This window comes from Methylomonas sp. 2BW1-5-20 (genome assembly GCF_052474515.1).
Genome location: NZ_CP184127.1, coordinates 3,848,880 through 3,964,222, shown reverse-complemented (window position 1 = coordinate 3,964,222; position 115,343 = coordinate 3,848,880). Strand labels below are relative to the sequence as shown.

Annotated in this window: 107 protein-coding genes (2 of these 107 cut by a window edge); 71 read left to right on the top strand and 36 right to left on the bottom strand. The window is 51.4% G+C overall.

What is annotated here, in order from left to right:
* The 3 genes from ACH50O_RS18270 to ACH50O_RS18260 form a co-directional block, all read left to right on the top strand.
* On the top strand, positions 1–2,985 hold the 3' portion of the coding sequence (locus ACH50O_RS18270) for an efflux RND transporter permease subunit (RefSeq protein WP_446809177.1). Its footprint begins 288 nt before the window's first position; the window shows 2,985 of its 3,273 coding nt (coding positions 289–3,273); its start codon lies beyond the left edge, outside the window; the stop codon is at positions 2,983–2,985.
* 9 nt (positions 2,986–2,994) lie between these two features.
* Positions 2,995–3,204 carry a hypothetical protein gene (locus ACH50O_RS18265; protein ID WP_446809176.1) on the top strand — a complete coding sequence of 70 codons (210 nt, stop codon included), beginning with the start codon at positions 2,995–2,997 and terminating at the stop codon, positions 3,202–3,204.
* A 120-nt stretch (positions 3,205–3,324) separates the two neighbouring features.
* The gene (locus ACH50O_RS18260) at positions 3,325–3,450 is read left to right on the top strand and encodes a hypothetical protein (protein WP_446809175.1); all 126 of its coding nucleotides are present in this window, start codon (positions 3,325–3,327) and stop codon (positions 3,448–3,450) included.
* Between the two features lie 65 nt (positions 3,451–3,515).
* On the opposite strand, the gene ACH50O_RS18255 is transcribed toward ACH50O_RS18260, so the two are convergent.
* Positions 3,516–3,941, bottom strand: coding sequence for a helix-turn-helix domain-containing protein (locus tag ACH50O_RS18255; protein ID WP_446809174.1), 426 nt, complete (start codon positions 3,939–3,941; stop codon positions 3,516–3,518).
* A 136-nt stretch (positions 3,942–4,077) separates the two neighbouring features.
* On the opposite strand from ACH50O_RS18255, the gene tmpT reads away from it, so the two are divergent.
* From tmpT to ACH50O_RS18225, 6 genes are all read left to right on the top strand, one after another.
* Positions 4,078–4,722: a thiopurine S-methyltransferase gene (tmpT, locus tag ACH50O_RS18250; protein ID WP_446809173.1), complete on the top strand. Its 645-nt coding sequence runs from the start codon at positions 4,078–4,080 to the stop codon at positions 4,720–4,722.
* Between the two features lie 201 nt (positions 4,723–4,923).
* A complete protein-coding gene (locus ACH50O_RS18245) occupies positions 4,924–5,484 on the top strand; it encodes a c-type cytochrome domain-containing protein (protein ID WP_446809172.1) in 561 nt (186 codons plus the stop codon).
* A gap of 516 nt (positions 5,485–6,000) precedes the next feature.
* A complete protein-coding gene (locus tag ACH50O_RS18240) occupies positions 6,001–10,560 on the top strand; it encodes an AAA family ATPase (RefSeq protein ID WP_446809171.1) in 4,560 nt (1,519 codons plus the stop codon).
* Positions 10,561–10,726: 166 nt separating this feature from the next.
* The gene (locus tag ACH50O_RS18235) at positions 10,727–11,107 is read left to right on the top strand and encodes a hypothetical protein (protein WP_446809170.1); all 381 of its coding nucleotides are present in this window, start codon (positions 10,727–10,729) and stop codon (positions 11,105–11,107) included.
* Positions 11,108–11,863: 756 nt separating this feature from the next.
* On the top strand, positions 11,864–12,214 hold the full coding sequence (locus tag ACH50O_RS18230; RefSeq protein ID WP_446809169.1) for a hypothetical protein: 351 nt from the start codon (positions 11,864–11,866) through the stop codon (positions 12,212–12,214).
* Positions 12,215–12,520: 306 nt separating this feature from the next.
* Entirely contained in the window at positions 12,521–12,976 is a 456-nt protein-coding gene (locus tag ACH50O_RS18225; protein WP_036273899.1) for a hypothetical protein, read from the top strand.
* 152 nt (positions 12,977–13,128) lie between these two features.
* Here ACH50O_RS18225 and ACH50O_RS18220 read toward each other — a convergent pair whose 3' ends face one another.
* Positions 13,129–13,356 (bottom strand): hypothetical protein, encoded by a 228-nt coding sequence (locus ACH50O_RS18220; RefSeq protein ID WP_446809168.1) that lies wholly within the window; start codon positions 13,354–13,356, stop codon positions 13,129–13,131.
* A gap of 355 nt (positions 13,357–13,711) precedes the next feature.
* Here ACH50O_RS18220 and ACH50O_RS18215 point away from each other — a divergent pair, with 355 nt between their 5' ends.
* Positions 13,712–15,796, top strand: coding sequence for a sodium-translocating pyrophosphatase (locus ACH50O_RS18215; RefSeq protein WP_446812170.1), 2,085 nt, complete (start codon positions 13,712–13,714; stop codon positions 15,794–15,796).
* A 48-nt stretch (positions 15,797–15,844) separates the two neighbouring features.
* On the opposite strand, the gene ACH50O_RS18210 is transcribed toward ACH50O_RS18215, so the two are convergent.
* From ACH50O_RS18210 to ACH50O_RS18185, 6 genes are read right to left on the bottom strand one after another with little or no spacing between them, the layout of a single operon-like run.
* Positions 15,845–16,573, bottom strand: a complete 729-nt coding sequence (locus tag ACH50O_RS18210; RefSeq protein ID WP_446809167.1) for an SDR family NAD(P)-dependent oxidoreductase — start codon at positions 16,571–16,573, stop codon at positions 15,845–15,847.
* On the bottom strand, positions 16,570–17,091 hold the full coding sequence (locus tag ACH50O_RS18205) for a DoxX family protein (RefSeq protein WP_446809166.1): 522 nt from the start codon (positions 17,089–17,091) through the stop codon (positions 16,570–16,572). The genes ACH50O_RS18210 and ACH50O_RS18205 overlap by 4 nt, the downstream gene beginning before the upstream one ends.
* A gap of 10 nt (positions 17,092–17,101) precedes the next feature.
* Positions 17,102–17,872 carry an HvfC/BufC N-terminal domain-containing protein gene (locus ACH50O_RS18200; RefSeq protein ID WP_446809165.1) on the bottom strand — a complete coding sequence of 257 codons (771 nt, stop codon included), beginning with the start codon at positions 17,870–17,872 and terminating at the stop codon, positions 17,102–17,104.
* The gene (gene bufB / locus ACH50O_RS18195; RefSeq protein ID WP_446809164.1) at positions 17,856–18,737 is read right to left on the bottom strand and encodes an MNIO family bufferin maturase; all 882 of its coding nucleotides are present in this window, start codon (positions 18,735–18,737) and stop codon (positions 17,856–17,858) included. The genes ACH50O_RS18200 and bufB overlap by 17 nt, the downstream gene beginning before the upstream one ends.
* Before the next feature lie 30 nt (positions 18,738–18,767).
* Positions 18,768–19,868, bottom strand: coding sequence for a lactonase family protein (locus tag ACH50O_RS18190; protein ID WP_446809163.1), 1,101 nt, complete (start codon positions 19,866–19,868; stop codon positions 18,768–18,770).
* Between the two features lie 44 nt (positions 19,869–19,912).
* On the bottom strand, positions 19,913–20,191 hold the full coding sequence (locus tag ACH50O_RS18185) for a BufA1 family periplasmic bufferin-type metallophore (RefSeq protein ID WP_446809162.1): 279 nt from the start codon (positions 20,189–20,191) through the stop codon (positions 19,913–19,915).
* 270 nt (positions 20,192–20,461) lie between these two features.
* On the opposite strand from ACH50O_RS18185, the gene ACH50O_RS18180 reads away from it, so the two are divergent.
* From ACH50O_RS18180 to ACH50O_RS18160, 5 genes are all read left to right on the top strand, one after another.
* Positions 20,462–22,327: a sigma 54-interacting transcriptional regulator gene (locus ACH50O_RS18180; protein ID WP_446809161.1), complete on the top strand. Its 1,866-nt coding sequence runs from the start codon at positions 20,462–20,464 to the stop codon at positions 22,325–22,327.
* 237 nt (positions 22,328–22,564) lie between these two features.
* On the top strand, positions 22,565–23,305 hold the full coding sequence (locus tag ACH50O_RS18175; RefSeq protein ID WP_446809160.1) for a response regulator transcription factor: 741 nt from the start codon (positions 22,565–22,567) through the stop codon (positions 23,303–23,305).
* A gap of 51 nt (positions 23,306–23,356) precedes the next feature.
* On the top strand, positions 23,357–25,108 hold the full coding sequence (locus ACH50O_RS18170) for a sensor histidine kinase (RefSeq protein WP_446809159.1): 1,752 nt from the start codon (positions 23,357–23,359) through the stop codon (positions 25,106–25,108).
* Positions 25,109–25,217: 109 nt separating this feature from the next.
* On the top strand, positions 25,218–26,411 hold the full coding sequence (locus ACH50O_RS18165) for a hypothetical protein (protein WP_446809158.1): 1,194 nt from the start codon (positions 25,218–25,220) through the stop codon (positions 26,409–26,411).
* Positions 26,381–27,043, top strand: a complete 663-nt coding sequence (locus ACH50O_RS18160) for a methylamine utilization protein (protein ID WP_446809157.1) — start codon at positions 26,381–26,383, stop codon at positions 27,041–27,043. The genes ACH50O_RS18165 and ACH50O_RS18160 overlap by 31 nt, the downstream gene beginning before the upstream one ends.
* 135 nt (positions 27,044–27,178) lie before the next feature.
* Here the strand turns inward: ACH50O_RS18160 and ACH50O_RS18155 are convergent, their stop codons facing one another.
* Positions 27,179–27,997: a spondin domain-containing protein gene (locus ACH50O_RS18155; RefSeq protein WP_446809156.1), complete on the bottom strand. Its 819-nt coding sequence runs from the start codon at positions 27,995–27,997 to the stop codon at positions 27,179–27,181.
* Positions 27,998–28,394: 397 nt separating this feature from the next.
* Here ACH50O_RS18155 and ACH50O_RS18150 point away from each other — a divergent pair, with 397 nt between their 5' ends.
* The 3 genes from ACH50O_RS18150 (at position 28,395) to ACH50O_RS18140 (ending at position 30,252) form a co-directional block, all read left to right on the top strand.
* Positions 28,395–28,943, top strand: a complete 549-nt coding sequence (locus ACH50O_RS18150; protein WP_446809155.1) for a carboxymuconolactone decarboxylase family protein — start codon at positions 28,395–28,397, stop codon at positions 28,941–28,943.
* Positions 28,944–29,004: 61 nt separating this feature from the next.
* Positions 29,005–29,625, top strand: a complete 621-nt coding sequence (locus ACH50O_RS18145; RefSeq protein ID WP_446809154.1) for a pyridoxamine 5'-phosphate oxidase family protein — start codon at positions 29,005–29,007, stop codon at positions 29,623–29,625.
* A gap of 21 nt (positions 29,626–29,646) precedes the next feature.
* Positions 29,647–30,252 (top strand): glutathione S-transferase family protein, encoded by a 606-nt coding sequence (locus ACH50O_RS18140; protein ID WP_446809153.1) that lies wholly within the window; start codon positions 29,647–29,649, stop codon positions 30,250–30,252.
* Positions 30,253–30,599: 347 nt separating this feature from the next.
* On the opposite strand, the gene ACH50O_RS18135 is transcribed toward ACH50O_RS18140, so the two are convergent.
* The 3 genes from ACH50O_RS18135 to ACH50O_RS18125 are packed head-to-tail and all read right to left on the bottom strand — an operon-like array spanning position 30,600 to position 32,675.
* On the bottom strand, positions 30,600–31,373 hold the full coding sequence (locus ACH50O_RS18135; protein WP_446809152.1) for a haloacid dehalogenase type II: 774 nt from the start codon (positions 31,371–31,373) through the stop codon (positions 30,600–30,602).
* Between the two features lie 27 nt (positions 31,374–31,400).
* A complete protein-coding gene (locus ACH50O_RS18130; protein ID WP_446809151.1) occupies positions 31,401–31,742 on the bottom strand; it encodes an SDR family NAD(P)-dependent oxidoreductase in 342 nt (113 codons plus the stop codon).
* Positions 31,743–31,778: 36 nt separating this feature from the next.
* The gene (locus tag ACH50O_RS18125; RefSeq protein WP_446809150.1) at positions 31,779–32,675 is read right to left on the bottom strand and encodes an alpha/beta fold hydrolase; all 897 of its coding nucleotides are present in this window, start codon (positions 32,673–32,675) and stop codon (positions 31,779–31,781) included.
* 165 nt (positions 32,676–32,840) lie between these two features.
* Here ACH50O_RS18125 and ACH50O_RS18120 point away from each other — a divergent pair, with 165 nt between their 5' ends.
* From ACH50O_RS18120 to ACH50O_RS18055, 14 genes are all read left to right on the top strand, one after another.
* Positions 32,841–33,752, top strand: coding sequence for a LysR family transcriptional regulator (locus ACH50O_RS18120; RefSeq protein WP_446809149.1), 912 nt, complete (start codon positions 32,841–32,843; stop codon positions 33,750–33,752).
* An 86-nt stretch (positions 33,753–33,838) separates the two neighbouring features.
* Positions 33,839–34,066, top strand: a complete 228-nt coding sequence (locus ACH50O_RS18115; protein WP_446809148.1) for a DUF3820 family protein — start codon at positions 33,839–33,841, stop codon at positions 34,064–34,066.
* 240 nt (positions 34,067–34,306) lie between these two features.
* Entirely contained in the window at positions 34,307–35,008 is a 702-nt protein-coding gene (locus ACH50O_RS18110; protein ID WP_446809147.1) for a hypothetical protein, read from the top strand.
* 231 nt (positions 35,009–35,239) lie between these two features.
* Entirely contained in the window at positions 35,240–36,292 is a 1,053-nt protein-coding gene (locus ACH50O_RS18105) for a hypothetical protein (protein WP_446809146.1), read from the top strand.
* Complete coding sequence (locus ACH50O_RS18100; protein ID WP_446809145.1) at positions 36,292–36,732, top strand: hypothetical protein; 441 nt, start codon at positions 36,292–36,294, stop codon at positions 36,730–36,732. Before ACH50O_RS18105 ends, ACH50O_RS18100 begins: the two co-directional genes overlap by 1 nt.
* 242 nt (positions 36,733–36,974) lie before the next feature.
* On the top strand, positions 36,975–38,366 hold the full coding sequence (locus ACH50O_RS18095; RefSeq protein ID WP_446809144.1) for a cytochrome C: 1,392 nt from the start codon (positions 36,975–36,977) through the stop codon (positions 38,364–38,366).
* 93 nt (positions 38,367–38,459) lie between these two features.
* Complete coding sequence (locus tag ACH50O_RS18090) at positions 38,460–39,179, top strand: hypothetical protein (protein WP_446809143.1); 720 nt, start codon at positions 38,460–38,462, stop codon at positions 39,177–39,179.
* A gap of 71 nt (positions 39,180–39,250) precedes the next feature.
* A complete protein-coding gene (locus ACH50O_RS18085; protein ID WP_446809142.1) occupies positions 39,251–41,035 on the top strand; it encodes a sensor histidine kinase in 1,785 nt (594 codons plus the stop codon).
* Complete coding sequence (locus ACH50O_RS18080) at positions 41,029–42,405, top strand: sigma-54-dependent transcriptional regulator (protein ID WP_446809141.1); 1,377 nt, start codon at positions 41,029–41,031, stop codon at positions 42,403–42,405. Before ACH50O_RS18085 ends, ACH50O_RS18080 begins: the two co-directional genes overlap by 7 nt.
* 96 nt (positions 42,406–42,501) lie before the next feature.
* The gene (gene lptG / locus ACH50O_RS18075) at positions 42,502–43,569 is read left to right on the top strand and encodes an LPS export ABC transporter permease LptG (RefSeq protein WP_446809140.1); all 1,068 of its coding nucleotides are present in this window, start codon (positions 42,502–42,504) and stop codon (positions 43,567–43,569) included.
* 508 nt (positions 43,570–44,077) lie between these two features.
* On the top strand, positions 44,078–45,901 hold the full coding sequence (locus ACH50O_RS18070) for a phospholipid carrier-dependent glycosyltransferase (RefSeq protein ID WP_446809139.1): 1,824 nt from the start codon (positions 44,078–44,080) through the stop codon (positions 45,899–45,901).
* A gap of 2 nt (positions 45,902–45,903) precedes the next feature.
* Entirely contained in the window at positions 45,904–46,728 is an 825-nt protein-coding gene (locus ACH50O_RS18065) for a carbohydrate deacetylase (protein ID WP_446809138.1), read from the top strand.
* Positions 46,721–47,731 (top strand): glycosyltransferase family 2 protein, encoded by a 1,011-nt coding sequence (locus tag ACH50O_RS18060; RefSeq protein WP_446809137.1) that lies wholly within the window; start codon positions 46,721–46,723, stop codon positions 47,729–47,731. Before ACH50O_RS18065 ends, ACH50O_RS18060 begins: the two co-directional genes overlap by 8 nt.
* 52 nt (positions 47,732–47,783) lie before the next feature.
* Entirely contained in the window at positions 47,784–49,343 is a 1,560-nt protein-coding gene (locus ACH50O_RS18055) for a glycosyltransferase family 39 protein (protein ID WP_446809136.1), read from the top strand.
* A gap of 151 nt (positions 49,344–49,494) precedes the next feature.
* On the opposite strand, the gene ACH50O_RS18050 is transcribed toward ACH50O_RS18055, so the two are convergent.
* Together ACH50O_RS18050 and ACH50O_RS18045 are read right to left on the bottom strand one after the other, a co-directional pair.
* On the bottom strand, positions 49,495–50,193 hold the full coding sequence (locus ACH50O_RS18050; RefSeq protein ID WP_446809135.1) for a VPLPA-CTERM sorting domain-containing protein: 699 nt from the start codon (positions 50,191–50,193) through the stop codon (positions 49,495–49,497).
* Between the two features lie 116 nt (positions 50,194–50,309).
* Positions 50,310–51,209 (bottom strand): hypothetical protein, encoded by a 900-nt coding sequence (locus ACH50O_RS18045; protein ID WP_446809134.1) that lies wholly within the window; start codon positions 51,207–51,209, stop codon positions 50,310–50,312.
* A 306-nt stretch (positions 51,210–51,515) separates the two neighbouring features.
* On the opposite strand from ACH50O_RS18045, the gene ACH50O_RS18040 reads away from it, so the two are divergent.
* A protein-coding gene (locus ACH50O_RS18040; RefSeq protein WP_446807918.1) for an IS3 family transposase occupies positions 51,516–52,675 on the top strand; the annotation gives its coding sequence in 2 pieces (ribosomal slippage) (positions 51,516–51,789 and positions 51,789–52,675; 1,161 coding nt in all).
* Positions 52,676–52,876: 201 nt separating this feature from the next.
* On the opposite strand, the gene ACH50O_RS18035 is transcribed toward ACH50O_RS18040, so the two are convergent.
* Positions 52,877–53,359, bottom strand: a complete 483-nt coding sequence (locus tag ACH50O_RS18035) for a hypothetical protein (RefSeq protein ID WP_446809133.1) — start codon at positions 53,357–53,359, stop codon at positions 52,877–52,879.
* Between the two features lie 721 nt (positions 53,360–54,080).
* On the opposite strand from ACH50O_RS18035, the gene ACH50O_RS18030 reads away from it, so the two are divergent.
* The 5 genes from ACH50O_RS18030 (at position 54,081) to ACH50O_RS18010 (ending at position 57,105) form a co-directional block, all read left to right on the top strand.
* A complete protein-coding gene (locus tag ACH50O_RS18030; RefSeq protein WP_446809132.1) occupies positions 54,081–54,647 on the top strand; it encodes a GNAT family N-acetyltransferase in 567 nt (188 codons plus the stop codon).
* Between the two features lie 226 nt (positions 54,648–54,873).
* Positions 54,874–55,428, top strand: a complete 555-nt coding sequence (locus tag ACH50O_RS18025) for a cytochrome b (protein WP_446809131.1) — start codon at positions 54,874–54,876, stop codon at positions 55,426–55,428.
* Between the two features lie 309 nt (positions 55,429–55,737).
* Positions 55,738–56,190, top strand: coding sequence for a tellurite resistance TerB family protein (locus ACH50O_RS18020; RefSeq protein ID WP_446809130.1), 453 nt, complete (start codon positions 55,738–55,740; stop codon positions 56,188–56,190).
* 38 nt (positions 56,191–56,228) lie between these two features.
* Positions 56,229–56,588 carry a hypothetical protein gene (locus tag ACH50O_RS18015; protein ID WP_446809129.1) on the top strand — a complete coding sequence of 120 codons (360 nt, stop codon included), beginning with the start codon at positions 56,229–56,231 and terminating at the stop codon, positions 56,586–56,588.
* A gap of 142 nt (positions 56,589–56,730) precedes the next feature.
* A complete protein-coding gene (locus ACH50O_RS18010) occupies positions 56,731–57,105 on the top strand; it encodes a VOC family protein (RefSeq protein WP_446809128.1) in 375 nt (124 codons plus the stop codon).
* Positions 57,106–57,138: 33 nt separating this feature from the next.
* On the opposite strand, the gene ACH50O_RS18005 is transcribed toward ACH50O_RS18010, so the two are convergent.
* A complete protein-coding gene (locus ACH50O_RS18005) occupies positions 57,139–57,672 on the bottom strand; it encodes a helix-turn-helix transcriptional regulator (protein ID WP_446809127.1) in 534 nt (177 codons plus the stop codon).
* A gap of 103 nt (positions 57,673–57,775) precedes the next feature.
* On the opposite strand from ACH50O_RS18005, the gene ACH50O_RS18000 reads away from it, so the two are divergent.
* From ACH50O_RS18000 to ACH50O_RS17970, 7 genes are all read left to right on the top strand, one after another.
* Entirely contained in the window at positions 57,776–58,468 is a 693-nt protein-coding gene (locus ACH50O_RS18000) for a cytochrome b/b6 domain-containing protein (RefSeq protein ID WP_446809126.1), read from the top strand.
* 849 nt (positions 58,469–59,317) lie between these two features.
* Positions 59,318–60,994 carry a PQQ-dependent dehydrogenase, methanol/ethanol family gene (locus tag ACH50O_RS17995; RefSeq protein WP_446809125.1) on the top strand — a complete coding sequence of 559 codons (1,677 nt, stop codon included), beginning with the start codon at positions 59,318–59,320 and terminating at the stop codon, positions 60,992–60,994.
* A 34-nt stretch (positions 60,995–61,028) separates the two neighbouring features.
* Positions 61,029–61,883, top strand: coding sequence for a substrate-binding domain-containing protein (locus ACH50O_RS17990; RefSeq protein WP_446809124.1), 855 nt, complete (start codon positions 61,029–61,031; stop codon positions 61,881–61,883).
* 35 nt (positions 61,884–61,918) lie between these two features.
* The gene (locus ACH50O_RS17985) at positions 61,919–62,497 is read left to right on the top strand and encodes a c-type cytochrome (protein ID WP_446809123.1); all 579 of its coding nucleotides are present in this window, start codon (positions 61,919–61,921) and stop codon (positions 62,495–62,497) included.
* A 78-nt stretch (positions 62,498–62,575) separates the two neighbouring features.
* Positions 62,576–62,650 carry a pyrroloquinoline quinone precursor peptide PqqA gene (gene pqqA / locus ACH50O_RS17980; protein WP_083930472.1) on the top strand — a complete coding sequence of 25 codons (75 nt, stop codon included), beginning with the start codon at positions 62,576–62,578 and terminating at the stop codon, positions 62,648–62,650.
* A gap of 415 nt (positions 62,651–63,065) precedes the next feature.
* Positions 63,066–63,401, top strand: coding sequence for a YegP family protein (locus tag ACH50O_RS17975; protein WP_446809122.1), 336 nt, complete (start codon positions 63,066–63,068; stop codon positions 63,399–63,401).
* 59 nt (positions 63,402–63,460) lie between these two features.
* Positions 63,461–64,060 (top strand): hypothetical protein, encoded by a 600-nt coding sequence (locus tag ACH50O_RS17970; RefSeq protein ID WP_446809121.1) that lies wholly within the window; start codon positions 63,461–63,463, stop codon positions 64,058–64,060.
* A gap of 234 nt (positions 64,061–64,294) precedes the next feature.
* Here ACH50O_RS17970 and ACH50O_RS17965 read toward each other — a convergent pair whose 3' ends face one another.
* Both ACH50O_RS17965 and ACH50O_RS17960 read right to left on the bottom strand, forming a co-directional pair.
* Complete coding sequence (locus ACH50O_RS17965; protein WP_446809120.1) at positions 64,295–67,966, bottom strand: PKD domain-containing protein; 3,672 nt, start codon at positions 67,964–67,966, stop codon at positions 64,295–64,297.
* Positions 67,967–67,995: 29 nt separating this feature from the next.
* Positions 67,996–68,637, bottom strand: coding sequence for a hypothetical protein (locus tag ACH50O_RS17960; protein WP_446809119.1), 642 nt, complete (start codon positions 68,635–68,637; stop codon positions 67,996–67,998).
* A gap of 947 nt (positions 68,638–69,584) precedes the next feature.
* Between ACH50O_RS17960 and ACH50O_RS17955 the strand changes: the two genes are divergently transcribed.
* The gene (locus ACH50O_RS17955; RefSeq protein ID WP_446809118.1) at positions 69,585–70,820 is read left to right on the top strand and encodes an NYN domain-containing protein; all 1,236 of its coding nucleotides are present in this window, start codon (positions 69,585–69,587) and stop codon (positions 70,818–70,820) included.
* A 441-nt stretch (positions 70,821–71,261) separates the two neighbouring features.
* Here ACH50O_RS17955 and lspA read toward each other — a convergent pair whose 3' ends face one another.
* The gene (lspA, locus tag ACH50O_RS17950; protein ID WP_446809117.1) at positions 71,262–71,741 is read right to left on the bottom strand and encodes a signal peptidase II; all 480 of its coding nucleotides are present in this window, start codon (positions 71,739–71,741) and stop codon (positions 71,262–71,264) included.
* A complete protein-coding gene (gene ileS, locus ACH50O_RS17945) occupies positions 71,734–74,565 on the bottom strand; it encodes an isoleucine--tRNA ligase (RefSeq protein WP_446809116.1) in 2,832 nt (943 codons plus the stop codon). Before ileS ends, lspA begins: the two co-directional genes overlap by 8 nt.
* A gap of 328 nt (positions 74,566–74,893) precedes the next feature.
* Between ileS and ACH50O_RS17940 the strand changes: the two genes are divergently transcribed.
* On the top strand, positions 74,894–75,496 hold the full coding sequence (locus ACH50O_RS17940) for a nitroreductase family protein (RefSeq protein ID WP_446809115.1): 603 nt from the start codon (positions 74,894–74,896) through the stop codon (positions 75,494–75,496).
* A 44-nt stretch (positions 75,497–75,540) separates the two neighbouring features.
* A complete protein-coding gene (locus ACH50O_RS17935) occupies positions 75,541–76,938 on the top strand; it encodes a diguanylate cyclase (protein WP_446809114.1) in 1,398 nt (465 codons plus the stop codon).
* On the opposite strand, the gene ACH50O_RS17930 is transcribed toward ACH50O_RS17935, so the two are convergent.
* Positions 76,935–78,005, bottom strand: a complete 1,071-nt coding sequence (locus ACH50O_RS17930) for a TIGR03790 family protein (RefSeq protein WP_446809113.1) — start codon at positions 78,003–78,005, stop codon at positions 76,935–76,937. The two genes, ACH50O_RS17935 and ACH50O_RS17930, sit on opposite strands and share 4 nt — an antisense overlap.
* 173 nt (positions 78,006–78,178) lie before the next feature.
* Here ACH50O_RS17930 and ACH50O_RS17925 point away from each other — a divergent pair, with 173 nt between their 5' ends.
* Positions 78,179–78,610 (top strand): DUF2721 domain-containing protein, encoded by a 432-nt coding sequence (locus tag ACH50O_RS17925; protein WP_446809112.1) that lies wholly within the window; start codon positions 78,179–78,181, stop codon positions 78,608–78,610.
* A gap of 58 nt (positions 78,611–78,668) precedes the next feature.
* Here the strand turns inward: ACH50O_RS17925 and ACH50O_RS17920 are convergent, their stop codons facing one another.
* From ACH50O_RS17920 to ACH50O_RS17865, 12 genes are all read right to left on the bottom strand, one after another.
* Entirely contained in the window at positions 78,669–79,148 is a 480-nt protein-coding gene (locus tag ACH50O_RS17920; protein WP_446809111.1) for a cupin domain-containing protein, read from the bottom strand.
* A 121-nt stretch (positions 79,149–79,269) separates the two neighbouring features.
* Positions 79,270–79,881: a DUF998 domain-containing protein gene (locus ACH50O_RS17915; protein WP_446809110.1), complete on the bottom strand. Its 612-nt coding sequence runs from the start codon at positions 79,879–79,881 to the stop codon at positions 79,270–79,272.
* A 61-nt stretch (positions 79,882–79,942) separates the two neighbouring features.
* Positions 79,943–80,542, bottom strand: coding sequence for a hypothetical protein (locus ACH50O_RS17910; protein WP_446809109.1), 600 nt, complete (start codon positions 80,540–80,542; stop codon positions 79,943–79,945).
* 313 nt (positions 80,543–80,855) lie between these two features.
* Complete coding sequence (locus ACH50O_RS17905) at positions 80,856–81,326, bottom strand: hypothetical protein (protein WP_446809108.1); 471 nt, start codon at positions 81,324–81,326, stop codon at positions 80,856–80,858.
* A 157-nt stretch (positions 81,327–81,483) separates the two neighbouring features.
* Positions 81,484–82,236, bottom strand: a complete 753-nt coding sequence (locus ACH50O_RS17900) for a class I SAM-dependent methyltransferase (protein ID WP_446809107.1) — start codon at positions 82,234–82,236, stop codon at positions 81,484–81,486.
* A gap of 777 nt (positions 82,237–83,013) precedes the next feature.
* Positions 83,014–83,424, bottom strand: coding sequence for a DUF5086 family protein (locus ACH50O_RS17895; protein WP_446809106.1), 411 nt, complete (start codon positions 83,422–83,424; stop codon positions 83,014–83,016).
* A 91-nt stretch (positions 83,425–83,515) separates the two neighbouring features.
* The gene (locus ACH50O_RS17890; RefSeq protein ID WP_446809105.1) at positions 83,516–84,034 is read right to left on the bottom strand and encodes a DUF695 domain-containing protein; all 519 of its coding nucleotides are present in this window, start codon (positions 84,032–84,034) and stop codon (positions 83,516–83,518) included.
* A 73-nt stretch (positions 84,035–84,107) separates the two neighbouring features.
* Complete coding sequence (locus ACH50O_RS17885; RefSeq protein ID WP_446809104.1) at positions 84,108–84,359, bottom strand: hypothetical protein; 252 nt, start codon at positions 84,357–84,359, stop codon at positions 84,108–84,110.
* Between the two features lie 95 nt (positions 84,360–84,454).
* On the bottom strand, positions 84,455–84,790 hold the full coding sequence (locus ACH50O_RS17880) for a hypothetical protein (RefSeq protein WP_446809103.1): 336 nt from the start codon (positions 84,788–84,790) through the stop codon (positions 84,455–84,457).
* A gap of 102 nt (positions 84,791–84,892) precedes the next feature.
* On the bottom strand, positions 84,893–85,474 hold the full coding sequence (locus ACH50O_RS17875) for a hypothetical protein (RefSeq protein ID WP_446809102.1): 582 nt from the start codon (positions 85,472–85,474) through the stop codon (positions 84,893–84,895).
* Positions 85,475–85,563: 89 nt separating this feature from the next.
* A complete protein-coding gene (locus ACH50O_RS17870; protein WP_446809101.1) occupies positions 85,564–85,929 on the bottom strand; it encodes a hypothetical protein in 366 nt (121 codons plus the stop codon).
* Between the two features lie 104 nt (positions 85,930–86,033).
* On the bottom strand, positions 86,034–86,336 hold the full coding sequence (locus ACH50O_RS17865) for a DUF3144 domain-containing protein (RefSeq protein ID WP_446809100.1): 303 nt from the start codon (positions 86,334–86,336) through the stop codon (positions 86,034–86,036).
* Between the two features lie 193 nt (positions 86,337–86,529).
* Between ACH50O_RS17865 and ACH50O_RS17860 the strand changes: the two genes are divergently transcribed.
* Genes ACH50O_RS17860 through rep form a run of 3 tightly spaced genes read left to right on the top strand, consistent with a single transcriptional unit; the run spans position 86,530 to position 89,525 of the window.
* Positions 86,530–86,877, top strand: a complete 348-nt coding sequence (locus tag ACH50O_RS17860; RefSeq protein ID WP_446809099.1) for a phage integrase N-terminal SAM-like domain-containing protein — start codon at positions 86,530–86,532, stop codon at positions 86,875–86,877.
* A complete protein-coding gene (locus ACH50O_RS17855; protein WP_446809098.1) occupies positions 86,868–87,518 on the top strand; it encodes an integron integrase in 651 nt (216 codons plus the stop codon). Before ACH50O_RS17860 ends, ACH50O_RS17855 begins: the two co-directional genes overlap by 10 nt.
* Positions 87,519–89,525, top strand: coding sequence for a DNA helicase Rep (gene rep / locus ACH50O_RS17850; RefSeq protein ID WP_446809097.1), 2,007 nt, complete (start codon positions 87,519–87,521; stop codon positions 89,523–89,525). It abuts the gene before it with no gap.
* A gap of 2 nt (positions 89,526–89,527) precedes the next feature.
* On the opposite strand, the gene ACH50O_RS17845 is transcribed toward rep, so the two are convergent.
* On the bottom strand, positions 89,528–90,868 hold the full coding sequence (locus tag ACH50O_RS17845) for a DegQ family serine endoprotease (RefSeq protein ID WP_446812169.1): 1,341 nt from the start codon (positions 90,866–90,868) through the stop codon (positions 89,528–89,530).
* 152 nt (positions 90,869–91,020) lie between these two features.
* Here ACH50O_RS17845 and ACH50O_RS17840 point away from each other — a divergent pair, with 152 nt between their 5' ends.
* Positions 91,021–92,352, top strand: coding sequence for a cyclic nucleotide-binding domain-containing protein (locus tag ACH50O_RS17840; RefSeq protein ID WP_446809096.1), 1,332 nt, complete (start codon positions 91,021–91,023; stop codon positions 92,350–92,352).
* Between the two features lie 56 nt (positions 92,353–92,408).
* Here the strand turns inward: ACH50O_RS17840 and rpmG are convergent, their stop codons facing one another.
* Complete coding sequence (rpmG, locus tag ACH50O_RS17835; protein ID WP_013816853.1) at positions 92,409–92,564, bottom strand: 50S ribosomal protein L33; 156 nt, start codon at positions 92,562–92,564, stop codon at positions 92,409–92,411.
* 12 nt (positions 92,565–92,576) lie between these two features.
* Positions 92,577–92,813: a 50S ribosomal protein L28 gene (rpmB, locus tag ACH50O_RS17830; protein ID WP_301939065.1), complete on the bottom strand. Its 237-nt coding sequence runs from the start codon at positions 92,811–92,813 to the stop codon at positions 92,577–92,579.
* 139 nt (positions 92,814–92,952) lie between these two features.
* Between rpmB and gshB the strand changes: the two genes are divergently transcribed.
* The 18 genes from gshB to ACH50O_RS17740 form a co-directional block, all read left to right on the top strand.
* Entirely contained in the window at positions 92,953–93,903 is a 951-nt protein-coding gene (gshB, locus tag ACH50O_RS17825; RefSeq protein ID WP_446809095.1) for a glutathione synthase, read from the top strand.
* 2 nt (positions 93,904–93,905) lie between these two features.
* Positions 93,906–94,799: a TonB family protein gene (locus ACH50O_RS17820; RefSeq protein ID WP_446809094.1), complete on the top strand. Its 894-nt coding sequence runs from the start codon at positions 93,906–93,908 to the stop codon at positions 94,797–94,799.
* Positions 94,800–94,815: 16 nt separating this feature from the next.
* Positions 94,816–95,382, top strand: a complete 567-nt coding sequence (locus tag ACH50O_RS17815; RefSeq protein WP_446809093.1) for a YqgE/AlgH family protein — start codon at positions 94,816–94,818, stop codon at positions 95,380–95,382.
* On the top strand, positions 95,375–95,821 hold the full coding sequence (gene ruvX, locus ACH50O_RS17810; protein WP_446809092.1) for a Holliday junction resolvase RuvX: 447 nt from the start codon (positions 95,375–95,377) through the stop codon (positions 95,819–95,821). Before ACH50O_RS17815 ends, ruvX begins: the two co-directional genes overlap by 8 nt.
* A gap of 112 nt (positions 95,822–95,933) precedes the next feature.
* On the top strand, positions 95,934–96,455 hold the full coding sequence (gene pyrR, locus ACH50O_RS17805; RefSeq protein WP_446809091.1) for a bifunctional pyr operon transcriptional regulator/uracil phosphoribosyltransferase PyrR: 522 nt from the start codon (positions 95,934–95,936) through the stop codon (positions 96,453–96,455).
* Positions 96,452–97,417: an aspartate carbamoyltransferase catalytic subunit gene (locus tag ACH50O_RS17800; RefSeq protein ID WP_446809090.1), complete on the top strand. Its 966-nt coding sequence runs from the start codon at positions 96,452–96,454 to the stop codon at positions 97,415–97,417. The genes pyrR and ACH50O_RS17800 overlap by 4 nt, the downstream gene beginning before the upstream one ends.
* Complete coding sequence (locus ACH50O_RS17795) at positions 97,414–98,703, top strand: dihydroorotase (RefSeq protein WP_446809089.1); 1,290 nt, start codon at positions 97,414–97,416, stop codon at positions 98,701–98,703. The genes ACH50O_RS17800 and ACH50O_RS17795 overlap by 4 nt, the downstream gene beginning before the upstream one ends.
* Before the next feature lie 67 nt (positions 98,704–98,770).
* Positions 98,771–99,475, top strand: a complete 705-nt coding sequence (locus tag ACH50O_RS17790) for an LOG family protein (RefSeq protein ID WP_446809088.1) — start codon at positions 98,771–98,773, stop codon at positions 99,473–99,475.
* Positions 99,476–99,542: 67 nt separating this feature from the next.
* Positions 99,543–100,529, top strand: a complete 987-nt coding sequence (locus ACH50O_RS17785) for an AAA family ATPase (protein WP_446809087.1) — start codon at positions 99,543–99,545, stop codon at positions 100,527–100,529.
* The gene (locus ACH50O_RS17780; protein WP_446809086.1) at positions 100,529–101,443 is read left to right on the top strand and encodes a DUF58 domain-containing protein; all 915 of its coding nucleotides are present in this window, start codon (positions 100,529–100,531) and stop codon (positions 101,441–101,443) included. The genes ACH50O_RS17785 and ACH50O_RS17780 overlap by 1 nt, the downstream gene beginning before the upstream one ends.
* Before the next feature lie 7 nt (positions 101,444–101,450).
* On the top strand, positions 101,451–105,596 hold the full coding sequence (locus ACH50O_RS17775) for an EAL domain-containing protein (protein ID WP_446809085.1): 4,146 nt from the start codon (positions 101,451–101,453) through the stop codon (positions 105,594–105,596).
* 18 nt (positions 105,597–105,614) lie between these two features.
* Positions 105,615–106,082: a DUF4381 domain-containing protein gene (locus tag ACH50O_RS17770; protein WP_446809084.1), complete on the top strand. Its 468-nt coding sequence runs from the start codon at positions 105,615–105,617 to the stop codon at positions 106,080–106,082.
* Positions 106,079–107,065, top strand: a complete 987-nt coding sequence (locus ACH50O_RS17765) for a vWA domain-containing protein (RefSeq protein WP_446809083.1) — start codon at positions 106,079–106,081, stop codon at positions 107,063–107,065. The genes ACH50O_RS17770 and ACH50O_RS17765 overlap by 4 nt, the downstream gene beginning before the upstream one ends.
* Positions 107,062–108,840: a vWA domain-containing protein gene (locus tag ACH50O_RS17760; protein ID WP_446809082.1), complete on the top strand. Its 1,779-nt coding sequence runs from the start codon at positions 107,062–107,064 to the stop codon at positions 108,838–108,840. The genes ACH50O_RS17765 and ACH50O_RS17760 overlap by 4 nt, the downstream gene beginning before the upstream one ends.
* Positions 108,841–108,925: 85 nt before the next feature.
* Positions 108,926–110,224, top strand: coding sequence for a hemolysin family protein (locus ACH50O_RS17755; RefSeq protein ID WP_446809081.1), 1,299 nt, complete (start codon positions 108,926–108,928; stop codon positions 110,222–110,224).
* A gap of 76 nt (positions 110,225–110,300) precedes the next feature.
* Complete coding sequence (locus ACH50O_RS17750) at positions 110,301–111,437, top strand: efflux RND transporter periplasmic adaptor subunit (protein ID WP_446809080.1); 1,137 nt, start codon at positions 110,301–110,303, stop codon at positions 111,435–111,437.
* A 3-nt stretch (positions 111,438–111,440) separates the two neighbouring features.
* Positions 111,441–114,566 (top strand): efflux RND transporter permease subunit, encoded by a 3,126-nt coding sequence (locus tag ACH50O_RS17745; RefSeq protein ID WP_446809079.1) that lies wholly within the window; start codon positions 111,441–111,443, stop codon positions 114,564–114,566.
* Positions 114,567–114,578: 12 nt separating this feature from the next.
* Positions 114,579–115,343, top strand: partial view of a BatD family protein gene (locus tag ACH50O_RS17740; RefSeq protein WP_446809078.1) — the 5' portion only. 921 nt of this gene lie beyond the right edge of the window; only the first 765 of its 1,686 coding nucleotides appear in the window; it begins with the start codon at positions 114,579–114,581; its stop codon lies off the right edge, out of view.

The following is a 115,343-nucleotide window of genomic DNA, read 5'->3' as shown; positions in this document are numbered from 1 at the left end:
TCGGCGTCCAGTCCGGGCCAGTCACTGGTGACAGTGCGCTATCGGGTCGGCGAAAGTATCGAAGACAGCTTGATCAAAACCCGTGACAAACTGCAGGCCAATTTGGACATCATTCCGGCCGGCGTCAGCGACTGGGTGGTGAAGCCCGTGGAAATCGACGATGTACCGATTTTGTTGCTGAGCTTGTCGATGCCCAAGGGCAGTGAAGACATCATGGCTATCCGTCGTATTGCGGAAGAACTGATCGAACGTTTGCGCGCGATCGACGATGTGGGTGAAAGCTCGGTGCTCGGTGCCGCACCAAGGCAGATTTCGGTGCATCCTGATCCCGCTAAATTGCAGGCTGCCGGGGTCAGTCTGTTGGAGGTGCAACAAGCCTTGGCGCAAAGCAACGTCAATTTGCAAGCCGGCCGACTCAATCAAAACAACCGCGAAATCCTCTTGGAATCCGGTCCCAACTACCAGTCTGTTGAGCAAATTGGGGCGACGGTGCTGAAAAGCGTTGCCGGCCGACTCGTTTATTTGCGCGATGTCGCCGAAATCATTGATGGCCCAAAGGATACCGATTACTACACCCGCATCGGCTTTGGGCCGGGTGTCGAACAGATGAAAACCATAGGCCATAGCGATGCGTTACCCGCCGTCGGTGAAGAGCGGCAAATGGCCACCATAGCCATTGCTAAACGTCGCGGCAGCAACGCGGTCGGTGTCGCCGAGCAGGTATTGGAACTCACCGAACAATTGCACGGCACGCTAATTCCCGATGACGTGCTGGTGACCATTACCCGCAACTACGGCGAAACCGCCGACCATAAGGTCAACGAACTGGTAATGCATTTAAGTATTGCGATATTGACCATCATCGTGTTGCTGGCCCTGTCGCTGGGGTTCAAGGAATCGCTGATTGTGTCATTGGCGGTGCCAATGACGTTTGCGGTGACCCTGATGTTGGATTTAATCTTCGGTTACACCATCAACCGGGTGACACTGTTCGCGTTGATCCTGTCGCTCGGTTTGCTGGTGGACGACCCCATCGTCGATGTCGAAAACATTCACCGACATTACAAGATGCGTAAGGAACCACCGCTGCAGGCCTTGCTCACGGCGGTCAATGAAATCCGTCCACCGACGATATTAGCGACGTTTGCCGTGATCATGTCCTTCGTGCCGATGTTTTTCATCACCGGCATGATGGGCCCCTATATGGCGCCGATGGCTTTCAACGTGCCGATTGCAATGCTGATGTCCTTGCTGATCGCCTTCACGGTCACACCCTGGGCTAGCTATAAACTGTTAAAAAGCGATTACGGTAAAGATCACGGACCGGAATTCCGCTTACAGGAAACGCGCGGTTTCAAGCTTTATCACGCCATCATGGCGCCACTTTTGAACAACAAAGCCAAGGCCTTGTGGTTTTTGCTGGCTGTGTTTGTGGCGTTTGTCCTTTCCACGTTGATGGCGGCGACGCGAGTCGTACCGTTGAAACTGCTACCGTTCGACAACAAAAACGAACTGCAACTGGTGATTGACATGCCGCGAGGCTCCTCGCTGGAAGCGACTAATGAAGTGGCCACGGCTTTAGGCCAATATCTGTCCACCGTGAACGAAGTCAGCAGTTATCAAACCTATGTCGGCTTGGCTTCACCGATGGATTTCAACGGCCTGGTACGGCATTACTATTTGCGCCAAGGCGCTTATATTGGCGACATCCGCATGGTGTTGATCGACAAAACCCGCCGTGAGCAACAGTCACATGCGATTGCGCTGAGAATGCGCCCCGACATCGACAAAATCGAACAAAAATACGGCGCCAACATCAAAATCGTCGAAATGCCGCCGGGACCGCCAGTGTTATCCAGTGTGGTTGCGGAAATTTATGGTCCGCCGGAAGCGAGTTACGGGGATATTGTGAAGGTATCGAATCGGGTTAGGGCTGATCTTGAAAAAACAGAAGGTGTGGTTGATGTCGACGATTATGTGCAAGCGCCACAGGACCAGTTTCATTTTATGCTTGATCAGGACAAAGCCGCATTATTGGGGATTAGCGATCTGCAAGTTGCCAGTAGCCTAAAACTGGCGGTTGAAGGCGGCTCGGCCGGTACCCTGCATATCGCTAGCGAACGTCAGCCCTTGTTGATCGAACTGCAATTACCCAGAGCGGCACGCTCCTCGGCAGCTGATTTGCTCAACTTGTCGGTTAAGTCCGTCAACGGTGACTTGGTGCGCTTGAGTGAAATCGGCCACTTCGTCCAGGAAAACGGTGACCAGACCATCTACCACAAAAACCTGCAACGGGTGTCTTACGTACTGGGCGAAATGGCCGGCAGGAGTCCCGTGGAAGCGGTTTGGGACTTGGGTGACAAACTCGAACAACAGCCCTTGCCGCCGGGTTACAAAGCCGAAATGGCCGGCGAAGGCGAATGGAAAATTACCGTCGATGTGTTTCGTGATCTGGGCTTAGCTTTTGCGGCGGCCATGGTGATGATCTATATCCTGCTGGTGGGGCAGACTGGTTCGCTGGGCGTGCCGCTGATCATGATGATCGCGATTCCGTTAACGGTCATCGGCATCATGCCAGGCTTTTGGTTTATCAACTTGTTCGCCTCGGATGTCGGTCAATATGCCGACCCGATCTACTTCACCGCCACGGCGATGATCGGTATGATCGCTTTGGCCGGCATCGTGGTACGTAACTCGATCATCCTCATCGATTTCATCGAGAACATCTATCGCGGCAATCCCGACATCAGTTTGGCTGACGCCATTATCGAGGCGGGTGCCACCCGTTTGAATCCGATCTTTTTGACGGCGGCTTCGGCGGTACTGGGTTCGGTGATGATCGTACTTGATCCGATTTTTTCGGGATTAGCGTGGAGCTTCATCTTCGGTATCATCGCCTCGACTTTATTCTCGCTCATCGTGATTCCGGTGGTGTTTTTTCTGATTAATCGCCATATGCCTAAGGAAGTGCTTGTCGATGAATAGCGGGGAATCGTGAAGCAGAATATTGTGGCTCATCGCCCGACGGATTTGTCGCGGCGATGGGCGCAAGGCATTGTTAATCGCTATGCCGTTGAAGCTATGATCGTCACACTGGCGGTCGGCGGCATGACGGAGCTAAGCAGCAACATCGAGTTGCTCAAACGGATATCGGTTGCGGTTAACGATCATGACAGCCTATCGGCCTTGAGTGTGGATTCTTAGGCTGATGCCTAACATGGATGTCGAATTGTTCATCCGGAAAGGGTGAATTTGGTACGCAACCCGCTAGACCGCTGCACATTAACAGCTTATAAAAATTGGTTTCGATAAAGGCGGCTTAATATGAACGAGAAATTGTGGAAATTACATTTTCCAGCCTTTATCGGTAGTGCGTTGATCGCTCATGCGAATAAGCACATGGATGAGATGTTGCAAGAAATCGGTCGAATGGAAATAGCTAGTCAGTAAGTGTTAGCTAATTTAGAGCAAATGGCGAAAAGTGTGGAGACTGACACCGACATGTTGTGTCAGGGTCATTGAGAAAGTTTGTTTTTCTTCAATTTAGTTGGCTGCCTAAACCGATGCTTACCCGCAATGCGTAAGAGGCGACGAAATTTTGGACATTCAAAATGGCTTGGCTCATTGCAGATCGCGGCATGGCGAAGTCCATCGCGCATAGCGGTCAGTTCTTTAATTTTTCTATCCAGCTCATCCGCCTTAGCCAAAAGCAAAGCTCTATTAATTTCAGGCCCTTCGGGGGTAAACATTTCACCGATCTCATCAAGCGAGAAACCGGCGCCACGCCCCAAAGCGATTAAAGCCAGCCGCTCAATTACATCGGAGTTGAATAGACGGCGCAGACCCACGCGGCCGGTAGACTGAATCAATCCCTTTTCTTCATAGAATCGTAACGTGGAGGCGGGTAATCCGGATGTCTTTGCGACCTCAGTTATATCCATAGTTACACCTATCGAAATTAATACTTGACTTCAAGTTGACTTGAACTCTTATCCTAAATCGGAACATAACTTGGTTCAAGCCTGAAACACCATGTTAAAGGTGATTTTTAATACGTTAACGATTTAAGGAGTCGATATGGAAGCAAGTTTTTGGCATCAAAAATGGGAGCGCGGTGAGATCGCGTTTCATCAAAGCGAGGCAAACCCGTTTTTGTTGGCGCATTTTGAAAAATTAAATCTGGCAAAGAACAGCCGTGTGTTTCTGCCGTTGTGCGGCAAGACACGTGATTTCGCCTGCTTGCTTGCCGGCGGATATCGAGTGGTTGGTGCGGAATTGAGCGAACTCGCCGTTAACGAGTTGTTTAAAGAACTTGGCTTAGAACCAAATATTTCCACCGCTGGCAAATTGACCCGATACAGCGCTAAAGATATCGATATTTTAGCGGGTGATATTTTCGACGTGTCTGCCGAACTTCTTGGTGCGATCAGCGCAATATACGATCGGGCGGCTTTAGTTGCCCTTCCATCCGGCATACGAGAGCGCTATACCTCGCATCTGATGAACATTAGCGGCACGGCGCCTCAATTGTTGATTACTTATGAATACGACCAACGCCTGATGGATGGGCCTCCGTTTTCAGTGACCGAAAACGAAGTTAGGTGGCATTATGAAGCGGCTTACCGATTGAGGCCTGTTGAAAGCAAGAATATCGCGGATAAATTGAAGGGGAAAGTTGCGGCGACGGAGACCGCCTGGTTACTCCAAAACGCTAATAAATAGCTTGGTTAATGCCGGGTGTTAAATGGATATTGTTGTACCTTGTGCTGCGTGCGCGCTTTGGTGGGCTTTATCGCAGGCTTACTGGGAGTTGGAGGCGGTGGAACTCCGGTTATCTTTGCTGTCATCCAATTTTCTTTACCAAGGCATTGCCACACGTTTTCCCTTGCAGCCAGGTAGTACAAGACCCTGACTTTATGGGGTTTGAGTCGGCATCAATGGGGCGATATCCATTTCTGGATCAGCTTGGGACTTTTAGCTATCTTGATGATCCATCTGGCACTCCACTGGAATTGGATTGTTACGGTTATCGGTAAGCGTTGCCACCTTATAAAAACATCGCAACCTTCGTTAGTTCGCAGCGCGATCTGGACCCTTGGCGTACTAATAGTGCTGTGTGTCGCGTTCGGCTGGCTTGCCCAGCGGGATGTTAAAGCATTACCTCAGCCTATTTGTTCATCTGTGTCTGGTACGGATCAAATCGAAACACAGAATCCTGATTTACATACAGCTGAATCAAGCTCACCTCAGGCTAAAACCTTGGTTTGGGCCGATATATACCCAATTTTTGCAACAAACTGTCTCGATTGCCATGGTCCACGGAAGCAATACGCGGGTTTTCGGGTCGACCGGTTAGAGGATTTCTTCAAAAATGACGTTCGCTCACCTTTAGTTTTGCCCAGACAGAGTAGTCAAAGTCCTCTGATTGCTATCATTTCCGGGGCGCGAGCCAATATGGCGATGGCCGAAAGCCGTAAACCGTAAACTTCCTGACTCAGAAGTATCTCGTATCACAGCCAGGATTGACCAAGGAGCGAAATAACAAGAACTTTCATTTAGACACTAGAAAATTGAGGAGGATGAAAGACTTCAATCTCGTTTGGAGGACTCCCAGCTTTGGGTTCCCGTGGTAACGAACGTATAGCGGTCTGTTGAGGTTGATACGGCAATCGCCTGACAGATCGCAGCTAGAATGATTGACAAGGCTTACCGGAGTTGGATGTCACATCAAGCACATCGCAGGAAGCGCTTAGAGAGATTTTTTATTCTTGTAAGAATTTGAAATAATGCATAATTTTCGATGGTCACAAATTAGAGATTCCACTTGGTTTTTACCATTAATTACGAGATCCGACAGTTTGTTATTGAGCCATTCTTAGAATTTAGCTGCACGTTAAAACTAGGTAAATCCAATGGTTTACCTGGTTTTATCAATTCACCGGTTATTAGTTATAGAAAATTGTTTGTTAACTTTGTTACTTGGATTGAGCAGAGAAAATTTTGAGTCTTGCAGGCGTTCGATCGAATCGTGGTGATCACTACCAGACATTAGTCGCGTTTGAATGGGCGTTAAGTATCTATGCAAGCGATGAATATGTATGGCTAGAGATTGACTCAACTTCTCTGGATGCGGGTGAAAAAACTGTATCTGTCGACGATATTGTGATTGGGTGTATTGATGGCAGTTTGATTTGTTGTCAATGTAAAAAGAACCAGAAAGACTTTAAGCCTTGGTCAATTTCTGATCTGGGCGATGAATTGGAAAAGGCCGCGCAATTCCTAGCGGATAATCAAAATTCTCGAGTCATATTCTACTCGCGCAATGATTTTGCGGCTTTTGCTAAGTTGCGAGAGCATGTAAGGACTCAACCCAACTATAAGGCATATCGACAAAGCTTAACCGCTGAGCATCAGAAGACTGATGCCGACTTGGCGAAATACTTGCGCAATGCATCGGGCCTAACGACTTACGACTGGCTTCAACGTACTACATTTGAACTTTCGCACGAATTTGAACGCGCGGAAGAACTTTTAAAAGAGCGTCTAAATAACCACGTCTCTAACGCCAATACCGCATTTGATGTTTTGTGGGCAAAGTTAGATAGGCTTGGTGCTCGTACCTATCGTTCAGTTTCCTCCGCTCAACCGTCACATCGGCTGACAAAAGCCGATATATCAGAGATATTGGAACAATCAGGAGCAACTAGGGTTTCGCCAATATCGCAGCAGGAGTTGGACAAGTCATTTGTAAACGCGTCAGCTATTGGTAGGCAATGGCGTCGTGATATCGCAGGAAAGCGCTTACACATCGATACTGTTGATGAATTAATTTCTGCGATTGAATCATCAGATCGTTCGATATTGGTCAGCGGAATTCCTGGTTCCGGAAAGACTTGTGTGCTGCTTGAACTGCAGGAAGCCCTGGAAAATCGCGCTGATCTGGCCTCTATGTTTATCCAGAGTCGAGAATATGCAAATTGCCTGACGCCAGAAGCTAGATCGGCACACGGTTTGCCAACGGATTTGGTTGGTGTAGTTGGCAAGATGGCAGATCGAAAACCCACCGTCGTTATTATCGATTCGCTCGATGTTTTATCCCTATCGCGGGAACATGTTGTTTTATCATTTTTCCTTGCTCAAATAGATCGCCTGCTATTGATTCCCAACGTAACGGTTATAACAGCATGTCGAGACTTTGACCGCAAATATGATCGTCACCTTGCAGAGCGTAGTTGGGATCGTACTGTCACTAACAAACCACTGAATTGGGATTTGGTGGTAGCGCCGCTAATCAGTGATTGTGGAATCGATCCTGAGTCACTGGATTTAACAACTCGAAGCTTACTGCAAAATCCTAGGGAATTGGCGATGTTTGCCGATATTGCTCAGCTTACTGGGGGGTTTAACGTTACGACGAGCCAAGCCCTTAGTCGGAAATACTTGGAAACGATTGTTCGCAACGACCCCATGTTGGGTGACGAGGCAATGGTTGCGATAGAAAAAATAGCCAGCAAGATGTTGAAATTCCGAAAGCTGGACATTTCCCGTATGCAGATCCATATGTCAGGCGACATAGTTCAGCGCTTGTTAAGTGCCGGAGTCTTGCATGAAAATCAGTCTGGTAATATTGAATTTGGCCATCAAACCCTATTGGATGTTCTGGTTGTCAGCGGTGCGGAACGAAACGAACAGTCCTTAAAGGCTTTCATAGAACACCTTCCGGCGGTTCCCTTTGTGCGCCCGACAATTCGTGCTTATGTTGCCTATCTGGCGGCGGGAGATCGACAAAGCTTTCGTAAACAGCTACGTGCTGTTTTTGATAGCGGAGCAGCTTTTCATATCAAGCGGTTAGTGGCGGAATCCTTTGCTGAGCAAATACCGCAGGACGATGATTGGTCATTGATCAAACATCTGCACAACAAGCATCGCGAGCTTTTTAATCCGCTCTATATGCAAGCGATGTCGTTAGAATGGCATCATTTCTGGCTGAAATACCTTATCCCTTATGTGTTTCAAGAACTTGATGGGCAAAGTTTGGTATTGCACGCAAAGCGCATCGCACAATGGAAAAATGCCGATCCAAGTAGCGTTCTTAATTTCTGGTTACTGGCAATGCAACAGGATTGGGCTGATCGAGATCAAATGGCCTATACGTTAGCGTTTGAACTACGCGATTTTGATTCAAGTGCAGAAATCAGTGCTGCATCGTTGATAGAAACGCTATTGCGCTTTCCTCGTAGAGACCATGACTTCTTCGGCCATGCGGTTGCACATTGCATCGAGACCGGCGGCGGTGACGATGAAATGCTTTGGCATTACATCACTGGCGATATTGAAGATGAAGACAAGCAAAAATACCACTTCGAAAAAAAGCTTAGATGCCAATATCGTGAGTTCGGAAAAGACGATTTTCTTAGTCAACGAATGCGGGAATCCGAGCGCTTATTGGGCTTAGCAATAAACGCTGTTGAGGATTGGAGTCAGATCCGCGGTGCAAAGTATCTGTCAGAAAAAGGTTGGCATGACTGTTTTTTATTGGATACATCCTTTGAGAAATCCCATAGTCGTCGAGACATAGGACATGCTTCAGCTGAAACAGTCTTGTTTAACGCTTTGGAAGGCGCAATTCTCCATCACGCAAAACACCATACAAGTTGGTGGCAGAGCAATAGACAGCGCCTTTGCTTTAGCAAAGAAGGTGCATTACGCTATTTTGCGATTCTGGCTCTGAGCGAATCGCCAGAACATAATATCGACGAAATTCAAGCTTTGGTAACCGACAAGGACATGTTGGAATCACGCTTAGGCTACGAGATCGGGACATTAATTGCGGCATCTTTTTTATTTTTCGACGAAAAAACTCAGGATGCTGTTCAGTCATCAATCCTGACGATACGAAACGACAAAGATATTAAAGAACATCCCTGGATATTGACCACACGAGCTGAATTAATAACGGTAATTCCGGCACATCTTCGGACACCAGAGGCACAATCAGCGTTGATTGGCTGGGAAAAATCATTCGGCCCTTGCATTCGTCAACAGCGTATTTATGCAAGGGGAGGCTGGGTTAGCCCCCCGTTCACATATGAACGATTTTTTGAATGTACAGATGCCGCCGTATTGAGAGTACTGGCTCATTATATCGAAGAAGGTCGCAGCAACTGGGAGCGCGACTTTATGGTTGGTGGCGCAGAACAGGTGGAATGGCAATTGCGGGAGGCTACGTCAAGAACCCCGGTTCGTTTTATGCGCCTGCTAAGCAAACATTGGCACGATATTCCTGATCGTTTCACCGATGACATCTTAGATGGCGCAGCTACTTATCTTGCCTATCGCTTTGGAAATCATCGTCCAAGTAATAACGAATGGAAGCCTATTGATGAACCTAATCCGCAAGATTTGGCACGCCTGATTCTTGATGAACTCGAACGGCATTCCGCACATTGGCGTCAGCGTCGGGCAGCGGCCAAATCACTTGAAGCCTGTGCAAACGTAATTGATGACGATCAAGATGCGTCTCGATTGCTCTTCATAGCCATCGGCTTCTTGAATTTTTGGGAGGCGGAAAATGATTGGGATGATCTTATTGGTGTAGGAATCAATATGGCCCGCGGCAATGTGGCTGAGGCCGTCATGATACTTGCGATCAACTGGTCAGAAAAATGTCGACAATTTCCTGAAATACTGGTGCCAACACTGAGACGTTTTGCTCGCGACCCCAACCCGGCCATTCGCGCGTTAATTTTGCGGCGGTTACCTTATTTTCAAAGTTACTCACCTAATTTAGGTTGGGAAGTTTTTCATTTGGCGTTGGATGATGGCGACGAGCGCCTTTGGGTTATTGCTGAGCCCTGCCTTTATTACACTTACCACAGTCAATTTGCGCAAGTATCTCCCATTCTTGAGCGCATCGTTACTTCCACAACCGGGAAATCACTGGAAGCTTGGGGACGAATTTCTGCCCTGGCAACATTTTTAGGTCAAATTTCATTAAATGATTTTGTTGCCAGGTTATGCTCGCTCAATAGTATTGATGCTTGGAAAGGCGCGGCATCAGTGTGGACCCATCATGAAAACGTGGCACATCATCGCGAGCAATGCTTTTTCGGGATATTGAAAGGTTTGCAACAATCAGGCGAAATCTCAATTTCAGTTGCTGCAGAAATGTCTTCGCTGTTTCGGAAGAATGATCCATCCACTTGCGTTTCTTTGGAAATTATTAATTTGTACTTTTCTGCAATCGAACAGAAAACTACCGATCAGCGTTTTGATCTTTATGGGTTCGACGATTGGTTGAATGCTATTTCTTTAAATAGCCCTGACGAAGCATTGGCCACAGCTGAGAGATTTACTGTGTTTGTTCGGCGTAGCAATCATCGTTTGTATGATTTTGGGGTATTTTCACAACTTTTAACGAGGTTGTTTCGAGAAGCAGAGGAGCGGGAAGAATCTGACCAAGGCGTTATGTTACAGCGTGTTATTGCCCTTCAAGATTCATTCCTGGCAATTGGTGTTAATGGTTTACAAGACTGGTTGCGCGCTGCGGAACGACCATAGGTCTTTGTTTTGTAATTAAAATAAAGACTATTATTGATCAGATGGAAGAAATTTAAACTTGAGCATCTCTTCCGGGCGTTACTGATAACGCATCCGCCAACTTGCAAATATTCAGCAAAGCAATATTTCGTTTCCCCGCTCTACTCCTCCCAAATAACTTCTAGCCATGCCGCATCCAGTGCGAGTTGCTCTTGAGACCAGCTGCGCTATTTCCTCAATAGTGTTAGCGAAAAATGCTAAAGATGCATACCCTAATGTATGTATCCAAATATGGCATCCTGAAAAAGATCTGTATCAATATCTCTATTTCCAGACGGCTCATTTCGACTCAGGTGCGACTGAAGCGCCAATTCATTTGCCAGCAACAGCAGCAGAATATAGAGAACAGTTAAATCTGATTCGGGAATCCGATTATGGAAAAATTCTCTTCGACTCACCGGCAGCCAAGGCAGAACTTATTGGGCTAGATCTCATTGCTTATCGTCATTTTCAAACACCGGTTCCACCTTCAGTTTGGTATTCGCTTCTAAACAATGCTGCTGTTTAAGTTACAAGGTAACTTTATACAAATCCATTTCTAGGTTGAGTGGCTTTTAGGGAGCAGATTTATAAGATATTAAGTTTTTCTATCGCTATCTTCACGTATAGAGATACTTCAAACGCACTCCCACGAGCCCCGGCCGCATATAAACCTAAGCCGTTGGCGTATAAAAATCTCTCGGCTGCATCCCTAGCAAGTCCGGCGATGTCTTCGCGTCTCTTGGCTGCACCTTCAAGCTCAGTGGGGACGCCTTCCAGGTCTGTGTAGGTGCGTTCCGGACATCGGGATATGCGTTCCAGGGATTTTTATATGCCGCCGAGACTGTTTGGAATGCCTTCGCGGTGGTCGGCAACGCGCACGGGTGCTTTGGAAGTTAGAGGTTTTTTGTTTGAAAGCTGGCTATTTTCAACTGCGATAAAACTTCCGGCCATAGACGGATAATCGCAAGAGATGCAATTGAATGGTAAACACGCCCGTATCGTCACGATGACAACTTAAGGCAGGCTGTTCAAAAAAGAAGTGGTATTGGTTGACTTGAAGCTCTGCTGTCATCGTTTACCTGCCCTATTGCGATGAATAAGTTAATACTATAGGCACGGGTACAGGCTGAATTGTTGACCTACCGCAGACATTAGTAAACCTCGATTGGTCAAAACCCGGTAACGCGCTGTCTGCTTAACCGAATAATCCAAGCTTAAGTGCCCTTTAAGCCGGAAAGAGAGTAATGTGCTATCGCGGAAGAATCCCACTTTAGGAGGATTTATGGTCAGGCATTCAATGGTTTTGGCATTTGGTTTGTTTTTGTCGGGTACGGCTTTTGGCGATCAGGACGACTGGAGCTATATGCCTCGTCAACAGCCGCAGCCACGACAATACCAACAGCAACCCGAACAGTGGCAATACAATCGCCGAGACGATTACCGGAACGACTACGACCAGGATCGGGATTATCAAGGCTATCAAGGTGGTTATCGGGGCTATATTCTTCAGCCTCCGACAGGCTACCAGGCCCCAGCCGAATATTACGGGTTGCCGCCGGTAAGGGGTTTTGTCTATCCACAGCAGCAACAGCAAATGCCAAGGTTCGAGAATCACCATCGCGGCCGCTGGTAGCAATAACACTGACTATTGGTCGTTGATATGAGCGGGTTTCAAGCGTTCGACACCTTTTCGATAAGGTAAACCCGCTAATCCAGACCGTTTTTGTCGGGAATTCGATAATTTGTCGAACTGTTGTTAAGCATTCCGGGGAATAGGCATTTTTCGTGGGTTTCCTGTTTGCCAACAAAGCGCTGGCTTTCCATGTTTAAGTTTTTAAAAACAAACAGTTATTTCCGGAGGCTGCAGCCGGCGGAAATTGGTCATGATTTTGCTTGGGTGTTGATGCCTGTCCAAATCAAATTGACTAAGGGGAATAATATGTTCGAACACAAAAATCTTGATGGCACTTGGAACCGCGTTGTTTCCGCAACCGATGCCTTTCTGAGCGGTGATATTCTGGAAACTCGGGATATGGTAGGCACTGAACCCGAGAAAATCGCCCGTATGCAATTTGCTGTGATCGGCCAATGGTTGGTGGAGCGTTGCCTGCCGCCGGAAGCCCTGAGCCAAACCTGGGCGCACGACGCCGGCAAACTGCCTTGGTGGGATTCAGTTAAAAACCCGCCGCATATGGGGATTATCGCCGACTTCAACAGCCACAACGGCGGCCTGCATCGTATTCCTTTCGACGCCAATCATCATGTCGTTGGCTTTGCCAGCGATGGTGAGGAAATCGTTCTCGCCAAAGGTATGTACACCGTCGTCCGCAAAAGCGATGGCAAAGAGTTAAGCGCCGCATCGAAGAGTGCATTGCGCGAGTTGTATTTCGCGTAACAGGCAGCTTGCTTGGTATCCGGCTGGGTTGCGCTAGGCGAAACCCAGCGGCAACTTTCCTGGATCGGCTTTTGCGAGCCCGGCCCATGCCGCTATGGCGCCGAAAATGTTGATTGGTGTTAACCTAGCACTAAGTTTGTCGGTCGTTAAAGTCATGAAAATTTAACAATGATATCGTGTTGAATGTTGCGGACCGTGATGTGGAATTTATCCGATTTAACCCGCAGATGTCTGAGCGGATCGTGTTGGTTCAGGACGAATTCCCTTATGGCTTCATCGTTCCAACTCTGATAGTTGTCGTGCACCATCCGCAATACAGAGTTCAATTTATTGGCGGCGTAGACCACATCGTCTTCGTTATCTTCGTAGTCCGAGTGCATTAAACCTTTTATGGCGCACTTCACTTGGGCAAGGGCAGTATTTGAATCCAATGATGTACTTTGTCCCACGATTTTCTCTCCAACTTTCAGTTATGTTGGTAGTCAATATCACACCCGGTCCTTAAATCAAGCTTAATGAATAGCTGTCCGGCTAGGGGTGAGGAGACGGTAAATTCCCGGTTTCGATCAGCCCAGTCCTTACCTTGAGAATTGGGCAGCCAGGATTTCTATCGTTAGTTCGAATCCATTTTCGCTATTCATGCCGCCTTGGCATAGAATCCCTCAACACCCGATCAAACTGGCAAGGGGATTTACAGTGGCACACGCATCGATAGCTATTGTTTTTGCATTATTTATGGCCTTAGTGGGCATAGTCTACGTGCTGTGGCAGTTACGCAGAGTGCTGGCTTACGAGCAGGGCAATGAGATCATGCGGGGCATCAGTTCCGCGATTCAGGAAGGGGCGGCGGCGTTTTTAAACCGCGAATATCGCATTCTCTCGGTGTTTGTGGTGCTGGTCGCGGCGGTGATTGCGATTTTCCTGCAATGGCAAACCGCTTTGGCGTTTTTGCTGGGCGCGTTTGCCTCGGCCGGTGCCGGTTATCTGGGGATGTATGTGGCGGTGCGCGCTAATGTGCGCACCGCGGAAGCGGCCCGCAGCGGATTACATTTAGGGTTGCAGGTGGCGTTTGCTAGCGGCGCCATCATGGGCATGTCGGTGGTCAGCTTCAGTTTGCTGGGCATGACCGGATTGTATCTGCTATTCAGTAACGATCCCAATTGCCTGATTTACATTACCGGTTTTGGTTTCGGCGCCAGCAGTATTGCCTTGTTCGCCAGGGTGGGTGGCGGCATTTTTACTAAAGCGGCCGATGTTGGCGCGGATTTGGTTGGAAAAATCGAAAAAGGCATCCCGGAAGACGATCCGCGCAATCCGGCGGTCATCGCCGACAACGTGGGCGACAACGTCGGCGATGTGGCCGGCATGGGCGCGGATTTGTTTGAAAGCTATAGCGGTTCGATTATCGCGGCCGCTACCTTGGGCGCCGCTTTTGGCGGCGATGCCGCCGGAGCGTTTATTGCGTTACCGTTTCTGATTGCGGCCGTTGGCGTGATTTCCTCGTTGTTTGGTATCTATATCATCGTCGCAGACAAAAATCCCAATCTGGCGGCAGGCACAAGCCTTGTGGATAAGGTGCTTGCCCTTATAGATAAGCAGGTTGCCGATATTAACGAAAACGCCAGTCTGCAAGATCTGCTGGACGCCTTACGCCATTCGGTGTGGGCTGCTTCGGTGTTGGTTTTGGTGCTTACCCTTGTAACCGTCATAACCTCGGGAGTACATTTCAATTACTGGCTGGTGATTCTGGTCGGCTTGATGGCCGGAAATGCCATCGCCTACGTCACGGAGTATTACACCGCTTACACCGAAAAACCCACGCAATCGATCGCCAAAGCCTGCGAAACCGGTGCGGCAACCACCATTATTCAGGGGCTATCGGTAGGCATGATGAGTACCGTGTTTCCGGTGCTGATTGTCGCCGTCGCCATTTTGGCCAGTATCTGGCTGGGGATTAAGGCGGATGGCTCGATTGCCGCCGGCTTATATGCGGTAGCGCTGGCCGGGGTTGGCATGCTGAGTACCCTGGGCGTAACCTTGGCTACCGATGCCTATGGCCCGGTTGCGGATAACGCGGGCGGGATTGCCGAGATGGCTCATCTAGCGCCGGAAGTCAGGCATCGTACCGATGCCTTGGATAGTTTGGGCAATACCACGGCAGCCACCGGCAAAGGCTTTGCTATCGGTTCCGCGGTTTTAACGGCTTTGGCTTTGGTGGCAGCCTATGTCAGTGCGGCAAAAATCGGAAATTTGAATTTGCTCAATCCCACCATGCTGCCTGGCATATTGATTGGCGCCATGATGCCTTACCTGTTTTCGGCACTGACCATGACTGCGGTCAGTAAAGCGGCTTATGCCATTGTGATGGAGGTGCGCCGCCAATTTCACGAAATACCCGGTTTGATGGAAGGGACAGCGTCGCCCGATTACGCAACCTGTGTCGACATCAGCACCGAAGGCGCGTTGCGGGAGATGATTTTTCCCGGCATGTTGGCGGTGGTCGTGCCGCTTTTGACCGGATTCATTCTCGGCAAGGAAGCATTAGCGGGTATGTTGATTGGCACTACAGCCTCAGGTTTTCTGTTAGCGGTGATGATGGCCAATGCCGGAGGGGCTTGGGATAACGCCAAAAAATGGATCGAAACCGGTGAAGGCGGCGGAAAAGGTTCGGAGGCGCATAAAGCCGCCGTGGTTGGGGATACGGTAGGTGATCCCTTCAAAGACACCAGCGGCCCGGCTTTAAATATTCTGATAAAGCTGATGAGTATTGTCAGCCTGGTATTTGCGACGGCATTCGGTTCGGGGTGGTTCAGTTTTTAACGTCGAACAATTTATTAGCCAACGATAATGCTTGCGGTTTAGAGGTTTTCATTCGGGCGATCCTCCGATCTTAAGGTTATTCAAAACCGGATCGGCATAAGCAGCCGCAGCCAAGTCAACAGCCACTTTTGCAATGTCTTCTTGATTGGCATACCGATATTCAACAAGGGAAGTGTCGGCGGAAACGAGGTCGATGTTGATATTGGCTTGACCAAGCTCTGCAGCGAAAGCCTTAAACAAACTGCTCATCTTGGGTTTGCAGACCGAGTAATTGATCGGCCCGTCCTGGCTTAAAACATTCCGCAAAGAAGACACGCAAATGATGTTGCCCACAGAGTTGGGCGGAGTGGACCGGCAGCCTTGTCTGGAAAACTCATGCATGGCCTGTCGAACGCACAGAAATTGCCCGGCCAGATTTTGAGTAAGGGCGGTCTGCGATTGTGCACGATTAATGTCTTGCACCGAGGCATCAATTTCCAGATCGGCATTAGTGACCAATATATCCAGGCCTCCCCAATAAGCGACCAGGACATCAAACATGCTTTTCACCTGACTTTCCTGGCTAATATCGGCCTGAAATATCATGGCTTGCCCTTGTTTGATCCGAATACGTTGCGCAACCTGGTCGGCTCCTCCGTTTTCATGCAGATAATTAATCATCACCTTGGCGCCGGCTGCGGCGAATGCTTCCGCCACTGCCGCACCGATGCCGGCATTGGCTTGAACTACCAAGGCTGTTCGGCCTTGTAGCGGCTGTGCGACCGTTGCGTTATTCATCTGTTTTTCCGATTGCCGGCTCTCGCTACGCGGTCGATTTCCGGCGGAAAAAGGTATTGTTTTATCCACGCATCGAGCGATAACTTGCCCGGTCCTTGCAAGCAACAGACCAGTAGCATGACGCCCCACTCTTTATGTTGCTCAATTCCGGCGGCTCCCAAATCGGGGTAGGAGATTACCGCGACGAGATTGAATAGAAACAATAGCGTAGCCGCACCGCGCCCTATCAAACCGCTTGCCAACAACAAAGGACCGGCTAGTTCAACCGCCGTGGCCAGCATGGCGGCAAACTCTGCCGGCAATAGCGGCACCGCGTATTCGTTTTCGAACAGGTACAAGGTGCTGTCCCAGTTCTGTAACTTGAGTAAACCAGACACCCAAAACGCATAGGCTACCCAGCAACGCAGAATCAAGTTGCCTAAGGGCGAGAGTTTATCCAACAGGATTGCGAATCGATAAACCCGATCGTTCGCTTGATAAAAGGGCGCTATCAATTTGCAAATGTTTTGTGTGTTCATATCAGTGACCTCAAACCAGATAAAAGTCGGTCAATAAGCCTTTAAGCAACCACTGTTGCAAAAGGTGCGAGATATTTATATCGGGGTGATCCGACAGCACGGTTTCGACCGCTTGGTTGAGTGCCTGCCCGGATCCCAATAATGTTAAAAGTTGATACTCGGCGTCAGCCAAATCATGGATTTCCACCTGCCACTGCGGCCGGTAAAGCAGTAAATGGCAGCCACCGGCACCTAAATCGATGCATTCCTGCCCTTGATAATCAGGCTGATTGCTTGCCCAGATCCGTTCTATCGGATAATCCGCAGCGATGAAGCGTGCGGTGGGATGCAGCCGGAATGCCAATTGCGCATATTGAGCCGGATCGATCCGGGCAAGCGCAGACAGCGGTAAAGGCTGGGCATCGGCTGCGTGATAGACCTCATGCCAGAGCCATTCCAGCCTGGCGACATCGGCTAAATAGGGCAAGCCTTGTGCCGCCTCAAACCGGGCTATCAATTCGGCGAAATGCCTGCCGTATGTCAGCAAGCTGGCCGCTTGCAGCGGATAGGATTTGATATAGTCGGCCGCGAGCCAATCAAAAAACGCGTCGCCGACCAAGCAGTTCACCACCGGATAAACATCGCGCAATGCCGAGGTTAAGCCCAGCCGGGTATTGTTCCGGTAGATGCTTAAACGTTGCTCGACACTTAAGCCATTAGCTTTGATGTCCAGCGGCAACTGTTGGGTTTCTTGGCAAATAAAGCGGGAAAAATCCCGTTGCAGATCATGCAGCCTGTGCATAAGCCTGCTCCAGATAGATATCGGCTGTTGCAGCTTCCGCCACTAACACCTCCCAAGCGGGTAAATCGGCATCCCATTCGATCAACGTTGGACGGCTGCCCAGGTGCTGAATAGCGGCTTGGTACAATTGCCAGACCGCGTCGCTGACCGGCGCATTGTGGGTGTCGATCAGAATGCTCTGTTCGCCTATTGTTTTTACGGTATGCCCCGCCAAATGAATCTCGCCGACTTTGTCAGCGGCTATTTCGTATATGTAGTCCAGCGCATTCCAGCCGTGGTTGACGCAGGACACATAGACATTATTCACGTCCAGCAAAATGCCGCAGCCGGAACGCTGCGCGAGTGCATTAAGAAATCCGCTTTCCGAATAACTGGAAAAGCCGTATTCGAGATAGCTGGACGGGTTTTCGATCAATAGCTGCCTGCCAAGATAATCCTGTACCTGCGAGATACGCGCGGTTAAGTGCGTTAGCGTTTCATCGGTATAAGGCATCGGCAGCAGATCGTTCAGATACCTGCCGCCAAATGAACTCCAGCTTAAATGCTCGGACACCAATCCCGGTTCGATGCGTTGAATTAGATTCTGCAATTGGCGTAAGTGTTGCCGGTCCAGCTCGTCAACCGAACCCAGCGACATGCCGACGCCATGCAGGCTAATCGGATAATCGGCTCTGATGGCTTCCAGGTCGCGTATTGGAATACCGCCCTGGCCGAAGTAATTTTCGCTATGCACTTCCAACCATCCCGGCCGAACCGGATTGACTAACGCATCTCGGTGATGCTGTGAGCGGAGTCCGATTCCGGCACACGCCGGAATCGCCAAGCTCACTGATGCCTGTCTAGCTTGTTGCTGAGTGAGGACCATGTCGTACTCTTTCTGATTGCGACTAGCGGTTTAACGAACGACCAGTCCGGTCACGCCCGCCGGTAAGCTATCCAGGCTTTCCAACTTTTTCAGGGCACCCGTCTTGTTGATGCTGTATACGCCGATGCTGTGGTCGCCCCCGCTCAAGGTGTACAAAACCGAACCATCGGTGGCGATGGCCAGATCGGTTGGCCGAATTTCTTCGGCTGCCTTCGAATTCAGCAAGGACAGGTGTCCGGTTCGGTCGATGGCGAAGGACGAAATGGCGCTGGCCGGCGTATCGGCGGTGTATGCGATGCTGCCGTTTGGTGTGGTTACCAGCCAGCAGGCAGCCGTTTGCCCGACCGCAATAGCGCCGTCGATCAGATGAGCCGAACCGTCTTCCGCCAATTGGTAAGATGAAACGGTGGCCCCATTCGCCGCGCCGCCTTGGGCCTCGGCCACAAAGAATTGTCCGTGCCGACCAAAAGAGAAACCAAAAGGTGTGGTTCCCGAAGAATCGACAACATGGCGGCTGTGCGGCAAACCCTGTTCGGTCAAAGCAAAGCTGGTGATTTTATTGGTCGCCTTTTCAGTCACCACCAAAGCATCCGCATCCTTATCAAAGCTGATCTGCGCCGGGCCGGAACCTTGCGCGCTGAGTTTACGGTACGATTTTGCTAGCGGTTTCAGTTTGCCGGTGGCCGGACTGAATTCAAAACCGAAGATCGAATCGTCGCCCGAATTAACCACGTAAGCCCGGTTATGGCTGACGGTCACGCTAACCGGCGTTAACCCTTGTTCAGCGGCGCGATCGACGAGTTTGAGTCCGTCCCGCACGATCCGAAATACCGAAACATCGTTGCTGCCGGCATTGACCGCCAACAGAAAGCGTTTGTTCTCGCTCAGCGCCAGAGCACCTTGATTCCCCAGGCCGCTGCCCGTTCCCACGCCGCCAGTGGCATAACTGCCGACTGCTTCCATATGACCGTCGTCAGCGCGCTGAAAAGCCAGCACTTGATTCTGCCCAGCAGCGTTGGACAGCGTGTACAGCGTTTCTTCGGATTCGTGGCGATAATCGGCAAAAGCCAGCGTAGGCAGGCATGAAGCCAGGCAAAGCGAAATTGCCGTACGTTTGAATGTGTTTTTCATAAGAAGTTACTAAAAGTGAGTTAAGGGAACGGGAGGCGACGGTGCTATTTCATATCCGCAGGCGCTTCCAGACTGCCGCCGACAATGCGTTCGCAACTACCGGCAGGCAAGGCGATGAACGCGTCTTTTTGATTGTCGGCAGTGGAATGCCCGGCACAAGCATTGGACAACGTTTTGCAGTCGTTCTTGCCGGCTTTGGCGACGCCGTAACATTTCTCGACGTCTTTTTTGTCTGCGGCAAACGCGTCGGATTGCAAGCCCAAAGTGCCTAAAGCGATCAGTGAAGCCATGGCGGTCGATACAACAGTGTTTACGTTTTTCATGAGTCTTTTCCATAAAGTTAAGTGGTTTAGTGATGTCCACCAAGCTTGCAGCGGACATTTAACTAATCGCAATCGGCATGCCAACAATAAATAACGATATATTTTTCAATTAATACAATCGTTTACATAAGACATAACGGATTTTGACCAAGGTCATTGCGCCTCCTGTGGCCACCAATAGTTGCGGCTGCCGCGAATAGTTGTGGCTTGGTGTTGTGGAATCGACTGGTTAGAATGGCCGGTAGCGTCAGCAACCGGAGTACTAAACTCATGCAAACAGTCGATTCGTCGGAACTCGCCATACTGCAGGCGTTGGTGGAAGGCACCGTGCAAACCACCGGCGAAGATTTTTTACGGTCTCTGGTGCGGAATCTGTGTATTGCCACCAACGTTGCGAACGGCTTCATTGCCGAATTCACCAGCGACAAAGCGCGGATAAGGTCCTTGGCCTTCTGGACGAACGGCGCATTTATCGACAATCAAGAGTGGGAACTGGCTGGGACGCCCTGTGTAGACGTGTTGGCTGGCAAACTGTGTCATTACCCGTCGGACCTTTGGAAAATATTTCCCAAGGAAGATGGCGTGGAAAGTTATCTAGGCGTACCGCTACAAGATGCCGACGGTCATATCCTGGGTCATCTGGCGATATTCGATGAGCGGGCGATGCCCGAAGAACCGAGATTGCTCTACACCTTCAAGATCTTCGCGGCCCGCGCGGCGGCGGAGCTTAATCGGATTCGGGTCGAAGAGTTACGCCGGCAAAGCGAACAGCGGTATAAGGATTTATTCGATGAAGCGCCGATTGCTTATGTGCACGAGGATACCGATACCCGCTTTCTGGCTGCCAATCAAGCCGCCATGCGCATCTTGGGTATCACGCCGGAACAGGTGCCGGGTCTGATTGGCAGCTCGTTTATACCCGACACGGTGGAAGCGCAGCAGCGATTACAGCTAGCGCTAAAATCCATCGAAGACGGCACAAATAGCGATGGCGTCGTCCTGGAATTGCGCCGCAAGGATAACGGTCAGCCGATCTGGGTACAGTGGTGGTCTAAACTCGACCCCAGTCGTCAATACATGCGCACCATGTTTATCGACATCACCGAACGGGTGTTGATGGAACGGGAGCAGGCCAGACTGCAAGCGCAAAACCTATATTTACAGGAAGAAATTAAATCGACGCATAATTTCGACGATATCATAGGCCGCAGTCCGGCGTTGCAATCCTTATTAAACCAAGTCCAACGCGTGGCGCAGACCGACGCGTCGGTATTGATCCAAGGCGAATCGGGTACCGGTAAAGAGCTGATCGCCCGTGCTATTCACGCCGCCAGTCCCAGGAAAAACCGGCCATTGATTAAAGTCAATTGCGCGGCCTTGCCTTCCAGTTTGATTGAAAGCGAATTATTTGGGCATGAAAAAGGCGCGTTTACCGGCGCCATCAGCAAACGCATCGGCCGCTTTGAATTGGCCGAGGGCGGCACACTGTTCCTCGACGAAGTCGGCGAGATTCCGCTGGATGTGCAGGTCAAGTTGTTGCGCGTGATTCAAGAACGCGAATTCGAGCGAGTTGGTGGGCAAATACCCATCAAAATGGATGTGCGGGTCATAACCGCTACCAACCGGAATCTGCTACAGGAAGTGGCGGAAAAGAATTTTCGCGAAGACCTGTTTTACCGTTTGAATGTGTTTCCGCTGACCACGCCGCCGCTGCGTGAACGGCTGGAAGATATTCCGCTGCTGGTGAATTTTTTAATCGCTAAATTCGCGCCGAAAATCGGAAAAAAAATAACCGGGGTCAGCGCCCAATCGATGCAGCGCTTGCAGAGCTATCGCTGGCCCGGCAATATCCGCGAGCTGGAAAATGTCATCGAACGCGCCGTCATACTGGCCGATGATCCGATTTTGGAAGTCGAGCCCGAGCAATTGTCCGCTGTTGCCGATAACGGTGTCAAACTCGCTCAAACCAGCGACGCCAGTCTGGATACCGTCGCCAAAGAGCATATCCTCAGCGTCCTCGAACAAACCCGCTGGGTCATCGAAGGCCCTAACGGCGCCGCGCAACTGCTCAACCTCAAACCCAGTACCCTGCGGTATCGCATGCAAAAGTTGGGTATCGATAAAACCAGTCGATAGCTATTGCCTTCCATACGTCAAGTTATGGACTTGAGTTCAAATTGCTCCTCTATCGATAACCAATTGCTACCTATTCGCAGTTAGCATCTGTGACCGCATTGTCAATGCATGACGTCATTTCATAAAATTTACGGTCCAAGTATCACGAAACCTTCACGAATTCGTCAAATTTATGTGACTAGGTCAGTTTAGGTAATTCGATGATAATGCAGCATTTCGTGCTACTTTCTATATCCTATGGCTAGGACGAGCAAACGCATTCTGGTGATTGAGGACGACCCGGATATCGCCGGTCTCCTGAACCTGAATTTACGCGACGAAGGCTTTGCGGTGGAATTGGCTGCCGACGGTGAAACCGGGCTGGCGAGACTGGCGGCGCAAGCTTACGACTTGCTGATACTGGATCTGATGCTGCCTGGCATAGACGGCTTAGAGGTGTGTCGACGCTTGCGTAATCAGCCGAGCTATACGCCCATTATCATCGTCAGCTCCAAATCAGCAGAGTCGCAGCGCATCGTCGGCTTGGAAATGGGGGCCGATGATTACCTAACCAAACCGTTTTCCGTGTTTGAACTCACCGCCCGAATTCGCGCCCTATTGCGTCGGGTCGAGGCGCTCAAGCAGGTACCGCACACGCCTAACGATACGGCTATCGTCACTGCACACCTGCGTATCGACCCGCAAACACGGGAGGTATGGCTGGATGGGCGACCGATAACGCTGACCGGGCGCGAATTCGATCTGCTGTATTTCTTCGCAAAACATCCCGGTCATATATACACCCGCCTGGAGCTACTTAATCAGGTATGGGGTTATTCTCACGACGGCTACGAGCATACGGTCAATTCACACATCAATCGGCTTCGTGCAAAAATCGAATCCGATCCGGCTCACCCCAGCCAAATTTTGACCGTATGGGGAATCGGTTACAAATTTTGCGCCGCGGAACCCGCCGATGAGTCGAAATCGATGTGCTAGCCAAAACCACTGCGCAACCGACATGACGCCCAATCCGATAATGGCTTGTCCGTGACTGTAAGTTTTCAATCTCGCATCGTGCTGTTTTTTTCAGCCTTATTTGTCTGCATACAAGCCTTGACGTTAGCGTGTGTGTATCGGGTTTCTCTCGACAACGTCACCCGACAACTCGATCAAAACCTACTGTTTGCAGCGCAAACCTTCGAACGATTAATGACGGAACGCGGAAAACGTATCGCTAGCGAGACGCGGATATTGGTCGCCGATTTCGGCTTCCGCACCACGGTTAGCGATGGCGATTCGAAAACGATCGCCTCGGCATTGGAAAATTTGACGTTACGGATTCGGGGGCAGCGCGCTTTTTACATAGATCTGAAAGGTAACACCGTGGCAGACACCGCGCAGCTTTTGCAGGGCAAGCCGTTTATTTTCCCGGATGCCTTGGCTCAGGCCGAAAACCAAGGCAGTGCAGTGGTCTTCGGCCTGTTAGACGCAAAACTCTACGAATGGGCTATCGTGCCGGTCTTGGCGCCGATCCCAATCGGCTGGGTAGCGGTGGCAATAGCCGTGGATCACGGCCGGGTCGATCAGTTTAAGCATTTATCCAGCCTCCTTCTCGAAGTCACACTGATTGAAACGTCGCACAGTCGCCCCTGGATTTTAGCTAGCTCTCTACCTCTTGAGATACAGACCTTGCTCGGTAACTTATCAACCTGGACATTCATCCAAGAAAATAAAGACTCGGTAATACTTGCACTTGGCAATCGGGAGTTTATCAGTCGTATTCAGCGTTTACCCACTGCGTCGCGCAACGAACCGATGTGGGCAATATTACAGATCGATTTCAAACAGGCATTGGCGCCGTATTGGGTCATGTTTTACGCTGCTGTGACACTTTCTGCCATCGGTTTGATCGCGGCATTGCTCGGCAGCATCGTCATAGCCAAAAAAATATCTCAACCATTACGTCGTATGGCCGGAGACACTGAACGTATCATTGACGGTCAGTTCGATTCAACATTGCCGGTATCCGGTGACGATGAATTGAGCCGCTTGGCGAAAACCTTTAATCGCGCCGCTTGCCTCGCTAGTCAAATAGGCGAACTTAAACATAAGGACCAAAGACGCCGGGAAATGGTCGCGACGGTCTCGCACGATCTGCGTACCCCACTGACTTCACTACGCGGATTTCTGGAAACCCTCCAGCTAAAAAACGATGGTATGCATGCATCGGAGCAACAGCATTTCCTGGAAATCGCCTTGCGCCAGAGCGAAAAGGTCAGCCGATTGGCGCAGGAATTGTTTGAACTAGCCAAATTGGAATGCGATGAAACCAGTCTTAACTTCGAAACCATCAATCTGGCGGAATTGGCCCAGGATGTTTGCCAAAAATTTCAGTTACATGCGCGGCAACGGGGCATTGAGTTGATAGCGGGATTAAGGCCCGATTTGCCCCACGCCGCGGCGGATATCGGCTTGATCGAACGGCTGTTGACTAACCTGATCGACAACGCGCTACGCCATACCCCTTCAGGTGGCCAAGTCCGTGTGGATGCATGGCCTGCCGAGCAGCGCATCATGATGAGTGTGACCGATACCGGTATCGGTATTTCTAAGGAATATTTGCCTGGTTTGTTCGACTGGGAGTCGCCATTGTCAAGACAAGCAAGAGCGGAAGGAGGCGGCTTCGGTTTGGTGATCGTCGCCAAAATCGTGAGTTTGCATGGCGGCAAGATTCAAGTCCAGAGCCGGTTGGGACATGGCAGCTCATTTAGTTTCGACTTGCCGGTTATATCGCCATGAGCCTCCCATCCGCTAGCCCCCGATTGGCCGATGGCTTGGTCATTGCACATTATTACTAATGGCACGGTTGCTGACTAACACCATTTTGCTTGGCATGCTCTCAGGCGTTGTGACAGCAGCAGAAAACACTTCGGAATTTCCGAATTTTGCGCTGCACGGGGTGTTGGACCTTCGTTATCAAGTCATGGATGCGCAATCCGGCGAATTGCAGCACGGTCTTGGAAAATTCCGCAACGGAGCCGAGGGTGATCGTCTGCGGGTCAACGAGGCGGCAATCGGCTTGCAAACGCGTTTGAGTTGGGACTGGTCCGGAACCTTGACACTGAAATACGCCGACAAACAATACAATCCACTCGATCTGACGGAAGCCTTTCTCAGTTATCGCCCTGTCAGTACTTCGGCCTGGCGGATCGGCGGCAGGATTGGTATGTTCTTTCCGCCGATTTCGCTAGAGAACACGGGCACTGCCTGGAGTAGCCCCTATACATTAAATTCATCGGCGATCAATAGTTGGGTCGGTGAAGAACTAAGAAGCTTTGGCGGTGAGGCCCAGCTCAGTTATCAGCTGAGTAGCGGTGACCGTCTTGGGCTATTCGCCGCCGGCCTGGCCAATAACGATGCGACCGGCGTACTGTTGGCCTGGCGAGGTTGGAGCTTACAGGATTACGAAGCTACGCTGCGAGACCGTTTGCGTCTACCCGATAACATCGGCATCCGTAGTCTATTTCCACGGCAAGCGATTTTCACGCAGCCTTTCACAGAAGTCGACGGGCGACCCGGTTACTATGTCGGCCTAAATGCCGAACAAGCCAATCTCTATACGGTCAGGGCCTTATATTACGATAACTTGGCAGATCCGGCCGCGATCAGCACGGGCCAATACGCTTGGCATACCCGTTTCTATAGTTTGGGACTCAAGGCGGAATTGCCCTGGGAATTGACGCTAATTAGCCAAGGCATCAGCGGTCGAACCAGCATGGGTGATATTAAAGACGGAAAACGGGCCGTGGACGTTGGTTTCTGGTCGGCTTCTTTCTTGATCAGCAAGTCGTTCGACAACCATCGCTTCAGCGTTCGCCACGATCGCTTCGGTACCGACGAGAACGATTATCTGCCCCAAGACCGCAACTCCGAAAACGGTTACGCGTGGAATGCCAATTACAACCTGACATTGGCGCAACGTCACCAATTAAATTTCGAGGTCAGCCATATCAACAGTAACCGCCCGGCACGCGCGAGCCTGGGACAGTCATCGAACCAAGAGGAAACCTTATGGCAAATCGCCTATCGCCTGTTTTTCTAGCCTCCTGTGTTGCCGCCGTGGCGCTTCAAACTAAAGCCGACAGTATATCCGGCACCGTCGAAAATGCCGGCATGCCACTCTCCAATGTCGTAATAACCGCTACGCCGACAGTTAGTGGAAAGTCAATCTCGGCTAACGTCAATCCGATTCCGATCAAACTGGATCAGAAAGGCAAGGAATTTGTTCCGCATGTGCTGGCGATCAAAGTGGGCTCGCCGGTTTATTTTCCGAATAGCGATGACATTCAGCACCATGTGTACTCATTTTCTCAGGCCAAACGCTTCGAAATTAAACTATATAAAGGCACGCCGTCAGCGCCGGTTATATTCAACCAACCGGGCGTGGTGGCATTGGGCTGCAATATTCATGACTGGATGTTAGGTTTCGTATTCGTTACCGAGACGCCTCACTTCACCACAAGCGATAACGCCGGACATTGGACTCTGGAACTCCCCGGCGGGGATTACCAGTTGTCACTCTGGCATCCGGATGCCGCGGGAGAATTGCCAAAGCAAACTTTACATATACCTCTGGAACATCCACTACACCATATTATCGATTTGAAAATCAGACGCCGGAGCGGTAAGCCGCCGAATACTTTACAAGTGCAAGGATATTCAGACGGTTTTTAGCAGTTCAGCGGTCCCCTCTGTCAGGCAAAAAGTTAATCCTCTCTCTGAACCGGTTATTGCCGCCAAAGGAAAAACCCGGCCTGAGCCGGGTGTAACTTGTTGGATATTATCGCTGAACTTCCAGCGATATCTGATTTAGGCAGCCACTGACGAACGGCGGCCGCGCATTAAGCCCAAAACCGGCAAGGTGCTGGCGAATAGCCAGAATGCCGCCGGTAGCGGTACCGCTGAGACCGCACTGATTCTTAACAATGGGGTATTAGCGCCAGGTAGATTAGTAAAGTTATATCCGGCTGCGGTTGCTAGTCCGCTATATACCGAAAAGTCGCTATTGTTCTGAATCAAGCCGTTTTGCGCGGGACTATCGGCGGCATTGGAACCGACCAGGAAAGCCGCGCCGGTGGTGCCGTCAAGTTCGGTGCCGGCATCCCAGATTTTATTGCCATTATCGACAAAGGTACCACCGGTAAAATGCCCGGTGGCATCGAACAGCTCGATTTCGGTTGGCGAGTCGTTACCGATGAAACGGTCGTTAGACGGTACCACCATTGCGAAATAGCTAAGATAGCGATTTTTCACCGGGTCCAAATCCAGCGTGACACTGCCGCTTCCTCCCGGTAAAAAAATGCCGGGGCCAAACCCATTGACGGACGCGGTAACAGTTGTACTGATGCCGGTGGGAAATGCGGCTGCAAAACTCGAAGACAAGCCTGCGCCGCTTCCAAGCTCGGCTATCGCTTCGATGGCGGACGAGGCTGACGTTCCTGCGTCGAACGCATCGAAAGAGCCATCATGGAAAGCTACAAAAAACGGACTCAGCGCTGGTCCGTTAGCACCCGAGATATTGGCAAAACTAAGTGTGACATTCGAGGCCTGTGCGCCGGCAACGGGCGCCAACATACCGGCGAGCAACAATACCGGTAAAGCTACTTTACTCTTAGACAAACGCATCATGTATCTCCGTTTTAGATGAAAGCCGAAACTGGCGATACTATTGTGCCGGGCAAAGAATCACGAAATCCTCACCGAAACTTAAAATCGTCGAGAGGGGCGCAGGCGTGGTTTGCACTAGACAACATTGATGATAGTAATGCGCAAGATTCGGCGACCCCATAGGCGGCTCTCATCACCTTGATACCGATTGGCAATTCTGGAGTTCAAATTCCGCTTCTTCTCTCACTAACCTAAAGTCGCTAGTCGCAGTTGATTGTGCTTTCTATTCCATTTATCGGAATAGTATCTTCAAATTTATGCGCATTCTCTCTCTAAGTGGAATGTGACAAAGTATAGCCATCCCCACAACACTGGGCGATGACGCTTTAAACCACAACCTTTAATTTGGAGAATTAGCATGAACAGAATCGCAATCCCTACCGCAGAACAAACCCCTGCCGCCTCTTTACCATTGTTGGATGCCGTTAAAAAGCAGTTGGGTGTCGTACCCAATTTAATGAAGTTGGTGGGAAATAGCCCCGCTGCCTTGGAAGGCTATTTGAGTCTTAACGGTGCGTTAGGCAAAGGTGCGCTGGAACCCAAAACCCGAGAACGCATCGCCTTGGCTATCGCCGAAATCAATGGCTGCAGTTACTGCCTGTCCGCGCATACTTATCTTGGTAAAAATGTTGCCAAGCTGGACGATGCTGAAATGGCCGCGAACCGTAACGGACATTCGTCCGATCCTAAAGCGGCGGCGGCTGTCAAATTTGCCGCCCGCGTTGCACAACAGCGTGGACATGTTTCGGATGTCGAGCTATCCGCTGTCAAAGCGGCTGGTTACAGTAATGCCGAGATTGTGGAAATTGTGCTGCATGTGGCGCTGAACACCTTAACCAACTACATCAACGAGGTGGCCCAGACTGAAATAGATTTCCCCAAAGTGGATCTAAAAGTCGCGGCATAACTTGAAGCGTTGGAATTAATCCGGCGGCAATCCATGCCGCCGGTCTTTTCGGAGAAATGACATGGCTACTGCATTTGCAGACATCGCGTTTACACCCAGCGTCAAAGCGGCTCAGTCCTTGTATGGCAGCCGGGAAGCCAACAGCCGGTTTGAAATGGCCGATGATCTAGATACCGGTTTGACCGAACCGGAAATTGAATTTATCGGCGAACGCGACAGCTTTTACCAAGCCACGGTATCGGAGTCCGGCTGGCCTTATGTGCAGCATCGCGGCGGCCCTAAAGGTTTTTTAAAAGTGCTGGATGAGCATACGCTAGGCTTTGCGGATTTTCGCGGTAACCGTCAATACCTGAGCATTGGTAACCTTAACTTCAATGATCGGATATCGATGATTTTGATGGACTACCCCAACAGAAGACGCCTGAAATTATGGGGCCGGGTGCGTATCGTCCATGAAAGTGAAGAGCCCGCATTGGTCTCGCAACTGGCAGTTCCGGCTTATCGCGCCCGCGTCGAGCGAGGCATTGTGATTGATGTAAAAGCCATTGAATGGAATTGCCCTCAGCACATTACCCCGCGCTATTCGAAAGCCGAGCTTAGTCATTTAATCAATCCCTTTCTAGACGAAATTGCAGCGTTAAAAGCACAGCTTGCCGCATCGAATGATGCGTCAAAACCTTAACTGATTTTTGAGGAAATACCCATGATTACCCTCTACGAATTTGCCCTATCCGGCAATTGCCACAAAGTCCGCCTGATGTTGTCGCTCTTGGGTCTTCAATACCAGAGCGTTGCGGTCAACGGCGGCGAACAGCAACAAAAATCCGAATCATTCATCGCCATGAATCCGTTTGGTCAAGTGCCGGTATTAGCGGACGGTGAGGTGGTGATTCGGGACAGTCAGGCGATTTTGGTTTATCTGGCCCGGCAATATGGCGACGAGCAATGGTTGCCGAATGACGCTGCCGTATTTGCAGAATGCATTGCCTGGCTTTCAACCGCGGCGAATGAACTCGCCACTGGACCGAGTAGCTTACGCAGACATTTTAAATTTGGCAGCACCATTAATTTGGACGAGTCCCGGCAAATCGCCGCAAACCTGTTAGATGTTCTACAGAATCGGCTAGCCAACCATGCCTATCTGGTTACCGATCATATAACCGTTGCCGATATCGCCATCTATCCGTATATCGCGCTGGCACCGGAAGGCATGATCGACCTTGAGGCTTATCAGGCTATCACAGATTGGCTTGGTCGCATTCAGGCACTGCCTGGCTACATCGGCATGCCCGGCATGTGGCAAGCTTAGAACGGTGTCGTTTCCTATGCTTGATAAACCGAGTAAATCTCAAGTAATGAAGATAACGTGGCCATTGCTGTGATTCGGCGGTTAAATTGTTAAGACCTGTGAGATGCGTTATTTACGGTACCCTTGTGATTGGTTAATCGCGCGGTTGCGAACGCAAAGCCACTGGAAATTGGCTGTCCGCAACAAGGGTACTTTTGATCTGTGCTACCGGCAGCGTTGGCTGCCTACCTCAGTTTGTCCTCTACACCGGGCGTATTACTTTCTGTTGGCCCTTTGAGTGCAACGCTGACGGCTTCGGCTGCCGCCGATCCGCGTGTCCCTTGACATCGTTTAAAAAGACCTTGAATTCAGGATGTGTTCCTGGATCTCACAAAATTCAAAACGTCGTTTAAGTTACCGCCGATTGCATCCGGTGCAACACCCAACTCTTCGATGGGTAGATTCATTCGATTAACCCAGAAGGTCGGGTAGCCAAACGATTTGGCACCCGCCGCATCCCAGCCGCCAAAAGCAGCAAAAACAATTTCATCGCGTTGCAATCCAAAACTGTCGATGGCCATTTGGTAAGCACGAGGATCGGGCTTATACGCTCTCACCCGGTCAGTACTGAGGTGCGGCTCAAAAATATCCTCCAGACCCGAATTCTTCACAGCAGCATCGAGCATAGCCGCGGTGAAATTGGACAAGAAAGCCATTCGGATGCCCATGTCCTTTAACGATCTCAACGCCGGTAGGGCATCAGGCCAAGCCTTGATCTCAAGATACGCATCCATAAGTTGCCGGCGATTTTCCATACTCAACTCGAGCTTGAGCAGCTTGGCGGCAAATACTAGGGCGTCTTCCGTAACCTGCCAGAAATCCACGTAACGTCCCGATAGCGTGCGCAGCCAGGCATAATCGAATTGCCGGGTACGCCACACGCTGCTCAGTTCGGCCCCTTTACCGGGAAAGAGCGCCTCCGCGAGCGTAAACACCGTCTGGGGATTAAAAGTGGTAAAACCGTCAAAAGCAATCGCCTTGATTTTGGATTGGGTTTCGGCCCGAATTGTTGCCCTTGACACCAATAGACCGGCCGTGACGCCGACAGTCAGATTGAGAAAATCCCGTCGATTTAATGTCATGTCAGCTCCTATAGAAAAGTTAGTTATTCATACAACGCCATCCCTTTTAATGACTCGCAGATTGGCAAACATCTTTAGGCCGAATCCGGTTTGCCAGGCATCGGCTTCCAGCTCCAGAAATCCGCCTTGCGCCGCGGCGCCTGCATCGGTCACAAGAATATCCAAGCCACCCCAAACGTCGGCGACTTCGCCTACGATTTGCCGAGCGGAGTCGGGAAGCCGGAGGTCGAGCGCCGTCGCCCGGACCTCCGACGTCAGCGCTAGCAGTTGAATTTTTGCACCTTCGCGGGCAAACCGGTGAGTAACCGCTTTCCCTATGCCTCGTCCGGAGCCAGTGATAAGAACGCGCCGATTTTCAAAAGGTTTCATTGTCTGTCGCCGATACGGAACAAAAAACTTGCGTGCTTAACAAGCCATTGCCAGTCCATCGCAGCATTTCGGTTGAGCCTCGCTTTCAACAAAAAACGCTATGATGTAGTTTGCTATCGCCTCGCTGTATTCTTCGAGCGCAAAATGTCCCGCTTCAAACAAATACAGCTCGGCCTCGGGAATATCGCGCAAATATGCCTTAGCCCCTGCTACGGTGAAGAACGGGTCGTTCTGTCCCCACACGATCAAGGTTGGCGGCTGATGCTTCCTGAAATAGGCTTGCCACTCGGGGTAACGTGCGACATTGTTCTGGTAATCGAAAAACAAGTCTAGCTGGATTGCGTCATTGCCGGAACGGTCGAGAAATAGCTGGTCAAACGTATAACCGTCGGGACTGATTTTGCTTGGATCGGATGCCCCGTGTTCATATTGAAATTTTGTGGTTTGCGCAGTTAGAAAGCCTCGAAGCGGGGCCTCGGTCTCCGTATTTCTATTCTTCCAGAAAGCCGTCATAGGCTCTAGTGCCGGGCTTACGCCTTCCAGATAAGCATTACCATTTTGAATGACGATGCCCTCGATCGCGTCAGGGCGGCGCGATGCAATGCGGAACCCTATCGGTGCGCCGTAATCTTGCACATAGACGCTGAATTTTTTTAGGCCGAGATGCGTGAATAGCAACTTTTCAATCTGCGCGGTCAGATTGTCAAAAGTGTATCGAAATTCGTTCGCACCGGGCTGATCGCTGTATCCAAAGCCGAGATAGTCCGGCGCGATTACATGAAATTTGTCAGTGAGCTTTGGGATCAAATCCCGGAACATATGGGAAGAGGAAGGAAAACCGTGCAATAACACGAGGGTGGGTAAGTTGCCGGCCCCCGCCTCACGATAAAAAATCTTATGGCCATCGATGTTGGCATGGTGAAATGTATTCATGATTGTATCTCCTGGGTAAAAAATGTTTATACGTGACATGTCGATCTTTATCAGGTATCTGCCGGGTTGGGCCGCACTCTCGGCCCATGGATAGGCTACGGAATTTACCTAAAGTGATGAATAACCTAAAATTGCAAGACACTATTTCATTACGTGGAATAAATCATGGATAGATTTCAGTCGATGCAGGTCTTTGTTACGGTTGCCGATACCGAAGGTTTTGCGTCGGCTGCCAGGAAACTATATATGTCGCCACCGGCTGTGACGCGCACCATCTCGGCCTTAGAAGAGCATCTTGGGGTGATGTTGTTTCATCGAACCACCCGGCAAGTAAAACTGACTGATGCCGGACTGCGCTATTTGGAGGATTGCCGACGTATTCTGTCCGATCTCGCTGAAGCCGAGGAATCGGTCGCTGGCGCCCATCGCGCGCCACGGGGTAAATTGTCCGTGACCGCATCTTCCCGGTTCGGCCACCTACATATCGCGCCACTATTGTTTGATTTTCTGGAATGTTACCCGGAGGTATCGGTACAAACCTTGTTTGTAGATCGGGTGGTTGATCTGCTTGATGAGGGACTGGATGTCGCGGTGCGTATCGGCGAGTTGCCGGACTCGTCGCTTACCGCGATTCGGGTGGGTTCGGTGCGCCGGGTAATCTGTGCCGCGCCGGACTATCTGGAGGCGCGCGGCGTGCCGCAAACGCCGCAGGATATTTCAGGGCATGACATCGTGCAGTTTTCGAGCTTAGCCTCAAAAGCCGAATGGCGCTTCAAGGGCGTAGAAGGCGAAATCGTAGTGCCTTTCTCGACTCGGTTTACCGTGAATACCGCGGATGTCGCCATAGCCGCCGCCGCGGCTGGTCGCGGATTAACCATGGTTTTGTCTTACATGATCGTGCCTGAGCTTATGTCCGGAAAGCTCAGGATTGTGCTCGCCGACTATGAAAGTCCTCCCTTGCCTGTTCATGTCGTCTATCAGGAAGGCCGTAAAGCGGCGGCGAAAGTACGCGCTTTTGTGGATTTTGCCGTCGAGCGCTTGCGAGCGCTAACTTACCTGAATTCCGCTCTGGACTAGTATTTATCCGGCATCGAGCGGCAGGCGGTTCCGGTGGTAACCGAGCATCATCGCAAATATCGTATTCCGGACATTTACCGGCATCTATGAAACCCGAAGACTTACAAAAGTTGGTGACATTTCCCATGCCTTATGGCAAATACAAAGGGCGAGTCATCGCCGATTTGCCCGGTCATTACCTCAACTGGTTTGCGCGCGAGGGATTTCCGCGCGGTGAACTCGGCAGCTTATTGGCACTAATGCAGGAGATGGATCACAACGGGCTGAAACCTCTGCTCGATCCGCTAAGACAAGCGACGCGGCCTAAGCAATAGTTGTCCGGGATCTATTGCATTAATTTATGCAGGTTGGGTTCGGTAAGTGTTTGCTCGCGGCTCTTAGGCGGGAATTTACCGGACGCCGCACCGGTGCTTTTAATTAATGACGATGTCTGTTTATGTGCTTTACTTGCTTCTACTTTTTCTGAGTTTCAGCCTGCGCGGGAACGACAAAGCCGGGTTTTTTAAAAGTATCCGGTAGTTTGCCAACCTTTCAATATAGATTGTGGAGAAAACATGAAAGCGATTATTTACAAGACAGCGGCTGTGGTGCTGTTCGGTTTGGCGGCATGCTCTGCGAATGCCTCTACTTATTCGCTCGCGGATTTTGCGGATCATGGCGGAACTGGTCCCAATCTGGTGCCGCGGGGCGGTAACCTTAGCGGCGGTATCTATACTTTCGCGGCTAACCAGGGCCTGAGCCTGGATTGGTCCGGGTTTAATCCAGAGAGTTATGCCATCGACATCCGCTTCAGCTTCAATACCGTGGGCGGCGGCTGGCTGAAAATTCTGGATTTCGCGCACCTTAGCTTGGACGAAGGTCTTTATGTGTATGGCGATCATCTGCAATTTGTCGAGCAACCCGGGGTTAGTTTTATCGATGGGCCAAATGGCGCGTTCCAAAATAATACGTTTGCCGATCTAAATATCGTCCGCGACGGGGCGACAAAACGTTTTACCGGTTCGCTGAATGGTGTGGAGCAGTTTTCGTTCATCGACGTCAGGGACCAGGCTGTCTTTGCCGGTCCAAATCCGCTGGCCACATTTTTCGTCGACGATGCGGTAACCGGTGGCGGTGAGGCGACTGGCGGCCGGGTGGATTTCATCGATATCGCAGCCGTACCCTTGCCTCCCGCCGCACTTTTGTGGCTTTCCGGATTAATGTTATTCAGCGGGCGCCGGCAGACAATGCCAATGAATCGGACCATCCGCTGCTGACGGACAAAATGCGGCGAGATTTTCCGACAATAACCATAACGCTATCTCAGCGGTAATCCTGCAATCGACAACGAATCATCCCTGCTCTTCGGCTAATCTTCATCGGCTTCGGCAATCCGGTTCAACTTTGTTTAATTGGTATGAAAGTTGTAAGGGAGCTTGTAAAAATTGCCGAACAACCGAAATTAGCATGATTATGAGAATAGATATTTGCCCGGAATTAGGTCATCGATGTTCATAGGTTTGAAGACATGGTATTTGCCGTTTCCGGTCGTTATAGCTATATGGCTTTTTCTACAAGCCAATCCAGCCAGAGGCGATGATGACGCTCAGCCCACTTATCGGCTAGGCAGCGGTTATGCATTAGGCGACAGCGGCTTGCGCTTGGGAGGCTATGCGAATGCTGAAGTGATGGCCGCCGGGAAAAAGCCCTGGCAATTCCAGGTAAACGATCTAAGCCTGTTTGTCAGTTGGGATAAAAATTCATGGCTGCGTTTTTTTTCGGAGTTGGAGCTGGCGGATGCCTTGACCGCCGGCCAGAACCAAGACTTGAGCACGCGTCAGACGCATTTTGAGTCGGAACGCTTTTATTTCGATGGCTTGGTCAACGATAAACTGACGGTGCGCGTCGGCAAATTTCTTACCCCGATCGGCCAATGGAACGTGCTGCATGCCGCGCCGTTAGTCTGGACTACTTATCGTCCGGTCGCTACCGACAATTTATTTTCCACGCACGTGTCGGGCCTGATGCTGCATGGCGTATTGCCGTTTGCTGACCGGCAGCTCGAATACGCGGTTTACGGCGATGTTACCGAACCTATCGATCCGCATTTGTCGGACAACCCCTTTAAAGACGCGTTTGGCGCCCATCTGAGATACCAATGGAACGACCAGTTGCAATTTGGTATCTCGTTTACCAATTTTTTGCTGCAACAAGCCCAATCCGACCGATATTCCTTGGCAGGTTTTGATGGCTTGTGGCAGTACCGGAAATACGAAATTCGCAGCGAAATCATTTACCGCAGCCACGGGAGCCATCCTAACGACAAAAGTCTATGGCAAGGATATTTACAAGGCGTCGCGCCGTTGAGCCGGCATTGGTTTCTAGTCGGCCGCTACGAAGCCTTCCAGCAAACTTTCGATAACACCGGACATGCCGGCGTAATGGGATTGGCTTATCGGCCTAGCCCGCCCATCGTCTGGAAGTTGGAATATCGTACAGGCGCTAACAACGATAAATTAGCGCCCGACGGTCTGGCTGCTTCATTTGCGGTTCTGTTTTGATGCGCTACAAAACCTTTCGCGCGATTGGTTTTATGCTGTTGTTGGGTAGTTGCCGGCAAATTCTCGCCGAGCCGATTGTGGTCGTCACAGCCGCTAACAGCCAGCTACCTAAGTTGACTCTTGAGAATTTGAAGCTGATTTATTTACGCAAGATTCAGATCGACGACCAGGGTAATCGCTGGATCCCAATCAATTTGCCTATCGCACATCCGTTGAGACACATTTTTTCGTTGGCTTTATTTTCGATGTTGCCGGAAGACCAGGAGGACTACTGGAACGGTCAGTATTTCCACGGCATCACGCCGCCACCGGTAATGTCTTCGGAAGAGGCCGTGTTGCGTTTTATCAGTTCCACCCCTGGCGCGATTGGTTATGTCCGGCAAGATCATGTCGATAGTCGTGTCAAAATCATACTGACCTTGCCGGTTGGCGGCCGCTAGGCGGGCGGCATACCAAAAATGCAGGGATCTCGCTAAACCATACCAAAATTGCAGACTTTTCTTGCGCGGTGTTTCGGCGGAATCCAAAGCAGAGTGTGTCTATGCAGATATAAGAGCCGGCAGCACTTGGCTTATCATCACTATGGCATGGTAATTGACTCGAAATTGAGGATGCATAAGGAGTTGAACGTTTCATGCTCGTATGCAGATTTCAATTATGCATAGTAAAAAGGTTGCAGTACATGAAAAAACGGATGTTAAGACCGGCAAATTTGAGCAGTTGCCGGATATGGATCTGCGTGGCGATATTTTGGCTAGGGGTATCGGGAGCGGCCAACGCGTTACCGAGCTTTGCCCGCCAAACCGGCATGGCTTGTACCATGTGCCATACACAAGCGTTTGGCCCGAATCTTACCCCTTACGGCCGTCAATTCAAGCTAAATGGCTATACCTGGGGCAGTAACGAATCCTTGTTGAGCCGTCTGGGCGGCATGGTCATGGGTTCTTTCACCAACACCAAAAAAGATAATCCCGATCTGGCTAATCCGGAAGACCGGGCGTTGGCGAATCGGCAATATAATGCCAACAATAACTTGGCGATGGACCAGGCTTCGGCATTCTTTGGCGGCCGGGTATTCAAGCAATTGGGCGCGTTCGTACAATTTACTTACGATGGCGTCGGGAGCGCATTCGCTCTGGATAATACCGATATTCGTATTGCCGACGAAGCCGATTTGTTAGGCCAAAATTTCGTGTACGGGTTGTCGTTCAACAATAATCCATCCGTGCAGGATTTATGGAATACCACGCCCGCTTGGGGATTTCCCTATGTCGGCTCGCCGCTGGCCAACGGTCCCAGTGCCGGACCCGCGATAAGCAGTTTTGACACGAAATTGGGCGGCGCGACCCTATATACCATGGTCAATGACATTCTATTTGTGGAAGCCGGCGCCTATACCAATTTTTCCCGCAGTCTGCAAAAAGGCATGGGTTACCGGGACATCAGCAAACTCGATGGCGGCGCGCCGTATTGGCGGATAGCCTTGCAAAAAGAATGGCAAGGCCATTATGTGTCCTTGGGGCATTTCGGTTTTCGGGCCAATGTGTTGCCGGATCCGACTATTGCCTTGACCGATCGCTATACCGATTTGGGGCTGGATTTTAATTATCAATATCTGGCCAATCCGAAACACATCTACGAATTCAAGGCCAGCTATATTCGGGAACAGCAGGAGTTGGGCGCTACCTATAACGCCAACTTCGATCCCGAGAACCCAGCCGGCGCCAGCAACTATAATCAGCAATTGGGATTTTTGGGGTTGAACGGTTCGTATACCTTCGACCAGACCTATAGCGCCAGTGTCGGTTTTAATCATATATACGGCAACAAGGATTTGGGCTTGTATAGCAACGTGCCGAATAAGCCGAACTCGGAGTTTTTCACATTCGAGTTGGATTACGTGCCATTCGGTAAAACCGCTTCCACCGGGGCCGCATCCTATTTGAATCTACGTTTCGCGGCTCAATACGTGGCCTATACCAAACTCGATGGCGCGGACAAAAACTATGCCGGCCCGAACACCAACGCTAGCGACAATAACACGCTGTATTTCAATACCTGGTTGAGTTTTTAGCCTCAAGACGGCTAAGAATTGTCGTTCTGTTGCCGGTACTGTCGTACCGGCATTTTTTGGACTTCGACATTGCATCGAGCGTGACGTTAATTTATGACTAAACAATATACGCGTTTTAAAGATATATCGGTCAGCGAGCGAATATTAAACACGGTTTTTCTGTTGACCATAGGCCTGGCGTATATCATGGCCTTGATCAACATGTATTACACTCACCAGGGCCGAGACGGTAAACCCGGTCTGTCCATGAACGACATCGTTATCATGTATCATGGCTCCAACAATCAAACGCGCTTGGGCGCCGCCATTAACGGCATCATGGAGCCCAACCTCAAATATAAGAGCGACAAGGAAGTCATTCTGAAATGGATACACGACGGCGCCGAAGAAAACGGCTATCGGCAAACCATTGCGCCCATTCTGAATAGGGACTGCATACTTTGCCACACGCCCAGCATTAATCCGGCATTACCGGATCTCAGCGATTACGCCGGCGTGTCGGAAGTTGCGCATAGCGGCGGCGCCTCGTTACCGGCGCTAGTCAGGGTGTCGCATATTCATTTGTTTGGCATTGCTTTCATTTTATTCTTCATCGGCCGGATATTTTTGCTATGCGAGATCAATATCTACGTCAAGCGCATTGCGGTAGTCATCCCCTTTGCTGCCATGTTGTTGGACGTGATGTCTTGGTTCATCACTAAAAATATCTCGCAGTTCGCTTATGTCGTGGTTTTTAGCGGCGCGCTGATGGGCATTTCCATGGGCATACAAATCCTGCTCAGTATTTATCAGATGTGGTTTTACAAACGTTAGACAACTTTCGCTGCCGGGTGTCATGCCGAATCTAGATACGCAAGGGCTAGTTGCTGTCCTTATAATGGCGCATGCGAATTCAGCGGATTTTTTTATTCTCATTTCTGGCCTTATTATTTCTGGGAAGTGCGCCTATTGCGGCGCTGTCGTTCTATGCTTCCCGAGTCATGCTGCGGCATGAAATTGCCAATAGCCTGGAAAATGACGCCGCCATGCTGATGAAGCAGATCGACATGTTGATGTTCGAGCGTCTGCAAAACGTCTATTCCTGGAGCCAATTGGATATTCTTCAGGAGGGGCGTATTGGCGATATCGACAAACGGTTGGCGCAATTTCTGGAGAATATGGAGCAAAGTTATCCTGGCGTGTACCTCGGACTGTTTTATTTGGATGATGCCAACAAAATCGTTGCCGCATCCGATAGCTATTTAATCGGCTCGTATTTTCGCCCGCAAGCGGACTGGATTCAGACCAGCGTGCCGCACGGACAAATCGTACTGGAAAACCTGCGGCTGGACCCGCCCTACGATCATGCTCCATTGAGCATGCGTGCCTCGGTGCCGGATAAATACTCGGCCGGCGAACATGGCCGGCTGTATGGAATCTTCAATCTTAAACACATCATGCAACTATTCGACCGTGCAAGCCGTGTCGAGTCCGGGCAACGGTATATCGTGTTGCTGGATGCGGACGACAGAGCAATTGCCGGTTCGGCAGAGATCCGCTCACGGCAAATGCTGCTAAAGCAAACCTTCGCCGGCTGGGGAGACAGTAAAGGACACGGATCGAAAATTCATCAGGGCCAGCCATTGAGCCAGGCACCGGTCTTGGTTGGCTACGCCCATTCTCAAGGCTATCAGGCTTATGCCAATCTAGGCTGGTCAATATTGATTATTCAATCCACCGAGCAGGCATTTCAGTCGATCTGGCGCTTGTGGTGGTGGTTCGGCTGCGTGTTTTTGATCAATAGCCTAATAGCTGCGGGAATCGCGCACTGGCTGGCTCGGCGCATTGCCAGCCCCATATTGGACTTGACATCCTGGGTCAGAAACTTTCAGACATTACCGGTATCCTTTAAGTCGAGCAGGGCCGATATTAATGAAGTTCAGGAGTTAAGTCAGGCCTTTGCCCAACTGAGCGAGGACTTGGAACAGTCGCGGCAACAAGTTATTCACGCCGCCAAACTGGCCGTAGTCGGTGAAATGGCCGCGATCATGGCGCATGAAGTCAGAACGCCACTCAGTATCCTGCAAACCAGCGCTCAGATTCTGCAAGCCGACGTAGCTTTAACAGAGGACGGACGCGACATGAGCCGTATCATCGTGGAAGAAAGCGCCCGCTTGAATCGGCTGATTTCGACTTTACTGGATTGTGCCCGCCCAAGGCCGCCTGATATGCAGGCCTTGATGCTTGAACCGGTCATTGAGCGAGCCATCGAATTATTGAGCAAACAAGCGGAAAACAAGTCGATTGCGATCGAAATCGTTAAGCCCGAACCGTTGACCGTTATCGAAGCGGACGAAGAATTGTTGGTGCAGGTGTTTTTGAACTTGATGTTAAACGCCATTCAAATGCTGTCCGCTGCCGGACGCATAAGGGTTCAAGTCATCGCCAGCGATGCCGACCGCGTGCAGATCAAGGTTGAAGACAATGGCCCGGGTATTGCGTCAGAATCGAGCCAGCGACTGTTCGATCCGTTTTTCACTACCCGCGACACCGGAATCGGGCTTGGCCTGACAGTGACTCAGCAGATTGTTGTGGCCCATGGCGGTAGCATAGCGGCCGGGCGCAGCGAATTGGGCGGTGCCTGTTTCACGATTTTTCTGCCAAGACGGCAAACAAAAAATCTATGTTAAGCGGTTCGCGCGTATTAATCGTTGACGATGAAGCCAATGCCCGGCGGGTTTTGGAAGTTTTGCTGAAAAAACTGGGATGCGATGTGTTGAGCGCTGAACATGCTCAAGCCGCTTTAAGCGTGTTACGGGAAACCGCCGTCGATTTGCTGATTACCGACTTGAATATGCCGGGCATTAACGGGTTGGAGCTAATGGCGACGCTGCGCGATGAAGGCCATGCGTTTCCCGTGATTGTTGTTACGGCATACGGCACGGTGGAAACAGCCGTGGCAGCCATGAAACAGGGCGCTTTCGATTTCATCATCCGGCCGCTGGATGTCGAGCAAGTCGAATTGGTGGTAAGGCGGGCGCTCGAAATTAATCGTATCCAACGGGAAAATCAGTTTTTACGCGACGAAACCGGTAAAGGATGGGACGAATTCATCGGGCAAAGCTCGAGCATGCGCCAAGTGTATGAACTGATCCGCCAAGCCGGACCCAGCAAGGCCAGCATCTTTGTTTACGGCGAAACAGGTACCGGCAAGGAATTGGTGGCCCGGGCGGTACATGCCAGTTCAGGCCGGGATGGCTTGTTCGTGCCCATTAATTGCGCGGCTATACCCGCAGACATTTTGGAAAGCGAACTGTTCGGTTATGTGCGTGGGGCGTTTACCGGCGCGGTTAAAGATCGGGTCGGTAAATTTGAACTCGCCGACGGCGGTACGCTGTTTCTCGATGAAATTACCGAAATGCCGCCCGCCACTCAGGCAAAATTGTTACGGGTTTTGCAGGAAAGCCGGGTCGACCGCCTGGGCAGCAATCGCAGCATTGAAATCGATTTGCGGGTGATTGCCGCCACCAATCGCAATCCGATGGAGGCGGTCAAACAGGGACTGTTGCGGGAAGATTTGTACTATCGCTTGAATGTGTTGACCATTGCCTTACCGGCCTTGCGGGAACGAAGAGAGGATATTCCGCCATTGGCGATGCACTTTGTCGAGAAATACCGAGCATCGGCGCAATATGGAGTCTCAACGCCGTTGTCGGCCGATGTCTGCGAGGCCTTGTTAAATTATGATTGGCCCGGCAATGTGCGCGAGTTGGAAAACATGATCGAGCGTGCTTTGGTCTTGAGTCAGGGGCGTCCCATAGCGTTGCGCCATTTTCCGCAGGAAATCTTGAACGGGCCTAATCAGGAAAGCCTAGGCGGGAGTTTACAACCAAATCGCGCAGACAGCCTGGATATGGAGTCGAACGTCGAAAAACTGGAAATCAGCTTATTAGCGCAGGCTTTAACCCTGGCAACCGGCAATAAAGCCAAAGCGGCGAGGTTGCTCAAAATCAGCGAACGCACGCTTTGGTATAAGCTGAAAAAATACGGCATCCGTTAGACTAGGCATACTTCCGTATGTAGGCAAGCAGTGAGTCGAAGCCCCGCCTCATAAACTGATATAGTTGTCCGTTTAGTAAACATCTGGAATGGTGAAATGAAGGTATTGACGGGTTATATAGTGAGAGAAGTAGTTAAAGGCTCCATCATTGCTTTGCTGCTACTGTTAACTTTATACAATCTGTTTACATTTAGCGATCAACTCAAGGATCTGGGGAAAGGCGGGTACGATTTAAAACAGATTTTGATCTATTTGTCGTTGACCTCGCCGCGGATGGTCTACGAACTGATGCCGTCCGCCGCTTTATTGGGCAGCCTTTTTGTAGTCGGCTCCATGGCCAATAATCGCGAAATTGTTGCGATTAGGGCAGCCGGACTTTCAATATTCTGGGTTATTAAGTCAATTATGCTGGCTGGCCTGGTTCTGGTCATTTTAGCGGTACTGATCGGTGAGTACGTCGCGCCGGGTTGTGAGCGGACTGCACAGGTGCTTCGAACTTCCGCGCTCAACGATGGCGCGATGATACGCTCTCAATACGGTATGTGGCTCAGAGAAGGCAACCGCTTCGTCAACGTTCGGAAGATTCTCGACGACGGCTCGCTTGGCGATATACGCATCTATGAAATTGACGATCGCAATAAGCTAAGCGATATAACTCAAGCCGAACACGCCCAATTTCAAGGCAAAGACCAATGGGAGTTACAGCGCGTCACGCAATCGAAAATCACCTCAAACCGGATTTTAGCCGAGCATCAGGAGAAACTGCCCTGGCAATCGACAATTGATTCCGATTTACTGAAAGTGGCAGTCGTCGATTCGGATAATTTGTCGCTGTATGACTTGTTTATGTATATCGATTTTCTAAAACAGAATAATCAAAAATCCAAGATCTATGAATTGGCGTTTTGGAGCCGTTTGGTTAATCCGTTTGTGACGTTTGTGATGCTGATGGTTTCCGTACCTTTCGTCGTCGGTATCGGCCGGGGCTCAAGCACGGGCGCCCGCATTCTGATAGGCATCGTGATCGGTATGACGTTTAATATTTTGGACAAGGTCGCGGGCAATATGGGCCTTGTTTACGATATGAATCCCATGATAGTCGCCATTTGCCCCAGTGCATTAATGTTGTTGGCTGCCAGTTTTGCAATACGAAAAATGAGCTAACAGCTTCTGCCCGAACGACAATGTCTTTAAGTTAAGGTGGAATATTCCTTCTCCCTAAGGGAGAAGGTTAGGATGAGGGTAATCGAAAGGCATTTTTTACCGGATTCTCCTCACCTCAACCCTCTCGGCAACCGCTCCCGGCGCTGCCCTACCTCCTTCCATGCAGTCGTCTATCAGGAGGGGCTTAACTTAAGGCGTGGTTTCTAAATCGCCCAATTCCCTCCGCGGTCTATTTAAATTGGGTATTTGAACCCCCGCAAGGTTCATTTGAACCATGCATAAGTAAATTATTATTCTTTGGCCGCCTTCAATCGTTAATTTATGTAAAGATTATCCTATGGCGCGGATTTTGCTGACTCAGCTTTATCAGTATAGTTTCTAGTGCTTCCAAATAAAAAATAAAACGCTAATATGCGCCGTCATCGAGTTGACACTTTGCTATGAAAGTAATCTATAAGCTACCGTTTGATCTGGATTGATAATATTTTTTTATAAATAACGGACTTACGTGTTTCTTAAATTTTTTTCATTTGCGCTGGTGGGTGTTTTTGGGACGCTTGCGCATTATTCGCTCCTCTATGCCTTGGTCGAGACCCAAGGTTTCAATCCCGTGGCGGCTTCGGGGTGGGGTGCATTGGCGGGTTTGGTCGTTAATTATGTTTTGAATTTCAAGCTGACATTTAACTCCAGTCAGCCGCATATTCGGACTTTGCCCAAATTTGCGCTGATAGCTCTTATTGGAATGAGTTTCAATCTGGTGCTGATGCAATTGTTGGTGGCGAAATTTTTTTATCTTTATGCCCAAGTAATAACCACGGCATTAGTCTTGATCTGGAACTTTTTTGCCAATTTGTTTTGGACATTCGCCGTGGATAACCGCGGCCGAAAGCCCGCCAATACAGGCGGATTCCCGATTAAAAAGCCGCTCTCCGGCTTGGTGTTGATCGGCATTATCCTAATTATTCGCCTTGCAACCTTGGGTCTTTATCCGCTCTACGATCCTTCGGAATCGCGATACGCGGAAATGGCTCGCAAGATGCTGGAAACCCAAAATTGGGTAACGCCGATGATCGATTACGGGGTTCCGTTCTGGGGTAAGCCGCCGTTGACCATATGGCTCACATCGATAAGCTTGGGTATTGCCGGCGTAAATGATGTTGCCGCCCGGCTGCCCTCCGTTATGTTGGGTATAGCTATCGCCTGGATACTCTTTCATCTGGCCAAATCGCAGCGCAATGTCGAATACGCGCGTTCAACCATTTTGATTCTGGCTAGCTCGGTACTTTTTTTCGTCATGTCCGGTACCGTGGCCATGGACCAGTGCATGACTTTCGGCATTACATTGGCACTTTCAGCATTTTGGTTAGCGTTGCAAGAACGCAAATCCTTATGGGGTTATGTTTTTTTTCTTGGCCTGAGCATTGGCCTTATGGCGAAGGGGCCGATCACGGTGGTGCTTTCCGGGCTCACTGTCGGGATGTGGGCGTTAATTACCGGGCGCTGGCGCGATATATGGCAACGGATTCCTTGGGTAACAGGTAGCCTGATGATGATAGCCATTTGCGCCCCCTGGTATTGGTTGGCCGAGCAACGCACGCCGGGTTTTTGGGGATATTTTTTTATTGGTGAACACTGGAAGCGATTTACCGAAAGCGGCTGGAAGGGCGATTTATACGGCGTTGGCCGCGAACATGCACGAGGCACGATCTGGCTGTATTGGTTAGCCGCCGGTTTTCCTTGGACCTTGGTTTTTCTGCAAAACCTCATCGTGGCTTTTCGTGGCAAGGTTTGGAAAACATTGTTCCCAGTCAATGAGGGCTGGCAGTTGTACTGCTTGCTGTGGATGTTGTCGCCCGTACTGTTTTTTACCCTGTCGGCGAATGTGATTTGGACGTATGTGTTACCAGGCTTGCCGGGATTGGCTTTGCTGGTGGCCAACTGGCGGGGACAACTAAAAAGCTACCGGGCGGTTTTGGCCTTGTGTGTGCCGGTGTCTTTTTTAGGGCTGGTGGTGGCTTATCAATTGCCCGACGTCGAGTTTTATAAATCGCAAAAACACATCGCCGAAGCTTTTCTGCGCCAATCCGGCCCCGATGAGCAGTTAATTTACATCAAGGAAAGGCCATTTTCCGCCCAATTCTACTTGCCTGGCAAAACCCGGGAATTGGCAGGTATCGAAGAACTGCACCAAAGCATGCAGAGTGTTGGTCGGCATTTTTATGTGCTGACCAATCAATCGGCCGAAGCGCTGTCCGTAGCGATGAAATTGCATCTAAAGCCGGTAAAAAGCGCCGGCCGATACATCTTGTTTGAAACTGTCGCAGTTAACTGACAATGGCCAAGCAAGCGATTCAATTGATCGTCAATGCCGATGATTACGGCTACTTCCAATGTGTGAGCCGAGGCATCCTGGATCTTGCCGCGGACAGAAAATTAACGGCTACCGGTATTCTCGCCAACAGTCCGGATTTGGCGGGTCAACTTGCTGGTTTGCAGCAAGTCCCTCATCTGGATATTGGCGTGCATCTAAATTTGACCCATGGCCGGCCTTTGACATCGGTCATGGCCGACAAACTCGCGAAACATAACGGCCGTTTTCCCTCGGCTTATGTCATGGGTCTAATGATCTTGACCGGACAAATTGCCATAGACGATGTGCGCGCCGAATGGCGGGCGCAGATCGATGCCTGTCACGGCGGAAACTTGCGCTTTCTAAACTCGCATGAACATATTCATATGTTGCCCGAACTATTTTCTCTGAGCTTGGAACTTGCCCACGACTATCGGATTGGGCACGTCAGGTTAACCGGGTCGGAATGGTTCTTTCCCACTATTTTCGCCGGGCTGGTGCGGAATACCGTCATGCAATGCCTAAGCCTCATCAACCGGCGTAGATTTAATGTTCAAGCCTATCCGCTACTGGGCCTTAGCCAAAGCGGAAAACTCAGTATCGAATACTTGGCGAACTTGTTTGCAAGCCTTGTTCCCGGCCAAACCTACGAACTGATGTGTCATCCCGGATACTTCGATCCGAAACAAGTAACAGATCGCAAATTGACGAGTTACCACGAGTGGGAAAACGAATTGAGTTTGCTGCGCAGCCAGCAACTTCAAGACCTTTATCAAAAGCACGGCATCCAGTTAGGCCAATATGAGTAACAATATATTTCTAACAAACAAAGCCCCGGTTCTCAGCGTCGTTATCCCGGCTTACAACGAGAGCATCGGGATAGAACGAGCGGTTACTGAGATTATTTCCATCTTATTAGGCTGTGAAACCGAATGGGAGATTGTGGTCGTCGATGACGGCAGTAGGGACGATACCTATCAAAAGATCTGTCGTCTTGCTCAGTCCGAGCCGCGCATCAAAGCCATTTCCTTAAGCAGAAATTTCGGCAAAGAGGCGGCTCTCTTTGCCGGATTGGAGCATGCTGCCGGCGAAGCCGTTATTACCATCGATGCCGATCTCCAGCATCCGCCGATTTTGATTCCCGATTTGTTGGAAAAATGGAAGCAGGGTGCTCAAATCGTGCATGCGGTGAAGCGGGTGCGCAATCGAGAGTCGATCGAAAAAAAGGCCGCCGCATATTGCATCAATAAATTGGTATCGGGCTTTGGCGGCATCAATACCAACAATTCGTCCGACTATAAATTACTGGATGCCGAGATTGTCGATATCGTTATTCACCAGCTTCCCGAGCGCGAGCGTTTTTACCGAGGGCTGACGAGCTGGCTGGGTTTTAAAGAGGAATATATTTATTTCGATGTCGATTCCCGCCAAGGCGATAATAGCAAATGGTCGTTTCTGGCATTATTGGAATTGGCTATTACCGCACTCACGTCATTTACCTCTCTGCCATTACGTATCGTTACCGTTTTGGGTATTGCTACTTTGATATTGGGAATTACTGTTGCCAGCGAAGCAGTTTGGTCCTTTATGGCCGGGCAGGCCGTTTCCGGCTTTGCCACAACCATTATTTGTCTGCTGATGATTGGCAGTTTTATTATGATCAGCTTGGGAATTATTGGCGAATACATCGCCAAGATATACGAAGAAGTCAAAAAAAGACCTCTGTATTTGATGAAGTCAAGTATAGGCTTCGGTGAAAAGCCCGCATTAAAAACTTATGATTCCGGATATAAGCGCAGTGAGATGCGTTAAGATAAATTTCTGTGTTAAAAACCGAAAAACCTGCGAAATTGAGGTATAAAAATTGTCCGCTGTAAAAATAAATGATTTAAACCGATTACGAAAGTCAGCCACATTTTTCTCGTTTGCCGATGACAAGGGTACCCGGCAGTTAATCGGTTTTTTATTAGTATATTGGTTGGCCTGGACGCTGTCGGTAGGGCTGTTGTCAAAATCGATCGTTTTGGATAGTGTCGAACAAACGGTTTGGTCTCAAACTTGGCAATGGGGGTATTACAAACATCCACCCTTACCCTCTATTTTAATGGCAGGTCTTAATCGGCTGTTAAACGGTCCGTCCATGTGGTTGACGGTTTTCGCCGCGCAAGGCTGTGCTGTCGTTGCCCTGATCTATGTTTGGCTATTGGCAAGTAGAATTTTACCGCATCGATTAGCTATCGCTGCCGTTTTAATAACGTCACTGATCGGCTATCACAACTACACGGCAACATCATTCGACCATAACACCGTCTCCTTACCTTTCTCCGCGGCGGTTTTGTATTATTTTTACCGCGCGATACATGATCCTAGACGTATTTTTAATTGGATAATATTGGGGCTAGCGTCGGGGCTGGCCATGCTGACAAAATACAGTGCATTGTTGGTGATTGCCGGCCCGTTTGTGTATTTGATTTGGCAGAATAGCTGGGCAAACTTTTTGATAATTCGAGGTTTGTTGGTCAGCAGCATAGTATTCGCTTTGGTACTTCTTCCGCATGTAATGTGGCTGGAAAATCATAATTGGCTGCCTTTTGGCTATTTTTATTATGAACTGAATATGCCGAATAGCCGGTTTGATATTCTTGCTGCGTTTTTTGTCGGACAGATACTACCTTTTCTGCCGCTTTTTCTGGCTATCTGGTTAATTAGTAAAATTAGTCAACACAAGCCGGTATTAGCCAATTCTTCAAAAATATCCCATCGAGATGCCGATTGGCGTTTCTTGATTGCCACGCTTTTTACGCCAACTCTGTTAGCACTGTTGCCGACATTACTAAATGGCAATTATTTATTTAGAAGTTGGGTGTGTGCATTTTTTTTGCCGGCGGGCATTTTAATTGTTAAATGTTTTTCCGATAAATATAGTCAAGAACAGTTATTACAAAATACTCGCAATGTAGCCTGGTCTTTCCAAACCGTTATTTTGTTGCTTTTTGTGATCGGTAAAATAATTTACCCGAATTTGACCGGACACGAGGTGAGGACCAATTTTCCCGGTAAATTAATGGCGGAACGAGTCTCTGCGATTTGGCGGGAGCATCAGCAGCAACCGTTGACCATTGTTATCGCCGATACCTGGTTGGCAGGGAATGTATTGCTACACACGCGTCCCGAACCCACGGTATTACTGAATAATGATTTGGGCATATCGACCTGGTTGAATCAGCAAGATGTGGCGAACTGCGGGGCCATATTGCTGACTACAATGCAAGATAGAAGCGCTAAGCCATATTCGGCTCTATTTGAGCGGGCCGTGGCAACCGGTTCATTCCCACTGCAATGGGGTAAGTCATCACGCGAATATGCTTGGGCTATTTTATCGCCGGAATCGAATGCTAAAGATTGTCGATTAAGCCAAGACTAGCGCTCGCCGCCTTTCCCCAAGTATGCTTAGACATAAATGTGAAAGCTCGGACGATTACGCTGAACCGAATGGCGCGTTAACGAGATAGTTGGATAGCTCTAACAATAAAGCCGGCGACACAAATAGTCGCCGGCTTTATACAGACTGCTTGCTAAATGGTTCTAGCTTTTCGGGAAAAGCCTAACAAACAGACCAAGCCGGAACTTAACAGCCAGGCAGAAGCCGGTAATGGCACTGCGGAAGCGGTTGTGTCGGTCAGAGTGAAGGCTAACGAGCCGGATGCCCTGAGAAATGAGGCGCGTCCGACGATGTAATCGAGATGCGAACCACTGCCGATATTCGATTCCGACCATGAGAATGGTGTTGCGGTGTAATTATTAACGACGGAAAGTGCATACAAACTGGTATGGTCCAGCGTTAAACTCGACGCTAAATCGATGTAATAGGAATAAAGATTTCCGGAAACTAGGGTTTTGTGAATTTGGGCTTGGCTGAATGGCCCGGGATTCGGCAGCAGGCTATTGCTAAATTTCCCGTTAGTACCAACCCAATTAGCACCGCATGAAAAACAGCTTGCCGCAAAAAAATCCACGGCAAATTTTCCGTCCGAATTCGAACCATACCAAGCAATCCTGTTGAAAGTAAGATCTGTTGGCACATTAAAATATGCCCAAGCCTCTTCGTCTTGGTCAAGCGACCAAGTAAATCCAGGGTCGGATGAAACATTATAAACAGCTGAACTAGCAGAAAAAGTCGTATTGGGCGCTTGGCTAAACACGTCGATAGAAGCATATGCATCTATCGAAACCAGTGACGTTAAAAGAGCGGTGGCAAGAGAGTGTAGTCGCACGATTTAATCCATTTAAATTGTATTAATAAAAGCCGGTTTAAGAATTTCAAATTGAGTTTTCTTTTGTGGCGGAACGATGGACGCGGCCCATCGCAATGATCGGCCGCTTCATAGTCTTAATAGTCGACTGTCAAACTACCGCCGGTCAAACCATAACGCATCTGGTTACGTTGCTTATATTGGCGATACGCTTCTTTAACACTGACGGTGATTGGTGCCCCATTCTGGTCTGTCGTAGAACCGCTCGCGGTGACAATAGTTACTCCAGGGTGCGCAGTGTTGGATTTTTCGATAACAAACGCCGGGTTCAGTAAAGTGAAGGACAATGAGGCCGAGGTATAAACCACTTCCTTGTTTGTGCCATATGGAATTACTTGAATCACACCGCCGTTGGCGGTGGTCGTACCCGCATCAATCGGCAGAACATTGCCAACGCCGTTGCCTACCCAGTTATCGGTGTATTGAACGGGGGTAACCGGTGTCGAATCGTTTATCACAATGTCGCCAACGGCGATTCGGTTATTCAAACTGTAAATTTCAAACTTTGCCATTCCCGTAAATTCCGCCGGCAACGTAACGGTCGATATGCCTGCGACATACGGAATCGGATAGGTAAAGTAAGTGCCGTCAGGGTAGTTGGCGTAGGCGGTCAAGGTATTGCCGGCGCCGTAATCGTTAACGGAAAACGATGAAACATCGAAAGTTATCCCAGATGGCGGGTTTACCGCTACCTGAGCGCCTACGGACGGACTGGTGCCGTACTTGCCGGCAGTCACTTTGCCCGCATCGACAGCTGGAAGCACATTGGCCGGTATGCAGGTATTGGATGCGCCAGCAAGATTAGCGCCGAGCATAGTAACATCCACCGCATATCCGGAAACGACAACTTCGCACATCGGAATGGTGCTGATCGGCGAACGAGTGACCGGCAAATTGCCCGGAAAGGAGAGGGTTAACTGCTGAGATTGAGCCAGATTAGAGAACAGCAGAGCGAGTAAAAGCGTAATAAATCTCATACGGATGCATCCTTAGAATTATGAGCTAAAAACAGACTAGATAGTCCAAGCCGCGATCAGACTAACTAAATAACGAATTACTTTAAATTTGCCTTGTAAAACGCCTTCCGAAAGTATCACGGCATCATGAATTCAAAATTAATTTAATATGAGCTTTAGATTAAAAAGCGTTAATTTATTGCGCCATGGTTAATTAGCTGTAGGCGGTGGACGGATTAGCCGAGGCTTTAAATTTGATTGGATTGATCTTGCCCTGATCTATCGGACACTCGGCTAAGAGAGTAATCTCTAACCCCGAGGAAAATCATGAAAGCCCAAAACGAATCAAAGATCCCCGTTGTCCGCAACAAATATACCGCGCAGTTTAAAGAACAAGCCCTGGAGCGTGCCGACAAGGATGGCATCCCAAAGGCGGCCAAAGATTTAGGGCTCGCCGAATCGATGCTGTACAACTGGCGAGCCAAGCGTCGCCAAACAGGACAGCCCTTCGAAGATCAAAAGCTACAGCAGGCCGAAATGGCGCGGCTTAAACGAGAAAACACCCGCCTGGAAGAGGAAGTCGCCTTTTTAAAAAAGGCGGCAGCGTACTTTGCCAAACAGCCCAAGTGAAGTACGCCATGATCAAAGCTAATGAAGATCAATTCCCTGTGGGACTCATGTGCCGCCTGTTAACGGTCTCACGGAGTGGCTACTACGACTGGAAGTGCAGGCCACTTTCCGATAGAGGCGAAGCGAATAAATGGCTAGCCAATGAGATTAAACGTATTTTTGAGGATGAGAAAGGCCGTCCTGGTTCACCCAGAATTACACAGCGACTACAAGACGAAGGAAAATCAGCAGGCCGACACCGGGTAGCCAGGATCATGCGAAGCCATGGCTGGAGAGCGAAGGCGGCTAAGAAATACAAAGCCACAACGAACAGCAACCACTCGTTACCGGTCGCCCCGAATCGGTTGGAACAAAACTTCACGGCAGACGGCCCCGATCAAAAATGGGTATCGGATATCACCTATATTTGGACGGAAGAAGGTTGGCTGTATTTAGCGGTGGTACTTGAGCTTTATTCACGTCGAGTGATCGGTTGGGCCATTTCCGAACGGATGACGGCAACGTTGGTTTGTGATGCCCTGATCATGGCGTTATGGCGTCACCGAATGCCTAAAGGCGTCATTGTCCATTCGGATCGAGGCAGCCAGTATTGCTCTGCCGCCTACCAGAAGCTTTTCACCAAACACCAATTGATTTGCAGCATGAGCAAGAAAGGCGATTGCTATGACAACGCCGCCATGGAAAGCTGGAACCACAGTTTTAAAGTCGAGGCGATTCATGGCGAACGGTTTTTAACCCGATCAGCCGCCAAGTACCAAGTGTTTGAATATATCGAAGTGTATTACAATCGAAAAAGGCTTCACTCCAAATTAGGCTATATCAGCCCGGAAAATTTTGAAGCTAAAAAAGTCGCTTAGTTGAGTGTCCGTCAAATCCGGGCAAGATCAGATAGCTGCAATTGAGCCGTGGCGAAGTAATTCATAAGAGACGACTGCCCGTTAAATGCCAAGGCAGTCGTTTTGGAAAAGGGTTTAATCGACGCCTCACAGTCGTACGCAATCTATTGCGTGCAATACCATAAGATGGGCTAATGATTCGGGTATTAAAACCCGTAAAGCTCAGGGTTCGCCGAAATATTTGATAAAAGCTTTACGCCAGTCGTTGACTAACATTTGTTGAGCCGTTTTTAACGATAAACGTCCGGCGCAGACCTCCTTATTCAGGCGGTTTTCCAGCCGGTCTTTGAGATGGGCGTTCCAGGGGGTTCCTCCATACGCTTGCGGCCAAAGATTATTGACGTCGTCGGCTCCCGCCAGTTCGCGACTGATCAGATGGTCGATCTCGCAAGTTTTGTCGTGTGCATCGGCAGTACATTGTGGGTCGGTGTAGCCGCTGTACCCATAGTTTGCAAACACTTGCCGTTTCATGCCCGGAGTGACGTGACGCTCGTCCTTACCCCATTTGATGCTGCACACTTTTGTCTTGGTAAAACCTGGGCGGCTAACACCGGGCGTTTTTGCCAAATCCGGAATATCGTCCGCAATGATGGTTGTTGAGAAAAACAAAGATGCAAGTGCTATAAAGCCAGATATTCTAATCATCCTAACCTCACTTATGGCGTGATTGACGATACTGTTGTTTGCTAGTTTAGAGCAAGCCCTTAACAATTGATACGGCGGAATAAATTCGTTTCAGTTATCGTCGGTTTACGGATGGCAGTCCAATTGAGATTTCTGAAATAATTACTCCAACGGATGATATACAGAGCGAAATTCAAATGTAGATCAATTATCGTGTCGAATAGCATACTGGTAGAAGGGCCGTTAACTAGATAATTCCTTCTTAGACAGCCAAGGAGATATTGGTGCTTTTGAGATCTTTCCCCGATTTTCTAAACTATTGCAGCTCGCTCAAGGGTGAAACACTACACATAGAGGCGCGTAGCAAGCCCTTTTCCATTGAGGTTGAAGGTGATGCTCTTTGGTTTATCCCGTTGTCGTCCGGCAAGCGCCGGAGAGCCAACCCTGAAAGAACGGAGTTAGTACTCTCGCAACTCAACAAAACCGGCGACTACTCACCTTGCTGCTATCAGAGCCTCTCCTTTCACGCTTCTTACATTCTCGCCGTGGCAAACACATATGCAAAATAGCCATACTAGGATTTCAGCTAAGGCGTAACCTTCGGTCGCAGGGGCCGCTAGCTATTCCTTATCTGAAACGTTGGGTAGATTGTTGTAAAAGTTATTATTGGCGCAATAGCTGACGTAGGTTGTATATTTGTGTATTACCTAATAAACGTAATTACATTAATGAGTGATCCCGTATGAAGGAAATTGTAACTAGTCGATTAGTGCTTCGTAATTTTACGATTAATGACGCTAAATATATGCTTGAGTACCTATCGAATCCAAGAGTGAGTTGTTTTACTTCCGAAAAACTTAATACTATTGAGGAAGCGATAAATGAAGCTATAAATAGAAGAAATGAAGATACATCTATTGCTGTATGTTTGAAAGGTACGGATAGATTGATAGGAGATTTGTTCTACAATTATGAAGAACCTAATACTTATAATATTGGTTGGAATTTTAGCATTGAATTTGAAGGCAAAGGTTATGCTAAGGAAAGTGCGAACGCATTACTGTTATATTTGTTTGCCGAAAAGAAGGCAAGGCGAGTGTATGCATATGTTGAAGATGATAACTATAGATCTCAACGCCTTTGTGAAAAGCTAGGAATGAGAAAAGAAGGATGTTTTATAGAGTTTATCTCTTTCGTAAACTATCCTGATGGTACTCCAAAGTACGAAAATACAATGCAATATGCAATTCTAGAAAAGGAATGGCTAAATATAATGGAAAAAAATGAAATACCCCGTAATAAACTATAGGTTGAAAAGCTCTAAAAGTTATCCCTCAACAACTGGTTTAATCTAACTCGGCGGTTTGTCATGACTTGTGCCGACTCGAAGACTAATTCAATGTTAGATTTGATGAAATAAATTGTAGATTATGCGCATGTAATTTGAGTTCACGAAAGCATATTAATGTAGATCATTAACCGTGGTAACTCTGAAATGGAAAATATTAGCGAACGTAATTTTTGGAGAAAATTAAATGGATACTAAAAACAGCCTGAGTTGGCTTACCCTTGTTTTACACTGGGTCATCGCGTTCACGATTATTGGGCTTATTGGCTTGGGATTGTGTATGACTAATTTTGAACTATATGACTATTATGATACACACAAGTCCATCGGTATTATTCTGGTAAGCTTTATTGCGCTTAGAGTGGTTTGGCGCATAAAGCAAGGCTGGCCCGTGCCAATTTCAAACTATGATAAACGTGAGATGCTGCTCTCCAAAATTGTACATTGGATACTTATCGTTAGTACTGTGCTGATGCCGATTACAGGAATGATTTTCTCTGGCGCTACCGGACATGGCTTTGGTATCTTTGGCTTTGCAATTCTTCATGAAAATATAAACCCCTCTAATTCGGAAGAAACCATCCCTTTAAGCCAGTTCTGGGGTTATTTCGGGGAAATTTCCCATGAATATCTCGGCTACCTGCTTATTTTGGCAATTGTTCTACACATTGCGGGGGCTCTCAAACATCATTTAATTTACAAAGATTTAACATTACTGAGAATGCTCGGTAAAAAAATATAATATTGCAGTTATTGGGGTGCTCAGGCTGTTAGTAGTTGTTGAGTCTATTAGTTTGTCCAAGCACAGGTTTTATCCGCCCTGTGCAATCGGTGCCCGCTCTTACTTTTACGTTGAGTGACTGGTTGGTAGAAAGACCGGTCGTACAAAGAGAATTATATGGCCGTCTCTTGACGGTCAATCCAAGGAGTTAAAATCTAGCTGGGTTTGTATAGGAACTGGTGGCGGCTTTGCTCGAAATACATGTCCCGCTTACAATATGCGCCATATACCTTGGAAAAAATCATCTGAAACTTATAGCCCTTGGCCTACATGATCAATCAAATTAAATTGTTTTTTGAACAGCATCTCGCGCTTCCGTCACTGGAAATATCGACAGAAGAAAAAATTCAACTTGCTACCGTTGCTTTATTCATGGAAATGATGGTGATGGATGATGTTTGTCAAGATAATGAGCGGGCTACGATTTTGTCTTTAGCTAAAAAGTGTTTTTCTTTAAGTACGGAGCAAGCCGAGGCTTTGATTACATCCGCGGAAGAGAAGCGGAAGCAAGCCGTTGATTATTACGAGTTTACGTCCTTGATTAACAAGCAATGTAGTCTTGAAGAAAAGATACAGTTTATTCAATCGCTTTGGCAAATTGCTTATGCCGATGGCGTGTTAGACCCACAAGAAGAGTATCTGGTACGAAAGCTGGCGGATCTGCTTTATGTGCCGCATACCGATTTTATTAAGGCAAAACACCGTGTGAATCCCAATAGTTAAGATGCGCTAACGACTATCAAATAGAATAAGAATCTAGTATGAAGAAGAATAAGAAAGTTAAAAATACGGGGCTAAAAGAAAAAGAAATTGATGTTGGCTATTTATATTTCACCGCTGCAAACCAATATCGTGCCGTATTGGCAATGCATGGCGAGTTTTTAATTTATGCGCCGAGTTCCGAAGGGATAGAACCATTAAGTCCGGATTTTGTAAAAATGCCGTTTGAAAATTCGCCATTCAAAAAATGCCAAACCGTTACTTTTGCGAAAAAGGATTATCAGGTGTTTTCCTTCAATGGTGCTGAAGCGATCAGGCATAAATTGAATGAAGGGCAGATCGCGGAAGCAATCGCTCAGTGCAACGCAAAATCGGCTATTGCCGCGCTGTTAGCGGAATAAGGTATGGCTCGGAGAAAAACCAATGCGTTATGCAGCAAAATATCTGCAATCTGCCGTAAGCATCCTCAGTGTGCCGAAAACAAATACCGATAATCGGCAAGACCAATTCGATTAGTCACCTTCAGTTTTAAGGAGCGATACCATGAAAATCAACCCTGTCGCCTGGTTTGAAATTTACGTGCAAGACATGAGCCGAGCCAAACGGTTTTACGAGAGCGTTTTTCAGTGTGAGTTACAGGAATTATCGCCGCCATTTTCCGGGATTGAACTATGGGGGTTTCCGCGCGAACAACAAAGTTACGGCGCGACGGGAGCGCTGGTAAAACTGGAAGGCTGTCCTTCGGGCGGTAATTCCACCATCATCTATTTTCATTGCGAAGACTGCGCGATAGAGGAAGCGCGCGCCAAAGAAGCGGTCGGGGAAGTGCATCGAGAAAAGATGTCTATCGGCCAATACGGTTATATCTCGTTAGTGACGGATACCGAGGGCAATATGATAGGTCTACATTCAATGTAAGCCGTAGTTGCCAAAGCTAACGCAGCTTACTTTTTAATACTCCTGTCTAGGCAGGAGCAAATCTTCCAGAAAAAATGCGGACAGCTCGGTACGCCCTGTTACGCCTGCTTTGCGATAAATAGCACGGGCTTGGTCGCGGATGGTGCGTTCGCTTGCTTTGCGCAGACTGGCGATTTCGCTATGGCTGAGGCCTTTTAACATCAACAATCCGACTTCGGATTCGGCCGGGCTTAGCTGCCAAAGATCAAACTGCTTCCTGATTTGCACGGCCAAACCCGCGATAAGTTCGCGATTTGCCTCGCGCCATTGTTCGGCTTGCTGATTGGCTATGGCCAAATCACGCGTCAATAAATCAATTTTGGATTTTGAAAATTGATGATAAAGCCGACCAAAGTACACAATACCTGTCAACGAAAGCATAAGAATTATCACTTCGGTGAGCACATGCGTCCAAGGGACGCCGTCTTGATAGTCCCCCCGCAGATCAACCGCTATCAGCACAAAAACAAATAAGCTGAGTGCAATCGCCCATTGGCTAAAACGTTTGTTATCGTCGATAAATGCCACAAATAATCGCCTATACGTCGGATGACGGATGCAAGAAAACCTAGTTTAACCCACTATGAGTCCCAGCTTAATTCATAACAGCAGTCTGACCGGGAGAAATGCCATGATAAACAAGAGTAAATCCGTGAAAGTATGGGGGCCGTCGATTCGTATTGGACACTGGACTTTGGTGATTGCGTTTTTTACGGCATACCTGACCGAGGACGACCTGATGTCTGTCCACGTGTGGGCCGGCTATATTGTGGGCTGCTATCTGGTCATGCGCATAATCTGGGGTTTTGTCGGCGGCAAGTATGTTCGCTTCAGTCATTTTGTTTACTCGCCGACGAGGATAGTTGGCTATTTAAAGAATCTAATCGCCCGTAGGCCGCAGCATTATATCGGTCACAATCCCGCTGGCGGCGCGATGGTGATAGCGTTGCTACTGAGTCTGACGGGCACTGCCGGGACCGGCATGAAGTTATACGCGGTTGAAGACAACAAAGGACCGTTCGCTATATCCGCTCAGCAAGCGCAAATGCAATTAGCATCGGTCTCGGTGATTTCCGCAGCTAAAGCGGAAAATGCCGAAGACGACGATGCGGACGAAGAATCCAAACCTGCCCGTACTAATCACCTCGTCGATAAGCAAAGCGAAGAGTTTTGGGAAGAACTGCACGAGTTTTTCGCGAATCTTACGCTGTTGTTAGTGTTTTTTCACCTTTTAGGCGTCGTCGTTTCTAGCTACATCGACAAAGAGAAATTGGTTAAAGCCATGCTCACAGGGAAAAAAGACATTGACGATACTTACCAATAACTCACTCTGCAAATTGCTGACAATCTAAATCAAGTTCGTTTGAGACATACCGCGCTGCATCGTGCCCATCGCTGCGGGTGGGTGCGCGCAGCGGTCCGCGCTTGAGAATTCCTTTGCTAATGAAACTAGGGGCGGATTTGCGCGATAAATCCACCCGTTTACTGAATGCACATCAAAAACTTTATCCCGCCAATATAAATTCAAGATGAAAGCAATATTAAGATTTGATTAAATATTGTTGAATAATAATCAAACTCAATTAAGTGGTAGCACAGTTTTTCATATGATTTTATGATCTATATCAATAAAATTATTAAGCAGAATTAATTTGATATGTTTCAGGCTTTTTGGATTGAGCGCCGGTTCGCAGAATGCCGAATTGATTTTGCTTAGTATTTTTATCAAGCAATTAAAGCTTAACTAGTTGATTTATTTTGTATTGCTTATGGTATTTGCGTATCGTTATTTTGGTTTTTTAATTAAAATTTCATGTATTTTTAATCAAAACATAATTTAATTTAAGGGTTTTTGTCATATTTATTCAAGTAGAATAGATAATGCGGGGTCAAGGATAATAATGGAATTAGTTAATATATTTTTAGGATGGTTATGGATGAGTTCATTCGGTTAATTTTAAGATCATATCGGCCTGCAACAACAAGACATCTCTAAAAATTCATTGACGTTAACGGCATCCTTTAAATTAAAAGGAATGCCTAATCTTACTTTTTCTCTAAGGAGGCATAGATGCTTATTCAACAACGGCTTAGCGGACAGCGGCAGCCATCGCGAGCGTCTCAATTTCGGCTAAAACACGTAGTGAGCAGTATATTAATCGGATCAGTTTGTTTGATAGGATCGTCACGGGCCGGCACGGACTGGACCACACCGGGCGGCACCCCGGATGGTCAACGTTATAGTGCGCTCGATCAAATCAATACCACCAACGTCGCGGGATTGGCTGAAGAATATTCAGTGGATACCGGCGTTAAAGGCAGTCATATGGGTGAGCCGTTGGTCATTGGCTCCACGCTTTACGTCGTGACGCCTTTTCCCAATAAATTAATCGCTTACGATCTGGCCAATAAAGGCAAAGTGCTATGGACTTATGCCCCCAAAGTCAATAAATACGCCAAAGGTGTGCATTGTTGCGATGCCATCAATCGCGGCGCCGCTTATGCCGATGGCAAAATCGTGTTCAATCTACTCGATAACACAACGGTGGCTGTCAACGCCGTGACCGGCAAGGAAATCTGGCGGAATACTACCGCGGATGTACGTTCCGGCGTCACGACCTCCGGTGCGCCTGTCATCGTCAACGGCAAAGTCATTAGCGGTACTGTCAGCGGCGAAATGGGCGTCAGAGGCTGGGTATTGGCCTTGGATTTGAACACCGGCAAAGAGTTATGGCGTGGTTATAACACCGGGCCTGATAAGGATGTGCTGATCAATAGCCAAACCAAATTGCCCTACACAACCGCCGGTCAAAATACGGATTTGGGCCAAAAAAGCTGGCCGGGCAATACTTGGCAACAGGGTGGTAGCTCGGCCTGGGCTTATCTAACCTACGATAAAGAAACCGACACAGTGTTCTATGGCACTAGCCAGCCCGGCGTCTGGAACCCTGACGCCCGTGCGCCTGGCGACAACAAATGGGGATCGTCGATCTTTGCCCGCGACCCGAATACCGGTGCCGTGAAATGGGTTTATCAAACCACGCCTCATGATAACTGGGATTTTGACGCAGACAGCGAAAACATTTCGGTTACCCAAACGATCAATGGTGTGGCACATAAACTTTTGGTGCACTTCGATAAAAACGGCTTTGCCTATGCGCTAGATCGGGAAACCGGTGAAATCATCAGAGCAGACCAATTTATTCCGGAAGTCAATTGGGCTAGCGGCATCGATTTAACCACCGGTCGTCCCATGGTCAATCAAGACAAGCTGACTCACACCGGTAAAACCACCTTTGATATTTGTCCGTCAGCCCTGGGTGCCAAAGGCTGGGAGCCCGGCGCATTCTCGCCGAAAACAGGCTTGTTCTACATGCCCACCTTTAATCTGTGCATGAACATGCACATGCTGAAAGCCGAGTACGTATACGGTGCGCCTTACATGGCAATGGACATGGCGATTGCGCCGGCCTCCGACACTTCCTATACCAGTGAGTTGATTGCCTGGGATGTGACCACCGGTAAGAAAGCCTTTGGCTTGAGAGAACCCAAAGCCATATATGGCGGGGTGCTCAGCACGGGTGGCGGACTGGTGTTTTACGGCACCCAAGACAAAGTCTTTAAAGCCATCGATGCACGTCCGGAGCAAGCGGTTAATGGCGTACCCAAGCTGTTGTGGTCCAAAACCATGGAGTGCAGTACTGTCGGTAACCCGATCACCTTTACCGGCCCCGACAACCAGCAACGTGTCGCGGTGTTTAGCGGCGTCGGCGCCTTGGCCGGAGGCTTCGGTGGCGGGGCCTGCGCGGCCAAGACCGGCGGCAAGGTCCACGTCTATAAACTGCCTTAACTCGGCTGTCTAAATTCCAAGTCGAGGTATTGGCATGATTACAAGTTTTTTTAAGCGCCATCGCTGGCCGAGCCTACTATCCGGGGCTTGCCTGCTGATTCTGGCTCAATCGGCGGTTGCGCAATCGGAGCTGCGTGTTTGTGCCGACCCTGACAACCTACCGTTTTCCAATCGCAAGCAGGAAGGCTTTGAGAACAAAATCGCTACCTTGTTGGCTGAACAGTTACACGCCAAGTTGCGTTATACCTGGCAGCGGCAGCGGAACGGATTTATTCGTCAAACCTTGGGTGCGGAGCGATGCGATCTGGTCATGGGGGTTCCTCATGATTACGAACGGGTGTTGCCTACCGAGCCTTATTACTGGTCCGGTTATGTATTTGTCACTGCACGCAATCGTCATCTGAATATCATGTCGTTCGACGATCCGCTGCTGAAACAATTAAAAATCGGACTGCACGGTTTCGGTAATGACGGCTCTAACTCGCCGCCGGCTAGCGCCTTGGCGCTGCGCGGTATCACGGATAACATCGTCGGTTATTCCCTGTGGGGAGATGGCTCAGCCAAAAATCCGCAAGGCAGGATCATCGACGCCGTGGCCAAGGGAGAGATTGACGTCGCCATCGTTTGGGGACCCATCGCGGGTTATTACGCCAAACCTTATGGTCAACGCCTGGAAATTGCCCTGGCTCCTCATGATCCTAAACTGCCTGACATGCCTTTTGACTATGAGATATCGATGGGCGTCAGAAAGCAGGATCAGGCCTTTGCCGCGAAACTGGACGGTATTCTGGAACAACAGCATTACAAAATTCACGACATTCTGACGGCTTATCACGTGCCATTGATAGCGCCGATGATCGGCCAAGTAGCGGCCGATGCGCACAAATGATTGTCTATTGAACATCCTATTACGAGGTTATCAACATGAAAGTTAGACCTATGACTATCCAACAGATGCTGGGCTTTATCACCCTGGCTTCCGTTTTAAGTCTGGCGACTGCCGATCCTAGAATCATCAGTACCTACAAAGCATCCGAATCCGAAGGAAAAACCAGCACTAAAGGCGGTGGTTCCGGTAGCGGTTCCGGCAGTACCAGTTCGGGGAGCACTGGCGGCTCGACGTCGGGTGCACAAACCGCCGGCAGGGGCACCGCTTACACGCTACCCAGCAACTTTAATTTTAACTGTAACACCCGCAATGCGAATGCTGACGCCATCGAAAATGGACGCAGAGCCTATCTGAGATTGAATTGCTCGGTTTGCCATTCCGGTAACGGCCATGGCGGCACGATGGGGCCGAGTCTGGTGGGTGAGGGCGATGAAGTGGCGGAAGCCGTCAGTCAAGGCGAAGAAGGCGGAATGCCGTCGTTCAAAAAATATCTTTGCCCGAACGATCTGGCGGACTTGAAGGCTTATATCAATTCGCTAGGCAGCAAGACATCGCCCGATTTTACCGATTGGTGGGTCCCTAATCCGCCGGCACGCTGGGCTGACAGTCAATAATTTCGACGTTTTTACCGTGCGCTAAATCCTAGGATTTAGCGCATTTTTCAATATAAAACTCTGAATGAGGATATTCAAATGAAATGGGAAACACCAAGCTTTACCGATCTACGTTTTGGTTTTGAAGTCACTATGTATATCTACAACCGTTAAGCCATTTCAAGCGGAGTTAACTTATCTTGTTACTCCGCTTGCTTCCCCCCGCGTAAATAAAATCGATTCGTTAAATAATATCCGCAGTGCCGGTCGTTGGCCGGCGAGCAGGACTTGCGGAATTCCAGACCTGCCTGAAAGCCGGTTAGCCGTTGTTTGAGGAGTACGGTGCAACGGCTATCGGATCGACATCAATGTCGTGTGGCAAAACTGACAATTTGACAAGTTAAGATACGTTTACTGCTGATAATAAAGGATTTTTTTAATGGCATAAGGTTTGCTGTCGATGTATGGCATCTGCCGATCATACTTAGGTTTCTCTTCAGTCGAACTTTTCCTGGAGTTTGTCAGGCATCGGGAGACTGAAATTTGATCGACGGTGGACCCATTCAATTGATAACTTCCGGAACAGAATATGCCAGCCACTTTTGAACTTAAAACCAACGACGAACAGCAGTATTTTTTTAATTTCCTCAACAGTAAGGGCGAACTCATTCTGATGAGCGGCGATTACGAAAACAAGGAAGAAGCCCTGCAGGGCATTAAAGAAGTGAGAACCGGTTCCTTAATGAGCAACCAAATTGCCGCCAGCAAGGTTCCCGAAGGCGACACCTTTTTTGTCATCAAGGATGCGTCCGGCGCCATCATTGTTAAAAGCGTTTTGTTTAACTCGAACATGGTGTTCGACAATGCGCTGCATATTGTTAAAGACAATGCCTGTGTTGCCGAAATCGTCGATCTGACTCAGTAAACAAAGGATCGAGACGATTCTTAAATTTTTTCTCCAGATAGCGAAGAGGTGTCGGCGATATGGGAGTCGAACTCAAAATTGTTCGGGAATTGGCCACGGTTTGTGTCACTGCAGGCGAGCTGGCCGCGATTGAATCGCTGATAAAAGGTGAGCTCACGAAGCCGGCTTTTGTCGAGCAATTCGACAAAATAGGAAGCGCGATCCGCGAGTGCTACGGCGTAACGGCGGCGGTTGTTCTGCCTTGGCTGGAAATGGCTAACGAAACCGAATTTTGCAATAAATTTGATGCCGCTTATGCCGACTACAAAGCCTCTTACCTCAGCATTACCAATCGGCCGCGAGTGTCCTCCGAGCAGGCTTACCTCGAGTATATGCTGCTTCGGGAATACAAAGAAACGCAAACCGCTTACCCGCTGCTGAAACTGACCTTTGCGCGTTTGGATGAGTTTATCGACAAATGGATCACCAACGATGCCTGGCTGGCGATGACCATCGAGAACTTCGTAAAAATGCTGTATCGGTTTCTGACCGAGGTCGCCGAGCTAAAACAGAAAGACCCGACCGATGCATTTGCGATTTATCAGGCATTGATGGCCGCTTTTCGTCCTTATTACGCCTTGCTTGAAAAAGATTGGAAAGTCCTGGAACAACCGGCCTGAGGGCGGCGGCCGGTAAAAACTTGCTTATAGAAAGCATCCCGGAGTTTTTCGAGCTTTCGCTTAGGTCTTTTCGACGGATAACATACATAGGCCCGCGGTGCGGGTAAGGCCTGCATAACCTGAATACATCAACCCGCCTTGTAACCGCCATCGGGTTTAGGAGGAAATTGCACCAAACCCTGCTTGGTGCAATCGAAAAACCGGCCTCTTGCTGGAACAGGGTAGAGGCTCCAGTCATTTCATGTTGTGGTGGCCATCGGTTTCGATGGGTTTGTCTTCCGTACAAAAGCAGATTTTTACCAGCGATAATTCCATGTGGTCGCCACGCACTGTAAAGCCGTCCAGCGCCGCGGCCGTCAGGGTGAATTCCTGTTCGGTATTCGAGGCCAGATTAGGTGTAATGGACGCAATTACGGAATTGCCCAACAAGGTTTCCAGTTTAAAATCCGGCCCGCCACCGTTGCTGTGCAGCGTTACCTTCACCTGTTTCACCGATTGCGGCAGACGCACGCGGATACCTCTAGGTGTGAAATTCAACAGATGATGCATTGGCGGCGGGACGGCAGTGTCGGATATCCAGAGACTTGCCGCCGAAAAGAAGTCGATATTGTGATGGGTCAGATTGGGCAATCCACCGGCATTAGCCGCGAATTCCGAACCGATCTGTAAGTCGTCAAAGTTCACGCAGCTTTCTTTGCAGGGTTCTTCCGGCGGTGTGACCGGCGGGCAGAAAGTCGGCTGAATTTGGCAAAGGTGCGCATCGTCCAGGTAGATAGTATTTTCCCCGCCAAACCGATCGATGCCGCCGACGAAAAGCGTGATTTCATCCCGTTGTGCTTTGGCCCGCACGCTAATGTTTTGCCATTCCTGCTCGCCGGGTGGCAGCTCGCGCCAGACAATTTGGGCTGCATTCGGATTGTTACCGCCCAAGGGGTCGATGCCGATGCTCACGCGTCCGGTTTGGCGCGGCGACACCAGGTGCCATGCCGCTGAAAACTCATATTCCCAACCCACGTTGGCACAGATTTGCTGTTGAATACCAGCTTGTATGGCGCCTTTGAAATCAAGCCCCTGTGCCCGGCGACCGTCCCTCTCCACGAAGTTTTCCGGGAAAAACAACCATTCCCGCGGTTGCCGCGCGGCGTCTTTATCGAAGGACAAGGCTGGCTCGGCATAAGGGTGCCAGCCGTTGGTCACGCGGTCTTTGCGCCCGGATGCGGGCGGATACGGAAAGCGGAAACCGTCTTCCATCATCGGATTTTTCAGCTCGACGGCATGTACGACGGTGGTGGCTACCCCTTCCCCGCCGTCATCGTCTTGGACGGTAACGGTGGTTAAATAAGTGCCGCAGTGTGCCCATTCGTGACATACCTCAACCTTTCCTTTCGCTTTCGGCGGTTCGTTGGTTTCGGTGACGAAGGCGTTTTTCTGTTGGCAATCGCCAAAATCCCAATGCGCCGTATGGGTATCGCACCAGCCATTGTCCTCGAAAGTAGCCTGCATTTGCACCGGCTGGCCGACCAACACGCAGAGGGTTTTTTCTGAAGTGACTACAGGTTTTACGTTTTTGACCAGCACCGGCAGAACGGCTTCGCCAATACCGCCGTCGTCGTCGCTTACGCGCAACTGGACCTGATAATTGCCGTTGTCGCACCAGGCATGCTTGGCGACGACCGTGCCTTTTGCTTCGGGCTCCAGGTTAGTCTCGGACACCACCCCGACCGTAGGTTTGGAATCGTCGCCCCAATCGAAAATGGCGGTGTGTTTGTCCAGCCATTCCGGATCGGTGAACTTCGCAGTGATTTCCACCTCTTGGCCTTCGTCGACGCTGAGTTCCAATAAATCGAAACTGACAGCCGGTTGCACATTTTTTAAGCGGACGGGTGTGAAATTGCGGGTGGTAACCCCGCCGGTTTCGCTGACCGCAATGCGCAATTTGGCGACATACAAACCGCTGTCGGCGTAGCGATGCGTTGGGCGGCGTAGTGCGGAAGATTGACCGTCGCCAAACAGCCAGCTTGGCTGGCTGAAAACCTTATCCGGCCCCCCATTGAAAAGCAGGGCAGAGCTGGACGAGGCAGCATACGGGCCGTTTGCCGACGCACTGTCCAGCCCGGCTGTGCTGGTACTGGTGGCAGACATTTCGCCGATAAACCGAATGCCGGTGGCATAAATATCGACCGGGTTTTTGAAGCGCGCCGAGATGGTGCCGATGTGGGGCAAATTGACCGGCCAGGCGGCGATGCCCGCCAGGTTGCCGGTAGAATCGAGAATTTTATCGGCACCAATACTTTCGGCGATTTCGATGACAATCGCCAGGATTACCGTGAATATCAGCCCGCCTATCAGCCCGCCGGTGAGGAAGCCGGCCAGAAATATCAGTAGCCAGCCAAGAAAACCTAGCTCAAAATCGACATCCAGGTTCTCGATGGGAAGCGGTGTCAATATTTGGCCCCCTGTCGGACCGTCCACCCACTGCAAGCGGATATTCGCAGTAAAACTGGCGCCGACATCAATGCTACCGAGAATTTCATCTACCAAGGTCACCGAGCCTTTGGCTTCGATGGCGCCATCGATCAGTTTCATACTGAAGGAATTGATGCGCACCTTGTGACCGTCGGTGTCGGCTTCCGGCAAAGTCACCGGGAAGCCGCCGGGGAATTTTGCCGCGATTTCGCTTCTCAGCTTTTCTTCGATAAAGTCGTCATCCAGGCCGATTGCAAAATCGCAGGGCACTGGGATGAAATTTACCAAGGCGTTGGCATCCGCGCCGGGTCCGGCATTCAGGGCAATGACCAGCGTATCGCTTAAAACTTTCGGCGTGATGTTGGTAATCACCACCCCGCCCATGGCGTCGGTCGGTGCCCAGAGCACGACGTAACGCCGATTGTTCATTTCAGTGCGAATGAAGCCTTCTACCTGTGTTTCCAGGTCGGCAAGCGTAGGAATGTCAAAGTCCACCGGCGGCAGCACGGCAAAAAACACATTGGCTGCGGTGATAAACCCGCTGCGGATGGCGTTTTCAAAACTGCCTGCGCCCAGTATGGCGTCTACGCTGGACTTGTTGGCAGTGTAATTCGCCCCTTCCACCCCAGGCGCAGGCTGGATGTTTATCAAGTTGCTGGTGGCGCTATCCAAGCCGATGTGGATGTGGGCGCCAGTATTGGAGAACGGCATGGTGAGCTGCGCGGTGGCGGTCATGCCCATCGGCGAGGCAAGTCCAAGCGGGCCAATGCCGCCGGTGATGTCGTAAAAGCGCACCGCGCAAGGCAAATTGATTTGCATCTGTCCGGGCAGAAAACCAACGCTGATCTGCCGGGCCGGATTGCTTTCATCGTCGAAAAACTCGACGGAGGCTTTCATCGCAAACGGTGGGAATCCGAGCGGGATGTCCTGCACCAGATGCGGGATAGTGCCGTTCTGATAAAGTTTATGAATAAATTCCGCCGGACCGTTCGCCAACACATTGGCAAACGGGTTGCCGGAGGTAATCACCACATCCACGGCATTTGCCGGGAGATTTGCCAGCAATAAGGCCAAATTGACGGGGGCGCCGGGATCGGGCGCTTGCCCGATAGGTACGCGCAGGGTGACGTCGGCCGTGATATTGAACAGCGTCGCGCTCGGCACCGGGGGATTCTGGATTTCCAGATCCGCAATCACCCCGAGCGTCAGGTTGACACCGTTGATGCCGGGGTTAAGGTCAAGGCGGATTTGATTTTGCGGAAATTGGACTGTGCCGTCGGCCAACGTGAACGGGCCGAGAGCCATGCCGGCCGGCAACTGAATTTCTTGCGGTAAGGTGCCGTTCGGGTTAAGGCCGCCGCTGCGCCATGCTTCGCGTAAGATGTCGAGGAGTACCGATTCGGTGACTTCAGCCACCGTTTGGAAATTGTGCGTATCCATGTTTTTGCCTTTTAGTAAAAGTGTGTGGATTAATCGGTCGAATGCTTCTTAGCCGTGTCGCGGTGCCTGCTCAGACTGAATTCGACTTGATCGACCAGGGTGTTTTTTTCACCGGCAAGGATCGATTCAAACGCCGAGCGCGAGGCAAAAACCGGCCGTTGCCGATGGATTTTTCGATATTGGTACAAAAGCGGCAGGCCGGGATGTTGGGCGGAGAGCTCGCGGAGGAGTTTTTTTTCTTCGTCCTCCGCCAATACCTTCGAGGCAAAAATAGCGGCAAGCGAGGTTGTCAAACTTTGATTTTTGGCGGGTTTGAGTGTGGTTTTGGTGTTGGCGGCGGCTTTGTCGGATGGTTCATGCCCGGATTTTTCAAACAATGCCCGCGCTTCGCTTGGATCGGCGGGCATGGTTTTGGTTGTAAGTAATTTGCCGAACTCGGCTTCCAGTTCCGCCAAGCGTTTTAGGTTATCGGGGCCGAAGCGGGCGTATCGCTCGATTTCTGCCTGTGCCGGCGAGCTGAGCTTGTAACCCAATTGTTCGAGTGCCAGCAGTGGATTGGCAGCGGCTGCCAAGGCTAAACCGGGGTTGGCGTTAACCGCTGGGACGATACGTGGCATCTGCAGTTGTAACTCGTGCAGCGAATTGATGTTGATTGATTCGGTACTGCTCATAATGAGAACTCCTCGTAGTATTGATGAAACCGCAAGATTTGCTATGACGTTTCCTGCCGAACAGGAGCAACTCCTTGCATTAGGCCGAGTGAAAATATCTAACGTAAAACATAAGTGCTGCAGCGTTGGCGAAGTTCGCTAGCGCCTAAAGCAGCCATCGCGGTGTTGCGTTTAGACGCGGTGGATTTTTCTCAGCTTCTTGCTCGGCCAAGGGTATGGAAGAAGAAACTTAAGACGATTCAAGAATAGGGAGTTATAGACGGGGTGTCTGTGGCGCAATGCACTCGAAGGGTGTGCTCTTTTTGGCATTTTGCGATTGGGACGGTTCTAGCCGATACCAGGGCTTGGATGCTTGTTGCCAAACCTGATATTCGGTTCGAACGCTGTTTTAGCGCGATAAGTTGCGCATCTATAGGTTGTACCGAGCCAGCGGGGATTGACGCAAATCATTGCCGATCCAGCTGTCGGTCATATCCTGGTGGCTCGGGAAGTTAATGGGGTTTCAGGTTTCGGTGATGATGCCGATGCGGTTGGTGTTATAGGTGTCGCTAGCGCGACGGCTGATTTTAATGTCGGGTCTCGGCCCGACGGCCGAGATACTTTCTTTTGCGTGGCCAAAAGAAAGTATCCAAAGAAAAGGCCACCCGGATGCCGCTTGACCCTGCGCGCCGGAACTTTTATCGAGGGTCGGCAGAAGGGGCTTCCCAGCCCCTCCGCCGACGTGCGGCATCCCTGCCGCACCCCTTCGGGCTATTCTCGATAAAAGCTCCGGTGCTCGGCGCGGCATACGGGAGAAAACCATCTCGGATTTGAAAGAGGTGAGTTTTTAAATAGGGTAATTTTGAAAGAATCAAACCAAGTCGAAGGCTTGAAACCTTCAATCACCCGTAATTTGCTCGCCTATACTTTAAAAGTTACTTTAATGCTGAACTTGTTTAGGGAGCGAAATGCAAACAGTAGACAGAGTTGGGATTTTCGTTGATGTCGAAAACCTAACGCAATGGGTAAAACAAGATGGGCTAGAGCAATTGATTGAAGAACTGACCGCTATGGGTGCAATCATTGTAAGACGGGCCTATGCGAAATGGACTCTTCCAAGCCTTACCCCTCATCAGAACATTCTCAACCGCCTCGGCTTCGAACTAATCCACACCTTTCATCCGATAAGCGGCAAAAACTCAGCAGATATTCAGATTGTGGTGGATGTAATGGAGTATGCCTGGAGAGACCCTGATTTGCGTTGGATTGCGCTCGCAACGGGAGATTCTGATTTCAGCCCGTTATTCAGACGACTTCGAGAAATGGGACGACAAGTTATTGGTGCGGGACCGCGCTCGGCACTAAGTGAGTCAGTTAAAAGTTCGTGTTCTCGGTTTATATATCTAGAGCGCGAAAATAGCATTGAAAAAAATGACGAGGCTACTCGAGCATCAGCATTTGATGACGCAGCAGACCTATTGGAAAAAGCGTTGGGAACTTTTGATGAACCAGCTAATTGTTCGACTTTGAAAGCGCGTATGTTGAATCTCGATAGCGCTTTTGATGAAAAAAAGTTGGGTTTTAAAGGGTTCAATGACTTTGTAAATCAAGTCGACACCGTGGAGCTGAATCAAAACGGTAAATCGTGGCTTGTTTCTTTTTCTAATAACAAAACTATCGGAGTATCGCCCAAGCTTGCAAAATCAGAATTTGCGAATGACTCAACTCTCCAAGATTTGGTAGATCAATACCGATCAATTTTAAGAAAGAAAGGTTGGCGTTCACCGCCATTACCAATAGTCGAAGAGTGTTATTTCCGGTTAAGTGAATTAGGAGCAATGACACGATCTGAAATGGCGGAGCTCGCCATTACCAGTGGTACATCAACAAATCTCACAGCGGCCGATGTTAAAAAGGTGATGAGCATCTTATTCAAAGCAGGACTTGCAACAAAAACTGAAAATCATCACGGTCCAGATGGCGATGAAACTTATTGGAAATTTAACTCGCTTCCAATAGAGAAAGTACTTTTCGCAATTGATCGGGCAATGGTGAGTCGTTTGCTGTCCTGGCTGGACGAGTTTTCTGTTCCTTTAATAAAGGAGTGCATTGCTCTTTTGCTGCTTCAGGCCAGACAACAAGGAGAGTTAGATACGCTAATCTCAGAAGCTCGGCAGTTATGCCGCAGTTCTGACAGGATTTAACCTCCGATTGACTTTTTGCCCTTAAATTCGAGAGTGTTTTCTCCCGTATGCCGCGCCGAGCACCGGAGCTTTTGGCGAGAATTGCCCGAAGGGGTGCGGTCGGGATGCCGCACGTCGGCGGAGGGGCTGGGAAGCCCCATCTGCCGACCCTCGGCAAAAGCGAGGAGCGCAGGGAATAAGCGGCGTCCGGGTGTCTTTTCTTTTGGATACTTTTCTTTGGACAAGCAAAGAAAAGTATCGCGGTTGTCGGTCCGCGAACCGACATTAAAACCAGTCGTCGCGCTAGCGACACCTTATTTCAAAATCTCCCCTAGCCCCTCGGCAACCGTTCCGTACGTTGCCCTACCTCCTGCATCCATGCAGTCGTCTTTTTTAAAGAGGGGAATAAGTTGGATTCACAGTTTTTGGTTAACGTTTGATCAAAAAGTAATTCGAAAAAGCCTATTCCAAAGCGTCCACGGCTTTGCACCCAAAGCCAAAACTTTCCAACAACATCAACCCCACCCCAATACAAATCGCCGAATCAGCAATATTGAACGCCGGCCAGTGCCAGTCTTGGTAGTAGACATCCAGAAAATCGATCACATAACCGTAAGCCACCCGGTCGATCAGATTGCCGATAGCGCCGCCTAAAACCAATGATAAGGCCACGGCCATCAAGGTCTCGTGCTTTTGTAAACGATACAGCCAGACCGCAATGATGCTGCACATCACCACCGCCAAGCCGGCGAACAGCCAGCGTTGCCAGCCGCCGGCTTGAGCCAGAAAGCTGAAGGCTGCGCCGGTGTTATGTACGTAGGTCAGATTGAAATACGGGATCAGCGGAATCGATTCAAACAACTGCATATTGCCGTCTACCGCCAGCTTGCTGGCTTGATCCAGCACCAGCGTCACGGCGGAAATCCACAACCACTTAAGCATAACGACGGATCTCACCATTGCCGGCGACGTTTTCCACGCAACGGCCGCACAATTCCGGATGCTCCGGGTTTTCGCCAATGTCGTAGCGTTGGTGCCAGCAGCGTACGCATTTGGCATGCTCGGACACCGTCACTTTCAATTTCACACCCTCCAATTCGGTCGCTACCGCATCGTCCGGGCAGAATTGCATGCCGGCGATGCCGGCGTTGGAGGTGATGAATACAAAATGCAGTTCGCTGGCCAGTTTGTTCAATTCGGCGGCGTAAGTTTCGTCGCAATACAATTCCACTTCCGCATTCAGGGAAGCACCGATCGCGCCTTTGCCACGCAGTTGCTCCAACTCTTTGGAAACTACCGTGCGCACCGCCATCACTTTGTCCCAGGTGTCTCGACTGATAGCTGCGTTAGCATCCAGTGGGAACAGGCCTTCGTACCAGGTTTCCAGAAACACCGACTCACCACGTTGACCGGGAATGAATTGCCATAATTCGTCGGCGGTGTAGCTGGTGATAGGCGCTAGCCAGCGGGTCAGCGCTTCGATGACATGGTACATCGCGGTTTGCGCGGAACGCCGAGCCAGACAATCTTCCTTGGCGGTGTATTGGCGGTCTTTGATGATGTCCAGATAAAAGCCGCCCAAATCGATGCTGCAGAAAGTCAGTACTTTTTGGTAAATGCTTTGGAACTGATAGGCGTTGTAAGCCGCTTTAATCTCTTCCTGCAACTGCCAGGCTTTATCCACTGCCCAGCGGTCCAGTGCCAGCAAATCGTCTTTGGCAGCCAGATGCTGGGCTGGGTCGAAGCCATCCAGGTTGGAGAGCAGGAAGCGCGCGGTATTGCGCAAACGGCGATAGCCGTCGGAGGTGCGTTTTAAAATTTCCTCGGACACCGACATTTCGCCGCGATAATCGGTGCCGGCCACCCACAGGCGCAACACGTCGGCACCCAGCGATTTCATCACGGTTTGCGGCAGTACCACGTTGCCTTTGGATTTGGACATTTTCTTGCCCTCGGCATCGACGGTAAAGCCGTGGGTCAGTACTTGTTTATAAGGTGCGACGTCGTTCATCGCTACCGAAGCCAGCAACGACGATTGGAACCAGCCGCGATGTTGATCCGAGCCTTCCAGATACAGATCAGCCGGGAAGCGCAATTGCTCGCGGCGCTCCAATACGGCCGCGTGGGTCACGCCGGAATCAAACCAGACATCCAGCGTATCGGTCATTTTTTGGTAATGCTCGGCGTCAGTACCGATCAGCTCCGCTGCATCCAGCTCAAACCAGGCGTCTATGCCTTGCTGTTCGATGCGTTTGGCCACTTGTTCGATCAATTCGCCGGTACGCGGATGTAATTCGCCGCTGTCTTTATGCACGAAAAAGGCGATTGGCACCCCCCAAGTGCGCTGGCGAGAAATACACCAGTCAGGGCGGTTATTCAGCATCGCTTCGATACGGGCTTGGCCCCAATCGGGAATCCAGTCCACCCGCTTCACTTCATTCAAGGCCGTATCGCGCAGACCGTTTTTCTCCATGGAAATAAACCATTGCGGGGTGGCGCGGAAAATGATCGGAGTTTTATGGCGCCAGCAATGCGGGTAGCTGTGCAGCAAGGCGTGGTGATGCAGCAATTTGCCGCGCTCGCGCAAGACTTCCAGCACTTTTTCGTTGGCGGTAAACACGTGCAGGCCGGCGAATAATTCGGTGCTGGGCAAAAATACGCCGTTGCTACCAACCGGGTTGTCCACCGGTAAACCGTATTTCATGCCTACCACATAGTCTTCCTGGCCGTGGCCCGGTGCGGTATGCACCGCGCCGGTACCGGCATCGGTAGTGACGTGGTCGCCCAGAATGATCGGAACTTGCCGGTCGTAGAACGGATGTTGCAATAACTGGTTTTCCAGCGCCGCGCCTTTGCAATAGCCGACGATGTGATGTTCGCCGATGCCGTAACGCAACACGGCGTCTTTTAGCAGGGCTTCGGCGATGACCAAACGCTCGGTTTGGCCGTCGATTTCGCATTGCACCACCGCGTACTCCAAATCCGGGTTCAAAGCCACGGCTTGGTTGGCCGGCAGGGTCCACGGCGTGGTGGTCCAGATCACTACCGACAGCGGACCTTTACCTTCGCGGTCGCCAGCATGGTGACACTTGGCCATGAATGCATGTTCATCCACCACGGAGAAGCGTACGTCGATAGCCGGCGAATGTTTGTCTTCGTATTCCACTTCCGCTTCAGCTAGTGCCGAGCCGCAATCGGTACACCAATGCACCGGCTTGGCGCCCTTGCTGAGATGGCCCTTGGCGGCAATTTTGCCCAAGGCGCGAACGATGTCGGCTTCGAAGGCGAAATCCATCGTCAAGTAAGGATTGTCCCAGTCGCCCAATACGCCCAGGCGGATGAATTCTTCTTTTTGAATGTTGACCTGTTTTTTCGCGTAAGCGCGGCATTCCTTACGGAATTCGGCGGGCGTGACTTTGACGCCGGCCTTGCCAACCGATTTTTCCACCATCAATTCGATAGGCAAACCGTGGCAATCCCAGCCCGGCACGTAAGGCGCATCGAAACCGCTCAGGGTTTTGGATTTGACGATGATGTCCTTCAACACCTTGTTCACCGCGTGGCCGATGTGGATCGCGCCGTTGGCGTAGGGAGGGCCGTCGTGCAACACAAATTTAGGCCGGCCGGCGCAAACCTCGCGAATTTTTTGATACAGCTGATTTTCGTTCCATTTTTTCAGCATCTCCGGTTCGCGTTGCGCCAGATTGGCTTTCATCGCAAACTCGGTCTTGGGGAGGTTCAGGGTTTGTTTGTAATCCATGGTCATGATGTTGTCTGCGTTGCATTCCGGCGGCTGGGTTGCCGACTTAGGCCGCTGAAAATAACGGTTGCGCCGATTAGCCGAATGATTCTAAGGATAATATTAAACGCGCGATTTTAGCACCAACTGCCAAGCGCTATAAAGCATACTCGGCGCCTGGCGGGCGATCCGTGCTAAAAATGGACGCGGCGGCGTTAGCGAGTTACCATCCGCTGCGATATCCGGTTTGCCGATTTACGCAGTTTACCGCCGGGTTTATGCGTGGCGCTCGGTTTGCCATAGGCCGTTTCGGCACACGCTAAAAATTATTTAAGCACACACCAGAGGCTCCACTATGCAACATAAACGCGCCATCACCCAGGTAGACATCCACGACTTGATTGCCAGCCGTTGGAGCCCGCGGGCTTTCGATCCGGATAAAACGGTGAGCCAAGAGGATTTGACCGCTGTGTTGGAAGCGGCGCGATGGGCGCCGTCCTGCTTTAACGATCAGCCCTGGCGCTTTGTGGTTTGCGATAAAACTCGCGACGCGTCGTCCTGGCAGAACGCGCTGTCGGTAATTGCCGAAAAAAATCAGCTGTGGGCGAAAAATGCACCGGTATTAGTCCTGACGGTGGCGATGGAAAACTTCAACCACAACGGCAAAGCCAATCGCTGGGCGGCTTACGATACCGGCGCCGCCGCCCTGGGTTTGTGCCTGCAAGCCAACGCGTTAGGCTTAATTACCCATCAAATGGGCGGTTTCGATGCCGATAAAGCCCGACAAGTGCTGAATTTACCAGACGACTGTACGCCGATGGCGATGTTGGCATTGGGCTATCAAGCCGAGGCGGATACCTTGGCCGAAGACTTTCAAGCCGGCGAACAGGCGGAACGCAGCCGGGCGGCTCTGGAGCAGCGGTTTTATCTGGGGCAATGGGGCCGGGCTTATCAGTAAGCGGCGGTAAATCACTCCCGGCTCGACGGTGCAGAGCGGCATTCATGAAAAACGTTAAAACCTCTTACGCGCGCAGCCTGATCGAGGCCAGTCTCGATCCGCTGGTTACCATCAGCGCCGACGGCAAAATCATGGATGTGAATAGTGCAACGGAAAAAGTGACCGGCGTGCCGCGGCAGGAATTGATCGGTAGCGATTTTTCCAATTATTTTACCGATCCGCAAAAAGCCCGCGACGGTTATCGCTTGGCGTTTTCGCAAGGCAAGGTCACGGACTATCCGCTGGCGATTTGCCATGTCTCCGGACATATTACCGAAGTGTTATACAACGCCACGGTATATCGCGACGAGAATGGCGATGTCGCCGGCATTTTTGCCGCCGCCAGGGATGTTACCGCTTTAAAAAAGGCCCAGAAGGAATTGGAAGCGGCGATTTTGCAGATGCAATTGGTGCGGGAAATGACAGACCTGTTGCAGAGCTGCCAAAAAATGGACGAGGCTTATCCCATTATCAAGGCTGCGCTGGTGCGTTTGTTTGCCAATTCAAGCGGCGGCCTGTATATGCTGGACGCCGCCCGCAACTCCCTGGTGTTGGTCGACGCCTGGGGGATAAGCGAAAGCGAGCTGGAAACAGTGTTTACGCCCGACGAATGTTGGGGGATGCGCCGCGGCCACATTCATATTGCCAGAGTCGGCCAGACCATCAATCCGGTCTGCGGGCATGTGAAGCAAGGTACCGGCCCTTATCTGTGTATCCCGCTGCTGGCGCACTCGCGCGCCTTGGGCTTGATTTATATCGAGTGCCAATTCGGCAGCCTCAATGCCGAAGACGTTCAACGAGAACTATCGATAGCGGAAACCGCGGCCGATAGCGCCCGGCTGGCCTTGGCCAATCTGGCGCTACGCGAGGAATTGCATGAGTTGTCGATTCGCGACCCGCTGACCGGTCTATTCAATCGGCGGTTTCTGGAGGAAGTGTTGGACCGGGAACTGTTGCGAATGGGCCGCTGCGGTAAAATGCTGGCCGTGGCGATGATAGACATCGACCATTTCAAAACATTTAACGACAGTTATGGGCACGATGCCGGCGACGAGGTATTGAAGAAGGCAGCGCAGCTGATGATGGATTTTCGGGTGGGCAGCGATATTGTTTGCCGTTACGGCGGCGAAGAGTTTGTGGTGGTAACCACCGAAATTCAGCCGGACAAGATTTTGCAGCGTCTGGATGCTTTGCGGCGTGTTGTCGAAAAATTATCGATCAAATTCGGCAATCAGCAGCTGCCACGGGTGACGGTATCGATAGGCGTAGCGCTGTATCCGGCGCACGGCGGCAATCGCCTCGATTTGCTGAACCGGGCCGATCAAGCGCTGTATGTCGCCAAGGAGGCCGGCCGCAACCGGCTGATTATTGCCGATAACGGCTTGGATGCCCAGCACAATTAGTCCGTTGCCGAAGCGCGGGGCCGATACGCAAACGGTTTAGCCAAGGGTTCGCCGACAAAAATGCCTTGGCCGGGCTGGGCAACGCTTTTCCAATACGCCTCGATCAGGCTGCTGCCGCGCAGATAAAAATACATTAAGACGCCAGGATTCGGGAATTTGGCCGGAAAGTTACACGGTTCCACTACCGCGCCGTAGCTGCCGGTGGCGCCGGCTTGTAGCCATTCCATGATATTCATTTGGTCGCTGCCCGACATTACGCCGCCCGCTGAGGTGAGATGATCGGCAACGGCGCCGGGTAAATAGCGGTTTTCCGCCAGATGCGGCACCTTGATCAGACCGGTGAAATAAAACATCACATCCGGCCGGCCGGCGATATAGTCCTGCTCCAGGTAAACCACCGGCCAAAAGTTTTTCAGCGATTCCGCGACTTGTGGAAATAGTGCGGCTCGGGAACTGCGGGCCTTGTCGGACGTTTTTAACAGATACGCCGAGCCTTGCGGCTGCGAATAGTCGGCGGCCATGCCGGTATCGATTAGTTTTTTGGCATCCGCAAAGGTTTTGCCGGCCACGGCCATGGTTGGCCGCCAGCCGTGGGTTTGAAAGGGTTTGTCGGTTTCCGAGGCGAAATACGGGCTGTTATGGGTTTGCACGCAGCCTTTTGCGCAAAAGGATTCGCTGAATCCGGCGGCGAAAGCCGTGGTAATAGACATGCACTCGACGCGAAACGGCTGTAACCAGGTTAATGCAAACGCTTGCACATGTTCCGGCGTTTTTTGATCGACCTCCTGTTTCACTTGCTCGAATTGCTGCTTGGATAACACTGCCTGATTCGGCGCGAAGCGCACATGAATCATCTGTTCCGCGGGAATCCGCCGTTGCTGCTGATAGTAATCGGCGATTTGTACGCTTAAAGGATCGGCGTCGTTGACAATGACCGCCAGATCGTGGCCGGTCAGCGCCGGCGCCGGCCGGTACATGGGTGATGCCGGGGCCGCATATGCCGAATAACAAAAAGCTTCGATCAGAAGCCCGAATAGGGCGGATTTGCAGAATTGAATGAAAGACACTTGGCTCTCCGTGAGGTTGCGGTCGGATTTGCTTTATGGGTCAATTTAACCGGACGCCGGCTAAATGCAACACGCATTGTAAAGAATTTCGACAGCCGACGAACTTCGATGTGCGGTGAGCGAAACAAATTGGTCGCCGGATTTTTTATTTATCAACGTTTTGGATAGCCATTATGGATACGATAGCCAACATTCCGACAGTTGCGCATGTGATTCAACAGGCGGTTGCTCCTGTGTTTTTGCTGACCGGCGTGGCCGGTATTTTGGGCGTTTTGACTAACCGTTTGGGGCGAACAGTGGATCGGTTTCGCTTGTTATGCAAGCTTAACGGCGCCGAGGCCGAAGAATATCATGGCGAGATGCGTACCCTCGTACGCAGAGCGCATTGGATACATTTGGCTATCACTTTATGCACCACCTGCGCCCTGCTAATTTGTATGTCGATTGTCGCGATGTTCTTGGGCGTGGAGTTGGCTATCGATTTGTCGGATGCGGTCTCGTTGTTGTTTGTTGCGGCGATGTTGGCTTTAATTGGCGGTTTATTATGCTTTCTGCGGGAAATTACCTTGGCTACGGGTATCATCGGCATGGGCAAACGCTCGTAATTTGTCTTTTCTTAACTCCTTGCGGGCATGAATAAACGGATCTAAAGGTCAAAAAATATTAATACGGCGTGCCGTCTTTATGCAAAAACAACCACTTGCCTTCCACTTGCAGCGCTTTCAGGTCGTCATCCGGATAAGTCCCCTCATCTCCGGCGCTGCGGTCGCCGACTTCCAAATACACCACGTCTTCCGCCGTTTCGTTGATTAACCGGTGGCCGTTACCGGTGCCGGCCTTGAAACCCGCGCACATGCCGGGCGCTAGCGGTGTCCGGCCTTCGTCGGTGTGCAACGTGGGAAAGCCTTCCAGGATATAAATAAACTCGTCTTGTTTGGAATGCGAATGGCGCAAGGCCGATACCGCATGCGGCGCCAGCCGCGTCAGATTGACGCCAAAATTGCCGAGGCCGAACGGATCGCCCAGGCTGCGTTTCTCGCGGCCCGCCATCTGCGACGCGAACGGTTCCGGGTAATTGGATGGCTTAGTGCGGGCAGGCGCGTCGGAGGCCCGGATAGCGATCGGCGTGGTGGGTTTTGGCATGGGGTGTCGTCCGTCGGGAAAATGGGGTAATGCATTGCCGCACCCCGGTTTTGTCCGGCCGGATAGTCGCGGTGAAGAGGGCCGGAACTGGAATATTTCACGATTGCGTTCCGGGCAAATGCTAAGGCGCCCGCAACAAACGGGCGGCGAACACCAGCAGCCAAAGGGATAACGCTCCGGTTGCCAGATGTTCAGACAGGCCCGAAGCGAGTATCGGATTGCTATCCCAAGTCATCAGCAACAGAAAAATTGTTGCCAGAATGCCGCTTCCGATCGAATAGCCGCTAAGGCTGCCCAGCCAGGCATGGGTTCGGAGCAGCACGCCGCAGGCAATAGCAGCCAGGATGGCGGCGGAAAAGCCGGTGGTGGCGAATAGCCGATGCAACGCTTGGCTGGACGACAAGCCGTCGCAGCCGGGATCGCAGGCGAAGACGCCGGCCCCGATACGTCCCAGCCCGTCCAGGCCGATAAATACCGCAAGCAGTGCGGAGCGCCAGCCCGCTCTGAGGTTTGCGGGGAGCGCCGCCGCGAAACACAAATACAGAAAGCCGGAGAATTCGAAGCCGATATAGCGCATCAATATTTCCGTGGCGCTGCCGCGTTCGCCGAGCTCGCTGATGTATTGATTTACGTGGCTGAATTCCGGGCGCATGGCGCCGGCTACTGCAATCAGCGACAGCCATAGCACGGGAGCGACGATGCCGCAGTAGATGCCGAATCGGCGCAGGTTCATTTTCCAGTCCAGCAATTGATAAACCGCATATTATCCTGTCCAAGCTTTGCTTGGCCTGCTGTCATGCGATTTGCTCGATTCTGCAGCCTTGACACAGCGGATAGCTGTCAAGGAAATCGGATATCCGGTCTCTCATTGCCGAGGCCGAGGCGCCGTAGAGGTAAAACGCAGTGTCGGTGGGGCCTTGCCAATAACTCAAAACCCGGCCCGCGCCCTCAAGCAGGCGGTCGAGTTCGCTATAGACAAAATTCGAATCGCAGGCTTCGTAAACCTCGGGAGCCAGCTCGGTACCGTTAAGGTAAACAGCCAAGCCTTCGCATACGCCGAATGCGACTTCGCTTCCGTCGGCTTCCAGCTTAAGCTTTGAACCCTTCGGGGCGCCGAGACTTTCAAGTATCTCCACGATTTGTTTCAGCGTTTCCGGGGCTGAACCGGATAGTTCGATCTCAATGTCGCAGTACTCGATTTCGCCGCTCGGGTTTTGCATGGTACCGCCGCCGCTGACAATGCCGATGGCGTGCTTCTTCAATTCGGCAGCCAGAGGGTCCTCGAAAAACTCGCCCCGGTGCATGGGTTGTATCCGGGCGTTGAGCTGGGCTACGATGAATCTGTGCGGTTCGACAGACTTCCGCGCAAGTTTTTTGAAAAGATTGCCGAACATGCGCCCCTCCAAAGACCAGAGAATAAGGTATGGAGTTTAGCGATACTCCGATGCCCGCCGCAAGCCTGGGTTTGGTGCCGAGGCTAGAGTCCTAGTTGCCAAGCGCATTGTCGGACGACATCGGGGTTCTCCTTCGTAAACGCCCAACCCTTGAGGTATTCGAACAAGGCGTCTGTACAAGCGAGAAAACCAGCGGCCATTTCGATTCGTAGTTCTTCGGGAAACTCCTCTTAGGTCTCGGAAACTCGAAGAGAAACCGAGAGCGGCGGCCTGCCGACGCGAGTCCGCTTGAGCGACGGTTTAGGCCGAGCGATCATGGCTTGCTGAAGACACGGGCCAAGTACCCCTTGCTCCAATACGCAGCAAGCCTTTGCGCACTGAGGAACAGCCGTTGTACAGCCTTGGGATGCGCGCTTTCTATGTTGGCCCATACGGATTGCGGTGCTACGAAGACAGAATAGCCGTCGCCGTCCATCGGTCTGTATTGTCGAATTTCGTACTCGGGTGCAATTGCGTTGCTTATGCATAGGAGGAGTTTCTCCTGCATTGCGTTCGGAGAAATTTCGACCAGAACCGGCGGACGCCCCTGCACGATGAGCTCACAGGTCTGTTCCGACAGCGTGCCAAGGGCGAGATAACCAGTTGGCAGGAAGGCGGCAATGGCTTCGACGACTTCGGCCGGCCCGTCACGCCAGTCGATTACGACGCAATGCTCGGCCTCACCGAACTGAGTTTGGGCCGTTTGGTCGCCGTCGAGAACTCGTTGAAGAAGCGTCTGATTCATTCTGTGGCCTAACCTAAAGCTAACCGGGCGCGGCCCGGTTAGCCGAAAAAATAAAACCGCATATGCCCGTGCTCCGGTTGCTCGCCATGTTAGAGACTGGATGGATGCCCGTGATATACCCGGCTGGAAAGATTGATTTCGCTGTGCTCTACCTATCCTACGCGGGCTTTGCCGCCGTTATGAGCATATCGACGCCTTCGCGATAGAGCGAGTGCACATCGGCGAAGCCGAGAGATTGCAATGTGGCTAGCGTGGTTGAAGCATACATGATGTGGTCCGGCGATTCGTCGCTGAGCAAATGCACGACCCAGTCTTCCAGGAGGTCGTAACGCTTCAGTTCCCCGAAAGTCTTGAACCAGTGACGAATGTCGGCTTGTGTCGAGGCCAGATGTTGAGCCGGATCATCGATAGCAAAGCGGTCGCCGTTCACGAATAGTCCTCCCGGTTTAAGGACGCGCAAGATTTCGGCAAAGACTTGGTCCCGATAGTCATTCAGGAAATTGTGAATGGCATAATTTGAGGCAACAACATCGACGCTTGCGTTTGCTTGCTCTTGCAAAAAAGCTAACGCATCGCTTTCGATGAACTCGACACGGCCACCGTCGACATACTTCGCCAAATTCGCGCGCGCCTGTTTAAGCATTGCTGATGATGCATCGAAAGCGCGAAGATGTAGGCCCTCGCACTGAGAAAGTAAGGACAGCGTACTCAGGCCCGTGCCGCAGCCGATCTCAAGTCCCTGTAAAGTGTTGCCGGGACGCCATGCGGCGATAGTGGCGCCGAGCTTCTGCGTCAGAACCACTACATTGGGACACATCATCCCTAGAAAATCGTACTCTTCGCTGATACGGCCAGTAAACGGATTGTGTGAGGTTAAAGAAGACATCACAGCATTTTGGTTCGAATTCATAAAATAGCTTCCAGTTTGTTCAAAAATACGCAGTTGTGTTTAGTTATATCTAAGGTTTGAGCGAGCGGTTAGGCGTCATTGCGAGTCCTCAACTAGCCAGAGGCGCGCCGGGTAGTCGATGGTAAGCACGCTGTTTCGGAATGGGTAGCCACGCTGCCACAGTATGCACGCTGAAATGTTTCGGGGGTCATTCCGAGTATTTCCAATGCCTGCTTTACTTCTTCCGCGCTGGGTGGCACGACAAGAATTATCGAATTAATGAAAGCGTTCGTGATGCTTGAAGACCGCCCGGTGATTTTCATCGGGGTTGGCATTCGGAACAGTGACAAATACTTCATGGGCATTGCGTTCTAACGTAAAAGTAAGGGGCGCGCCGAAGGCGCGTCCCGCTTGACTGCCGGTTTAGGCTTATCTAAGTAAGAAACCAAGAGTAAAGCCAACTGTAGATATGACAATGGCGGGTGCATGAATATATCTGAATTCATTTTGACGGAGTAACAGACGGCCTTGGGTGGGGAAGCGATTAAACGCAGAAATGTAAATCATGAAAAGCCCAAAACCCGCCATGGATGGGAAGTTTAATTGTGCTTGAGCGTCGCTCGGCAGTAACCGCCAAAAAGTCACCAACAGTACAAGCGTGACGTTAAACAAAAATATTATCAATAGAACGATTCTCAAAATGATGTGGAGCATCGCCATCTCAATCGGCCTAACGATTGAATTAACCGACTGGCGCGGGTTTATCGCGCCAGTCAGTGTTAAATGATGGGTTATGCATTATTGTCGAAGGCATTGAATGACATCTGTTTTGCATATGAAACCACCTTTACCATCATTTGTATCTTGCCAAGATTTGTAGGCCCACTCGAATGACTCTGGGTAAACGCCACCTTTATTCAATGGTTTGATTACGCTGCGGGAAAGAGCCTCTTCAGTGATTGCCATGTGGTTTGCAATATGGCGAATGTTCCAGATGGGCTTACCATTGCCACGACCGATAACTTCTATGTGGTACACACCAGATTTAGGGGCCTCATTGAGATTATGAATAATGACCCAACGATGTTCGTTGTGATTGCTGGCAATGGACCAAGTGCCGAAAGGATTGACTTGTAATCGCGACTCAGCTCCACATGCCGATGAAGCTACCAACCAAGCGGCAAAAATGAATACTAACTTTTTATGCATAACGACCCAAGCTCAGCGACCCGGCCCACGGGACGCCACGATTGCAACCACGACACTCTGCCGGGTTCGCTGCAGCGCATGGTTAGCCGCATCAAAAGTGCTCAGTCGCATACTTCTCAATAAATCCCCACTTCGGGTCTGGGCGAACTGTCCAAGACAATCGCTCTGTGGGATAGCGCTGCGCAACAGCAGAAATAGTAGTTGGAACATCAGCCGTGGATGACACATAGAAGTAATAGTGACGCTTGCCGCCAAACGTCTCGACCAATGCTGGGACACCCATGCTGCCAACATCAAACGCTTCAACCAAGGCACAGTCCATATCGAAAAGGCTCTCGTTGTAGTCCGGTTCGGGCAATCCGTTTGGCTTGCGCTTAGCGAACTCATGAGTCACAACAGCCAGAGTGGGATACAGCGGGCGCAGCGAATCTGTGTCTAGCTTCATGGGACGGCGGAGCATCAAGGGAAACCCCTCGTATATCTTTTCCGTCGTGAGCCATGACAGCGTCGAGATGTGAGACGCCTCTGTTACTTGGTGTCGCTGACGCCAAAAGATAAACGATCCGATGGCTGCACCGACCAGTATCAAAGCTATCCAAACGAATTTCATGGTGTGAGGCGTGATGCGGCTAACGCAAAGCTAAGGGGCGCGCAGCGTCCCTTTGAGCGACGTGTTAGGTGGGTTACTCACTTGCGAACTCTCCTACGGTAGAAAAATTTGGATCGGTAATATAGAAATTACCAGGATGTATGCTTGAGTGAGATTTAAGACAGTCAATGTGGCAATAAAACATTTGTTCCTTTTGAACTTCGCGCGGGCGATCAATTCTTGCAATTATATTTAACGCACATGGGTCCATATCTGTTGGCGCGATGCTTTCAGCACAAAACATGCATTGATAGACTAACGGACTAGCAGCTTTTGAAATAGTCATGCATTCACCGCAACCTAACGTGCAGCTAAGGGGAGCGCCGAAGGCGCGTCCTAGCGACCGAAGGGAGGGAACTTGAGCGTAGGGTTAGGCAATATTTACTTTTCATCATCGTTGAATGGAGTGAAGTTAATGCCATAACCATAAGGTTTTTCACCTGGAGGATCTTCAGGTTCTGTTTCCCAAACTTGAGTATTACCAGTAACAGTAAAGCCAATACGGCCGCCAATTACTCTGAGCATATCAATTGATTGGTCGGATGATAAGGCCCAAGCTTTCATGCCCATAAAAGCAGGCCCTTGAGGGCAAGAAAACTCAGGTGCAAGAACCCCCACGATGCCTTCACCAATTAAAGTGTAGTGTTGAAATGGCGTAGTGAGCTTCCCATATCGGAGCTTGAGTTTCCAATCTTTTTCATTTTCTGTTTCCGACATTTTGGTTGCCTAACGTGCAAAGTAACCGGCCGGCGGAGGCCGAAGGCCGGACCGCCTGCAAGCGCAGCTTGCAGGCGGTCCGGTTAACTGTAGGGTTGGGCGTCATTTCCAGAAGCGCCACCAAGGCTTGGAACCGGTTGACGAGGAAGTCTTACGAAGTACTTCGAAGCCGTCGTAGTCCACGCCTGGTATGTCTTCATCGTGCTTAAAACCGATAACTTCTTTAGCCGCGTTTAGTGGAATGTCGAAGTAGTGGTCGACGCCTGCCTTTTCCCCTCCATCTGCTTCTTGTGCTTCCTTGTGCGCGGCAGCCATGGCCTTAAACCCGGGTGGCAGAACGCCAGAAGTCTTCAAGTGAATGGGGCCATTCTCACCGACATGCTCCACACGCCATACCTGATTGCCACCGGCCCAATACTCGGCGGAGCTGAACATAACATGCTCCTCAACTGAGCAGCCAATCACGGGAAAGTGCTCGGACAAAGGCCCCAATATCTTCGGTTGCAGGAAGCGGTTGTCGCAACCGCGCGCAACGATGAGAAACCAATTTGTGGGGAGCGCATAGCTCGATAGAGGTTCCCGCGCGTATTCGCAGGATTGGCCAGTGCGGATGTAACCAAGTTGCTCGAGTGCCGCTGCCGCGTCCGAGGTTTGAACCGCAAGTAAGGATAAAGAGTAGCCCATGTTATGACGCCCAACGTAGAGCTAACCGGCGCTGCGCGGCTTTATCGCGCAGCGTCCAGCGACCGAAGGGAGCGAGGTTGAGCGGAATGTTAGATAGCACTTCGAACCGCCTGCTGTTTGTATTCAATGACAAACGCCTTAGCTTCCTGAAGCGTGGCGGGGTAACTCACATTGTATTGTTTTCCGTCTTCGCGCAATTCATGCAGAGACTGAAAAACGAAGCCGTGAGCAACCAAGAACTGAACCTTCTCCCACTGCTCTGCGTCGGTTGTCTTGGGGGCGGAAAACTTGCGGCTCAACTCCACCATATTGGCACCACATTGGGGACAGAGCCTTGGCTCTTCACTACGTGGCTTCTTGAAAGATTTCCGGCAGTGGAAGCAGACGTGCGGAAACAGATGGTTTTGGACGTGTTTCTCTTTGGGAAATGAGCTGTGGTGTTTGAATGCACGCATGATCGCTCTGTGCCTTCTAACGCCCGCGTTAACAGGCGGCAGCCCGCGTAGCGGGTTGACGTCCTGTTGAACAACTAGTTAGGCCAACGCAGACGCTAAAATGGTTAGTGGTCATTGGACGGCCCCATGTATTTTGCGAAGTTGCCAATGTAGTCGTCGAGGTTCTCAGAGAGCATAGTTCTGTATTGCTCAACAAAGTACTCGATCGTTTCATTTCGCTTTTCTAGCATTTCGCCAGAATTCCCCGCCCACGTTGCTGCATTCCATGCCTGAAACCGAGCGCAACCATACATGAATGATGCACTTACTTTGCCTCTGCCTGTTTCAGCACAGTGTTCGTTTGCCAAGTTGATAAGACTATCAGCTCGATCGAAAAACGTAGGGTCTTCTTTAAGGTCGGCTCCCATTGAGTCTCCTGCAATATGGCTTGTGATATGCGCTGGATTCTGGTTGCGCTACTGCGATGAAGAGGCCTAACTACAATTAGACATCCTAAATGACGCAAAACATTGCGTCAAACGGTTGCCTAACTCATTTTTAATTAATAGAATCATTTTCTATTTCAGTAGTTTGTCTAAATTTAGCCTATCCTAAAAATCAATGTCAGATGCGTCAAATGCCTTGCCAGGAAATCCGCCGAAACTGTTAGACCAAGTGCGCGCCAAAATTCGTTTGAAGCACTACAGTATTCGCACGGAACAGGCATACACGGACTGGATTAAACGCTTTATTTTGTATTTTGGCAAGCAGCATCCCCGCGACCTGGGTGCTAGAGAAGTTGAACAGTTTTTGACGCATTTGGCGGTCGACGGCAAGGTGGCTGCCTCTACACAGAATCAGGCGAAAGCGGCACTGCTGTTTTTATATAAGGAAGTATTGGCTGTGCAGTTGCCATGGCTGGATAACGTGGAACAGGCCAAGGCGCCCAAGCGTTTCCGGTGGTATTGAATCGCGAGGAAATCCAGGCGATTTTGGTGCGTTTAAATGGCACGCCGCATTTGATTGCCAGCCTGCTTTATGGCACTGGCATGCGGATTATGGAATGCTTGCGCTTGCGGGTACAGGATGTGGATTTCAAGCGTCGGGAGATTTTGATCCGCGATGGCAAGGGGTTCAAAGACCGGGTGACGATGTTGCCGACGTCAGTGACGCCGACGCTACAAATGCATTTAGACAAGGTCAAGGAGCTGCATCTTACCGATTTGGCGCAAGGTTTCGGCAGTGTTTATCTGCCCTATGCGCTGGAACGCAAATACCCCAATGCCGCCAGGGAGTGGATTTGGCAATATGTATTCCCCGCCGCAAAGCTCTCCACCGACCCACGTAGCGGCGAGGTGCGGCGGCATCATATTCAGGAGCAGGCCATACAACGGGCCGTGAAACAGGCGGCGCGCGATGCCGATTTTGGCAAGGCCGCTACGCCGCACACCTTTCGGCATTCGTTTGCCACGCATTTGCTGGAAAGCGGTTACGATATCCGTACTGTGCAGGAATTGCTCGGTCATGTTGACGTCAGCACCACGATGATTTACACCCATGTTCTCAACAAAGGCGGCCAAGGCGTGACCAGTCCGCTCGATCACTTGTAAATGGCTCCCAAACTTAACTCGCAACAGCTCGCCGCCGTTAAAACCATCGATCATCCCCTGCTAGTGCTGGCCGGCGCCGGTAGCGGCAAGACGCGGGTGATTACCGAGAAAATCGCCTATCTGGTGCAGCAAGGCACGCCCGCCCGGCATATCGCGGCGGTTACCTTTACCAACAAGGCGGCGCGGGAGATGAAAAGCCGGGTCGGACGTTTGCTGGATGACAAACAGGGCCGGGGGCTAAGAGTCTCCACCTTTCATTCCCTTGGTTTGGATATTTTGCGCGCCGAACATAAGGCCCTGGGTTATAAGGCGGCGATCACCTTGTTTGATGAACAAGACCGACTGACCTTACTGCGCAATCTGATCAGTCACGGCGTGGGCGGTTGCGATATCGATAATGTGGAGCAGTACAACTGGCAAATCGGCCAATGGAAAAACGCCTTTATCACGCCACTTCAAGCCTTGAGCCAATCCGATGCCAACAGCCTGCCGGCTGCGCTGCTTTACGAAGCGTTTACCCGCAGCTTGAAGGCCTATAACGCCACCGATTTCGACGATTTGATTTTATTGCCGGTGCTGCTGTTCCAGCAACATCCCGAGGTGCTTGAGAAATGGCAGAACAAGATTCGCTACCTGCTGGTGGACGAATACCAGGATACCAATATCACCCAGTATCAACTGGTGAAATTATTGGCCGGCAATCTCGGCCGCTTTACCGTGGTGGGCGACGACGACCAGTCGATCTATGCCTGGCGTGGCGCGCAGCCTGAAAATCTTGGCCAATTGCAAAAAGATTACAGCCGCTTGCAGGTCATCAAGCTGGAGCAGAATTACCGTTCCGCCGGACGGATTTTGAAGGTGGCCAACCAGTTGATCGCCAACAATCCGCACGCCTTCCAGAAAAAACTGTGGAGCGAGCTGGGCTATGGCGACCCGCTAAGAGTGCTGAGTCATAAGAACGACGTTGCAGAAGCCAAGCAAGTCACCGCCGAAATCGTGCATCACCGTTTCAAAACCGGCGGCTCTTACGGCGATTACGCGATTTTGTATCGCGGCAATCACCAGTCGCGCTTGTTCGAGAAGGAATTGCGCGAAAACAACGTGCCCTATTTCATCAGCGGCAGCGCCTCGTTTTTTTCCTTTGCGGAAATCAAGGACGTATTGGCTTATCTGCGCCTGCTGGTCAATCGCGATGATGATGCGGCTTTCTTGCGGGTGATCAACACCCCGCGCCGAGAGATCGGCCCGACCACGCTGGAAAAATTGGGCGCCTATGCCAACGAGCGGCATATCAGCCTATTTGCCGCCTGCAATGAGTTGGGGCTGCAGCAACGCTTGCCGGATAAGGCTATGCATCGCTTGGTCAATTTTTGCGATTGGCTGAAAGAAACGGCGATCAAGACCGAGCGCGAGGACACCTTTGTGGTGATTAACCGGATGATAGACGAAATTCATTATCCGGCCTGGTTGCAGGAGAACAGTAAAACCCCGGCCTCGGCCGAACGTAAATTGAAAAACGTTTACGAGTTGATCGAGTGGTTGCAACGTCTCGCCAGCAAAGATCAGGGAACTCAGCAATCGCTGGCGGATGTAATCGCCAAGGTGATGTTGCTGGATATTTTGGATCGCAATCAGGAAGACGAAGCCGGCGATCAGGTGAGCTTGATGACGCTGCATGCCGCCAAGGGCCTGGAGTTTCCGCATGTGTTTTTGATCGGTATGGAAGAAAATCTGCTGCCGCATCAAAACAGCATCGAGACCGATAATATCGAAGAAGAGCGGCGCTTGGCTTATGTCGGGATTACCCGCGCCCAGCAGACTTTAACCTTTAGTTATTGCACGCACCGCAAGCGCTACGGCGATTTGGCCGAGTGCGAACCCAGCCGGTTTTTAAACGAGTTGCCGGAAGAGGATTTGGAGTGGGCCAACAAAAAGCAATTGCCGCCGGAAGAAATCAAGCAGCGCGGCAAGGCCAGCCTGGCCGCGCTGAAAACGATGTTGAATTGAGCTTATTGCAACACGACGAAAAAGGCTTCGCCGCCGCGTTGCAGATTGACAAGCAAGGGTGCATTCGGGTTGACCACCTGCTTGATCTCGTCCAAGTTCCTGACCCGGTAGCGGTTGGCGGTGACGATGATGTCGCCGGGCCGTAGGCCGGTTTTCCAAGCTTTGGAGTTTTGTTCGACTTTTTCGATCATCACACCTTCCACCTGATCCTTGGGCGTCACGCCGAGCACGGCGCCGCTTAAAGTCGGATGAAGTTTATTGCCGTCCAGCTCCGGCCGTTTCGGCTTGCCTATGGTGGCTTGCAGCGACTTGCGTTCCTCGCCGCGCATAACTTCCAGGCTGGCGGTATCGCCGATTTGCAGTAAGCCGACTGCGTTACGGATTTGCGCGCTGCCGCCTTTGACGTCCTGACCGTTGATGGCCAGGATAATATCGCCCGGCTCCAGGCCGGCTTTTTCGGCTGGCGAACCGGCTTCTACCCGGCTAACTACCGCGCCATGCTGGCTTTTCAGGGCAAAAGCTTTCACCAGTTCCGGCGTCAGGTCTTGAGTCGTAACGCCCAGCAAGCCGCGGCGTACTTCGCCGTGTTGAACCAGCGATTCCATTAACCTAAGTGCCATATTCGACGGAATCGCAAAACCGATACCGACGTTGCCGCCGCTGGGGGCCAGGATGGCGGTGTTCATGCCGACAAATTCACCGCGCAAATTCACCAGGGCGCCGCCGGAATTGCCTGGGTTGATCGAGGCATCGGTTTGAATAAAATCTTCATAACCTTCGATGCCCAGCCCGGAGCGGCCCAGCGCGCTGACGATGCCGGAAGTAACGGTTTGCCCTAGGCCGAACGGGTTGCCGATGGCGACCACGAAGTCGCCGACTTTAAGCTGGCTGGAGTCGGCGATTTTCAGCGCGCTGAGGTTGTCCGCGGGGATCTGAATCACTGCCACGTCGGCCTCCGGATCGGTGCCCAGCAGTTTGGCGTTAAGCTGCCGACCGTCACTGAGCGTCACGGTAATCTTGTCCGCTTTGTCTATCACATGGTTATTGGTCAGCACATAGCCTTGATCTTTATCGATAATCACCCCGGAACCCAAGCTGTTCCGTTGTTGCTGTTTCGGGTTTTTGGGGATATTGAAAAAACGCCGAAACGCGGGGTCGTTCATCAACGGATTTTCCTGCACCCGGACATTGGTGGAGGTGGAAATATTGACCACAGCCGGCATGCTTTGCTCCAGCATCGGCGCTAGGGACGGTAACGGCGCACCGTCAATTTGTCCGGGCAGGACTGCACCGGCCTGCCAACTGCTCAGGCTTATCAAAATAATCAGGAATAATTTGGTCATGGTCGTCATGGTTGTTGCATTCCAGGCAGTTAAGTTGCCAGCATGGACACGCTGGGTGGCAAAATGTTTCACTGAGAGTTTACTTAATAATCGACTATCATAGATTAAGTTTTCTTGTTGGTTTCCCTTCACTTTTTATCCGCAACTAGTACGTGGCTGTCGACATCCATTCTGCTGAAGGCCGTGTGATTCGGCAATTAATTCCGCTATCCACGCTGCCGTTCAATAAGTTTGAGGCGCTATGCGCACAAATCAAGATCGAGGATGCGGAGGAAGGCCAGTTTTTGTTCAAATGCGGCGAAGAGCGTAACGACTTGCTCTATCTGCTTGACGGTAGCGTCACCTTGCAGACCGATCATCTGAAGATCGAAACAATCAAGTCGGACAGCCCTTCGGCGCGCTTCGCATTAGCCCATCAAATCCCCCGAAAAGTGAACGCCGTTGCTAATGGCAGAATTCGTTTTTTGCGATTGAATGCTGATATGATGAAATCCGCTCAAGATGTTCCGTATGAAGAAACCGAGAGTTTTATGGTAGTTGATGAGGAAGAGGGCAACGATGACTGGATGACGACTTTACTGAAGTCGCCGGTGTTCCGGGCGTTGCCTCCGGCCAATTTGCAAAAAATTTTAATGGGCATGCAGGAAGTTCGCGTGGTTGCCGGTGATGTTATTGTCAGTCAAGGTGAACCCGGTGATTTTTACTACATTATCAAAAAAGGCCAATGTCTGGTCAGCAGAAAACCCGCTCCCAGCGCCAAGGAAATTAAACTGGCACAACTTGGCGATCAGGATACCTTTGGCGAAGATGCGCTGATTTCAGGCGAGCCGCGGAATGTGTCGGTGACCGCCATCAGCGACGTTTCCTTGCTGCGTTTGGGCAAAGAGCAGTTTTTGACGTTAATTAAGCAGCCGACGCTTAAATATATCAGTTATCAAGATGCCCAGGATTTAGTTGCCAAGGGCGCCGATTTAATCGACGTAAGGGAGCCGGACGAATATAAGCCTAGGCATTTGCCGTTCAGCATCAATCTGCCGTTTTTTTCGTTGCGCATGCAGCTGAAAACTTTGAACCGTCAGCATCCGATTGTGGTGGTCTGCCAGAACGGCAAGATCAGCGAAACCGCCGCATTTATTTTGATGCGGCATAAGTTCAATGCTTTGATTTTAAGCGGTGGTATCGAGAGTATCAGTCCTGATGAGCTGAAAGCGCCTTCCTCGTTTCCGATCGATGACGGCATCGAAACCAGTAATTTTCGCGGAGTTAGTGGCGAAACCGAGGCTAGTCAGTCGTTCTCTGAGCATTCTTCGGCGCAGGACGATATGGAGCGTTTACGGCGCTTCCTTCAGCAACTTAAAACCAAATACAATATTTTGGAAGCTGAGAAAAAGGCTTTGGAGATGAAATATTTGGCGCTTGCCAAGTTTACGGAATCGTTGAAAGCGGAATTGGATGCGATCAAGAAAGCCGGTGGCGGTGGCTAGTCGGACAAAACCCTGCTAGCCCGCCAACGCCTTGAAGCTGGTCAATAAACCAGGGTCTATTTGATTTTGGCTTCTTTGTACATCACATGCTTACGAACGACAGGATCAAATTTTTTGATCTCCATTTTTTCAGGCATGGTTTTTTTGTTTTTGGTGGTGGTGTAGAAATGGCCGGTGCCTTCGCTAGAAACCAGTTTGATTTTGTCACGCATGATTCAGTCTCCTTAAAATTGTTCGCCGCGTTTACGCATATCGGCCAGCACGGCATCGATGCCGTTTTTGTCGATAATCCGCATACCTTTGGAAGATACTCTCAAACGAACCCAACGGTTTTCGCTTTCAACCCAAAATCTATGGTGATGCAGATTAGGCGTAAAACGTCTTTTGGTTCTGTTCATCGCGTGTGAAACGTTGTGCCCGCTGATCGGGCGTTTACCTGTTACTTGGCATACTCTGGACATGACTACCTCAATGCGAGCTTTTAATTCAAAATAGCCGCGCTTTATATCAAAAAAACTTTTGTTGGTAAACAACAGCCTGGAAAATAAATTTGATAAAATCGTTTTTATTTCCACCCGCTTCGGATATTACAGGACTTTAATGGCTATCAAACTCGGCATGGTCATGGACCCCATCGGCCAGATCAATATTAAAAAGGACACCAGTTTCGCGATGTTGTTGGAAGCGCAGGCGCGCGGTTGGGAGTTGCATTACATGGAGCTATCCGACCTGTATATGCGTAATGGTCAGGCTTATGCCCGCACGCGTTTGCTGCAGGTGCAGCGCGACGAAAAGGCGTGGTACGGTTTTCAAGGCGAGCAGCAGATTGCGCTGGCGGAGCTGGATGCAATTCTGATGCGTAAGGATCCGCCTTTCAATCAGGAATATATATACGCCACCTATATGCTGGAGCAGGCCGAACGGCAGGGCGTTTATGTGGTCAACAAGCCGCAATCGCTGCGGGATGCCAACGAAAAAATGTTCACCGCCTGGTTTCCGCAATGCTGTACCGACACTTTGGTAGCCAGGGATCCGCGAAAAATTCGCGAATTTTTGCAAGAACACAAGGAAATCATCCTGAAACCCTTGGACGGGATGGGCGGCGCGTCAATCTTCTACGTGCGGGAAAACGATCCCAATCTCAGCGTGATTCTGGAAACCATGACCCAGCACGGCGCCAGTTACATCATGGCGCAAAAATATCTGCCGGCGGTAAAAGACGGCGATAAACGCATTTTGGTGGTTAATGGCGAACCGGTTCCCTATTGCCTGGCGCGGATACCCGCCAGCGGCGAGAGCCGGGGTAATCTGGCCGCCGGAGGCCGTGGCGAAGGCCGGCCTTTAAGCGATCGCGATCGCTGGATTGCCGAACAGGTCGGGCCAACCCTGCGCGAAAAAGGTCTGATATTCGTTGGCCTGGATGTGATCGGCGATTATTTGACCGAGGTGAATGTCACCAGTCCGACCTGTGTGCAGGAACTGGATAAACAGTTCGGCATCAATATCAGCGCACAATTAATGGATCACATCGCCGCCAAGCTGCAAGCCTGAGTATGTATGCGCCGGAATTAACACCCACTCCGTTATCGCAGGGCGATTCGCTGCTGACGGCTTTGTTTGTGGCGGCGGTGCTGCACGTAATCGTGTTGTTGGGGGTTAATTTCACAGCGCCGCAACCGCCCAAGATCAACCGTTCGATTGAAATAACCGTTGCTCATGCGCCGGTCAAAAAGGCGCCCAAGGATGCGAAATATCTGGCGGCAGAACATCAAATAGGCGCCGGCGAAGAAACCCGCAAACCGGAACCGCCGCAGCAAAAAATAGCGACCCAGGACCAGCCGTTCAGTCCGCCGGTTAAAAAAGTCCTGCCGCATCCGGCCGTCGCTCAGGTCAAACCGGTCGCCGAGAAAATTTTGACGCAACCGAAAGCGCCGGTGAAAGTGGTGGCCGAGCCCGAGCAGCCGATAGAAATGCCAGAAGCCGTTGAAGTTCAGGAATCCGCCCCCAAATTATCGCCGGAAGCACTTCAGCAACAAATTGCCCAGTTAGGCGAACGTATCCGCAACAGCCAGCAAAGCGCTCAGGATACCAAGATCAAATTTGTCAACTCGATCAGTACCCACAAGTATTTGGCTGCGCAGTACGTCAAGGATTGGGAAGACAAGGTTGAGCGGACCGGAAATCTGAATTATCCTGAGGCCGCGCGCAAAAGCGGTGCATCGCAATCCTTGACCATGGATGTTGGGATCAATGCCGACGGCAGTATTTACAGCATGCGAATTGTTCGGTCTTCCGGCAATGCCGCATTAGATGACGCCGCGAAACGCATTGTGAAGATGAGCGCGCCCTTTGCTGCGTTACCCGATGATTTGTTAAAAGAAGTGAACGTTTTGGTGATTACCAGGGTCTGGAAATTCTCAGATGAAACCGGCATGACTGCCCGCTAGCCCATACAGCACTCCAATGACAGATGTTACTTATTTAAATAACCAGTTTTTGATTGCGATGCCCGGCCTAGCCGATCCGCATTTTTTTCATACGGTTACCTATTTGTGCCAACACAACGACGAAGGCGCGCTAGGTATCGTTATCAACCGGCCAACCGGTATGAAGTTGCGCGATATTTTCGAGCAAATGGGCATCAAAACCGAACTGGAAAACGTGTTGGAGACGCCGGTGTTTGCCGGTGGCCCGGTGCAGCAGGAGCGCGGCTTTGTGATTCATAATTCCTGTGAGCAGCGCTGGGATTCCAGCATCAGTACCGCCGACAATATTACCCTCACCAGCTCCCGCGACATTCTCGAGGCCATCGCCGAAGGTAAAGGCCCAAGCCATTATTTAATCGCACTGGGTTACGCCGGCTGGGGTAGCGGTCAGCTGGAGAAAGAAATGGTCGAAAACGCCTGGCTGAACACGCCCTGCGGCGAAGCTATTCTCTACGAAACGCCGATCAGCCAGCGCTGGAATGCGGCGGCCGGGCAGCTGGGTATCGATATCAATCGTCTGACCACGCCGGCGGGCCATGGTTAAGCGCGACCCGCTGGCGGCGAAATTCAGTAGTAGCACTTACCTGGGGTTTGATTTCGGCAATAAAAAAATCGGCGTCGCGGTCGGTCATGCCGATACCGGCATCGCCAGCCCGCTGCAAACTATCCGTTCGCTCAACCAGGTTCCCGATTGGAACAAGATTGGCCTGCTGATCGCCGAATGGCAGCCCGAGGGTCTGGTGGTCGGAATTTCCCGGCAAAACGACGGTTCGGATAATGTTGTTACCCCGCGCATGCAAAAATTCTGCCGCCAACTTAATGGCCGTTACAATCTGCCGGTGCATCAAATCGACGAAACCCTGACCACTTTCGCAGCCAAACAAATGCTGTTTGACGATTTAAAAGTCAGCGCTGCTAAACTATGGGAGGTGCAAGATCAACTCGCGGCTCAAATCATCCTGCAAAGCTGGTTTGATCAATAGGCAAATGATAAAAAGGTAAAGACGAAAAACGGTTTGGGCTTCTGCCTTTCCTCCCGCCTGTTTCGCCTTTTGTCTAAATTTTATAATAATAAGATTCCCACTCTAATTCGCCATGCCAATCGCTACTCTCAATATCGACATCCTGCTCGACAACCTGGAAGCGGCGATTCGCCAACAGATTGTCGATAGAAAATTACATAATCCGTTACTGATAGGCATTCACAGCGGCGGGGCCTGGATTGCCCGGCACATTCACCAACGCTTAGGGCTGACAGAGACGCTGGGCTTATTGGATATTACTTTTTATCGCGACGATTTTTCGCAAATCGGCATGCATCCCAAGGTCAAGACCAGCCAACTGCCGCCTCATCTGGAAGGCCGTGACATCATCTTGATCGACGACGTGTTTTACACCGGCCGCACCATCCGCGCTGCTCTGAACGAGATTTTCGATTACGGCCGCCCCAATCAAGTAGTGTTGGCGGTATTGATCGAGCGCAACGGCCGGCAGATTCCGCTACAACCGGATTGTTGCGGCATCCGCATCGATCTGGCCGGCGATCAGCGTATCAAACTGACCGGCCCCGACCCGCTGGGCATCGAGATTCAATCCCCGCAGGTGGCGGCGGCATGACCCGGCATATCCAGCTTACCGAGCAAGGCAAGCTCAAGCATTTCCTGACCATCGAAGGACTGGACAAACAGCTGCTGACCGAGATTCTGGATACCGCCGAATCGTTTGCCGGTATGTCCGAACATCAGGTCAAAAAGGTGCCCTTGCTGCGCGGCAAGACCATCGTCAACCTGTTTTTCGAGAACAGTACTAGGACCCGGACCACTTTCGAACTAGCCGCCACCCGGCTGTCGGCGGACGTGCTAAGCATGAATATCGCCACCTCCGCCACCTCCAAGGGCGAGAGTCTGCTGGACACCATCCATAATCTGGAAGCGATGCATGTGGACATGTTTGTGGTTCGCCATGCCCTCAGTGGTGCCGCGCATTTCATCGCCCAACATACCGCGCCGCATATCAGTGTGATCAATGCCGGCGACGGCCAGCATGCCCATCCCACCCAGGCGATGCTGGATATGTTCACGATCCGGCAACATAAGAAACAATTCGAGGGTCTGAAAGTGGCTATCGTCGGCGATATTCTGCATTCGCGGGTGGCGCGTTCGCAGATTCTGGCTTTAAACACCTTGGGTGTTGCCGAAGTTCGGGTGATTGCGCCAAAGACATTGCTGCCGGCACAAGTCAAAACCATGGGCGTAATACCCATGCACGATATGGACGAAGGGTTGGATGATGTGGATGTGGTCATCATGCTGCGTTTGCAAAAAGAACGCATGAACTCGGCGTTTTTGCCTAGCGAAAGCGAATTTTTCCGCTGCTTCGGTTTGACCGAAGCCAAGCTTAAACACGCCAAAGCCGATGCTATCGTAATGCACCCGGGACCGATCAATCGGGGCGTGGAGATTGCCTCCAGCGTCGCCGACGGCCCGCAATCGGTGATCCTGCAACAAGTCAGCAATGGCGTCGCGGTGAGAATGGCGATTATGTCGATGGCCATGCACAGTCAGGGAGGTACGGCATGACCAAGATTTTGATTAAAAACGGCCGTATCATCGACCCCGCTAATAACATCGACGCCGTTGGCGCTGTGTGCATTGCTGACGGCAAGATCGTCTCTGTGCTGGAGCAAGCCGCCGATTTCACGGCCGAGCAGATCATCGATGCCGGCGGCCAGATCGTCTGCCCCGGCTTTGTCGATCTTAGTGTGCGCTTGCGCGAACCCGGTCATACACAGAAAGGCAATATCCTCAGCGAAACCCGGGCCGCGCTTAGCGCCGGCGTCACCTCGCTGTGTCTGCCGCCGGATACCAAGCCCTGCATCGATAGCCCGGCGGTAGTCGAGTTCATCAAGGACAAGGCCGAAAAGGCCGACTACCCGCAAATCCACAGCATCGGTGCATTGACACAGCGCTTGGCCGGAACCGAACTGAGCGCGATGTTCGCGCTGAAGCAGGCCGGCTGTATCGCCGTCAGCAATGCCAGCGAGCCGCTCGGCAATCTGTTGATATTGCGGCGGGCGATGGAATACGCCAGCAGTCACGATTTATTGTTGATGTTCCGTGCCAATGAAGCGGCTTTGTCCGGCAAGGGCTGTGCGCACGAAGGCGCGGTAGCCAGCCGTTACGGTTTGCCCGGCATCCCGGAAGCCGCCGAATCCATCGCGTTGGCCCAATGTCTGGAGTTGGCCGAATTGACCGGCTGCCGGGTACATATCAGCCAAATCAGCTGTAAGCAATCGGTGATCAAGTTACAACAAGCCAAGAAATACGGCCTGGATGTCACGGCCGACGTGGCGATTCAGCAATTGCATCTGACCGAAGACAACATTACTCCGTTCGACAGTAATTACCATGTCATGCCGCCGCTACGTAGCGCCATCGATCGCCAGTACTTACGCGAAGGGCTGGTTAACGGTACCATCGATGCGATTTGTTCGGATCACCAGCCGCACGATCTGGATGCCAAGCTGGGTGCGTTTCCGGAAACCGAACCGGGGGTCGCCTCGTTGGAAACTCTGCTGCCGCTCAGCCTGACGTTAACTCAGCAACATCGCATTGGCCTGTCGCAAGCCATTGCCGTGCTAACCTGCAAGCCGGCGCAGATTTTGGGTCTGGCTAGTGGGGCGCTGACGCCGGGGTTTAACGCAGATGTCTGTATTTTCGATCCTCAAGCCAGTTGGCAAGTCAACCGCGACAATTGGCGCAGTGCCGGTTGTAATACGCCGTATTGGCTGCAGACCCTGACCGGGCGCGTGACCCATACCTTGCTGGCCGGTAAAATCGTTTACCGCCTGTCGGAAGCATCGTGAAATTCGCTCCGGCAAAGCAAAAATCCCTCCCTATGCATGGAGCGTTGTGCTCGTTAAGGAATAAACCATGAGTTGCATCAAGAACCGCCGCAGCGACGGCGCGGCTTCATCCAGTATCATCGACGACCTGAAAGGCGATCAGTCCTGGCGGATTTTTCGCATCATCAGCGAATTTACCGAAGGCTTCGACGAACTGTCCGGTTTGTGCGACGCGATTTCGATTTTCGGTTCCGCTCGTTTGCCCCCAGAGCATTTTTATTATCAAAAAACCGTGGAACTGGCGGAAATGCTCAGCAAGGAAGGGTTTGCGGTCATCAGCGGCGGCGGGCCCGGCGTGATGGAAGCCGCCAACAAAGGTGCCATTCTGCACGATCAACCGTCCATCGGTTTGAACATCGAATTGCCGATGGAGCAAAAGCCCAATCCGTACCAAAATATTTCGCTGAATTTTCGTTATTTTTTCGTACGCAAGGTGATGTTCGTGCGTTATTCGATCGGTTACGTCTGTATGCCGGGCGGTTTCGGTACTTTGGACGAGTTCTTCGAAGCCTTGACCTTGATGCAAACGCATAAGATTTATCCGATTCCGCTAGTATTGTTCGGTACCGATTTCTGGAGCGGGCTGATGGATTGGATGAAAGCCAAGATGCTGGAATACGGCACCATTTCCGAAGAAGATTTAAAGCTGATCACCGTAACCGACGATCCGCAAAAAGTAGTCGACATCATGGTTGCCCATCGCGAATGGAAAGATCTGCAGCGGAAAAATTGAGCGCCACGCAACTTTCAGGCCTTAACCCAGTCGAAGACTCATCAAATTTTAGGACTTTTTTATTAACATGACTGCGACAAGTCTCAGCTCCAGCCAAACCGCTTTACAACAACTCAAATCCCATATCAACACCCAGATCATAGGCCAGGAAGTACTGGTGGAACGGATGTTGATCGCCCTGCTGGCCGATGGCCACCTATTGGTGGAAGGCGCGCCAGGTTTGGCGAAGACCCGCGCGATTAACGTACTTAGCCAAGGCATAGAAGCCGATTTTCATCGGGTGCAATTTACCCCGGACTTGTTGCCTGCCGATTTGACCGGTACCGAAATTTACCGGCCGCAGCAAGGCAGTTTCGAATTCCAGAAAGGGCCGTTGTTTCATAATCTGATTCTGGCCGACGAAATCAATCGTGCTCCGGCCAAGGTGCAGGCCGCGTTGCTGGAAGCGATGGCGGAACGGCAGATCACGGTCGGCAAAGCCACTTATCCGCTGCCGCCTTTATTCATGGTGATGGCCACGCAAAACCCGATCGAGCAGGAAGGCACTTACCCGCTTCCGGAAGCGCAACTCGATCGATTTTTGCTGCATGTGAAAATCGATTATCCGAATGCCGAACACGAACAGGCGATTCTGCATCTGGCCCGCGCCGAAGCCAAGGGTGCCCTGCTGCATACCGGCAACGCCTTCGGGAAAATCAGCCAGCAGGCTTTGTTTGCGGCGCGCGGCGAAGTGCTGGATTTATATCTGGCGGACAGCCTGGAGCAGTATTTACTGCAAATCGTGCTGGCGACGCGCAATCCTGCCGCGTATGGTCAGGATTTGGCCGGCTGGATCGAATACGGCGCCAGTCCGCGCGCCAGTATCGCGCTGGATCGCTGTGCTCGAGCCAAGGCCTGGCTGCAACAACGCGACTTTGTCGATCCGGGCGACATTCAGGATATGGCGTACGATGTGTTGCGGCATCGTCTGATTTTGTCTTACGAAGCCGAAGCCGAAGGCATTACGCCGGACCACGTGATTAAAGAATTGATCGCCAGAATTGCGGTACCCTGATGAATAAGCCGCAAGCGGCCGGCAACCCCCGGGTTGAAGTTACTCTGAAAGCCTTGGTCGATCTGGCCAAGCCGGCCGGCATGCTCAGCTTGGGCCATGCCAATATCCGCGCGGCGCAAAGCGGCAATTATCTGTCGCATCTGAAGGGGCGCGGCATGGCTTTCGATGAAACCCGCTTATATCAACCCGGCGACGATGTGCGGCGGATGGATTGGCGGGTTACCGCGCGTACCGACAAACCGCATAGCAAAGTGTTTAAGGAAGAGCGGGAAAGACCAATGTTCATCGCGGTCGATTACCGCGCGACGATGGCTTTTGCCACGCGCGGCGTTTTCAAATCGGTACAGGCGGCCCGGCTGGCGGGTTTGCTGGCTTGGGCCGCTTTAAAGCAAGGCGACCGCATCGGCGGGCAAATTTTTAGCGAAGACGGTTGCCAGGAATTAAAACCGCAAACCGGTAAGCCGGCGTTGTTGCGGTTTTTTAACGCGCTGATCAACCCTGTCTATAGTGGAGGGGGAGTGTTCAATTTGGCGCAACCCCTGGCCAGATTGCTGCATCATGCCCGCCCCGGCAGCCGGGTGTATATCCTCAGCGATTTTCGCGGTATGAATAGCGCGGCCGAAAACCATTTGGCCAATTTGGCTCGGCATTGCGACGTGGTTTTGGTGCATATCGTCGACCCGCTGGAGAGCAGTTTGCCAAGCCAAGGCCGTTACCGCTTTACCGACGGCTGGCGCGAGATACTTATCGATAGCGGCGATAAACAACGACTGCAGGCCTATCGCCAGCGGTTTCAAGAACGGCAGCAGTATTTACAAAGTCTCGGCAACAAGCTGCGTTTGTTGTTGGTACCCTGCAGTACCCAGCAAGCGCCATTAGAGGCGCTGAACGGCTCGCGTTCCCGTCCGACTTAAGCGCCCCATGTCTTATATCAAATCTCCCGCTAGCGGTAACGCTCACTGTTTGCCTGGGTCAGGCGAAATAGGATTTGTCAGCCTGCCGGCGTTTTTGTTGCGGATTAGCTTGTTAACTCTGGCGATGTTTGCGGGGGGGTGGTGCGGCTTAAAAATGGTGATTCCGCCCGGATACGCCAGCCCGCTTTGGCCGCCGGCCGGTATTGCGCTGGCGGCGTTACTGATAGGCGGGCGAAAATTTTGGCCGGGTATCTGGCTGGGCGCCACGCTGAGTAATTTCGTGGCGGCAGCCGATTTTTCCGGACAATTGACGGCCGGCGGCGCGCTTTCCGCTTTCATCATCGGCGCCGGCAGCACGCTGCAGGTATTGACGGCCGTGGCATTGTCGAAAAAATACCTGCAGCCCGGCTTACCCAGGCTGGATAGTCCCGGTTTGATTTTGCGATTTTTAGTATTGACCGGACCGCTGGCTTGCTTGATAGCGCCCAGTGTCGGTATCTGCGCATTAAGCCTGATGAAGTTGATGCCTGTCTCGCAACTTTGGACGGCATGGCGCAATTGGTGGATAGGCGACAGTTTGGGGGTCATGATTGTTGCGCCTCTGCTGTTTTGCTATTTCGGCCGCCCGTTCGAACTCTGGCAAACCCGCCGCCTGAGTGTGGCCTTGCCGTTGTTGGGCATATTGATGGCTTTGATCTTGGTGTTTCTGCAGGTTTTTCAGGCCGAACGCGCGCGCATTCAGCAAGCCTTCGACAGCCGGGCCAGTGAAATAGACCGCTTATTGGTAGAGTATGCCGCGAACGTGATCGACAGTACCCTGAGTTTGCGCGATGTATTTCTGGCGTCCAGCGACGTGGACAGGGCGGAATTTACGGTATTTTCGCAGGGGATATTGCAACGTCATCCGGAAATACAGGCTCTGGAATGGCTGCCGCGTATCAGCCATGACGATTTGCCGGCCTTTGAAACTAAAGTCCGCGCCGAAGGTTTTACCGGCTTTCGTGTCACCGAACCCGGTGTCAACGGCGCGGCTGTATCCGTGACATCGCGGCCGGAATATTATCCCGTGATGTTTGTGGAGCCGATGACCGGTAATGAAAAAGCGTTCGGTCTGGACTCAATTTCCAATCCGTTAAGCCGGCAATCCAAGGAGATAGCGCGTCTTAGCGGTAAACCCAGCGCGTCGCAGGGCCTGATGCTGATGCAGCGCCAGGATTTACAGCCTGGTATTTTGGTGTCGATTCCGGTTTATAAAAATGCTCTCAATACCAATCCCGCAGCCTTAAAAGGCTTTGTGTCGGCGGTGATTCTGCCGGTTCGCATGGTCGAAATCGTCACCAAGGGGCTTAACGTCGACAGCCTGGGTATCCTTATCCAGGATCTTGGTGCGGTGGACGGACCATCCTTGCTGTTTAATAAACCGCTGCTGAATCCGATAGCCAAGAACTACGAGCTGCGGAAATGGCAACGCCAATTTACTTTTGTCGATCGTAATTGGCAGATTACGATTACACCCGATAGTCGATTCATCATCGAACAAGGCTCCTCGCTGCCCTGGATTACTCTAATCGGCGGTTTGTCCTTCACCAGTTTGCTCAGCATCCTGCTGCTGACTGTCAGCGGCAGGGCCGCATCGGTGCAAGCCTTGGTGGACGAACGTACCCGAGAGTTGGAGTGCGCCGTCGCGGAGCTGGAAGTCTCCGCCAACATCGCCCGGGAGTCGGAGTTGAAGTTGCGCACCGTCCTCGAATCGGAGCCGGAATGCGTGAAACTGCTGGCGCACGACGGCCGATTGTTGCAAATGAATCGTGCCGGCCTGGACATGATAGAAGCCGATAACTTGGAGCAAGCGCAACAAGGACGCATGGAGGATTTGGTGTTGCCCAAGTATCGCGAGGCCTTCAAAAAATTGAGCCGGCGCGTCTTTGCCGGTGCCTCCGGAACCCTGGAGTTTGAGATTGTCGGTCTGAGGGGCCGCCAACGTTGGTTCGATACCCATGCGGTGCCGATGCGCGATGCCGAAGGCAATATCACCGCCTTATTGGGCCTGACCCGCGACATTACCGAACGCAAGCAGGCGGAAGAGCATCTGAAACTGGCCGCGCGGGTATTCAGCGAAGCGCACGAAGGTATTTTGATCACCGATGCCGCCGCGACCATCATCGACGTGAATCCGACCTTTTGCGACATTACCGGCTATAGCCGCGAAGAAGTGATCGGCCGTAATCCAAGGATCTTGCAATCCGGCAAATACGGTCCGGATTTTTACCGGGATATGTGGCAGGCCTTGCGCGAGGCACAGCATTGGCAAGGCGAGTTGTGGAACCGGAAAAAAGACGGCGAGTTGTATGCGGAATGGCTGACGGTTTCCGCGCTGTGCGATACCGACGGTAACGTTACCCACTATGTCGGGCTATTCTCCGATGTCACGCAAGCCAAACAGCAGCAACAGCTATTGGAGTTGTTCGCCCATTACGATCCGCTCACGCGCTTGCCGAACCGGATTTTATTCGCCGATCGTCTGAATCAGGCCATAGCGCATTGTAAGCGCGAAAAATCGATGTTGGCGATCTGTTTTCTGGATCTGGACGGCTTCAAGCCGGTCAACGATCAATTCGGTCACGATGTCGGCGACCGGGTATTGGTGGAAGTGGCCGAGCGCATCAAAAACGTCATTCGCGAAGAAGACAGCGTTTCCCGGCATGGCGGCGACGAATTTGCCCTATTGCTGGGCGACGTGGATTCGATAGAGCAATGCGAACAAGCCATCATGCGTATTCATCGGGCGATTGCCCAGCCGTACTTAATAGGCGATCAGCCGATTGCGGTCGGCGCCAGTAGCGGTTTTACCGTCTATCCGCTGGACGACGCCGACGCCGACGCCTTATTGCGGCATGCCGACCACGCCATGTATCAGGCCAAATTGGCGGGCAAGAATCGTTGTCAGTTGTTCGACGCCAACCGCGACCAGCAGATCATTCATCGCCACCAGCAGTTGCGGGATATCGAAGCGGCGTTTTTGAACAATGAACTGCGTCTGTATTTCCAACCCAAGGTCGATATTAAAGCCGGCCGGGTTAGCGGTGTGGAAGCCTTGATTCGTTGGCAGCATCCCCAGCGCGGCATGGTGCCGCCGCTGGAGTTTCTGCCGGTGATCGCTTCTACCGATCTGGAAATTCGCATCGGCAATTGGGTTATCGCCCAAGCCTGCGAGCAGTTGGCGGGCTGGCATGCTAAGGGCTTACTGCTGGAAGTCAGCGTCAATATCTCTTCCTATCATCTGCTGTGGTCTGGTATCGGTGCCTATATTGAAAGCGTACTGCGCAGTTATCCGGAAATGGATGCCGGTTATCTGCAATTGGAAATTCTGGAAAGCACCGCGCTGGACGACTTGTCGGCAGTCAATCGGATTATCAAAAGTTGCCGGGAGCAGCTCGGTATCAGCGTGGCATTGGACGACTTCGGCACCGGATATTCGTCCCTGACCCATTTGCGGCATTTGTCCGTGGACACCGTGAAAATCGATCAGACTTTTGTGCGGGATATGCTGGACGATCCCGACGATTACGCCATTATCGAAAGTGTGATCGATCTGAGTCAGGCCTTTAGCCGGGAAGTGGTGGCGGAGGGCGTGGAAAGCCAGGAGCAAGGTATCGTATTGTTGTTACTGGGTTGTCATCTACTGCAAGGCTACGCGATTGCCCGGCCGATGCCGGCCGCGGCCATTGCCGACTGGGTCATCGCTTACCAACCGTTTAGCGATTGGCAGTTTTACGCGGAAGCCGAACTGTCGGCGGAACAAATTGCGATAGCAATCCGCCGCTTCGACACGCGGCAGTGGCTGCGGCGGGTGAAGGCCTGCCTGTTTGCCGGGGCGCAGGACGGCGGAAAAAACTGGCCCATCATGGATCCGCGTCGCACGCATTTGGGACGCTGGCTAAAGCAGGCGCAACAAGACAGGCTTTATGCGCAGGACTGGCTGGAACATGTCCAAGAGTTGCAGCGTCAATTGCATGTGCTGGCCGGGGAATTGCTACTGCGCCACGAGGCCGGCTATCGGGAAACCGCGCAGGCCGGCTTCGCGGAATTAGCGGCCATCCAACAACAAATCGACGACCAACTGATTTTGTATACCCAACTCCCCGCTTTATAAGCGTTGTAAATACTCAGTATGGAACCCTTGCCTTTAAAAGATATACATTTGCCCAGCCCGGTCAGTTTTTGGCCGCCGGCGCCGGGGTGGTGGTTATTGGCGGTGCTGTTGCCGCTATCGATAGTGGCGCTGCGGTATTTCTACAAACGCATTCGCCGCCAGACCGCGGTAAAAACGGCCGCCAAACTGTTGTCCGGTATTCGCCGGGATAGCGGGGCCGATGTCAGACAAACCCTGGTGGCGGTATCGGCATTACTGCGACGGGTGGCGATCAGCACAGCGCCGCGCGGCGATGTCGCCAGCTTGCGCGGCGAGGCTTGGTTGGCATATTTGGACCGGTCATTGGCCGATGAGCCGTTTAGTCGGGGGCCCGGCCGTTGCCTGGCCGACGGCCACTATCGGCAAACGCCGCCGGCCGAAACCGAGCTGGCGGCCTTGTTCGAACTATGCGAGCGCTGGTTGAAACAGCAGGCGAAACAACGATGATTGAATTACAGTGGCCCTGGTTGCTATGGTTTTTGCCGTTACCTCTACTGTTGCGTTGGTGGCTGCCGGAGCGAGCCGTTGCGCAACAAGCCGCATTGAAAGTACCGTTTCTGGACGATTTCGGTCCCAGCGAAACTCGGGTTGTCAGTAGCGACCGACGCTGGCCCTTGTGGCTGGCAGGCGTAGCCTGGCTGTGTCTGGTGTTGGCCGCGGCGCGCCCGCAGTGGCTAGGGGAACCTTTGGAGCAAGCGGTCAGCGGCCGCGACCTGATGCTGGCGGTGGACGTATCCGGCAGTATGCAGGAAGACGACTTTATCCTTGGTAAGGAACGCGTGGACCGATTAACCGCGATCAAACACGTGGCGGGCGATTTTATTCAGCGCCGGATCGGCGATAGGCTGGGTTTGATCCTGTTCGGTACGCAGGCGTATCTGCATGTGCCGTTGACCTTTGATCGCAAGACCGTGCAAATTCTGCTTAACGAAGCGTTTATCGGCATCACCGAGGATGAGCCGAAAACCTCGATCGGCGATGCGATCGGCTTATCGATCAAACGCCTGCAAGAGCAAAAGGATGCCAGCCGGGTATTGATTTTATTGACTGATGGCGCCAATACCGCCGGTGAACTGATGCCGTTGAAAGCCGCCGAACTGGCTGCGGAACATAAGCTGAAAATCTACACGATAGGCATCGGCGCCGACGAAGTGTTGGTGCGCAGTTTGTTCGGTACGCGCCGGGTCAACCCCTCCGCCGATCTGGACGAAAAAACCCTGACCGCGATTGCCGACACTACCGGCGGCCATTATTTTCGCGCCCGCAATACCGAAGAACTGGAACGGATTTACCGGATGCTGGATCAATTGGAACCGGTGGAAAAAGACAAACAATATTTCCGGCCGCGTAGCGAATTGTTTTTCTGGCCACTCGGTTTGGCATTGTTATTGACGGGATGGTTAACGCTGACCAGATTGAGGTGGTCATGAGTCTTGCCGATTTTCACTTTCTGCGGCCCTGGTGGTTGCTGGCTTTATTGCCAGCAGCCTTGTTTTTGCTGTTGCTGGTCCGTCATCGGCAAGGGCGCGGCAACTGGAGCGAGATTTGCGATGCCGAATTGCTGCCTTTTATTTTGCAGGACAAACCGTCGCCGCAATCGCGTGGCCATTTGCTCGGCGCCGGCCTTGCCGTGCTGTTGACCATAATCGCGCTGGCCGGTCCGACCTGGCAGCGTTTGCCCGGCCCGGCGTTTAGGAACGATGCGGCTTTAGTGATCGCGTTGGATTTGTCTAAATCCATGGATGCCGCCGACATCAAACCCTGCCGTATCGGCAAGGCCCGCTACAAAATCGCCGATTTGCTGAAGCAACGCAAGGATGGTCAGACGGCGTTGTTGGTCTACGGTGGCGATGCCTTCACCGTGACGCCGCTGACCAACGATATCGCTACCATCGATAGCCAGTTGACGGCATTGACTACCGACATCATGCCCAGTCCCGGCAGCAATACCGGCATCGCGCTGAACAAGGCCACGGAGTTGCTACGGCAAGCCGGGCTGGTCAAGGGCCATATATTGCTGGTCACCGATGGCGTTGATGCCGGTGTGGCGGAACAGGCCGAGCAGTGGGTGGGCGACTACCGGGTTTCCGTACTGGCGGTAGGCACGGCCGAAGGCGCGCCGATTCAAATACAGGGCGGCGGATTTCTGAAAGATCGCAATGGCACCATCGTCGTAGCGAAACTGGAAGAAGCCGCGTTGTCGATGCTGGCTCAGCGCGGCCGGGGTATTTATCAAGCGGTGACGGCCGGCGACGAGGATGTCGAGAACCTCGGGCGCTTGTTCAATAGCGCCGATGCCGACAGCAAAAGTTTGGATAGTAATCTGTTGTTGCAACAATGGGATGAAAAAGGCCCTTGGTTGTTACTGTTGGTGTTGCCGTGGGCGGCTTTGCAATTTAGAAAAGGTCTGTTATTGGCATTGCTGTGTTTATTGCCGTTGCCGAAGAATAGCTACGCGCTGGATTGGCAAAGCCTATGGCAAACGCCCGATCAACGCGCCAAGCAGGCTTTCGAGCAACAACAATATCAACAAGCCGCCGAGCAGTTCGGCAATCCGGACTGGCGCGCCGCTGCGCAATACAAGGCCGGACAATATCAAGAAGCCGCCGAAACCTTAAAAAACACCCAGACAGCGGAAGGCCATTACAATCGCGGTAATGCGCTGGCCCAGGCCGGTCAGTTGCAAGAGGCTTTGCAAGCCTATCAACAGGCGTTAAAACTCGACCCAAAGCATCAGGATGCCCAGTACAACAAGGACCTTGTCGAGAAGAAACTGAAAGAACAGGAACAACAAAAGCCGCAGGATAATCCGCAACCGGAAAAGCAAGAGTCGTCCGAGCAGCAAAAGCCCCAGCAAGATCAGCAATCCGGCCAGTCGGATGCCGACAAACAGCAAAACCAAAAACAGGAAGAAAACCGGCAATCGCAAGCCAAACAGGATGCCGAACAGAAAAAATCGGCCGAGGATAAACAGCAGGCCGAGGCCGATGCCAAACCCGCGGATCAGCCTAAGCCCTCTAGGCCGGAACAGGAGCGGGCCGAACAAGCAAAAGCCGAGGCGGAGACCGAAAAAAACGAAACCGAGCGGGCTAACGAACAATTATTAAAACGCATACCCGATGAGCCGACCGGTTTGTTAAAGCGCAAATTCAAGTATCAATACGGCCAACGCAACCGGTCGGGCCAGTCCGGACCGGACTGGTAAGCGATGCAAGGGCGCGCGGCCGATACGTTTGCCGTCGTCGGGATTTCGCGATAAGCAATTCCACTGTAACCGAGACAATTAGCGCATGGATATTGGTCTGATACTGATTTTGGTCCTGATAAACGGCGTGTTTGCGATGTCGGAAATGTCGCTGGTGTCTTCCGGGCTGGCGCGGTTGCAAAAACTGGCGGCCGAAAAACGCGCGGGCGCCCGCGCGGCACTTAAATTACACAAAGATCCTTCGCGCTTCCTGTCCACGGTGCAGGTGGGCATAACCTCGGTGGGTATTCTCAGCGGGGCGTTGGGCGAAGCCGCCTTGACCGAGCCATTACGCCGGCAATTGGCGAGTTTTCCGTTGTTGGCACCCCATGCCGAAACTATCGCGCTGATAGCGACGGTGGTGTTAATCACCTATTTTTCCGTGGTGGTCGGCGAACTGGTGCCGAAGCGTCTGGCCTTGTTGCGTCCGGAGCCGATTGCCGTGGTGATTGCCCGGCCGATGAACGCACTGTCTCTGATTGCCAGTCCTCTGGTCTGGCTGTTGTCTTCCTCCAGCACGCTGTTGTTGCGCATTTTCGGTGCGCATCAACCGCCGCAAACCAGCGTTACCAACGAAGAAATTAAGTTATTGATGGAGATCGGCGCCGAATCCGGCGTATTTCACGCCAGCGAGAGTCATCTGGTTGGTAACGTTTTGCAACTCGACGAGCAGCGACTCGGTGCGGTAATGACTGCAAGGCAGCAGATTTTTGCGGTGGATCTGAATGACGATGAAACGGCGCAGCGCGCCAAAATCGCCGATTGTCCGTATTCCAGAGCGGTGGTCTGTCGAAGCGGTCTGGAAAATGTGGTAGGAATATTGCATCGCCGGGATCTATTGAAGCCGGCTATGGCCGGTGAAGCATTGGATATCGTGTCTATTCTGCATGCGCCGCTGTATGTGTTGGAATCGATGACACTGAGCCAGTTGCTGGAGTATTTCCAGGAAAAACGGGCCGATCTGGCGTTGATCGTCGACGAATACGGCGATATTGAGGGCCTGGTAACACTGAGCGATGTGTTGAAAGCCATCGTCGGGCATTTGCCTAGCCGCACCAATCTGGATATCGATGTGGTGCAGCGGGCCGATGGCTCGTGGTTGGTGGATGGCGGTTTGTCGATTCAACGCATGAAGTCGGTGATCGGCATGGCGGTTAATTTACCCGGCGAGGCCGAGAACGACTACCACACGGTTGGCGGCTTCATCCTGTTTTATCTGGAAAAAATCCCGCAGGTAACCGATGCCTTCGAATTTGGCGACTGGCGTTTTGAAATCGTCGATATAGACGGGACTCGCATCGATAAGGTTTTGATCAGTCCGAGGTTGGTTGAGCAGTCGGTGTAGCATCGGCGCTTATGTCAGGGGTTATGGCCCTCCTTACCCATAGTTTTATAAATATCGTTTATTTACAGGAACCATCATGAAACCTAAGGACCAGATTACGTCCCGCCCCACACTGTTGCCGGAAGCGCTGCTATTACTGTGTTTTGCGCTGCCGGCCGTCGGCGCGGATTTAAAACCGGTTCTCGATGCTTCCCCCGCTTTGTTGAAGTTACTGAGCATCGCGGAGGTCAAACCCAGTGAAGTCAGCGAGTCGTTGAATTTATCGGCTAGGGTGGAATTGGATCAGCACAAGGTCGCCCGCATCGGCGCCTCGGTGACCGGGCGGATTACCGAAATCAATGCCATGCTTGGCCAAAACGTGAAGAAAGGCGAACGTCTGGCCTTATTGAATAGTACCGAATTGAGCCAGGCGCAATCGGATTACTTAAAGGCTACGTCGCAGGTTAATTTGCGGCGCATTACCGTAAAACGTGCCGAACGCCTGTTGGAAAGCGGTGTGATTGCCGAAGCCGAATTGCAGGAACGCCAAGGCGTATTGACGGAAGCGGAAGTCGATTTGCGCGCCGCCAGCGACCGCTTGCGGGTGATGGGCATGAGCGAAGCGGATTTGAAACGCCTGGATACGCAGCGCAGCATCCATTCCTTCTCGCCGGTCACCGCCAGCATCGACGGCGTGGTGATTGAGCGTAACGTCGCCATCGGCCAGGTAGTGCAACCCGCCGACAGTTTGTACACGGTGGCGGATTTATCGCGGCTGTGGCTGGTCGCGGAAATTCCCGAACAACAAGCGCATTGGGCGCGGCAAGGCGACAAAGTGTTGGCCGAGGTGCCGGCTCTGCCGGGTCAGGAAGTCAGCGGCAAGCTGATTTACGTGGCCGATCTGGTCGATGCCGATACCCGTACCGTGACAGTGCGAATGGAGCTGGCCAATCCGCAGCGGCTGTTTAAACCGCAAATGCTGGCTACTCTGAAAATCAGCAAACCGGGCTCGCAAACGCTTGTAGTACCCAGTCAGGCGGTGGTACGCGACAACGACAAGGATTATGTGTTCGTACAAACCGGTCCGGCACGGTTCGAATTGCGGCCGGTACGCTTGGGTAGCGAGGAAGCGCAAAAACGGCCGCTGCTGGAAGGCTTGAAAGCCGGCGAGCAGATTGTGGTGAATGGGGCTTTTCATTTGAATAACGAGCGTTTGCGCGGCACTTTGGAGTAAGCAATGATCAACGGATTGATAGAGGCCGCCCTGCAGCAACGTATTCTGGTGGCGGTCCTGGCGGTGGCGCTTACCTTGTTGGGTGCCCGCGCGGTGCGGGATTTGTCGGTGGATGCCTTTCCGGACGTGACCAATATTCAGGTGCAAATCGCCACCGAAGCAAGTGGCCGCTCGCCGGACGAAGTTGAGCGTCTGGTTACAGTGCCGCTGGAAATCGCGATGGCCGGCCTGCCCGGACTGGAAGAAATGCGCTCGATGAATAAAAACGGCTTGTCGCTGATCACGCTGATTTTCACCGACAGTACCGAGGTCTATTTCGCCAGGCAATTGGTGATGGAGCGGCTGATCGAGGTCAAACAGCAAATGCCGGACGGTGTGAATCCGGTATTGGGTCCGGTTTCCACCGGTTTGGGCGAAGTCTATCAATATACGCTGGAGCGCGACGACGATGGCCGGAAGGCCTTGAGCCAGGAAGAATTGCAACAGCGCCGCGAAGCGCAGGACTGGGTGGTCAGACCCTTGCTGCGCGGCATTCCCGGTGTCGCCGAAATCAATTCTCAGGGCGGTTACGTCAAACAGTATCAGGTGTTGGTGGATCCCAACCGCCTGCATCATTACCGGATTTCCTTGAGCGAAGTGTTCGAGGCGCTGGCCCGCAATAACGCCAATAGCGGCGGCGGCGTGCTGCCGCATTATGCCGAGCAATATCTGATTCGCGGCGTCGGTTTGATTAACGATGTCAACGATATAGGCAATATCGTCTTGAAAGAAGAAAACGCCGTGCCGGTGCATATGCATGATGTCGCGGAAATCGAAATCGGCCACGAAGTGCGGGCCGGGGCGGTGATTAAGGACGGTTATACCGAATCCGTGGGCGGCATCGTCATGATGTTGCGTGGCGGCAATGCGAAGGAAGTGGTGGACCGGATCAAACAGCGGGTCGCGGAAATCAATGTCAAGGGCATGCTGCCCAACGATTTGAAGATCGTCTCCTATTATGATCGTAGCGATCTGGTCGATGCGGCCTTGCACACGGTAACCAAGGTATTGCTGGAAGGTATCGTGCTGGTGGTCATCGTGTTGTTCCTGTTTCTAGGCGATGTGCGTTCCAGTTTGATCGTGGTCAGTACCTTGATCGTCACGCCGCTGGTCACTTTTATCGCGATGAATCAGTTAGGCCTGTCCGCCAATCTGATGTCACTGGGTGGTTTGGCCATCGCAATCGGCTTGATGGTGGACGGCTCGGTGGTGGTGGTGGAAAACGCGTTCCGGCTGCTGGGCGAGCGTAAGGGTCGCGCCACCAGCCGGGTGCGGGTGGTACAGACCGCCGCGCAGGAAGTGGCGACACCGGTGCTGTTCGGCGTCGGTATCATCGTGCTGGTATTTTTGCCGCTGATGACCTTGCAAGGCATGGAAGGCAAGATGTTCGCACCGCTGGCGTATACCATCGCGATTGCCTTGCTGATTTCGCTGGTGGTGTCGCTGACGTTGTCGCCGGTCCTGTGCGCGTTTCTGCTGGAGGGGCATGACGGCGAACACGACACTCGGCTAATCGCCTTCATCAAACGGATTTATCTGCGCATACTGGACTGGGCCATGGCCAATAGGCTGAAAGTGGTCGGCGGGGCGGTGGCGGTATTTGTTGCCACCGTGGCATTGTTGCCGCTGCTGGGTACTTCGTTTATCCCGGAAATGAGGGAAGGGTCCATCGTGCCGGGTATTAACCGGATGCCGAATATTTCCCTGGAGGAAAGCATTAACGTGGAAATGCAGGCGATGAAGATGGTGATGGAAATTCCCGGCGTCAAAACCGTGGTCAGCGGCGTGGGGCGCGGCGAAAGCCCGGCCGATCCGCAAGCGCAAAACGAATCCACGCCTATCGTCACATTGAAACCGCGGGAAGAATGGCCGAAAGGTTGGACTCAGGACGATATTGCCGACGCGATGAGTGCCAAACTGACCGAAAACCTACCAGGCATGCAGGTGGTGATGGCGCAACCGATTTCGGACCGGGTGGACGAAATGGTTACCGGTGTGCGTTCCGACGTGGCGGTAAAAGTGTTCGGCGACGATCTGGCCGAGCTGAAACGGCTGGCGGACACGATAGCGGGTGTGGCAAACGCCGTCAGCGGTGCCCGCGATATTCGTGTCGAACGTCTGACCGGCCAGCAATATTTGAACATCACGGTGGATAGACAAGCCATCGCCCGTCACGGCTTGAATGCCGCGGACATTCACGATGTGATCGAAACCGCGATAGCCGGCAAGGTGGCTACCGAGATTTATCAGGGCGAGCGGCGCTTTTCGGCGGCGGTGCGTCTACCCGAGCAATTTCGGAATAATATCGGCGCAATCGATGCGTTGATGCTGACGTCCGCGAATGGCGCACGTGTGCCTTTGGGCGACGTTACCAAGATTACGTTGAACGACGGTCCGGCCTTGATCAACCGCGAGATGGGCAAGCGCCGTATTGTGGTGGGTATCAACGTCCGCGATCGGGATTTGGGCGGCTTCGTTGCCGAATTGCAAAAAGCCGTGGCGGATAAGGTGACGCTGCCGGAAGGCTATTATCTGCAATGGGGTGGCCAATTTCAGAATATGGAGCGGGCCTTGGGCCATTTGCAGATGATTATCCCGGTTACGATCGCGGCGATTTTCTTCTTGCTGTTTATGCTGTTTAAATCGCTGCGCTTCGCTGCCTTGATCATTTTGGTGCTGCCGTTTGCGTCGATAGGCGGCATCATCACCTTGTTTCTCAGCGGCGAGTATCTGTCGGTGCCGGCCTCGGTGGGGTTTATCGCTTTGTGGGGCATTGCGGTGCTGAACGGCGTGGTACTGGTATCGTATATCCGTTCGCAGCGCGAAAGCGGCCTGAGTCTGGCGTATGCAATACGCCGCGGCTGCGAACAACGCTTCCGTCCGGTGATGATGACCGCGACCGTAGCCTTGCTGGGTTTGGTGCCGTTTTTGTTTGCGATCGGTCCCGGTTCCGAGGTGCAAAAACCCTTGGCTATCGTGGTAATCGGCGGTTTGATCAGTTCGACCCTGCTGACACTGGTGGTATTGCCGGTGTTATACGGCTGGTTCGACGATAGGCATGATATTCATAAACCTTTTTCGATGAAGTAAATGATCAACTTTATGCATAGATATTTTTACGCGCAAATCTTGTTCAGTCTGTTAATGCTGCCGACGGCCGGGATCCTGGCGGCGGAGATACAAGTTGCAGTCGATCACAATCCGGTCGGCATCAACGAATCGTTTCAGATCACCTTTAGTGCCAGCGAAGAACCGGACGGCAACCCCGATTTCGCGCCGTTGCGGGAAAATTTCGAAATCGTCAATCAGCAGCGCAGCAGCAGTTCGTCGTGGGTGAACGGTAAAAGCAGCCGTAACGAGCAATGGGTAGTCAATGTGATGGCCAAGCAGGCGGGCGAATTATTGATTCCGCCTATCGCTTTCGGTGCGGACAGCAGCAAGCCGTTGACGGTGAAGGTAACCGAAAACGCCGCGACTCCGCAAAGCCAGGACGAGATATTTCTGGAGGTGGCGGCGACGCCGGACCATCCCTACGTGCAGTCGCAGGTGTTGTATACGCTAAAATTATTCCGCAAGGTGCAGATTACTCAGGCCAGTCTCAGCGAGCCGGAAATTAAGGACGCCCTGGTGGAAAAACTGGGCGAGGACAGCACTTATGCTACCCAGATCAAGGGTGTGGATTATTGGGTGACCGAACGCAAGTATGCGATTTTTCCGCAGCAAAGCGGCGTGTTTACCATTGCGCCGTTGATTCTGAACGCCGAATACATTAGTAGCCAACGCCAACCGCGCTTCAACGGCTTCTTCAACCGGCCCGACACGGAAAATCGCCGGGTCGCTTCGAAAGCGCTTACTTTAACCGTGCAG

Excerpts from the sequence above, each read along its gene's own strand:
- ACH50O_RS17775 (WP_446809085.1), top strand. The coding sequence starts at position 101,451 with ATGTCTTATATCAAATCTCCCGCTAGCGGTAACGCTCACTGTTTGCCT.
- ACH50O_RS17865 (WP_446809100.1), bottom strand. The coding sequence starts at position 86,336 with ATGGGAGCCGACCTTAAAGAAGACCCTACGTTTTTCGATCGAGCTGAT.
- ACH50O_RS18215 (WP_446812170.1), top strand. The coding sequence starts at position 13,712 with ATGGCCTTAGTGGGCATAGTCTACGTGCTGTGGCAGTTACGCAGAGTG.
- ACH50O_RS18205 (WP_446809166.1), bottom strand. The coding sequence starts at position 17,091 with ATGAACACACAAAACATTTGCAAATTGATAGCGCCCTTTTATCAAGCG.
- ruvX (WP_446809092.1), top strand. The coding sequence starts at position 95,375 with ATGGTTAAGCGCGACCCGCTGGCGGCGAAATTCAGTAGTAGCACTTAC.
- ACH50O_RS17785 (WP_446809087.1), top strand. The coding sequence starts at position 99,543 with ATGACTGCGACAAGTCTCAGCTCCAGCCAAACCGCTTTACAACAACTC.
- ACH50O_RS17755 (WP_446809081.1), top strand. The coding sequence starts at position 108,926 with ATGGATATTGGTCTGATACTGATTTTGGTCCTGATAAACGGCGTGTTT.
- ACH50O_RS18210 (WP_446809167.1), bottom strand. The coding sequence starts at position 16,573 with ATGAATAACGCAACGGTCGCACAGCCGCTACAAGGCCGAACAGCCTTG.
- ACH50O_RS17750 (WP_446809080.1), top strand. The coding sequence starts at position 110,301 with ATGAAACCTAAGGACCAGATTACGTCCCGCCCCACACTGTTGCCGGAA.
- ACH50O_RS17770 (WP_446809084.1), top strand. The coding sequence starts at position 105,615 with ATGGAACCCTTGCCTTTAAAAGATATACATTTGCCCAGCCCGGTCAGT.
- ACH50O_RS18150 (WP_446809155.1), top strand. The coding sequence starts at position 28,395 with ATGAACAGAATCGCAATCCCTACCGCAGAACAAACCCCTGCCGCCTCT.
- ACH50O_RS17745 (WP_446809079.1), top strand. The coding sequence starts at position 111,441 with ATGATCAACGGATTGATAGAGGCCGCCCTGCAGCAACGTATTCTGGTG.
- ACH50O_RS18160 (WP_446809157.1), top strand. The coding sequence starts at position 26,381 with ATGGCAAATCGCCTATCGCCTGTTTTTCTAGCCTCCTGTGTTGCCGCC.
- ACH50O_RS17900 (WP_446809107.1), bottom strand. The coding sequence starts at position 82,236 with ATGAATTCGAACCAAAATGCTGTGATGTCTTCTTTAACCTCACACAAT.
- gshB (WP_446809095.1), top strand. The coding sequence starts at position 92,953 with ATGGCTATCAAACTCGGCATGGTCATGGACCCCATCGGCCAGATCAAT.
- ACH50O_RS17895 (WP_446809106.1), bottom strand. The coding sequence starts at position 83,424 with ATGCATAAAAAGTTAGTATTCATTTTTGCCGCTTGGTTGGTAGCTTCA.
- ACH50O_RS17970 (WP_446809121.1), top strand. The coding sequence starts at position 63,461 with ATGGGAGTCGAACTCAAAATTGTTCGGGAATTGGCCACGGTTTGTGTC.
- ACH50O_RS18140 (WP_446809153.1), top strand. The coding sequence starts at position 29,647 with ATGATTACCCTCTACGAATTTGCCCTATCCGGCAATTGCCACAAAGTC.
- ACH50O_RS18220 (WP_446809168.1), bottom strand. The coding sequence starts at position 13,356 with ATGCACTCGGACTACGAAGATAACGAAGACGATGTGGTCTACGCCGCC.
- ACH50O_RS18065 (WP_446809138.1), top strand. The coding sequence starts at position 45,904 with ATGGCCAAGCAAGCGATTCAATTGATCGTCAATGCCGATGATTACGGC.
- ACH50O_RS17760 (WP_446809082.1), top strand. The coding sequence starts at position 107,062 with ATGAGTCTTGCCGATTTTCACTTTCTGCGGCCCTGGTGGTTGCTGGCT.
- ACH50O_RS18020 (WP_446809130.1), top strand. The coding sequence starts at position 55,738 with ATGATCAATCAAATTAAATTGTTTTTTGAACAGCATCTCGCGCTTCCG.
- ACH50O_RS18180 (WP_446809161.1), top strand. The coding sequence starts at position 20,462 with ATGCAAACAGTCGATTCGTCGGAACTCGCCATACTGCAGGCGTTGGTG.
- ACH50O_RS17910 (WP_446809109.1), bottom strand. The coding sequence starts at position 80,542 with ATGTTCGGCAATCTTTTCAAAAAACTTGCGCGGAAGTCTGTCGAACCG.
- ACH50O_RS17940 (WP_446809115.1), top strand. The coding sequence starts at position 74,894 with ATGCAACATAAACGCGCCATCACCCAGGTAGACATCCACGACTTGATT.
- ACH50O_RS18125 (WP_446809150.1), bottom strand. The coding sequence starts at position 32,675 with ATGAATACATTTCACCATGCCAACATCGATGGCCATAAGATTTTTTAT.
- ACH50O_RS17985 (WP_446809123.1), top strand. The coding sequence starts at position 61,919 with ATGAAAGTTAGACCTATGACTATCCAACAGATGCTGGGCTTTATCACC.
- ACH50O_RS17890 (WP_446809105.1), bottom strand. The coding sequence starts at position 84,034 with ATGAAATTCGTTTGGATAGCTTTGATACTGGTCGGTGCAGCCATCGGA.
- rpmB (WP_301939065.1), bottom strand. The coding sequence starts at position 92,813 with ATGTCCAGAGTATGCCAAGTAACAGGTAAACGCCCGATCAGCGGGCAC.
- ACH50O_RS18130 (WP_446809151.1), bottom strand. The coding sequence starts at position 31,742 with ATGAAACCTTTTGAAAATCGGCGCGTTCTTATCACTGGCTCCGGACGA.
- pyrR (WP_446809091.1), top strand. The coding sequence starts at position 95,934 with ATGCCAATCGCTACTCTCAATATCGACATCCTGCTCGACAACCTGGAA.
- ACH50O_RS18090 (WP_446809143.1), top strand. The coding sequence starts at position 38,460 with ATGACTAAACAATATACGCGTTTTAAAGATATATCGGTCAGCGAGCGA.
- ACH50O_RS18175 (WP_446809160.1), top strand. The coding sequence starts at position 22,565 with ATGGCTAGGACGAGCAAACGCATTCTGGTGATTGAGGACGACCCGGAT.
- ACH50O_RS17800 (WP_446809090.1), top strand. The coding sequence starts at position 96,452 with ATGACCCGGCATATCCAGCTTACCGAGCAAGGCAAGCTCAAGCATTTC.
- ACH50O_RS17795 (WP_446809089.1), top strand. The coding sequence starts at position 97,414 with ATGACCAAGATTTTGATTAAAAACGGCCGTATCATCGACCCCGCTAAT.
- ACH50O_RS18135 (WP_446809152.1), bottom strand. The coding sequence starts at position 31,373 with ATGACATTAAATCGACGGGATTTTCTCAATCTGACTGTCGGCGTCACG.
- ACH50O_RS17990 (WP_446809124.1), top strand. The coding sequence starts at position 61,029 with ATGATTACAAGTTTTTTTAAGCGCCATCGCTGGCCGAGCCTACTATCC.
- ACH50O_RS17880 (WP_446809103.1), bottom strand. The coding sequence starts at position 84,790 with ATGTCGGAAACAGAAAATGAAAAAGATTGGAAACTCAAGCTCCGATAT.
- ACH50O_RS18200 (WP_446809165.1), bottom strand. The coding sequence starts at position 17,872 with ATGCACAGGCTGCATGATCTGCAACGGGATTTTTCCCGCTTTATTTGC.
- ACH50O_RS18030 (WP_446809132.1), top strand. The coding sequence starts at position 54,081 with ATGAAGGAAATTGTAACTAGTCGATTAGTGCTTCGTAATTTTACGATT.
- ACH50O_RS18225 (WP_036273899.1), top strand. The coding sequence starts at position 12,521 with ATGTTCGAACACAAAAATCTTGATGGCACTTGGAACCGCGTTGTTTCC.
- ACH50O_RS18025 (WP_446809131.1), top strand. The coding sequence starts at position 54,874 with ATGGATACTAAAAACAGCCTGAGTTGGCTTACCCTTGTTTTACACTGG.
- ACH50O_RS18060 (WP_446809137.1), top strand. The coding sequence starts at position 46,721 with ATGAGTAACAATATATTTCTAACAAACAAAGCCCCGGTTCTCAGCGTC.
- ACH50O_RS17965 (WP_446809120.1), bottom strand. The coding sequence starts at position 67,966 with ATGGATACGCACAATTTCCAAACGGTGGCTGAAGTCACCGAATCGGTA.
- ACH50O_RS18010 (WP_446809128.1), top strand. The coding sequence starts at position 56,731 with ATGAAAATCAACCCTGTCGCCTGGTTTGAAATTTACGTGCAAGACATG.
- tmpT (WP_446809173.1), top strand. The coding sequence starts at position 4,078 with ATGGAAGCAAGTTTTTGGCATCAAAAATGGGAGCGCGGTGAGATCGCG.
- lspA (WP_446809117.1), bottom strand. The coding sequence starts at position 71,741 with ATGCTTAAGTGGTTGTGGATTTCCGCCGTGACGCTGGTGCTGGATCAA.
- ACH50O_RS17885 (WP_446809104.1), bottom strand. The coding sequence starts at position 84,359 with ATGACTATTTCAAAAGCTGCTAGTCCGTTAGTCTATCAATGCATGTTT.
- ACH50O_RS17765 (WP_446809083.1), top strand. The coding sequence starts at position 106,079 with ATGATTGAATTACAGTGGCCCTGGTTGCTATGGTTTTTGCCGTTACCT.
- ACH50O_RS17875 (WP_446809102.1), bottom strand. The coding sequence starts at position 85,474 with ATGGGCTACTCTTTATCCTTACTTGCGGTTCAAACCTCGGACGCGGCA.
- lptG (WP_446809140.1), top strand. The coding sequence starts at position 42,502 with ATGAAGGTATTGACGGGTTATATAGTGAGAGAAGTAGTTAAAGGCTCC.
- ACH50O_RS17820 (WP_446809094.1), top strand. The coding sequence starts at position 93,906 with ATGTATGCGCCGGAATTAACACCCACTCCGTTATCGCAGGGCGATTCG.
- ACH50O_RS18110 (WP_446809147.1), top strand. The coding sequence starts at position 34,307 with ATGAAAGCGATTATTTACAAGACAGCGGCTGTGGTGCTGTTCGGTTTG.
- ACH50O_RS18185 (WP_446809162.1), bottom strand. The coding sequence starts at position 20,191 with ATGAAAAACGTAAACACTGTTGTATCGACCGCCATGGCTTCACTGATC.
- ACH50O_RS18120 (WP_446809149.1), top strand. The coding sequence starts at position 32,841 with ATGGATAGATTTCAGTCGATGCAGGTCTTTGTTACGGTTGCCGATACC.
- ACH50O_RS18260 (WP_446809175.1), top strand. The coding sequence starts at position 3,325 with ATGAACGAGAAATTGTGGAAATTACATTTTCCAGCCTTTATCGGTAGT.
- bufB (WP_446809164.1), bottom strand. The coding sequence starts at position 18,737 with ATGGTCCTCACTCAGCAACAAGCTAGACAGGCATCAGTGAGCTTGGCG.
- rep (WP_446809097.1), top strand. The coding sequence starts at position 87,519 with ATGGCTCCCAAACTTAACTCGCAACAGCTCGCCGCCGTTAAAACCATC.
- ACH50O_RS18255 (WP_446809174.1), bottom strand. The coding sequence starts at position 3,941 with ATGGATATAACTGAGGTCGCAAAGACATCCGGATTACCCGCCTCCACG.
- ACH50O_RS17845 (WP_446812169.1), bottom strand. The coding sequence starts at position 90,868 with ATGACCAAATTATTCCTGATTATTTTGATAAGCCTGAGCAGTTGGCAG.
- ACH50O_RS17870 (WP_446809101.1), bottom strand. The coding sequence starts at position 85,929 with ATGCGTGCATTCAAACACCACAGCTCATTTCCCAAAGAGAAACACGTC.
- ACH50O_RS18105 (WP_446809146.1), top strand. The coding sequence starts at position 35,240 with ATGTTCATAGGTTTGAAGACATGGTATTTGCCGTTTCCGGTCGTTATA.
- rpmG (WP_013816853.1), bottom strand. The coding sequence starts at position 92,564 with ATGCGTGACAAAATCAAACTGGTTTCTAGCGAAGGCACCGGCCATTTC.
- ACH50O_RS17955 (WP_446809118.1), top strand. The coding sequence starts at position 69,585 with ATGCAAACAGTAGACAGAGTTGGGATTTTCGTTGATGTCGAAAACCTA.
- ACH50O_RS18190 (WP_446809163.1), bottom strand. The coding sequence starts at position 19,868 with ATGAAAAACACATTCAAACGTACGGCAATTTCGCTTTGCCTGGCTTCA.
- ACH50O_RS18000 (WP_446809126.1), top strand. The coding sequence starts at position 57,776 with ATGATAAACAAGAGTAAATCCGTGAAAGTATGGGGGCCGTCGATTCGT.
- ACH50O_RS18155 (WP_446809156.1), bottom strand. The coding sequence starts at position 27,997 with ATGATGCGTTTGTCTAAGAGTAAAGTAGCTTTACCGGTATTGTTGCTC.
- ACH50O_RS17905 (WP_446809108.1), bottom strand. The coding sequence starts at position 81,326 with ATGAATCAGACGCTTCTTCAACGAGTTCTCGACGGCGACCAAACGGCC.
- ACH50O_RS18080 (WP_446809141.1), top strand. The coding sequence starts at position 41,029 with ATGTTAAGCGGTTCGCGCGTATTAATCGTTGACGATGAAGCCAATGCC.
- ACH50O_RS18015 (WP_446809129.1), top strand. The coding sequence starts at position 56,229 with ATGAAGAAGAATAAGAAAGTTAAAAATACGGGGCTAAAAGAAAAAGAA.
- ACH50O_RS17925 (WP_446809112.1), top strand. The coding sequence starts at position 78,179 with ATGGATACGATAGCCAACATTCCGACAGTTGCGCATGTGATTCAACAG.
- ACH50O_RS17960 (WP_446809119.1), bottom strand. The coding sequence starts at position 68,637 with ATGAGCAGTACCGAATCAATCAACATCAATTCGCTGCACGAGTTACAA.
- ACH50O_RS17920 (WP_446809111.1), bottom strand. The coding sequence starts at position 79,148 with ATGCCAAAACCCACCACGCCGATCGCTATCCGGGCCTCCGACGCGCCT.
- ACH50O_RS18235 (WP_446809170.1), top strand. The coding sequence starts at position 10,727 with ATGCCGCATCCAGTGCGAGTTGCTCTTGAGACCAGCTGCGCTATTTCC.
- ACH50O_RS18230 (WP_446809169.1), top strand. The coding sequence starts at position 11,864 with ATGGTCAGGCATTCAATGGTTTTGGCATTTGGTTTGTTTTTGTCGGGT.
- ACH50O_RS18145 (WP_446809154.1), top strand. The coding sequence starts at position 29,005 with ATGGCTACTGCATTTGCAGACATCGCGTTTACACCCAGCGTCAAAGCG.
- ACH50O_RS18085 (WP_446809142.1), top strand. The coding sequence starts at position 39,251 with ATGCGAATTCAGCGGATTTTTTTATTCTCATTTCTGGCCTTATTATTT.
- ACH50O_RS17975 (WP_446809122.1), top strand. The coding sequence starts at position 63,066 with ATGCCAGCCACTTTTGAACTTAAAACCAACGACGAACAGCAGTATTTT.
- ACH50O_RS18035 (WP_446809133.1), bottom strand. The coding sequence starts at position 53,359 with ATGATTAGAATATCTGGCTTTATAGCACTTGCATCTTTGTTTTTCTCA.
- ACH50O_RS17780 (WP_446809086.1), top strand. The coding sequence starts at position 100,529 with ATGAATAAGCCGCAAGCGGCCGGCAACCCCCGGGTTGAAGTTACTCTG.
- ileS (WP_446809116.1), bottom strand. The coding sequence starts at position 74,565 with ATGACCATGGATTACAAACAAACCCTGAACCTCCCCAAGACCGAGTTT.
- ACH50O_RS18095 (WP_446809144.1), top strand. The coding sequence starts at position 36,975 with ATGAAAAAACGGATGTTAAGACCGGCAAATTTGAGCAGTTGCCGGATA.
- ACH50O_RS17860 (WP_446809099.1), top strand. The coding sequence starts at position 86,530 with ATGTCAGATGCGTCAAATGCCTTGCCAGGAAATCCGCCGAAACTGTTA.
- ACH50O_RS17915 (WP_446809110.1), bottom strand. The coding sequence starts at position 79,881 with ATGAACCTGCGCCGATTCGGCATCTACTGCGGCATCGTCGCTCCCGTG.
- ACH50O_RS17790 (WP_446809088.1), top strand. The coding sequence starts at position 98,771 with ATGAGTTGCATCAAGAACCGCCGCAGCGACGGCGCGGCTTCATCCAGT.
- ACH50O_RS18045 (WP_446809134.1), bottom strand. The coding sequence starts at position 51,209 with ATGAGATTTATTACGCTTTTACTCGCTCTGCTGTTCTCTAATCTGGCT.
- ACH50O_RS17815 (WP_446809093.1), top strand. The coding sequence starts at position 94,816 with ATGACAGATGTTACTTATTTAAATAACCAGTTTTTGATTGCGATGCCC.
- ACH50O_RS18115 (WP_446809148.1), top strand. The coding sequence starts at position 33,839 with ATGAAACCCGAAGACTTACAAAAGTTGGTGACATTTCCCATGCCTTAT.
- ACH50O_RS17935 (WP_446809114.1), top strand. The coding sequence starts at position 75,541 with ATGAAAAACGTTAAAACCTCTTACGCGCGCAGCCTGATCGAGGCCAGT.
- ACH50O_RS18100 (WP_446809145.1), top strand. The coding sequence starts at position 36,292 with ATGCGCTACAAAACCTTTCGCGCGATTGGTTTTATGCTGTTGTTGGGT.